General features: G+C 72.0%; 109 protein-coding genes and 3 pseudogenes (2 of these 112 running past the window's edge). 59 read left to right on the top strand and 53 right to left on the bottom strand.

Translation table 11 applies throughout. The annotated features are described in order from the left end of the window. Positions 1–903 carry the beginning of a translational GTPase TypA gene (typA, locus tag AB0C12_RS14380; protein ID WP_360547833.1) on the bottom strand. 963 nt of this gene lie to the left of the window's left edge, so only the first 903 of its 1,866 coding nucleotides appear in the window; it begins with the start codon at positions 901–903; the stop codon falls past the left edge of the window. A gap of 161 nt (positions 904–1,064) precedes the next feature. Between typA and AB0C12_RS14375 the strand changes: the two genes are divergently transcribed. Continuing rightward, positions 1,065–1,856, top strand: coding sequence for a transglycosylase SLT domain-containing protein (locus AB0C12_RS14375; protein WP_360547831.1), 792 nt, complete (start codon positions 1,065–1,067; stop codon positions 1,854–1,856). 182 nt (positions 1,857–2,038) lie between these two features. Further along, positions 2,039–2,464: a 50S ribosomal protein L11 gene (locus tag AB0C12_RS14370; protein WP_360547829.1), complete on the top strand. Its 426-nt coding sequence runs from the start codon at positions 2,039–2,041 to the stop codon at positions 2,462–2,464. A 51-nt stretch (positions 2,465–2,515) separates the two neighbouring features. On the opposite strand, the gene AB0C12_RS14365 is transcribed toward AB0C12_RS14370, so the two are convergent. Then, the gene (locus AB0C12_RS14365) at positions 2,516–3,124 is read right to left on the bottom strand and encodes an ATP-dependent Clp protease proteolytic subunit (RefSeq protein ID WP_360547827.1); all 609 of its coding nucleotides are present in this window, start codon (positions 3,122–3,124) and stop codon (positions 2,516–2,518) included. Positions 3,125–3,275: 151 nt separating this feature from the next. Here AB0C12_RS14365 and AB0C12_RS14360 point away from each other — a divergent pair, with 151 nt between their 5' ends. Further along, complete coding sequence (locus AB0C12_RS14360) at positions 3,276–3,890, top strand: cysteine hydrolase (RefSeq protein ID WP_360547825.1); 615 nt, start codon at positions 3,276–3,278, stop codon at positions 3,888–3,890. A gap of 3 nt (positions 3,891–3,893) precedes the next feature. Here AB0C12_RS14360 and AB0C12_RS14355 read toward each other — a convergent pair whose 3' ends face one another. Then, positions 3,894–4,547: an MBL fold metallo-hydrolase gene (locus AB0C12_RS14355; protein ID WP_360547823.1), complete on the bottom strand. Its 654-nt coding sequence runs from the start codon at positions 4,545–4,547 to the stop codon at positions 3,894–3,896. 1 nt (position 4,548) lies between these two features. Then, complete coding sequence (locus AB0C12_RS14350; RefSeq protein WP_360547821.1) at positions 4,549–5,247, bottom strand: maleylpyruvate isomerase family mycothiol-dependent enzyme; 699 nt, start codon at positions 5,245–5,247, stop codon at positions 4,549–4,551. 208 nt (positions 5,248–5,455) lie between these two features. Between AB0C12_RS14350 and rsgA the strand changes: the two genes are divergently transcribed. The 13 genes from rsgA (at position 5,456) to AB0C12_RS14285 (ending at position 23,284) form a co-directional block, all read left to right on the top strand. Next, positions 5,456–6,496, top strand: coding sequence for a ribosome small subunit-dependent GTPase A (gene rsgA, locus AB0C12_RS14345; RefSeq protein ID WP_360547819.1), 1,041 nt, complete (start codon positions 5,456–5,458; stop codon positions 6,494–6,496). Positions 6,497–6,518: 22 nt separating this feature from the next. Then, positions 6,519–8,315, top strand: coding sequence for a glycosyltransferase 87 family protein (locus AB0C12_RS14340; protein WP_360547817.1), 1,797 nt, complete (start codon positions 6,519–6,521; stop codon positions 8,313–8,315). Positions 8,316–8,425: 110 nt separating this feature from the next. Further along, the gene (gene uvrA / locus AB0C12_RS14335) at positions 8,426–11,383 is read left to right on the top strand and encodes an excinuclease ABC subunit UvrA (RefSeq protein WP_360547815.1); all 2,958 of its coding nucleotides are present in this window, start codon (positions 8,426–8,428) and stop codon (positions 11,381–11,383) included. A 207-nt stretch (positions 11,384–11,590) separates the two neighbouring features. After that, on the top strand, positions 11,591–12,139 hold the full coding sequence (locus AB0C12_RS14330) for a Rieske (2Fe-2S) protein (protein ID WP_360547813.1): 549 nt from the start codon (positions 11,591–11,593) through the stop codon (positions 12,137–12,139). 145 nt (positions 12,140–12,284) lie between these two features. Further along, positions 12,285–14,609: an excinuclease ABC subunit UvrC gene (uvrC, locus tag AB0C12_RS14325; RefSeq protein WP_360547811.1), complete on the top strand. Its 2,325-nt coding sequence runs from the start codon at positions 12,285–12,287 to the stop codon at positions 14,607–14,609. A gap of 225 nt (positions 14,610–14,834) precedes the next feature. Then, positions 14,835–15,731: an RNase adapter RapZ gene (rapZ, locus tag AB0C12_RS14320; protein WP_212993108.1), complete on the top strand. Its 897-nt coding sequence runs from the start codon at positions 14,835–14,837 to the stop codon at positions 15,729–15,731. 50 nt (positions 15,732–15,781) lie between these two features. Then, complete coding sequence (locus AB0C12_RS14315) at positions 15,782–17,059, top strand: 2-phospho-L-lactate transferase CofD family protein (protein ID WP_360547809.1); 1,278 nt, start codon at positions 15,782–15,784, stop codon at positions 17,057–17,059. Positions 17,060–17,101: 42 nt separating this feature from the next. Then, positions 17,102–18,082, top strand: coding sequence for a DNA-binding protein WhiA (whiA, locus tag AB0C12_RS14310; protein WP_184996434.1), 981 nt, complete (start codon positions 17,102–17,104; stop codon positions 18,080–18,082). A 1,345-nt stretch (positions 18,083–19,427) separates the two neighbouring features. Further along, on the top strand, positions 19,428–20,423 hold the full coding sequence (gene gap, locus AB0C12_RS14305; RefSeq protein ID WP_360547807.1) for a type I glyceraldehyde-3-phosphate dehydrogenase: 996 nt from the start codon (positions 19,428–19,430) through the stop codon (positions 20,421–20,423). Positions 20,424–20,428: 5 nt separating this feature from the next. After that, positions 20,429–21,625 (top strand): phosphoglycerate kinase, encoded by a 1,197-nt coding sequence (locus tag AB0C12_RS14300; protein WP_360547805.1) that lies wholly within the window; start codon positions 20,429–20,431, stop codon positions 21,623–21,625. Beyond that, positions 21,625–22,416, top strand: coding sequence for a triose-phosphate isomerase (gene tpiA / locus AB0C12_RS14295; RefSeq protein WP_360547803.1), 792 nt, complete (start codon positions 21,625–21,627; stop codon positions 22,414–22,416). The genes AB0C12_RS14300 and tpiA overlap by 1 nt, the downstream gene beginning before the upstream one ends. 87 nt (positions 22,417–22,503) lie before the next feature. Beyond that, the gene (gene secG, locus AB0C12_RS14290) at positions 22,504–22,758 is read left to right on the top strand and encodes a preprotein translocase subunit SecG (protein WP_360547801.1); all 255 of its coding nucleotides are present in this window, start codon (positions 22,504–22,506) and stop codon (positions 22,756–22,758) included. Positions 22,759–22,936: 178 nt separating this feature from the next. Continuing rightward, positions 22,937–23,284 (top strand): RNA polymerase-binding protein RbpA, encoded by a 348-nt coding sequence (locus tag AB0C12_RS14285; RefSeq protein ID WP_203763021.1) that lies wholly within the window; start codon positions 22,937–22,939, stop codon positions 23,282–23,284. Positions 23,285–23,290: 6 nt separating this feature from the next. Here AB0C12_RS14285 and AB0C12_RS14280 read toward each other — a convergent pair whose 3' ends face one another. Together AB0C12_RS14280 and AB0C12_RS14275 are read right to left on the bottom strand one after the other, a co-directional pair. Continuing rightward, entirely contained in the window at positions 23,291–23,905 is a 615-nt protein-coding gene (locus tag AB0C12_RS14280; RefSeq protein WP_360547798.1) for a GNAT family N-acetyltransferase, read from the bottom strand. A gap of 91 nt (positions 23,906–23,996) precedes the next feature. Continuing rightward, entirely contained in the window at positions 23,997–24,440 is a 444-nt protein-coding gene (locus AB0C12_RS14275; protein ID WP_360547797.1) for a hypothetical protein, read from the bottom strand. Between the two features lie 9 nt (positions 24,441–24,449). On the opposite strand from AB0C12_RS14275, the gene AB0C12_RS14270 reads away from it, so the two are divergent. Next, on the top strand, positions 24,450–25,034 hold the full coding sequence (locus AB0C12_RS14270; protein ID WP_360547795.1) for a sigma-70 family RNA polymerase sigma factor: 585 nt from the start codon (positions 24,450–24,452) through the stop codon (positions 25,032–25,034). Beyond that, the gene (locus tag AB0C12_RS14265; RefSeq protein WP_360547793.1) at positions 25,031–25,447 is read left to right on the top strand and encodes a hypothetical protein; all 417 of its coding nucleotides are present in this window, start codon (positions 25,031–25,033) and stop codon (positions 25,445–25,447) included. Before AB0C12_RS14270 ends, AB0C12_RS14265 begins: the two co-directional genes overlap by 4 nt. A 269-nt stretch (positions 25,448–25,716) precedes the next feature. On the opposite strand, the gene pgl is transcribed toward AB0C12_RS14265, so the two are convergent. From pgl to tkt, 6 genes are all read right to left on the bottom strand, one after another. After that, the gene (pgl, locus tag AB0C12_RS14260) at positions 25,717–26,487 is read right to left on the bottom strand and encodes a 6-phosphogluconolactonase (RefSeq protein ID WP_360547791.1); all 771 of its coding nucleotides are present in this window, start codon (positions 26,485–26,487) and stop codon (positions 25,717–25,719) included. A gap of 69 nt (positions 26,488–26,556) precedes the next feature. After that, the gene (locus tag AB0C12_RS14255; RefSeq protein WP_360547789.1) at positions 26,557–27,573 is read right to left on the bottom strand and encodes a glucose-6-phosphate dehydrogenase assembly protein OpcA; all 1,017 of its coding nucleotides are present in this window, start codon (positions 27,571–27,573) and stop codon (positions 26,557–26,559) included. Continuing rightward, complete coding sequence (gene zwf, locus AB0C12_RS14250) at positions 27,570–29,087, bottom strand: glucose-6-phosphate dehydrogenase (protein ID WP_360547787.1); 1,518 nt, start codon at positions 29,085–29,087, stop codon at positions 27,570–27,572. The genes AB0C12_RS14255 and zwf overlap by 4 nt, the downstream gene beginning before the upstream one ends. 50 nt (positions 29,088–29,137) lie before the next feature. Continuing rightward, complete coding sequence (locus tag AB0C12_RS14245; protein WP_360547785.1) at positions 29,138–30,640, bottom strand: glucose-6-phosphate isomerase; 1,503 nt, start codon at positions 30,638–30,640, stop codon at positions 29,138–29,140. Next, positions 30,637–31,776, bottom strand: coding sequence for a transaldolase (gene tal / locus AB0C12_RS14240; RefSeq protein WP_360547783.1), 1,140 nt, complete (start codon positions 31,774–31,776; stop codon positions 30,637–30,639). The genes AB0C12_RS14245 and tal overlap by 4 nt, the downstream gene beginning before the upstream one ends. Before the next feature lie 54 nt (positions 31,777–31,830). Next, entirely contained in the window at positions 31,831–34,047 is a 2,217-nt protein-coding gene (gene tkt / locus AB0C12_RS14235; protein ID WP_360548998.1) for a transketolase, read from the bottom strand. Between the two features lie 178 nt (positions 34,048–34,225). On the opposite strand from tkt, the gene AB0C12_RS14230 reads away from it, so the two are divergent. The 3 genes from AB0C12_RS14230 to AB0C12_RS14220 all read left to right on the top strand — a co-directional run bounded on the left by AB0C12_RS14230 (position 34,226) and on the right by AB0C12_RS14220 (position 36,788). Further along, entirely contained in the window at positions 34,226–35,182 is a 957-nt protein-coding gene (locus AB0C12_RS14230; RefSeq protein ID WP_360548996.1) for a heme o synthase, read from the top strand. A 227-nt stretch (positions 35,183–35,409) separates the two neighbouring features. After that, positions 35,410–35,706 (top strand): hypothetical protein, encoded by a 297-nt coding sequence (locus AB0C12_RS14225; protein ID WP_203763057.1) that lies wholly within the window; start codon positions 35,410–35,412, stop codon positions 35,704–35,706. A 161-nt stretch (positions 35,707–35,867) separates the two neighbouring features. After that, positions 35,868–36,788, top strand: coding sequence for a helix-turn-helix transcriptional regulator (locus AB0C12_RS14220; RefSeq protein WP_360547781.1), 921 nt, complete (start codon positions 35,868–35,870; stop codon positions 36,786–36,788). Positions 36,789–36,791: 3 nt separating this feature from the next. Here AB0C12_RS14220 and AB0C12_RS14215 read toward each other — a convergent pair whose 3' ends face one another. Beyond that, positions 36,792–37,721 (bottom strand): COX15/CtaA family protein, encoded by a 930-nt coding sequence (locus tag AB0C12_RS14215; RefSeq protein ID WP_360547779.1) that lies wholly within the window; start codon positions 37,719–37,721, stop codon positions 36,792–36,794. Positions 37,722–37,870: 149 nt separating this feature from the next. On the opposite strand from AB0C12_RS14215, the gene AB0C12_RS14210 reads away from it, so the two are divergent. The 8 genes from AB0C12_RS14210 to AB0C12_RS14175 are packed head-to-tail and all read left to right on the top strand — an operon-like array spanning position 37,871 to position 44,412. Next, entirely contained in the window at positions 37,871–38,578 is a 708-nt protein-coding gene (locus AB0C12_RS14210) for a transcriptional regulator (protein WP_360547777.1), read from the top strand. Continuing rightward, entirely contained in the window at positions 38,575–40,008 is a 1,434-nt protein-coding gene (sufB, locus tag AB0C12_RS14205) for a Fe-S cluster assembly protein SufB (protein ID WP_360547775.1), read from the top strand. The genes AB0C12_RS14210 and sufB overlap by 4 nt, the downstream gene beginning before the upstream one ends. Positions 40,009–40,049: 41 nt before the next feature. Further along, positions 40,050–41,183, top strand: a complete 1,134-nt coding sequence (gene sufD, locus AB0C12_RS14200; RefSeq protein WP_360547773.1) for a Fe-S cluster assembly protein SufD — start codon at positions 40,050–40,052, stop codon at positions 41,181–41,183. Continuing rightward, a complete protein-coding gene (locus tag AB0C12_RS14195; protein WP_360547771.1) occupies positions 41,180–41,512 on the top strand; it encodes a non-heme iron oxygenase ferredoxin subunit in 333 nt (110 codons plus the stop codon). The genes sufD and AB0C12_RS14195 overlap by 4 nt, the downstream gene beginning before the upstream one ends. Further along, a complete protein-coding gene (gene sufC, locus AB0C12_RS14190) occupies positions 41,509–42,273 on the top strand; it encodes a Fe-S cluster assembly ATPase SufC (protein WP_360547769.1) in 765 nt (254 codons plus the stop codon). The genes AB0C12_RS14195 and sufC overlap by 4 nt, the downstream gene beginning before the upstream one ends. A gap of 14 nt (positions 42,274–42,287) precedes the next feature. After that, entirely contained in the window at positions 42,288–43,517 is a 1,230-nt protein-coding gene (locus tag AB0C12_RS14185) for a cysteine desulfurase (RefSeq protein ID WP_360547767.1), read from the top strand. After that, positions 43,514–43,975 carry a Fe-S cluster assembly sulfur transfer protein SufU gene (gene sufU / locus AB0C12_RS14180; protein ID WP_360548994.1) on the top strand — a complete coding sequence of 154 codons (462 nt, stop codon included), beginning with the start codon at positions 43,514–43,516 and terminating at the stop codon, positions 43,973–43,975. The genes AB0C12_RS14185 and sufU overlap by 4 nt, the downstream gene beginning before the upstream one ends. Further along, positions 43,972–44,412, top strand: coding sequence for a metal-sulfur cluster assembly factor (locus AB0C12_RS14175; RefSeq protein WP_360547764.1), 441 nt, complete (start codon positions 43,972–43,974; stop codon positions 44,410–44,412). Before sufU ends, AB0C12_RS14175 begins: the two co-directional genes overlap by 4 nt. 57 nt (positions 44,413–44,469) lie before the next feature. Here the strand turns inward: AB0C12_RS14175 and AB0C12_RS14170 are convergent, their stop codons facing one another. From AB0C12_RS14170 to AB0C12_RS14145, 6 genes are all read right to left on the bottom strand, one after another. Continuing rightward, on the bottom strand, positions 44,470–45,285 hold the full coding sequence (locus AB0C12_RS14170; protein WP_360547761.1) for a hypothetical protein: 816 nt from the start codon (positions 45,283–45,285) through the stop codon (positions 44,470–44,472). Positions 45,286–45,368: 83 nt separating this feature from the next. Next, positions 45,369–46,106 (bottom strand): SDR family oxidoreductase, encoded by a 738-nt coding sequence (locus tag AB0C12_RS14165; protein WP_360547759.1) that lies wholly within the window; start codon positions 46,104–46,106, stop codon positions 45,369–45,371. Positions 46,107–46,278: 172 nt separating this feature from the next. Then, entirely contained in the window at positions 46,279–47,298 is a 1,020-nt protein-coding gene (locus AB0C12_RS14160; protein WP_360547757.1) for an alcohol dehydrogenase catalytic domain-containing protein, read from the bottom strand. Then, positions 47,298–48,140, bottom strand: coding sequence for a fumarylacetoacetate hydrolase family protein (locus AB0C12_RS14155; RefSeq protein WP_360547755.1), 843 nt, complete (start codon positions 48,138–48,140; stop codon positions 47,298–47,300). Before AB0C12_RS14155 ends, AB0C12_RS14160 begins: the two co-directional genes overlap by 1 nt. Beyond that, on the bottom strand, positions 48,137–49,009 hold the full coding sequence (locus AB0C12_RS14150) for an SMP-30/gluconolactonase/LRE family protein (protein WP_360547753.1): 873 nt from the start codon (positions 49,007–49,009) through the stop codon (positions 48,137–48,139). Before AB0C12_RS14150 ends, AB0C12_RS14155 begins: the two co-directional genes overlap by 4 nt. Continuing rightward, entirely contained in the window at positions 49,006–49,740 is a 735-nt protein-coding gene (locus AB0C12_RS14145; RefSeq protein ID WP_360547751.1) for an IclR family transcriptional regulator, read from the bottom strand. Before AB0C12_RS14145 ends, AB0C12_RS14150 begins: the two co-directional genes overlap by 4 nt. An 83-nt stretch (positions 49,741–49,823) precedes the next feature. On the opposite strand from AB0C12_RS14145, the gene AB0C12_RS14140 reads away from it, so the two are divergent. Then, complete coding sequence (locus AB0C12_RS14140; protein ID WP_360547749.1) at positions 49,824–51,542, top strand: IlvD/Edd family dehydratase; 1,719 nt, start codon at positions 49,824–49,826, stop codon at positions 51,540–51,542. A 37-nt stretch (positions 51,543–51,579) separates the two neighbouring features. Continuing rightward, entirely contained in the window at positions 51,580–52,323 is a 744-nt protein-coding gene (locus tag AB0C12_RS14135; RefSeq protein WP_360547747.1) for a maleylpyruvate isomerase family mycothiol-dependent enzyme, read from the top strand. Positions 52,324–52,326: 3 nt separating this feature from the next. Here AB0C12_RS14135 and AB0C12_RS14130 read toward each other — a convergent pair whose 3' ends face one another. Beyond that, complete coding sequence (locus tag AB0C12_RS14130) at positions 52,327–53,013, bottom strand: histidine phosphatase family protein (RefSeq protein ID WP_360547745.1); 687 nt, start codon at positions 53,011–53,013, stop codon at positions 52,327–52,329. A 271-nt stretch (positions 53,014–53,284) separates the two neighbouring features. Between AB0C12_RS14130 and AB0C12_RS14125 the strand changes: the two are divergent. Together AB0C12_RS14125 and AB0C12_RS14120 are read left to right on the top strand one after the other, a co-directional pair. Next, positions 53,285–53,569 (top strand): annotated as a pseudogene (locus AB0C12_RS14125) (LysE family transporter); the annotation flags it as partial. 465 nt (positions 53,570–54,034) lie between these two features. Beyond that, a pseudogene (locus AB0C12_RS14120) lies at positions 54,035–54,301 on the top strand (lysine transporter LysE); the annotation flags it as partial. A 171-nt stretch (positions 54,302–54,472) separates the two neighbouring features. Here the strand turns inward: AB0C12_RS14120 and AB0C12_RS14115 are convergent. Further along, positions 54,473–55,156, bottom strand: a complete 684-nt coding sequence (locus tag AB0C12_RS14115; RefSeq protein WP_360547743.1) for a DNA alkylation repair protein — start codon at positions 55,154–55,156, stop codon at positions 54,473–54,475. Positions 55,157–55,187: 31 nt separating this feature from the next. Between AB0C12_RS14115 and AB0C12_RS14110 the strand changes: the two genes are divergently transcribed. Then, positions 55,188–55,823, top strand: coding sequence for an acVLRF1 family peptidyl-tRNA hydrolase (locus tag AB0C12_RS14110; protein WP_360547741.1), 636 nt, complete (start codon positions 55,188–55,190; stop codon positions 55,821–55,823). 46 nt (positions 55,824–55,869) lie between these two features. On the opposite strand, the gene AB0C12_RS14105 is transcribed toward AB0C12_RS14110, so the two are convergent. Further along, positions 55,870–56,790 carry a neutral zinc metallopeptidase gene (locus AB0C12_RS14105; RefSeq protein WP_360547739.1) on the bottom strand — a complete coding sequence of 307 codons (921 nt, stop codon included), beginning with the start codon at positions 56,788–56,790 and terminating at the stop codon, positions 55,870–55,872. Positions 56,791–57,010: 220 nt separating this feature from the next. Here AB0C12_RS14105 and AB0C12_RS14100 point away from each other — a divergent pair, with 220 nt between their 5' ends. The 4 genes from AB0C12_RS14100 (at position 57,011) to AB0C12_RS14085 (ending at position 62,145) form a co-directional block, all read left to right on the top strand. After that, positions 57,011–58,615: an ABC-F family ATP-binding cassette domain-containing protein gene (locus AB0C12_RS14100; protein ID WP_360547737.1), complete on the top strand. Its 1,605-nt coding sequence runs from the start codon at positions 57,011–57,013 to the stop codon at positions 58,613–58,615. Between the two features lie 488 nt (positions 58,616–59,103). After that, positions 59,104–59,331, top strand: coding sequence for a helix-turn-helix domain-containing protein (locus AB0C12_RS14095; protein WP_015620263.1), 228 nt, complete (start codon positions 59,104–59,106; stop codon positions 59,329–59,331). Continuing rightward, positions 59,328–60,107, top strand: coding sequence for an enoyl-CoA hydratase/isomerase family protein (locus tag AB0C12_RS14090; protein ID WP_360547735.1), 780 nt, complete (start codon positions 59,328–59,330; stop codon positions 60,105–60,107). Before AB0C12_RS14095 ends, AB0C12_RS14090 begins: the two co-directional genes overlap by 4 nt. Before the next feature lie 88 nt (positions 60,108–60,195). Next, positions 60,196–62,145, top strand: coding sequence for an ABC transporter ATP-binding protein (locus tag AB0C12_RS14085; protein WP_360547733.1), 1,950 nt, complete (start codon positions 60,196–60,198; stop codon positions 62,143–62,145). 592 nt (positions 62,146–62,737) lie between these two features. Here AB0C12_RS14085 and AB0C12_RS14080 read toward each other — a convergent pair. After that, positions 62,738–63,490, bottom strand: a complete 753-nt coding sequence (locus tag AB0C12_RS14080; RefSeq protein ID WP_360547731.1) for an alpha/beta fold hydrolase — start codon at positions 63,488–63,490, stop codon at positions 62,738–62,740. Positions 63,491–63,532: 42 nt separating this feature from the next. Further along, entirely contained in the window at positions 63,533–64,279 is a 747-nt protein-coding gene (locus tag AB0C12_RS14075) for a DUF429 domain-containing protein (RefSeq protein WP_360547730.1), read from the bottom strand. Between the two features lie 124 nt (positions 64,280–64,403). On the opposite strand from AB0C12_RS14075, the gene AB0C12_RS14070 reads away from it, so the two are divergent. Then, positions 64,404–65,060, top strand: coding sequence for a hypothetical protein (locus tag AB0C12_RS14070; RefSeq protein ID WP_360547729.1), 657 nt, complete (start codon positions 64,404–64,406; stop codon positions 65,058–65,060). Between the two features lie 78 nt (positions 65,061–65,138). Here AB0C12_RS14070 and AB0C12_RS14065 read toward each other — a convergent pair whose 3' ends face one another. The 5 genes from AB0C12_RS14065 to AB0C12_RS14045 are packed head-to-tail and all read right to left on the bottom strand — an operon-like array spanning position 65,139 to position 68,373. Next, a complete protein-coding gene (locus AB0C12_RS14065) occupies positions 65,139–65,687 on the bottom strand; it encodes an SET domain-containing protein-lysine N-methyltransferase (protein WP_360547727.1) in 549 nt (182 codons plus the stop codon). Then, positions 65,684–66,256 (bottom strand): G/U mismatch-specific DNA glycosylase, encoded by a 573-nt coding sequence (mug, locus tag AB0C12_RS14060; protein WP_360547725.1) that lies wholly within the window; start codon positions 66,254–66,256, stop codon positions 65,684–65,686. Before mug ends, AB0C12_RS14065 begins: the two co-directional genes overlap by 4 nt. 39 nt (positions 66,257–66,295) lie before the next feature. Beyond that, positions 66,296–66,817, bottom strand: coding sequence for a hypothetical protein (locus tag AB0C12_RS14055; RefSeq protein ID WP_360547723.1), 522 nt, complete (start codon positions 66,815–66,817; stop codon positions 66,296–66,298). Then, positions 66,814–67,569 (bottom strand): SDR family oxidoreductase, encoded by a 756-nt coding sequence (locus AB0C12_RS14050; RefSeq protein WP_360547721.1) that lies wholly within the window; start codon positions 67,567–67,569, stop codon positions 66,814–66,816. The genes AB0C12_RS14055 and AB0C12_RS14050 overlap by 4 nt, the downstream gene beginning before the upstream one ends. A 45-nt stretch (positions 67,570–67,614) precedes the next feature. Continuing rightward, positions 67,615–68,373: a helix-turn-helix transcriptional regulator gene (locus AB0C12_RS14045; protein WP_360547719.1), complete on the bottom strand. Its 759-nt coding sequence runs from the start codon at positions 68,371–68,373 to the stop codon at positions 67,615–67,617. A 118-nt stretch (positions 68,374–68,491) separates the two neighbouring features. Between AB0C12_RS14045 and AB0C12_RS14040 the strand changes: the two genes are divergently transcribed. Beyond that, the gene (locus AB0C12_RS14040) at positions 68,492–68,863 is read left to right on the top strand and encodes a nuclear transport factor 2 family protein (RefSeq protein WP_360547717.1); all 372 of its coding nucleotides are present in this window, start codon (positions 68,492–68,494) and stop codon (positions 68,861–68,863) included. Between the two features lie 10 nt (positions 68,864–68,873). Here AB0C12_RS14040 and AB0C12_RS14035 read toward each other — a convergent pair whose 3' ends face one another. The 6 genes from AB0C12_RS14035 to AB0C12_RS14010 form a co-directional block, all read right to left on the bottom strand. Then, on the bottom strand, positions 68,874–69,350 hold the full coding sequence (locus tag AB0C12_RS14035; RefSeq protein ID WP_360547715.1) for a cupin domain-containing protein: 477 nt from the start codon (positions 69,348–69,350) through the stop codon (positions 68,874–68,876). A 63-nt stretch (positions 69,351–69,413) separates the two neighbouring features. Next, entirely contained in the window at positions 69,414–70,154 is a 741-nt protein-coding gene (locus AB0C12_RS14030) for an SDR family oxidoreductase (protein ID WP_360547713.1), read from the bottom strand. Positions 70,155–70,385: 231 nt separating this feature from the next. Continuing rightward, positions 70,386–70,823: a hypothetical protein gene (locus AB0C12_RS14025; protein ID WP_360547711.1), complete on the bottom strand. Its 438-nt coding sequence runs from the start codon at positions 70,821–70,823 to the stop codon at positions 70,386–70,388. Then, complete coding sequence (locus AB0C12_RS14020; RefSeq protein WP_360547709.1) at positions 70,820–71,638, bottom strand: DUF692 domain-containing protein; 819 nt, start codon at positions 71,636–71,638, stop codon at positions 70,820–70,822. Before AB0C12_RS14020 ends, AB0C12_RS14025 begins: the two co-directional genes overlap by 4 nt. Next, positions 71,635–72,549 carry a TIGR04222 domain-containing membrane protein gene (locus AB0C12_RS14015; RefSeq protein ID WP_360547707.1) on the bottom strand — a complete coding sequence of 305 codons (915 nt, stop codon included), beginning with the start codon at positions 72,547–72,549 and terminating at the stop codon, positions 71,635–71,637. Before AB0C12_RS14015 ends, AB0C12_RS14020 begins: the two co-directional genes overlap by 4 nt. 63 nt (positions 72,550–72,612) lie before the next feature. Beyond that, the gene (locus AB0C12_RS14010; RefSeq protein ID WP_360547705.1) at positions 72,613–73,191 is read right to left on the bottom strand and encodes a helix-turn-helix domain-containing protein; all 579 of its coding nucleotides are present in this window, start codon (positions 73,189–73,191) and stop codon (positions 72,613–72,615) included. Positions 73,192–73,353: 162 nt separating this feature from the next. Here AB0C12_RS14010 and AB0C12_RS14005 point away from each other — a divergent pair, with 162 nt between their 5' ends. Continuing rightward, the gene (locus tag AB0C12_RS14005) at positions 73,354–74,001 is read left to right on the top strand and encodes an HAD family hydrolase (protein ID WP_212993014.1); all 648 of its coding nucleotides are present in this window, start codon (positions 73,354–73,356) and stop codon (positions 73,999–74,001) included. A gap of 182 nt (positions 74,002–74,183) precedes the next feature. Then, positions 74,184–75,068 (top strand): RIO1 family regulatory kinase/ATPase, encoded by an 885-nt coding sequence (locus AB0C12_RS14000; RefSeq protein WP_360548992.1) that lies wholly within the window; start codon positions 74,184–74,186, stop codon positions 75,066–75,068. 64 nt (positions 75,069–75,132) lie between these two features. Here AB0C12_RS14000 and AB0C12_RS13995 read toward each other — a convergent pair whose 3' ends face one another. The 3 genes from AB0C12_RS13995 to acnA form a co-directional block, all read right to left on the bottom strand. Next, entirely contained in the window at positions 75,133–75,378 is a 246-nt protein-coding gene (locus AB0C12_RS13995) for a DUF2630 family protein (protein WP_360547702.1), read from the bottom strand. A 24-nt stretch (positions 75,379–75,402) separates the two neighbouring features. Further along, positions 75,403–76,149 (bottom strand): response regulator transcription factor, encoded by a 747-nt coding sequence (locus tag AB0C12_RS13990; RefSeq protein WP_360547700.1) that lies wholly within the window; start codon positions 76,147–76,149, stop codon positions 75,403–75,405. Positions 76,150–76,251: 102 nt separating this feature from the next. Next, the gene (gene acnA, locus AB0C12_RS13985; RefSeq protein ID WP_360547698.1) at positions 76,252–79,023 is read right to left on the bottom strand and encodes an aconitate hydratase AcnA; all 2,772 of its coding nucleotides are present in this window, start codon (positions 79,021–79,023) and stop codon (positions 76,252–76,254) included. Between the two features lie 188 nt (positions 79,024–79,211). Here acnA and AB0C12_RS13980 point away from each other — a divergent pair, with 188 nt between their 5' ends. Both AB0C12_RS13980 and pulA read left to right on the top strand, forming a co-directional pair. Next, positions 79,212–79,601, top strand: a complete 390-nt coding sequence (locus AB0C12_RS13980) for a hypothetical protein (RefSeq protein ID WP_360547696.1) — start codon at positions 79,212–79,214, stop codon at positions 79,599–79,601. A gap of 31 nt (positions 79,602–79,632) precedes the next feature. Next, positions 79,633–82,908: pseudogene (gene pulA, locus AB0C12_RS13975) on the top strand (pullulanase-type alpha-1,6-glucosidase); the annotation flags it as partial. A 215-nt stretch (positions 82,909–83,123) separates the two neighbouring features. Here pulA and AB0C12_RS13970 read toward each other — a convergent pair. Further along, positions 83,124–86,066: a PAS domain S-box protein gene (locus AB0C12_RS13970; RefSeq protein WP_360547694.1), complete on the bottom strand. Its 2,943-nt coding sequence runs from the start codon at positions 86,064–86,066 to the stop codon at positions 83,124–83,126. Between the two features lie 148 nt (positions 86,067–86,214). On the opposite strand from AB0C12_RS13970, the gene AB0C12_RS13965 reads away from it, so the two are divergent. Beyond that, positions 86,215–86,679: a hypothetical protein gene (locus tag AB0C12_RS13965; protein ID WP_360547692.1), complete on the top strand. Its 465-nt coding sequence runs from the start codon at positions 86,215–86,217 to the stop codon at positions 86,677–86,679. A 6-nt stretch (positions 86,680–86,685) separates the two neighbouring features. Here the strand turns inward: AB0C12_RS13965 and AB0C12_RS13960 are convergent, their stop codons facing one another. After that, complete coding sequence (locus AB0C12_RS13960) at positions 86,686–88,152, bottom strand: aminopeptidase P family protein (RefSeq protein WP_360547690.1); 1,467 nt, start codon at positions 88,150–88,152, stop codon at positions 86,686–86,688. Between the two features lie 82 nt (positions 88,153–88,234). Next, positions 88,235–88,921: a superoxide dismutase family protein gene (locus AB0C12_RS13955; protein WP_360547688.1), complete on the bottom strand. Its 687-nt coding sequence runs from the start codon at positions 88,919–88,921 to the stop codon at positions 88,235–88,237. Between the two features lie 116 nt (positions 88,922–89,037). On the opposite strand from AB0C12_RS13955, the gene AB0C12_RS13950 reads away from it, so the two are divergent. The 4 genes from AB0C12_RS13950 to AB0C12_RS13935 all read left to right on the top strand — a co-directional run bounded on the left by AB0C12_RS13950 (position 89,038) and on the right by AB0C12_RS13935 (position 92,326). Then, a complete protein-coding gene (locus AB0C12_RS13950; protein ID WP_360548990.1) occupies positions 89,038–89,976 on the top strand; it encodes a carbohydrate kinase in 939 nt (312 codons plus the stop codon). Positions 89,977–90,075: 99 nt separating this feature from the next. Next, positions 90,076–90,894, top strand: a complete 819-nt coding sequence (locus tag AB0C12_RS13945) for an alpha/beta hydrolase (RefSeq protein ID WP_360547686.1) — start codon at positions 90,076–90,078, stop codon at positions 90,892–90,894. Between the two features lie 21 nt (positions 90,895–90,915). Next, complete coding sequence (locus AB0C12_RS13940; RefSeq protein ID WP_360547684.1) at positions 90,916–91,977, top strand: sigma-70 family RNA polymerase sigma factor; 1,062 nt, start codon at positions 90,916–90,918, stop codon at positions 91,975–91,977. Beyond that, positions 91,928–92,326: a hypothetical protein gene (locus tag AB0C12_RS13935; RefSeq protein ID WP_360547682.1), complete on the top strand. Its 399-nt coding sequence runs from the start codon at positions 91,928–91,930 to the stop codon at positions 92,324–92,326. The genes AB0C12_RS13940 and AB0C12_RS13935 overlap by 50 nt, the downstream gene beginning before the upstream one ends. 20 nt (positions 92,327–92,346) lie before the next feature. On the opposite strand, the gene AB0C12_RS13930 is transcribed toward AB0C12_RS13935, so the two are convergent. From AB0C12_RS13930 to AB0C12_RS13915, 4 genes are all read right to left on the bottom strand, one after another. Continuing rightward, entirely contained in the window at positions 92,347–92,739 is a 393-nt protein-coding gene (locus AB0C12_RS13930; RefSeq protein ID WP_360547680.1) for a hotdog domain-containing protein, read from the bottom strand. A gap of 10 nt (positions 92,740–92,749) precedes the next feature. Next, a complete protein-coding gene (locus tag AB0C12_RS13925; RefSeq protein ID WP_360547678.1) occupies positions 92,750–94,237 on the bottom strand; it encodes a PH domain-containing protein in 1,488 nt (495 codons plus the stop codon). Positions 94,238–94,650: 413 nt separating this feature from the next. Beyond that, a complete protein-coding gene (locus AB0C12_RS13920) occupies positions 94,651–95,172 on the bottom strand; it encodes a PH domain-containing protein (protein WP_360547676.1) in 522 nt (173 codons plus the stop codon). A gap of 9 nt (positions 95,173–95,181) precedes the next feature. Further along, positions 95,182–95,403 (bottom strand): hypothetical protein, encoded by a 222-nt coding sequence (locus tag AB0C12_RS13915; protein WP_360547674.1) that lies wholly within the window; start codon positions 95,401–95,403, stop codon positions 95,182–95,184. 296 nt (positions 95,404–95,699) lie between these two features. Between AB0C12_RS13915 and AB0C12_RS13910 the strand changes: the two genes are divergently transcribed. From AB0C12_RS13910 to AB0C12_RS13900, 3 genes are read left to right on the top strand one after another with little or no spacing between them, the layout of a single operon-like run. Continuing rightward, positions 95,700–96,995: a MoxR family ATPase gene (locus tag AB0C12_RS13910; RefSeq protein ID WP_360547672.1), complete on the top strand. Its 1,296-nt coding sequence runs from the start codon at positions 95,700–95,702 to the stop codon at positions 96,993–96,995. A 10-nt stretch (positions 96,996–97,005) separates the two neighbouring features. Then, complete coding sequence (locus AB0C12_RS13905; RefSeq protein WP_360547670.1) at positions 97,006–98,019, top strand: DUF58 domain-containing protein; 1,014 nt, start codon at positions 97,006–97,008, stop codon at positions 98,017–98,019. Beyond that, the gene (locus AB0C12_RS13900; RefSeq protein WP_360547668.1) at positions 98,016–98,966 is read left to right on the top strand and encodes a VWA domain-containing protein; all 951 of its coding nucleotides are present in this window, start codon (positions 98,016–98,018) and stop codon (positions 98,964–98,966) included. The genes AB0C12_RS13905 and AB0C12_RS13900 overlap by 4 nt, the downstream gene beginning before the upstream one ends. A 16-nt stretch (positions 98,967–98,982) precedes the next feature. On the opposite strand, the gene AB0C12_RS13895 is transcribed toward AB0C12_RS13900, so the two are convergent. The 6 genes from AB0C12_RS13895 to AB0C12_RS13870 all read right to left on the bottom strand — a co-directional run bounded on the left by AB0C12_RS13895 (position 98,983) and on the right by AB0C12_RS13870 (position 104,603). Further along, positions 98,983–99,738: a glucose 1-dehydrogenase gene (locus tag AB0C12_RS13895; RefSeq protein WP_360547666.1), complete on the bottom strand. Its 756-nt coding sequence runs from the start codon at positions 99,736–99,738 to the stop codon at positions 98,983–98,985. Positions 99,739–99,884: 146 nt separating this feature from the next. Next, positions 99,885–100,013 (bottom strand): hypothetical protein, encoded by a 129-nt coding sequence (locus AB0C12_RS13890; RefSeq protein ID WP_360547664.1) that lies wholly within the window; start codon positions 100,011–100,013, stop codon positions 99,885–99,887. Positions 100,014–100,219: 206 nt separating this feature from the next. Then, positions 100,220–101,848 carry a hypothetical protein gene (locus tag AB0C12_RS13885; RefSeq protein WP_360547662.1) on the bottom strand — a complete coding sequence of 543 codons (1,629 nt, stop codon included), beginning with the start codon at positions 101,846–101,848 and terminating at the stop codon, positions 100,220–100,222. Next, a complete protein-coding gene (locus tag AB0C12_RS13880; protein ID WP_360547660.1) occupies positions 101,845–102,675 on the bottom strand; it encodes an alpha/beta hydrolase in 831 nt (276 codons plus the stop codon). The genes AB0C12_RS13885 and AB0C12_RS13880 overlap by 4 nt, the downstream gene beginning before the upstream one ends. Before the next feature lie 74 nt (positions 102,676–102,749). Beyond that, positions 102,750–103,406 (bottom strand): response regulator transcription factor, encoded by a 657-nt coding sequence (locus tag AB0C12_RS13875; RefSeq protein ID WP_360547658.1) that lies wholly within the window; start codon positions 103,404–103,406, stop codon positions 102,750–102,752. Then, entirely contained in the window at positions 103,407–104,603 is a 1,197-nt protein-coding gene (locus AB0C12_RS13870; protein WP_360547656.1) for a sensor histidine kinase, read from the bottom strand. It lies immediately after the preceding gene. Between the two features lie 151 nt (positions 104,604–104,754). Here AB0C12_RS13870 and AB0C12_RS13865 point away from each other — a divergent pair, with 151 nt between their 5' ends. From AB0C12_RS13865 to AB0C12_RS13850, 4 genes are read left to right on the top strand one after another with little or no spacing between them, the layout of a single operon-like run. After that, positions 104,755–105,459: a beta-ketoacyl-ACP reductase gene (locus AB0C12_RS13865; protein WP_360547654.1), complete on the top strand. Its 705-nt coding sequence runs from the start codon at positions 104,755–104,757 to the stop codon at positions 105,457–105,459. Positions 105,460–105,496: 37 nt separating this feature from the next. Further along, positions 105,497–106,264, top strand: a complete 768-nt coding sequence (gene fabI / locus AB0C12_RS13860; protein WP_360547652.1) for an enoyl-ACP reductase FabI — start codon at positions 105,497–105,499, stop codon at positions 106,262–106,264. Between the two features lie 54 nt (positions 106,265–106,318). After that, positions 106,319–107,347, top strand: a complete 1,029-nt coding sequence (locus AB0C12_RS13855) for a ferrochelatase (protein WP_360547650.1) — start codon at positions 106,319–106,321, stop codon at positions 107,345–107,347. Next, positions 107,344–108,123: an HAD-IIA family hydrolase gene (locus AB0C12_RS13850; protein WP_212992989.1), complete on the top strand. Its 780-nt coding sequence runs from the start codon at positions 107,344–107,346 to the stop codon at positions 108,121–108,123. The genes AB0C12_RS13855 and AB0C12_RS13850 overlap by 4 nt, the downstream gene beginning before the upstream one ends. Positions 108,124–108,178: 55 nt before the next feature. Here AB0C12_RS13850 and AB0C12_RS13845 read toward each other — a convergent pair whose 3' ends face one another. Next, on the bottom strand, positions 108,179–108,550 hold the full coding sequence (locus AB0C12_RS13845) for a hypothetical protein (protein WP_360547646.1): 372 nt from the start codon (positions 108,548–108,550) through the stop codon (positions 108,179–108,181). 28 nt (positions 108,551–108,578) lie between these two features. Continuing rightward, on the bottom strand, positions 108,579–108,968 hold the full coding sequence (locus tag AB0C12_RS13840) for a hypothetical protein (RefSeq protein ID WP_360547644.1): 390 nt from the start codon (positions 108,966–108,968) through the stop codon (positions 108,579–108,581). A gap of 171 nt (positions 108,969–109,139) precedes the next feature. Between AB0C12_RS13840 and AB0C12_RS13835 the strand changes: the two genes are divergently transcribed. From AB0C12_RS13835 to AB0C12_RS13825, 3 genes are all read left to right on the top strand, one after another. Then, entirely contained in the window at positions 109,140–110,231 is a 1,092-nt protein-coding gene (locus tag AB0C12_RS13835; protein WP_360547642.1) for a hypothetical protein, read from the top strand. 104 nt (positions 110,232–110,335) lie between these two features. Continuing rightward, positions 110,336–112,297, top strand: coding sequence for an APC family permease (locus tag AB0C12_RS13830; RefSeq protein WP_360547640.1), 1,962 nt, complete (start codon positions 110,336–110,338; stop codon positions 112,295–112,297). 26 nt (positions 112,298–112,323) lie between these two features. After that, positions 112,324–112,955, top strand: the 5' portion of a protein-coding gene (locus tag AB0C12_RS13825) for an ATP-binding protein (RefSeq protein WP_360547638.1). 775 nt of this gene lie beyond the right edge of the window; the window shows 632 of its 1,407 coding nt (coding positions 1–632); its start codon is at positions 112,324–112,326; its stop codon lies off the right edge, out of view.

Genomic DNA, 112,955 nt, shown 5'->3' with positions numbered 1-112,955 from the left:
CAGGGTCTCGCCGATCATGATGTCGGCGATGCCCGCGACGGCCATGATGTCGCCGGGGCCGGCGCTCTCGGCCGGCTTGCGCTCCAGGCCCTCGGTGATGAGCAGCTCGGAGATGCGCACGTTGCTGATCGTGCCGTCGGTCTTGCACCAGGCCACGGTCTGGCCCTTGCGGATCGTGCCCTCGTGCACCCGGCACAGCGCGAGCCGGCCGAGGAAGTTGGAGGCGTCGAGGTTGACGACGTGCGCCTGCAGCGGCGCGCCCTCGGTGTAGGTGGGGGCCGGGATGGTGTCCAGGATCGTGCTGAACAGCACCTCGAGGTCGGTGCTGTCCTCCGGGACCGTGCCGTCCTTGGGCTGGGTCAGGGAGGCGATGCCGTCGCGCGCGCACGCGTAGACGATCGGGAACTCGATCTGGTGCTCGTCGGCGTCGAGGTCGAGGAAGAGCTCGTACGTCTCGTCGACGACCTCCTTGATCCGGGCGTCGGGCCGGTCCACCTTGTTGATGATCAGGATGATCGGCAGCTTGGCCTGGAGCGCCTTGCGGAGCACGAAGCGGGTCTGCGGGAGCGGGCCCTCGGAGGCGTCGACGAGCAGGGCGACGCCGTCGACCATGGTGAGGCCGCGCTCGACCTCACCGCCGAAGTCGGCGTGGCCGGGAGTGTCGATGATGTTGATCGTGACGGGCTCGCCGTCGGCGGGCTGGTAGCTGATCGCCGTGTTCTTGGCGAGAATGGTGATGCCCTTTTCCCGCTCCAGGTCCATGGAGTCCATGGCGCGGTCGGCCATCTCGCCCCGTGCGTGGGACTGGCTCCCCTGGCGCAGCATGGCGTCGACCAGGGTGGTTTTGCCATGGTCGACGTGGGCGATGATGGCGACGTTGCGTAGGTCGGTGCGGGTCTGCATATCACCATTGTCCCCGGTCTTTGTTGCGGTGACCGTCCGGGGTCACAACCCGGAACCGGTGTCGGACCTCGTCCCTGATGGGCATTTTGTCGGGCGGCACGGGCGGCGGCCCGCTGCTAGCGTTCGGGCGTCGTCTCCAGGCACCGGGAAGGACTTCGTCGATGAACCGCAGGCTTGCCGTGCTCGTCGCGACGCTGGTCGGGTCGCTGGTGGTGAGCGGTTGCGGGCTCGGCGGCCAGAAGCAGCAGCCGGTCACGGTGGCGGCGCAGCCGACGGCCTCGGTGCCGGAGAACATCGTCGACCCGGTGCTCGAGGACGAGGAGCCCAGCCCGGAGCCGACCACGGCGAAGCCCAGGCCGAAGAAGAGCACGGCCAAGCCCAAGGCGACCCCGACCGAGGACCCGAACAACTTCCAGCTGCCCGCCTGCGCCGAGCGCGACGGCAAGGAGATGCCCAAGGCCAAGGCCAAGGCGGCTCTGAAGGCCGCGGCCGGCAAGACGTACTGGCCGGGGTCCGCGCCGCGGCTCAAGGTGCCGAGCCGGCTGGTCCTGGTCACCGCCTGGCACGAGAGCGGCTGGACCTCGAACTTCGTGAACTGCGACGGCGGCCGGGGCCTGATGCAGGTGATGCCGGACACCGAGGCGTTCATCAACCAGCGTTTCGAGAAGACGTACTCGGCCGAGGACTACAAGCAGAACGCGGTGCTCGGCGCCAACTACCTGGCCTGGCTGACCAAGGCGTTCGGCGACTCGTATTTCAAGGGCAAGTACGACCTGAGCACCGCAAAGTGCAAGAGCCACTCCAGCCTGTGCCTGCTCAACATGGTGATCGCGGGCTACAACATGGGCCGCGGGGCGGTCGACGAGGCGTACGCGCGCAAGGAGCTCCCCAACGAGCAGTACGTGGACGTCACCCGTTCGCTGATGAAGTCCTGCTACTGCGACCGCTACTAGCCGACCGGGTCGCCGGGCGCCGCAGGGGTCGAGCTACACTAGTCGGCGGAACCCGAGACTGTGCCCGCCGCTTTGACCCATTCTCGAGCGCGGTAGTAAGGTCTCGGGGTTGTCGTGCGTTGATGATGCTGGCGAGCTCCTGACGTAGGTTCGTGCAGCACACACTAAGGAGCTTTTGCGTAATGCCGCCCAAGAAGAAGACCCATGAGGTAACCCTCGCGCTTGAGGCGGGTAACGCCGCGATGGTCGACCTCGGCAAGATGCTCGGCCCGACCGGCGCCAACATGCGCGCCGTCAAGGTCGAGTACGACGAGGCGACGTCGAAGCAGCGTGGCGAGATCATCCCGGTCGTCGTGTCGGTCTACGAGGACCGCAGCCACACGCTGGCCTACAAGACTCCGCCGACGAGCTTCCTGATCCGCAAGGCTCTGGGCATCCAGTCGGGCGCGTCCAACCCGCTGACCCAGACCGTGGGCACGCTCAGCGCCGACCAGATCAAGCAGATCGCCGAGCGCAAGCTCCCCGACCTGAACGCGAACGACGTCGACGCCGCGGTGAAGGTCGTCGCCGGCACCGCGCGCTCGATGGGCGTCAAGGTCGCCGAGTAAGTCTCGTAAGCACGAAACGGCGCGGGTCCCGATCGGGGCCCGCGCCGTTTTTCATGCCTCTTTGCCGACGACCTCGTCGATGAGGCCGTAGTCGCGGGCCTCGGCCGCGCTGAGCACCCGCCCGGCGGACAGGTCATCTTCGATCCTGCTGCGGGTCTGGCCGGTCACCTCGACCAGGCGCAGCACGACCTCCTCCAGCTCACGCAGGTGCTGCCCGGCGGCCGCGGCCACCTCGTCGGCGGTGCCGGTGACCCCGGCCGCGCGGGGCTCGGCCAGCTTGAAGCGGGCATGCCGGTACGCGGAGCGGCGCTCGGCGGCGGCCAGCACCGCGAGCACGGCCCCGCCGGCCTCGGAGGTGACCACCGCGTGCACGGGCGCGGCCATGGCGTCCATGACGTCGATGACGGCGTGGGCCGCGTTCAGGTCACCGCCGGAGCTGGCCACGTGCAGCTGGATCGGCTCCGGCCCGGCCGCGTCCAGGGTGAGCAGCGCGGCGGCGATCCCCGAGGCGGCCTGCCCGGTGAGCGGGCCCCGGATCATGACGATGCGCTGGTCGAAGAGGCGTTCCTCGAGCCAGCCGGGAAGGGCGGGACCGCCGCCCGGCCACTGCTCGGGTGGGGGAGGAGGGCTGGAAGGTTGCCATCGCAGATCGGGTGTCACCGGACCTCCGCGCGTCGAGGGGTGTTCCGAGTCTAGGGACGCGCGCACCGGATGGGGGAACGGTTCAGCCGTGGGCGGACGGCGCATTGCTCGCGGCTGCCCGGAGTGCTTGCATGGACACCATGTGACCCGCCGCACACCAGGAGTTGTGATGTCCGAACCGCTGCAGCTGGACCCCGCCACGACGGCTCTCGTGCTGATCGAGTATCAGAACGAGTTCGTCTCGGAGGGCGGCGTGCTGCACAACGCCGTCGCGCCGGTGATGGACAAGACCGGGATGCTGGCCAACACGATCGCCCTGGTCGACGCGGCCCGCGCGGCCGGCGTGACGATCATGCACGCGCCGATCACGTTCGCGCCGGGCTACGGCGAGCTGTCGCGGCACCCGTACGGGATCCTCAAGGGAGTCGTGGACGGCAACGCCTTCGTCAAGGGCACCTGGGGCGCGGCGATCGTCGAGGACCTGACCCCGGCCGAGGGCGACATCCTCATCGAGGGCAAGCGCGGCCTGGACACGTTCGCCAGCACGAACCTGGACTTCATCCTGCGCTCGCGCGGCATCTCGACGGTGATCCTGGCCGGCTTCCTGACCAACTGCTGCGTGGAGTCCACGATGCGCAGCGCGTACGAGAACGGCTACCGCGTCATCACCCTGACCGACTGCACGGCGGCGACCTCGGCGGAGGAACACGACAACGCGATCGCCTACGACTACCCGATGTTCTCCCTGCCGATGGAGTCGGCCGAGCTCACCGCCGCCCTCTGAGCCTCACCAGCCGCGCTCGCGCCATTCCGGCAGGTGGGGACGTTCGGTGCCCAGGGTCGAGTCCTTGCCGTGGCCCGGGTAGAACCAGGTGTCGTCGCCCAGGCGGTCGAACAGCTTGGTCTCCACATCACCGATCAGCGACGCGAAGTTCTTCCGGTCGCCGCGGGTGTTGCCCACGCCGCCCGGGAACAGGCTGTCGCCGGTCCACAGGTGGGCGATGCCGTCCGGCTCGCGGTAGAGCAGCACGATCGAGCCCGGCGTGTGCCCCACCACGTGGATCACCTCGAGCCTGCAGTCGCCCACCGCGATGGTGTCGCCGTCGCGGACCGTGCGGCTCACCACCGGGATCGCCTCGGCGTCGTCGGCTCCCGCGATCGATTCCGCGCCGGTGGCCTTGATCACCTGCTGGAGGGCGCCGGTGTGGTCCGGGTGGCGGTGGGTGGTCACCACCGCCGCGAGGCCGGCCGGGCCGATCAGCTCCAGCAGGGTGTCCGCGTCGTTGGCCGCGTCGATCAGCACCTGCGTGCCGTCGGCCCGGCAGGTCAGCAGGTACGCGTTGTTGTCCATCGGGCCCACCGACACCTTGCGGACGGTCAGGCCGGTGAGCTCGCGCACGGCCGGCCGGCCGCCGCGGGTCACGTCTCCGGTGTAGGACATGTCACTTCCACCTCGGGGGCTCGGGCAGTGCGCCGTCCGGCGACACCGTGAGGTCGCTGCCGTCGGCCCGGCCGGCCAGCCACGCCGCGATCGAGCGGGTCGGGCCGCTGATCTCCGGGGCGCCGTCCGGGTTGCCGATGGTCAGCGTGTGCTCGACGCCCTGCGGGCGCAGCACCAGGTCGAGGTCCTGGATGTTGGTGACGATCTCGCGCAGGAGGCGCAGCGCGAACGCGTCCGACCAGTCCTCGGGGGTGTAGCCGCGGCCCAGGTCGACGTGGTGCACCTCGACCTCGCGCAGCCGGGCCCACGGCACCGCGGCCGCCGACGCGCCGGTCGGGGCCAGGAAGAACGTCCACGCCTCGGCCGGCATCGCCGCGGCCGCGTCGGCGAGGCGTTCGTGGGCCTCGCGCAGGTCGGCGATCTGCTCGGCCACCGGCCGGTCGGCGCCGGCGTCGATGCCGTCCGCGCGGGCCGTCGGCGAGGCGTAGGCCGGCGTCTCCACGCCGGTGCGGGCCCAGGTCAGCAGGTTGGTGTAGGCGTCGGCGTTGCGGGCCACGTGGGTCAGGACATGACCGACGGTCCAGCCGGGAAGCGCGGACGGCGCGCTCATCGCGCTGTCGTCCAACCCCTCCGCGGTACGGATCAGGCGCTCGGTGGCCTCGTCGACGTCGGTCATCAGCACAAGCGGGTCAACCGTCACGAGACGACCCTAGTTGGTGGCTCCGGGGCGGGCGCCCCGGAATTCGCTTTCGTGGGCGTAGCGGCGTCCGTACCGTCGGTGCAGACGCGCCAGACGATCACGGAGGGGGTGGGAATCGTGCTGTTCGTCGTTCGTGCGTTCCGGCTTCGCCCGGAGGCTGCCGCCTGACGCCTGTCGGCGCGGCCTCCCCTTCACCCTAAGGGTTCTCATGTCTGACCTGTCCGCGCTGGGCTGGGACGAGACACTCGCGTCCGCCTATCGCCCCTTCGACCGTCCCGACGCCACCGCCGCCCGCGTGCTGCGGGCCGACCGCGGCGTCTGCACCGTTCTCGATCCGTCCGGGGTGACCCGGGCCAGCCTGGCCGGCAGTGTGCTGCTCGGCGCCGCCCACGACCCGGCCAGTCTGCCCTGCGCCGGTGACTGGGTGGTGCTGCGGCGCTGGCCCGACCGGCGTACCACCGTCGACTGTGTGCTGCCGCGGCGCACCGCGCTGATCCGCCGTACCTCGGACAAGGACTCCGTCGGGCAGGTCCTGGCGGCCAACATGGATGCCGTCGCGGTCGTCGAACCGATGCACCCGGAGCCCGACGACGCCCGCCTGGAACGCCTGCTCGCGCTGGCCTGGGAGTCCGGCGCGCAGCCGGTCATCGTGCTTTCCAAGAGCGACACCGCGCGGGATCCGCAGGCGGTCGCGCGCCAGCTCGCCGAGCTGGCGCCCGGGGTACGCGTCCTGCCGGTCAGCGTGCACCGCGGCACCGGGCTGGAGGCGTTACGCGAATACGTCGCCCCGGGCCGCACCCTGGCGTTGCTGGGCCGGTCCGGCGCGGGCAAGTCCTCGCTGGTCAACGCGCTCGCCGGCACCGAGGTGATGGGCGTCCAGGAGATCCGGCGCGCCGACGGCAAGGGCCGGCACACCACCGCGTACCGGAATCTGGTTGTCATCCCCGGCGGGGGAGCGGTCCTGGACACGCCGGGCATCCGCGGGGTGGGTCTGCTGGACACCGCCGCGGGTCTCGACCGGGCCTTCGCCGACGTGACGGAGCTGGCCGCTCAATGCCGCTTCGGTGATTGTGGTCACGACGAAGAGCCCGGTTGCGCCGTCGCGGCGGCGCTGGCTGACGGGACGTTGCTGCCTCGGCGCCTGGAGAGCTGGCGCAAGCTGCACCGCGAGGTCGCCGTCGAGAGCAGCCGGCGGGCCGCGCGGCTGGCGCAGGCTGCGAGCTCGTCACGGCGCAGGCCGCGCCGCTGAGCGGCTCTGGCACAATTCACCGGTGCCCGCGGTGGAAGAGGTCCTGGACGAGCGCGGCCTCCCGGCCGCGGCGGCGCCCCCGCCCGCGCGGCGCCGCCGCCCCGACCTCTGGGCGCTGACCAGCTATCTCGCGCTCGGCGTACTGGTGCTGATCCAGCTCTGGATCGACCCGGCCGGCCGGGTGCTGTCGCACAACGACGACGACCACGGCTTCTTCGCCTTCGCCATGGCGCACGGCGAGCGGGTCCTCTTCCACGGGGCGAACCCGCTGTTCACCGACCGGATGAACGTGCCCGACGGCGTCAACATGATGGCCAACACCTCCGAGCTGGCGCTCAGCGTGCCGATGGCCCCGGTCACCCACTGGCTGGGCGTGGGCGTCTCGGTCGTGCTGCTGCTCACGCTGGGTCTCGCCGGTACGGCCTTCGCCTGGTACTGGGTGCTGTCCCGGCACCTGGTCGAGAGCCGCCGGGCCGCCTGGATCGGCGGCCTGTGGTGCGGGTTCGCGCCGACGATGGTGTCGCACGCCAACGGGCACATCAACTTCGTCTCGCAGTTCGTCGTGCCGTTCATCGTCTGGCAGGTGCTGCGGTTGCGCGAGCCCGGCCGGGCGGTCCGCGGCGGGGTCGTGCTCGGGCTGCTGATTGTGCTGCAGGTCTTCATCAACGAGGAAGTTCTGCTGTTCACGGCGCTGACGTTGGGCGCCTTCGTGATCGCGTACGCGGCGCTGGCGTGGTCGCAGGTGCGGGGCTACTGGCGCCGGTTCCTGGCCGGGCTGGGTGTGGCGGGCATCACCGCGCTGGTGCCGCTGGCGTACCCGCTGTGGTTCCAGTTCACCGGGCCGCAGAGTTACAGCGGGCAGCCGTTCGAGCCGGGCAAGTTCGTCACCGACCTGCTGTCGCTGGGCGCGTACGCGCGGCAGTCGCTGGCCGGCAACGCGGCGATCGCCCGGGAACTGAGCGTCAGCCCGACGGAGGAGAACACCTTCTACGGCGTACCGCTGCTGGTGTTGCTCGTCGTCTCGCTGGTGCTGGTGTGGCGCAACCTGGCCGCCCGGGCCGCCGCGATCGCCGGCCTGGTCCTGCTGATCATGTCGATGGGCCCCGAGCTGCGCGTCGGCGGCCACGACACCGGCATCCCGCTGCCGTTCGCGCTGATCGCCCACGTGCCGGTGATCGACCTGGTCAGCGTCACCCGGTTCGCGATGGTGACCACGACGATCATCGGCCTGCTGCTGGCGCTGGCCGCCGACCGGGTGCCCGCGCTGAGCCGGCACCGGCAGACCGCGTTCTGGGTCGGCCTCGTCATAGCGATCGTGCCGGTGCTGCCCAAGCCGCTGCCGGTGGTCGCCGCCGACCCGCTGCCGCCGTTCATCGCCCAGCAGATGTGGCGCGACTACGTCAGCGACGACCGCACCCTGGTGACCGTGCCGTTGCCCGAAGTCACCACGGGCCGGGCCGGGATGCGGTGGTTCGCGATGTCCGGGCTGGATTACCGGGTTCCGCGGGGCTACTTCATGGGCCCGGCGGACCCGCCGCTGAACAACACCGGCTCCTGGAACGCCGCACCCCGGCGCACCTCCGACCTGTTACGCATCGCGGGGGCGTACGGTCGGATGCCGGTGGTCACGGTCGCCGACCGGATGGCCGCCAAGAACGACCTGAGCTACTGGCGGGCCGCGGTGGTGGTGCTCGTGCCGGGCACCCCGCACCACGACCTGCTCGAAAAGATCCTCACCGACCTGCTCGGGAAGGCTCCGCAGCAGGTCGGCGGGGTTCAGCTGTGGGACGTACGGGGCATCGTTCGCCCGTCCGGGTGACGGGAATGCCGGTCCCGTCCACGGCGCTGTAGTTCGCTGGCGGAAAACTTGTCGTACCCCGTGGCTAGGGTGGCGGCGCCCATTGTCTTGACGTTACGGAGTGGCTGGCTGTGGCCGACCGACTGATCATCCGCGGCGCGCGGGAGCACAACCTGCGCGACGTCAACCTCGACCTGCCCCGCGACGCGATGATCGTGTTCACCGGTCTCAGCGGCTCGGGCAAGTCCAGCCTCGCCTTCGACACCATCTTCGCGGAGGGCCAGCGCCGTTACGTGGAGTCGCTGTCGTCGTACGCGCGGCAGTTCCTCGGGCAGATGGACAAGCCCGACGTCGACTTCATCGAGGGCCTGTCCCCGGCCGTGTCCATCGACCAGAAGTCGACCTCACGCAACCCCCGCTCCACCGTCGGCACGATCACCGAGGTGTACGACTACCTGCGGCTGCTCTTCGCCCGTACCGGGATCCCGCACTGCCCGGTCTGCGGTGAGCGGATCAGCAAGCAGTCGCCGCAGCAGATCGTCGACCGGGTCCTGGCGATGCGGGAGGGCACCCGGTTCATGGTGCTCGCGCCGGTGATCCGCGGCCGCAAGGGCGAGTACGTCGACCTCTTCGCCGAGCTGCAGTCCAAGGGCTACGCCCGGGCCCGGGTCGACGGCGTGGTGCACTCGCTGGCCGAGCCGCCGAAGCTCAAGAAGCAGGAGAAGCACACCATCGAGGTGGTCGTCGACCGGCTCTCGGTCAAGGCCAGCAGCAAGCAGCGCCTCACCGACTCGGTCGAGGCGACGCTGGCGCTGTCCGGCGGCATCGTGCTGCTCGACTTCGTCGACCTGCCCGAGGACGACCCGAACCGCGAGCGCCGCTTCTCCGAACACCTGGCCTGCCCCAACGACCACCCGCTGGCGATCGAGGATCTCGAACCGCGGGTCTTCTCCTTCAACGCGCCCTACGGCGCCTGCCCGGAATGCACCGGTCTGGGCACCAAGAAGGAGGTCGACCCGGAGCTGATCGTGCCGGACGAGGAGCGCACCCTGCGCGAGGGCGCGATCCAGCCGTGGTCCGGTGGTTCCACCATGGAGTATTTCCTGCGCCTGCTGGAGGCCCTGGCCAAGGCCGAGAAGTTCAGCGTCGACACTCCCTGGCGGCAGCTGCCGAGCCGGGCCCAGAAGACGATCCTGTACGGCTCCGAGGACCAGGTCCACGTCCGCTACCGCAACAAGTACGGCCGTGAGCGCTCCTACTACACCGGCTTCGAGGGTGTGGTGCAGTGGATCGAGCGCCGGCACAGCGACACCGAGAGCGACTGGTCCCGCGACAAGTACGAGGGCTACATGCGCGAGGTGCCCTGCCCGACGTGCTCCGGCGCCCGGCTCAAGCCCGAGGTGCTGGCGGTCACGATCGCCGGCAAGAGCATCGCCGAGATCTGCAACCTGTCCGTCGGCGAGTGCGCCGAGCTGCTGGCCACCATCGAGCTCACCGACCGCGAGAAGATGATCGCCGAGCGGGTGCTCAAGGAGATCAACGCCCGGTTGCGCTTCCTGGTCGACGTCGGCCTGGACTACCTGTCGCTGGACCGCGGGGCCGGCACCCTGTCCGGTGGCGAGGCGCAGCGCATCCGGCTGGCCACCCAGATCGGCTCCGGCCTGGTCGGCGTGCTGTACGTGCTGGACGAGCCGTCGATCGGCCTGCACCAGCGCGACAACCACCGGCTCATCGAGACGCTGGTCCGGCTCAAGAAGCTGGGCAACACGCTGATCGTGGTCGAGCACGACGAGGACACCATCCGTACCGCCGACTGGATCGTCGACATCGGCCCCGGTGCCGGTGAGCACGGCGGCAACATCGTGCACAGCGGCTCGGTCAAGGGTCTGCTGGCCAACAAGGAGTCCCCGACGGGGGCGTACCTGTCCGGCCGCAAGAAGATCCCCATGCCGGCCACCCGCCGCCCGCACACGCCGGGCCGCGAGCTGGTCGTGCAGGGCGCGCGGGAGCACAACCTGCGCGACATCACCGTCGGCTTCCCGCTGGGGCAGTTCATCGCGGTCACCGGGGTCAGCGGCTCGGGCAAGTCGACCCTGGTCAACGACATCCTCTACACCGTGCTGGCCAACCAGATCAACGGCGCTCGCATGGTGCCGGGCCGGCACACCCGGATCTCCGGCCTGGAGCACGTCGACAAGGTCGTCGGTGTGGACCAGTCGCCGATCGGGCGCACCCCGCGGTCCAACCCCGCCACGTACACCGGCGTGTTCGACAACATCCGCAAGCTGTTCGCGGAGACCGTCGAGGCCAAGGTGCGCGGCTACGGTCCCGGCCGGTTCTCGTTCAACGTCAAGGGCGGCCGCTGCGAGAACTGCTCCGGCGACGGCACGATCAAGATCGAGATGAACTTCCTGCCGGACGTCTACGTCCCCTGCGAGGTGTGCAAGGGCGCCCGGTACAACCGGGAGACCCTGGAGGTGCACTACAAGGGCAAGACGATCTCCGAGGTGCTGGAGATGCCGATCGAGGAGGCCGCGACCTTCTTCGAGCCGATCACGTCGATCCACCGCCACCTCAAGACCCTGGTCGACGTCGGTCTGGGCTACGTGCGGCTGGGCCAGCCCGCACCCACCCTGTCCGGTGGTGAGGCGCAGCGCGTCAAGCTCGCCTCCGAGCTGCAGAAGCGCTCCACCGGCCGGACGGTCTACGTGCTCGACGAGCCGACCACCGGCCTGCACTTCGAGGACATCCGCAAGCTGCTGCTGGTGCTCAACGGCCTGGTCGACAAGGGCAACACGGTCATCACCATCGAGCACAACCTCGACGTGATCAAGAACGCCGACTGGCTGATCGACATGGGCCCCGAGGGCGGCCACAAGGGCGGTCTGGTGCTGGCCACCGGCACCCCCGAGGAGCTGGCCGACGTGCCCGACAGCCACACCGGGCAGTTCCTGCGCCCGATGCTCGGCCTCACCGGCGAGCCGGCCGGTGCGGCCGCCGCTCTGGCCCGCGCGGCCAAGGCCAACGGCGCCCCCAAGGCGGTGACCAAGCCCCGGGCCACCCGGTCCCGGGCCAAGGCCACCGTCTGATCCACAGGTAACACACAGCTACGCCGTCCGCCCGCCCCGCTACCAGGGGCGGGCCTGGCGGCGTGCCCGAAACTACGGCGAAACGCAGCATCCACGCCGATATTTTCCACCCGGCCCATGAACCACATCGCGGATGGCAGCGTATGTACAAGCAACGCCGCGTGACGCAAGCACGCGGATCAGGGGTACGGGAAGGGTTCGGAACAGATGACTGACGTGCAGACGAGGCCCGACGCCGAGATCACCGCCGTCCAGCCGGCCTGCGGGGGAGCGGGATCGTCGCGCCGCGTCGTGCTGGCCGGAGCCACCGCGCTCGGCGCCGGCTGCCTGCTGGCCGCCTGTGGCACCGACACCGGTGGCGCCGGCAGCAACGGCTCCAGCGGCGGCGACTTCAGCAACAATCCCGCGCCGGCCGGCAGCAAGGGCGCCGACACCGGCTCGACCTCCGGCGGCGACTCGGGCGGCAACTCCGGTGGCGCGGCGCTCGCGCTGGTCGCGGACATCCCCGAGGGCGGCGGCATCATCAAGGGCGACTACGTCATCACCCAGCCGGCCTCGGGCACCTTCAAGGCGTTCAGCAAGGTCTGCACCCACCAGGGCTGTGACGTGAGCAAGGTCGACGGTGGCGTGATCACCTGCCCGTGCCACAACAGCACCTTCTCCATCGAGGACGGCGCGCCGACCGGCGGCCCGGCCAAGAAGCCGCTGCCCGAGACCAAGGTCAAGGTGGACGGCGACAACATCGTCGCGGCCTGAGGGCGGCGACCCGGGAACTGGGGCCGGCGTGATCCTGCCGACACCGCCGGCCCCGACACTCTCCGGCCGGAGGCCCGACGCCGTGGCGGCGGCAACGGGCATCCGGTCGGATAATCATGTCAGGGGTCCGCACTAGTGTTGAGTCGTGCCTGACCCGTCCAGCTACCGGCCGGCGCCCGGGACCATTCCGGACGCCCCCGGTGTCTACCGCTTCCGTGACCCCACCGGCCGCGTCATCTACGTGGGCAAGGCGAAGAGCCTGCGCAGCCGGCTGAATTCGTACTTCGCCGACACGTTCAGCCTGCACGCGCGCACCCAGCAGATGGTCACCACCGCGGCCGCCGTCGACTGGGTGACCGTCAGCAGCGAGGTCGAGGCGCTGCAGCTGGAGTTCTCCTGGATCAAGGAGTTCGACCCGCGCTTCAACGTCAAGTACCGCGACGACAAGTCGTACCCGTTCCTCGCCGTCACGCTCAACGAGGAATACCCCCGGCTGCAGGTCATGCGGGGCGCCAAACGCAAGGGCGTGCGCTACTTCGGGCCGTACTCGCACGCCTGGGCCATCCGCGAGACCCTCGACCTGCTGCTGCGCGTCTTCCCGGCCCGCACCTGCTCCAGCGGCGTGTTCAAGCGCGCCGGCCAGATCGGCCGCCCCTGCCTGCTGGGCTACATCGGCAAGTGCTCGGCGCCCTGCGTCGGCACCGTCTCGGCCGCCGAGCACCGGGAGATCGTCGACGACTTCTGCGACTTCATGGCCGGGCGCACCGACACGTTCGTCAAGCGCCTCGAACGCGACATGATGCAGATGTCCGAGCAGCTCGAGTTCGAGAAGGCGGCCCGGCTCCGCGACGACATCGCCGCGCTGCGCAAGGCCATGGAGAAGCAGACCGTCGTGCTCGGCGACGGCACCGACGCCGACGTCGTCGCCTTCGCCGAGGACCCGCTCGAAGCGGCGGTGCAGGTCTTCCACGTCCGCGACGGCCGCGTCCGCGGCCAGCGCGGCTGGGTCGTGGAAAAGGTCGAGGACCTCAGCACGGGAGACCTCGTGCACCACTTCTGCACCCAGGTGTACGGCGACGAGCACGGCGAGAACGACGTCCCCCGGGAGCTGCTCGTCCCCGCCCTGCCCCCGGACGCCGAAGCGCTGGAGAAGTGGCTCACCGAGCACCGCGGCAGCCGGGTCAGCCTGCGCGTGCCCCAGCGCGGCGACAAACGTTCCCTGCTCGAGACGGTGGCCCGCAACGCCGGCGAGTCCCTGGCCCGGCACAAGCTGCGCCGAGCCGGCGACCTGACGACCCGCAGCAAGGCCCTCGACGAGATCGCCGAGGCCCTGGGCATGGAAACGGCGCCGCTGCGCATCGAGTGCTTCGACGTGTCCCAGATCCAGGGCACGGACGTGGTGGCCAGCATGGTGGTCTTCGAGGACGGCCTGGCCCGCAAGAGCGAATACCGACGCTTCGCGGTCCGCGGAAACCCGGACGGCTCAGGCACCGACGACCTGGCGGCGATGAGCGAGGTGATGCGGCGGCGGTTCGCCCGCTACCGTGCCGAGGCCGCACCGGGCGGCTCCGCGCCGCCGTCCGACGCCCTCGGCGACGCCTTGGCCGACAGCCCGGCCGATGCCCCGGCTGATGACGGGGCCGATCGCCTGGGCGGTGACGCGGCTGATGGCCGGGCCGATCGCCTGGGCGGTGACGCGGCTGGTGGGTCCGATGGCCGCGGCTTGGCCGGTGGTCCGGCCGATTCGCTGGCCGGCGGCGTTGCCGCTGCGGCTGACGGCTCGGAGCCGGTGACCAGCGAGCTGCCGGGCATCGACCCGCTGACCGGGCGGCCGCGTCGTTTCGCCTACCCGCCCAACCTGGTTGTCGTCGACGGCGGCCAGCCGCAGGTCAACGCGGTCGCCGCGGTCCTGTCCGACCTCGGCATCACCGACGTGGCCCTGTGCGGCCTGGCCAAGCGGCTGGAAGAGGTGTGGTTGCCGGGCGAGGACTTCCCGGTGATCCTGCCCCGCACCTCCGAGGCCCTATATCTGCTCCAGCGGGTGCGCGACGAGGCCCACCGCTTCGCCATCACGTTCCACCGGCAGCGGCGCTCCAAGCGCATGACCGCTTCCGCGCTCGACAACATCGCCGGGCTGGGGGAGACGCGCCGCAAGGCGCTGCTGCGGCACTTCGGCTCGCTGAAGCGGCTCGGGCAGGCCACGCCGGAGGAGATCACCGAGGTCCCGGGCATCGGTCGCCGGACCGCGGAGGCGGTCCTCGCCGCCCTGGCCGACACCACGAAGGCCGGCGACCCCGCACCGGACCCGGCCACCCCGGCGACCGGCGGCGCGGGAAAGACGAAGGCGGGAGCCAATCGCAACAGGGCCGCCCGGCCGCGCATCCCGACCCCCGACACCGTGGACCTCGGCGACCCGCCGGCTGATCCGGGGCCGGAGGAGTCGTCCGTGGCAGCGCTGGAACGGCCTTGACGCGATCATTGCGCTGACGACGCGGATGGTGACGGAATACGGGCGGTGGGGACGCCGTTCACCGGGTGGGCCGATCGGGGTGGCTTGCGGGACCCTTCGGGCACCGGATCGGGTAAAGGACACCACGTCCGGCGGTACCGGGTCGACGCTTCGGCCTAGGATGCAGTGTCCGCCCGGAGGGGGCGCAGGCGCAGTGCGGTTCAGGAGGAGTGCGTGACCGAGTCGATGCCGGAGTTCGTTCCGGAGCTGACGCCCGACGAGGCCGGAACCGACCTCGTGGTGGTGACCGGGGTGTCCGGTGGCGGCCGCAGCACGGTCGCCCGCGCCCTGGAGAACGTCGGCTTCTACGTCGTCGACAACCTGCCGCAGGCGCTCATGCTCGACATGGCCCAGCTCGCCTTCGAGGCCGGCGGGGCTGCCCGCCGTACGGCAATGGTCCTCGACGTCCGCAGCCGGGCCTTCTCCACCGACCTGGCCGGCGCGGTCCGCGCGCTCAAGGAGCGCGGCTTCTCGCCGCGCGTCGTGTTCGTCGACGCCGACGACGAGGTGCTGATCCGGCGCTTCGAATCCGTCCGGCGCTCACACCCGCTGCAGGGCGACGGCCGTCTCGCCGACGGCATCGCCGCCGAGCGCAAACTGCTCGAAGAGGCGCGCGAGCAGTCCGACGTGATCATCGACACGAGCCACCTGAACGTGAACCAGCTCCGCCGCCGCGTCGAGGAGCTGTTCGGCGGCGAGGACGCCCGGCGGCTGCGCATCACTGTGCTCTCGTTCGGCTTCAAGTACGGCCTGCCGCCCGACGCCGACTACGTGATGGACGCACGCTTCCTGCCGAACCCGTTCTGGGTGCCGGAGCTGCGCGAGCACACCGGCCTGGAAGAGGGCGTCAGCAGCTACGTGCTCGGCCAGGAAGGCGCGCACGACTTCGTCGGGACGTACGCGAGCCTGATCGCCGCGACGGCGCCCGGCTTCGAGCGCGAGGGCAAGCGCTACCTGACGGTGGCGGTCGGCTGCACCGGCGGCAAGCACCGCAGCGTCGCGATCGCCGAGGAGCTCACGGCGCAGCTGCGCGACATCCGCCTGTCCGCCCATTCCTCGCACCGCGACCTGGGGCGGGAGTGACGGCGGCGCAGCCGGCGGGGCCGGGCAGCAGCCCGGCAGAGCAACGCGGTGTGACCGCCGGTTCCAGCGACGACACCACGCGGCGCCGCATCAAGGTCGTGGCGTTCGGTGGCGGGCACGGGCTCGCGGCCTCCCTGCGCGGGCTGCGGAACTGCGCGCCCGAGCTGGACCTCGACATCACCGCCGTGGTGACGGTGGGGGACAACGGCGGGTCGAGCGGGCGGCTGCGGGCGGAACGTGACGCCCAGCTGCCGCCGGGTGACCTGCGGATGGCCCTGGCGGCGCTGGCCGGTGACGATCCCGGCCATCAGCGCACGGTGGCGCTCATGCAGCACCGGTTCGCCCTCGTCGGCAAACCGGACCGCCGCGGCTCCGGCTCCGACTTCGTCACCGGCGGCCGCGAAGCCGCCGGCTCAGGCGCGGACTCCGGTGCCCGTTCGGGCGCGGACGCTGGTCCCGGCTTGGGCGCGGACGCCGGCTCGGGCGCACTCGCCGGTCCCGGCGCGGACTCCGGTCCCGGCTCGGGCGCGGACGCCGGTCCCGACGCGGTCCCTGGTTCCGGTGCCGGAGGGCACGCGGGCGACAAGGCCGGCTGGGGCAGTGTCGACCGGCGGATCGCCTCGGTGGGGGGCAAGCACGACCCCCTCGCCGGGCACGCCGTCGGCAACCTGCTGCTGCTCGGCCTGCTCGAACTGCTCGGCGATCCCGTGGCCGCCCTCGAGCACGCCGCCGACATGGTCGGTGCCCGCGGCCGGGTCCTGCCCATGGCCTCGCACGCCGTCGGGATCGAGGCCGAGGTGCGCGGCGGTGATCCTGAACGGCCCGACGAGATCGTCACGGTGCGCGGGCAGCATGCCGTCGCCGTCGCCACCGGGCACATCGAGGCGCTGCGGATCGTGCCGTCCTCGCCGCCGGCCTGTCCGCCCGCGCTGGCCGCCATCGCCGAGGCCGACTGGTTGATCTTCGGGCCCGGCAGCTGGTACACGAGTGTTCTTCCGCATCTGCTCGTGCCCGAGCTGGCCGAGGCCATCGTCGCCAGTCCAGCCCGGCGGCTGGTCACGCTCAACCTCGGCGCCGACAACGAGACCTCCGGGCTCTCGGTGGCCGACCATCTGGCCGCCCTGCACTGGTATCTGCCGCGGCTGCGCGTGGACACCGTACTGGCCGACGCGAAGTGGGTCGGCGAGCCCGATCCGGTGCACCGGGCCGCCCGGGCCCTGGGTGCACGCCTGGTACTGGCGCCGCTGGCCGTTGCGGACGGCAGTCCCAAGCATGATCCTGAGTCGTTGGGCACAGCACTGGTGCCAGTCCTCGGCTCCGATCGTTAAGCAACTGGCGTACCGCGAAACAAGCATGAGGTGACTTCGAAGATGGCGATGACGGCAGCGGTCAAGGACGAGCTGAGCCGGGTCGACGTACCCAAGCCGTGCTGCCGCCGTGCGGAGATGGCCGCCCTGCTGCGCTTCGCCGGTGGGCTGCACATCGTGTCCGGGCGGGTGGTCGTCGAGGCCGAGCTCGACACCGGCGCGGTGGCCCGGCGGCTGCGGCGGGAGATCGCCGAGGTGTACGGCTACCCCAGCGAGGTGCACGTCCTCGCGTCCGGCGGCCTGCGCAAGGGCAGCCACTACATCGTGCGGATCGTCAAGGACGGCGAGGCGCTGGCCCGGCAGACCGGTCTGCTGGACGTCCGCGGCCGGCCGGTGCGTGGTCTGCCGCCGCATGTCGTGTCGGCCAACGTCTGCTGCGCGGTCGCGGCGTGGCGGGGCGCGTTCATGGCGCACGGCTCGCTGACCGAGCCCGGCCGCTCCAGCGCGCTGGAGATCACCTGCCCGGGCCCGGAGGCCGCGCTGGCGCTGCGCGGCGCCGCGCGCCGCATCGGCATCACCGCCAAGGAGCGCGAGGTGCGCGGCGTCGACCGCGTGGTGATCAAGGACGGGGACGCGATCGCGGCGCTGCTCACCCGCATCGGGGCGCACTCGAGCGTGCTGGCCTGGGAAGAGCGACGGGTACGCCGGGAAGTCCGCGCGACCGCGAACCGCCTGGCCAACTTCGACGACGCCAATCTGCGCCGCTCGGCCCGCGCAGCCGTGGCAGCAGCCGCACGAGTGACCCGCGCACTGGAGATCCTCGCGGACGAGGCCCCCAACCACCTGACCTCAGCGGGCCGGCTGCGCCTGGAACACCGCCAGGCCTCGCTGGAAGAGCTGGGCGCGCTGGCCGACCCACCACTGACAAAGGACGCGATCGCCGGCCGTATAAGGCGTCTGCTCGCCCTCGCCGACAAACGCGCCCGCGACCTGGGCATCCCCGACACAGAAGCAGCAGTGACCCCAGAAATGATGGCCTGCTGACCCACCCTTACCCCTGACGGAGCCCAACACCGCCTGACCGACCCCCGACACTGACGCCCGACGAAGACCCGGCCGCGCCTGGCGAAGGCCAACACTGCGCCTGCCCGAAGGCCGACACCGCGCCTGACCGGCCACCCGGCACCGGGCGTGACAGGCGGCGTGGCACCGGCGTAACGGCGGCCTGGCGTCGACCGTGACCGGCGGCTTGGCGCAGGTGTAACGGCGGCATGGCACCGGGTAACGGCGACGTAGCGTCGGGCGTGACCGGCGGCGTGGCACTGACGTGACAGCGGTCTGGCGCTGGGCGTGACCAGTGGCGTGGCACGGGCGTGACGGCGGTCTGGGGCTGGGCGTGACCAGTGGCGTGGCACGGGCGTGACGGCGGTCTGGGGTCGGGCGTGACGGGCGGCGTGGCACTGGCGTGACGGCGGTCTGGGGTCGGGCGTGACGGGCGGCGTGGCACTGGCGTGACGGCGGTCTGGGGCCGGGCGTGACTAGCGGCGTGGCACGGGCGTGACGGCGGTCTGGCGCCGGGCATGACCGACGGCTTGGCACCGATGTGACTGCGGGGTGGCACCAGGTGATGGCGACGTGGCGTCGAGCGTGACCAGCGGCCTGGCACCGCGCGTGATTGGTCCCGGCACCCGGCGTAACCGGCGCGGTCTATTCGCAGGACCACCGCCGACCCCGGCCTGCCCGACAGCATCCCCTGGCGTGACCCCAGGCGCGGCAGCCAGACCACAGACCGCAGGGGGATCACCGCCGGCACCATGCACCGAGCGCCGAGCAACCAAGAACCTGCCCGCCGGCAACTCGCATGCAAGGTTGGGGGCCGGGGGTGCCCAAGCAGGCATAGAAACGCTCCACCAGCCAGCTTGGGCACCCCCGGCCCCCAACCGTCAACCGCAACCGACCCGCCAACCCGAGCCGCAACCGACCGCAACCGACCCGCCGCGGCCACAGTCGATCGCCAACCCCCGGCGGAGCCCAACGGCCCGGACCACGACCCCCGGCCGCCGAGGAAACAGCGCCCAGCCAGGTTTGCGGTTGTCGATGGGTGTGCGCGTACCGGAAACGTTTGCGCGCCTCAGGTCACGATCAGGTCGCGCCCCCGGTCCAGGGGCGGGAGGGGTTCTCGGATAGGGTGGCCTCGACGGCGACGGTGCCGGCAAGCATGGCCGCCCGCGCCGGGCGCCGCCGGCAGCGCCAGCTCCGACCTGGCCGCGGCGGACTCGACCTTCGAGGCGCGGTGGCCAGATGAAGCAACTGCCGGCCCTCGATCAGGTCGGCACGCAGACCTCCGCCGGTCCTAGATCCCGGCGGACCGAAACGAGGAGATCCACCTGTGACCATCCGGGTTGGCATCAACGGCTTCGGCCGTATCGGCCGCAACTTCTTCCGGGCGGTTTCCGCCTCCGGCGCGGACATCGAGATCGTCGGTGTCAACGACCTGACCGACAACGCGACGCTCGCCCACCTGCTCAAGTACGACAGCATCCTGGGCCGCCTGCCGCACGAGGTGAAGGCCACCGCCGACGAGATCACCGTCGCCGGCAAGACCTTCAAGGCGTTCGCCGAGCGTGACCCGGCCAACCTGCACTGGGGTGACCTGGGCGCCGACGTCGTCATCGAGTCGACCGGCTTCTTCACCGACGCCACCAAGGCCAAGGCGCACGTCGACAACGGCGCCAAGAAGGTCATCATCTCGGCGCCGGCCAAGAACGAGGACATCACGATCGTGATGGGCGTCAACGACAACCTGTACGACGCCGCCAAGCACACGATCATCTCCAACGCTTCGTGCACCACCAACTGCCTCGCGCCGATGGCCAAGGTGCTCAACGACACGATCGGCATCGAGCGTGGTCTGATGACCACGATCCATGCCTACACGCAGGACCAGAACCTGCAGGACGGCCCGCACAAGGACCTGCGCCGCGCCCGCGCCGCCGCCCTCAACGTGGTGCCGACCTCCACCGGTGCCGCCAAGGCCGTCAGCCTGGTGCTGCCGGAGCTCAAGGGCAAGCTCGACGGTTTCGCGATGCGCGTGCCGATCCCGACCGGCTCGGCCACCGACCTGACCTTCCAGGCCGGCAAGGAGACCTCCGTCGACGAGGTCAACGCCGCCATCAAGGCCGCCGCGGACGGCCCGCTCAAGGGCATCCTGGTCTACACCGAGGACCAGATCGTCTCGGCGGACATCGTCACCGACCCGGCCTCCTGCATCTTCGACGCCGGCCTGACCAAGGTCATCGGCAACCAGGTCAAGGTCGTCGGCTGGTACGACAACGAGTGGGGTTACTCGAACCGCCTCGTCGACCTGGTCAAGCTGGTCGGCTGAGCCAGTTGAAGACTCTCGACGACCTGCTCGGCGAGGGTGTCTCGGGTCGGCGCGTGCTGGTGCGCGCCGACCTGAACGTCCCGTTCGACAAGGCTGACCCAAGCCGGATCAGTGACGACGGCCGCATCCGCGCGGTGCTGCCGACCCTGATCACTCTGCGTGACGCGGGTGCCCGCGTGATCGTGTGCTCGCACCTCGGCCGTCCCAAGGGCGCGCCGGACCCGAAGTACACGCTCGCGCCGGTCGCCACCCGCCTCGGTGAGCTGCTCGGCAACCCGGTCGTCTTCGCCGAGGACACCGTGGGCCCGTCCGCCCGGGCGGCCGCCGACGCGCTGCTCGACGGCCAGGTGCTGCTGCTGGAGAACCTGCGTTTCAACGCCGGCGAGACCAGCAAGGACGACGCCGTGCGCGGCGCGTTCGCGGACGAGCTGGCCGGGCTGGCGGAGTTCTACGTCGACGACGCGTTCGGCGCGGTGCACCGCAAGCACGCCTCGGTCTACGACGTCGCGGCCCGGCTCCCGCACTACGCCGGTGGCCTGGTCCTCACCGAGGTCGAGGTGCTGCGCAAGGTGACCGAGACCCCGGAGCAGCCGTACGTGGTGGTGCTCGGCGGCTCGAAGGTCTCCGACAAGCTCGCCGTCATCCAGGCGCTGCTGCCGAAGGTCGACAAGCTGCTCATCGGCGGCGGCATGTGCTTCACCTTCCTCAAGGCCCAGGGCCACGAGGTCGGCAAGTCGCTGCTCGAGGCCGAGATGATCTCCACCTGTGCCGACCTGCTCGCGCAGGCTGACGGCCGGATCGTGCTGCCGGTGGATGTTGTGGCCGCTGACGCCTTCGCTGCTGATGCCGCCCATGACGTGGTCGCTGCTGACGCGATCCCGGCCGACCGGCTCGGCCTGGACATCGGTCCGGCGTCCGTGGCTCTGTTCGCCGAGACGATCGGCGCGGCGAAGACGGTGTTCTGGAACGGCCCGATGGGCGTCTTCGAGCTGGCGCCGTTCGCGGCCGGCACCCGGGGCGTCGCCGAGGCGATCACCAAGATCGACGGCTTCTCGGTGGTCGGCGGCGGCGACTCGGCCGCGGCCGTCCGGGCCCTGGGCATCGACGAGTCCGGCTTCGGGCACATCTCGACCGGTGGCGGAGCCTCGCTGGAATACCTCGAGGGCAAGTCCCTGCCCGGCCTCTCGGCACTGGAGTCCTGATGTCAGACGTGACCCGCCGGCCGATCATGGCCGGCAACTGGAAGATGAACCTCAACCACTTCGAGGCCATCCTCCTGGTGCAGAAGCTCGCCGCGAGCCTGACCGAGCAGCAGCTGACCGACGTCGAGGCGGTTGTGCTGCCGCCGTACACCGACCTGCGCAGTGTGCAGACGGCGATCGACGGCGACAAGGTGCTGATCCGCTACGGCGCGCAGGACCTGTCCCCGCACAAGGGCGGCGCGTACACCGGGGACATCTCCGGGGTGATGCTGGCCAAGCTGGGCTGCACCTACGTGGTGATCGGGCACTCCGAGCGCCGCGAGTACCACAACGAGGACGACGCGCTGGTCAACGCCAAGGTGAAGGCGGCCCTGGCCAACGACCTGACGCCGATCCTGTGCGTGGGCGAGGGCCTGGAGATCCGCGAGGCCGCCGGCCACGTGCCGCACTGCTGCTCGCAGCTCGACGGCGCGCTCGACGGGCTCAAGGCCGAGCAGGTCAAGAACATCGTGATCGCGTACGAGCCGGTGTGGGCGATCGGCACCGGCAAGACCGCCACGCCCGACGACGCGCAGGAGGTGTGCGGCGCCATCCGGGCGCGGCTCGCCGAGAAGTACGGCGCGGAGACGGCGGACGCGGTGCGCGTGCAGTACGGCGGCTCGGTGAAGGCGGCCAACATCGCCGCGATCATGGCGCAGCCCGACGTGGACGGCGCCCTGATCGGTGGCGCGAGCCTGGACGCCGAGGAGTTCGCGTCGATCGTCCGGTTCCGCGAGCACGTCCAGCGCTGAGTTGTAGGCCCGGCCGCCGCGATGCGGTGGCCGGGCACCCGCTATTGTGGTGGCGCTGCTGTGCCCTTCGAGAGGAATGACCCGACCATGCCGATCGCGTTCGCGTACACGTTGATCGTGTTGCTGCTCATCTCCAGCATCCTGCTGACCCTGCTCGTCCTGCTGCACCGCGGCAAGGGCGGCGGCATGTCCAGCATGTTCGGTGGCGGCGTCACTTCCAGCCTCGCCGGCTCCTCGGTCGCGGAGAAGAACCTGGACCGCTACACGGTGCTCGTGGGCGTCATCTGGTTCGCCTGCATCGTGGGCCTGGGCCTCTGGCTCAAGGTCGCGCAGGCCGGCTGAAACACATAGTTAACGTCCGCTTCCCAAGCGTTCGTTATCAGGTCTTCCTCCAGATGCTCCGCGAGTCGTAGACTCTGCCGCGCGGTCCGGTCCGTCCGGGCCGCGCGGTTGTTTTACACCGCTTTTATACCGCCGCTTTCCCCGGCGATGAAACGCCCTCGAGACAGGAGTGACTTCCGTGTCCAGTGGCAGTGCGATCCGCGGCAGTCGTGTCGGCTCCAGCCCGATGCGCCCTGACGAGCGCAGTGAGCCCGCCCCGCGGCGGGAGGTGACGTACTGGTGCGCCGCCGGACACCCCGTGGAGGTCCGCTTCGCGGCCGATGTGGTGCCCCCGGAGACGTGGGACTGCACCCGGTGCGGCCAGCCCGGCGGTCTCGACCGGGAGAAGCCTCCCGGCCGGATGCGCAGCGAGCCCTACAAGTCGCACCTGGCCTACGTCAAGGAGCGGCGCTCCGACGAGGACGGGGCGGCCATCCTGGCCGAGGCGCTCGCCAAGGTCCGGCAGCGCCGCGGCCGCAGCGAGTAGGACACGTCACTCGGCCGTGCTCCGGCCGAGATAGGTGACGGTGGCCGCGCCGGGCACCGGAAGCTCGGCGAAGCCCAGCCGTTCGTAGAAGGCCCGGGCGCTGACGTTGGTCACTGCCATGCCCAGGTGCACCCGCGGCACCCCGGCGGCGCGCAGGCCGGTCAGGAAAGCGCTGATCAGGCCGCGGCCCCAGCCCTGGCCCTGCCACTGCGGCAGCAGGTCGATGTGCAGGTGCGCGGGATAGTCGGCCAGCTCCGGCACGATCATGCGCTCCGGGTGCTCGTGCAGCCACAGCATGCTGTCCTCGCGGGTCTCCGGCGGCTCCGCCGGGTGCGGGTAACGGCCGGCGGTCGCGGGCAGCCACTCGTCGCGGTAACGCCGCGCGAAGCGGACCGTGTCGGCCGTGCCGAGCACGTAGCCCACGGCTGCGCCGGTGCCGTCGTCGAGCACGTACGCGTGTTCCGGCTCGAGCGTCACGTACGGCGCCGCGAAGATGTCGCCCATCAGGCGGTCGGACGAGTACTGCCCCCGGGCGTCACCCCCGGCATCGGCGGTACGGACGCAGATGTCGTAGACGGCGTCGAGGTCGGCGGGACGGTACGCGCGGATCAAGGGCTGCACAGCCGCGAGTCTAGGTAACGGCAACCTGTGACGGGCGTCACCGTGGCACAGCCAACCCATTCCGGCGCCGCGCGTCTACTCCTGCGAAGGATCACCCCCGACCGCACAGGAGTTCCGCGATGCGCCTGAACCGCCGTACCGCCTCGATCGTCACCGCCGCGACTGTCGTCGTCCTGGCCGGCGTGGTGACCGCCACCAGGGCTTTCGCGGACGAGGCCCCGGCACCGGCGCCGGCGGTGACCAGCCCGGCTCCGGCCACGTCGCCCGCCGCGTCGCCGGCCCCCACCGCCAGCACGGCCCCGGAGGAGACCAGCGCTCCGGCGGAGTCTCCGGTGGCCCGCCCGGTGCCCGCGGAGCCGACCGCGACCGCCGCGCCGGTGCCGTCGCCGACCCGGGTCAAGCCCACCGCCGCGCCGGTGCCGTCGCCGACGCGGCTCAAGCCGAGCGCCTCCACGGTGCCGTCGCCGACGCGGGCCGGCGACAAGCCGGGCGCCACCCCGGTACCCTCGCCCACCCGGACCCGGCGCTGACCCACAGGACTGCCATGACCTTCGTCGTAGCGCTGCCGGCGCTCGTACCGCGCTGGCTGCGCTCGATGCTGTCCGGACGATCGGCGGCGGTGCGCGGCGCGGGCGCGGACGGGCCGCCGCCGATCAACGAGCTGTACCACGCCCGCCGGCTCAGCCTGGTGCGGCTGGCGGTGCTCATGGTCGACGACCTGCCCACCGCCGAGGACATCGTGCAGGACGTGTTCGCCGCCCTGTACCGGCGGCACGGGGCTGACCTGCGTACCGTGGCGGACCCGCACGCGTACCTCACGACCGGGGTGATGAACGCCGCGCGGTCGGCGCTGCGGCGCCGGCGCACCGCCCGCGCCTACGTCCCGCCGCGTCCGGGCCTCGCGCCGGCCGCCGAGGACGAGGTGCTGCTCGGCCAGGGCGACCGCGAGGTGCTGGCCGCGCTGGCCCGGCTGACCGTGCGGCAACGCCAGGTCGTGGTGCTGCGGTACTGGTCGGAGCTGTCCGAGCAGGAGATCGCCGAGGTGCTGCGGGTGTCCCGCGGCACGGTCAAGTCGACCGCGAGCCGCGCGCTGGGCGTCCTGCGCGGCCTGCTGGGGGAGCGCCGATGAGCACGGACGTGGAGGATCGGGTGCGCCGGGCGTTGTCCGCGCGGGCCGGTCAGATCACCCCTGGCAGCCTGCAGCCGGCCGTGCCGCCGACCGCGGCGGCGCCGGCCCGCCGGTCGTGGTGGCCCCGGTGGCGCTCGCTGCTGGTGGTCGCGGCCGTCGTGGTGGCGGTGGTCTTCTCGGTACGGCGGCCCGCCGGTGATCCGCCGCTGCCGGTCCCGAACGCCCCGGCCGCCACGGTGCCCTCGCCGTCGTTCTCGCCCTCGCCCAGCCCGACGTCGGTCTCCGAGCCGGTCCCGTCGACCGTCGGCATCAGCGACTCGCCCCCGCCGCCGTCGGCCACGCTCGCCCCGAGCGCCTCCCCGAAGCGTGCCGGGCCCGACACTGAGGCTCCGACGCCCGCCCGGTCGCCCTGACCGGGTTCGTCAGCCTGGCCCGGTCCGGGCGTGCGGGCCCGGTCCGGCGGCGTCGTGCTGGGTGGCTGCACTGATTCGCCCGGCCGCGCTGGCCGGGCCGACGGGGTTGTGCTGGGGTGGGCGCGCTGGTTCGCCCGGCCGCGCTGGCCGGGCCGACGGGGTTGTGCTGGGGTGGGAGCGCTGGATCGCCCGGCCGCGCTGGCCGAGCCGGCGGCGTTGAGCCGCGTGGCTGCGCCTCCGCCGGCCTGACCCGGTGCCGGGCCGGCCGGTCAGCGCAGGCTGCGGGCCTTCGGCGGGACGTTGGCCGCCGCGGCCCGGTCCAGCAGCCACAGCGTCTTGTCCGTGCCGACCGCGCCCGCCGCCGGCAGCTGCTGGGGCCCGGCACCCTCGATCGCCATGCCGACCGGGGCCGCCTTGTCCTTGCCCGCGGCGATCAGCCAGACCTCCTCGGCCGTCTGGATCGTCGGCATGGTCAGCGAGATCCGGGTCGGCGGCGGCTTCGGGCTGTTGTGCACCGCCGCGACCGTGCCGGTCTCGTAACCGCCCGGGTGCTCCGGGAAGATCGACGCCACGTGCCCGTCCTCGCCCACGCCGAGCATCAGCACGTCGAAGTGCGGCAGCTCGGAGCTGCCCGGCTTGGCCGCCGCGGCCAGCTCGCGGGCGTAGCGGGCGGCGGCCGCCTTGGCGTCGTCGCCGTCCGGGCCGTCGGACGGGGGCATGGCGTGCACGCGGGCCGGGTCCAGCGGCAGGGCGTCCAGCAGTGCCTCGCGGGCCTGGGTCTCGTTGCGGTCCGGGTCACCGGCGGGCAGGAAGCGCTCGTCGCCCCACCACAGGTCGACCCGGGACCAGTCGACCGCGTCCGCGGCCGGCAGCTCCTTGACCGAGCGCAGCACCTTGGCCGCCACCCGGCCGCCGGTCAGCACGACACCGGCCCAGCCGCGCTCGGCCTGCGCGTCGATGATCTTGATGACCAGCCGCGCCGCCACCGTCGACGCCAGGATGTCGGCGTCGGGAACCACCACCACAACGGTCTCGCTCATGAAGCCCCTCGTCACCGGAGAAAGGGGCCACCCGCCGAGTCGGCGAGCGGCCCCCACGATCTTAGAGCGTCAGGCGGCGGAGCCACCCGGGCCGGCGAAGGCGCCGGCCGCGTCGCCCGCCTGGGCCGCCTGCATCGGGTCCTTCCACACGTGTACGCGCATAGCCGGCTTGCTGTCCAGCCCCGCTACACCGGCCATCGCCCCCAGCGCCTCGCCGTAGATCTGGTCGGCGTCCAGCCGGCGCAGTTCCTCGGCGAGCTCGTCACCGACGGGTCGCTTCGGCAGCGGCATGTACCGGTCTTCCTGGCCGGTGCGGCTGAACAGCGCGGTGCCCTCGTCCCGGGTGACCCGGACGCAGTCGCCGTTGGCGCACTGGAGCTCCACCGAGTGCATCCGCGGCGAACGGTCGGTGTGCTCCCACACCGGGTCGATGCCCAGCCGCGACTTCAGCCAGCCCTGCATCAGCGCGGCGGTCGGGTCGTTGAGCGGCGCCACGATCGTCGCGCCGGTGACCCGCTCGTCGGTGGTGTCGAACGCGCCGGCCACCAGGGTGCGCCAGAGCGTGATCCGGGTCCAGGTGAGGTCGGTGTCGCCGGGGGCGTAGTCCTTGGCCCGCTGGCGCAACGCGGCCACCGGGTCCGGCGCGAGCTTGCAGTCGGTGATGCGCCGATCGGCCACCACGCCCAGGAAGTCGTTGGCGATGACGTCCGGCGGCTCGCTGTGCCACCAGGTCACCACGGGCACGTCCGGGGCGAGCAGGGGCATGACGACCGACTCGGCGTGCAGGGCCAGGCGGCCGTACATGCGCATCACGACGGCCTCGGCCGGGCCCAGCCGGCCGCCCACCACGATCTCCGCGTCCAGCCGGCTGCGGCCCTCGAGGTCCGAGCGGACCACGATGAGCAGGCGGCAGGGGTGCGCGGACGCCGCGATGGTCGCGGCGGCCTCGGCCTCGCGGACCTTCTTCTCCTCCACGACGGCGACCAGCGTCAGGGCGAGGCCGCTGGCCACCCCACCCGCACTGCGCCGTTCGGCCGCGAGGGCCTTGACGACCTCGTTGCCCGTGGTGTCCCACAGCCCGATCATGCTCGCCTCCACGCGCGGCCCTCGCGGGCCAACATCTCGTCGGACGCCCGCGGGCCCCACTCACCGGAGCGGTACGGCTCCGGCTTGGTCCCGGCCCAGGCGGCCTCCAGCGGGTCGATGACCTGCCAGCTCTGCTCGATCTCGGCCGCGTCCGGGAACAGCGTCCGGTCGCCGACCAGCACGTCGAGCACGAGCCGCTCGTACGCCTCCGGGCTGGACTCGGTGAACGCCTCCCCGTACTGGAAGTCCATCGCGATGTCGCGGACCTCCATCGTGGTGCCGGGCACCTTGGAACCGAACTTGAGCACCACGCCCTCGTCCGGCTGCACCCGGATGACCAGCTGGTTGTTGCCCAGCATCTCCACGTCGGCCGGGTCGAACGGCAGGTGCGGCGCCTTCTTGAACATGATGGCGATCTCGGTGACCCGCCGCGGCATCCGCTTGCCGACGCGGACGAAGAACGGCACCTCGGCCCAGCGTCTGTTCTGGATGCCGAGCCGGACGGCCACGTACGTCTCCGTGGTGGAGTCCGGCGGGATGTTGGCTTCCTCGAGGTAGCCGACCGCGCGCTCACCGGCGACCCAGCCGGGCAGATACTGCCCGCGGACCGAGCCCTTGGCGATGTCGGCGGGCAGGCTGATGGCCTTGAGCACCTTCAGCTTCTCGGCGCGTACGTCATTGGGGTCGAAGCTCGTCGGCTCCTCCATGCCCACCAGCGCGAGCAGCTGCAGCAGGTGGTTCTGCAGCACGTCGCGGGCCGCGCCGGAGGCGTCGTAGAACGCCGCCCGGGTGCCGATGCCGACGTCCTCGGCCATGGTGATCTGCACCGAGTCGACGTACTTGGAATTCCACACCGGCTCGAACAGGTTGTTCGCGAAGCGCAGGGCCAGGATGTTCTGGACCGTCTCCTTGCCGAGGTAGTGGTCGATGCGGAACACGTCGGCCGGGGTGAAGACCTCGTCGACCAGCTTGTTCAGCGCCATCGCGGTCTTCAGGTCGTTGCCGAACGGCTTCTCGACCACCACCCGCCGCCAGCCGCCGGACTTGGCGTTGTCGGCCATCCCGGTGCGGGCCAGCTGATTCAGCACCAGCGGGAACGCGGCGGGCGGGATGGAGAAGTAGAAGGCGGCGTTGCCCGCGATGCCGTTGCGCTCACGCAGATCGTCCAGCGTGGTCGCCAGGTGGTCGAAGGCGGCGTCGTCGTCGAACGAGCCGGGCACGAACTGGAACTGGCTGGCCAGCCTGGTCCAGACGTCCTCACGCCACGGGGTCCGGGCGCCCTTCTTGGCCGCCTCGTAGGCCAGCGACTCGAAGTCGCCGTCGCCCCAGTCGCGGCGGGCGAAGCCCAGGACCACGAAGCCGGGCGGCAGCAGACCCCGGTTGGCCAGGTCGTAGACCGCCGGGATGAGTTTCTTTCGGGACAGGTCGCCCGTGACTCCGAAGATCACCAGAGCGCAGGGCTCGGGGATCCTGGGAAGCCGTCGGTCCTGTGCGGTACGAAGCGGATTACCCACGAGTCCCATCCTGCCAGCTTTTTGGTGTCCCGCAGCGTTACGGCCAAGGGTCAGTGCCGCAACATCTCGGCGGCGGTGAGGACCTGGCGGATGCCGCCGGGCCGGTCGGTGAGGTGCAGATGCAGCAGCGGACGGCCGCGGCCGGCCAACGCCTGACGGTCGCCGCCGGCCCGGGCGGCCTGCAGACCGCCGAGCGTGCGCTCCTGGCCCGGCACTGCGACGTCGCCGGTGACCGCGCCGGTGATCTGCAGAAACGAGCCGTGCAGCGGCCCGCCGCGGTGGTACGAGCCCCAGCCGAAGCCCACCGGGCGGCCGCCCGCGGCGGACAGCAGGGGCCGCAACCGGGCCACCTCGGCGTCGCCGGTGCGGTCCAGGAAGGCCTGGATGCGGAGCTGATCGTCCACGTCGGCGAGCAGTCCACGCAGTGCGCCGGCGAGGTCCGTGGCGGGACCGGTGGTGAAGATCTCCACGGCGCCCTCGACGAAGGACGGTGTCGTGGGCCCGGGATCGGCGGTCTCGGCGGGAAAGTCACGGAACGGGTCCACGCCGCGTACGTGCGCGGCGATCGCGACCGCGTACGGCCAGGCGAGGAAGTGGGCGCCCAGCGGGCCGTTGACGGCCACCATCGGGCCGGTGACGTCGGCCAGCACCGCGGCCGGCGCCAGACTGCCGCCGTAGGTCACGGTCAGGGCGTCGCCGGGAGCGTCCTGCGGGCCCCGGGTCCGGAACGGCGCCGGCGGCGGCTCGTCCCCGGCGATGGTCACCGGCAGGCCGAGACCCCCGGTGAGCAGGTCGGCGGCCCACTCGCCGAGCTCCAGGCCGGAGCCGTCGGGGACGAGCAGGATCCGCTCGGCGGCGGCCAGGGCGACCCCCAGCGCCAGGGCGGGATTGTCGTCGTCGCGGGCCAGCGACGGTGCGAACAGCTCGGCCTGGTCGATCAGCTCGGCGACGTCCACCCCGGCCAAAGCGGCCGGCACCAGAGTGGCGGCACCGAGCGCGCCGGGCTCGGCGGGGACGGTAACCGCGCCGGCCGCCTCCAGCTCCGGCAGCGGCCCGCCCAGCAGCACGAAATGCCGTCCCGCCTCGGCCGCGGTCAGGCCCAGATCGCGGTACGCCTGCCAGAACACACTGCCCAGGACCTCGTCGGCCAGCACCACGACGGTGCGCCGCAGCCGGGCGGGGTCGTCGAGCAGGGCGCGGACCGGGTGCGGATCCGGATCGTCCAGCACGGTCAGCGGCCGGCCCAGGGTGCGGGCGACGGCCCCGGCGGCCCGGCCGGGACCGGCCAGCACCACATTGCTGAGATCGCCGAGCTCCTCGTGCAGCTCGGCGATCAGGGGAAGCAATTCGGCCCCGCCCCGGTACGCGTCCAGGAAGCGGAGCCGACCGAGCGCCCGCCCCTCGGCGGCGGGTCCCCACAGGGTGGGGTCCTTGCCGGCGAGCAGGCCGGGAATGCCCTGCGCGACCAGCTCGCGGCGGGAAGCCGACGCCGGGCTGCCGTGAACGGCGAACCCCGCGGCGGCCTCCACACCCGCGAGCAGGTCGTCGGTCACTTAGCGGCGTCGCTCGGGCTGTCCGAACCCTTCGCGGCGGCGGCCAGTGACTTCTTCACGTCTTCCAGCAGCTCGGCCCAGCTGGCCTCGAACTTCTCGACGCCCTCGTCCTCGAGGACCCGGAACACATCGGTCAGGTCGACCCCGGCGGCGGCGACGTCGTCCATCACCTTCTGCGCCTGGGTGTACGAGCCGGTGACCGTGTCGCCGCGGGTCTCCCCGTGGTCCTCGAACGCCTTGATGACCGCTTCCGGCATGGTGTTGACCGTGCCCGGAGCGATCAGCTCCTCGACGTAGATGGTGTCCTTGTAGTCCGGGTTCTTCGTGCCGGTCGAGGCCCAGAGCGGCCGCTGCGGGAGGGCACCCGCGTCGGCCAGCGCCTGCCAGCGGTCGGAGCTGAACACCTCGGCGTACGCCTGGTACGCGAGCTGCGCGTTGGCGACGGCGGCCTTGCCCCGCAGGGCCTTGGCCTCCTCGCTGCCGATCTTGTCGAGCCGCTTGTCGATCTCGGTGTCCACGCGGGACACGAAGAACGAGGCGACCGAACCGATCTTGGTGAGGTCGTGGCCGTTGGCCTTGGCCTGCTCCATGCCGGCCAGGAACGCGTCCATGACGGCCCGGTAGCGCTCCAGCGAGAAGATGAGCGTCACGTTGACGCTGATGCCCGCGGCCAGCGTCGAGGTGATCGCGGGCAGGCCCGCCTGGGTCGCCGGGATCTTGATGTAGAGGTTCGGCCGGTCGACCAGCCACCACAGCGTCTTGGCCTCGGAGGCGGTCTTCTCGGTCAGGTGCGCGCTGCGCGGGTCGACCTCGATGGACACCCGGCCGTCGACCCCGTTGGACGCGTCGTACGCCGGCTTCATCACGTCACACGCCCAGCGCACGTCGTACGACGTCAGCAGGCGCACAGCCTCCTCGACCGTCACCTCCTGCGCGGCCAGGTCCTTCAGCTGCTTGTCGTACGCCTCCGCGTCAGCCAGGGCCTTGGCGAAGATGGACGGATTGGTGGTCACGCCGACCACGTGCTGCTCGCGGCGCATCTTGTCGAGCGAGCCGGTCTCGAGCCGGACGCGGGAGAGGTCGTCGAGCCACACCGCTACGCCAGCGGCGGAGAGCTCTGCCAGCCTGTCAACCATCGCTACTCCTCAGTCTTTCTACCCTTGCAGTGCGGCGAAGCCGCCCTAGGTAGCTCAGTTTCCGGTCTTGTGACCGGTGATTTCGCCGACCTTGGCGAGGGCGGCGTTGGCCTTGGCCACCACGTTGTCCGCGGTGAACCCGAACTGCTCGAACAGCACCTTGGCGGGGGCGCTGGCGCCGTAGTGCTCGATGCTGACCGCCTCGCCGGCCTCGCCCAGCAGGCGGTCCCAGCTCATCCGGATGCCGGCCTCGACCGTCACCCGGGCCTTGACGCCGCGCGGCAGGACCTGCTGCTGGTACGCCGTGTCCTGCTCGAAGAACCACTCCTGGCAGGGCATGGACACGACCCGGGTCGGGGTGCCCTCGGCCTCCAGCCGCTCCTGCGCGGTGAGGCAGATGGACAGCTCGGAGCCGGTGCCGATGAGGATGACCTTGGGCTCGCCGCCGGTCGCGTCGGAGATGACGTAACCGCCCTTGAGGGTGCCCTCGGCCGAGGCGTACTTGCCGCGGTCGATGGTCGGCAGGTTCTGCCGGGACAGCGCCAGCGCGGTCGGCCGGTCGGTGTGCTCCAGGGCGCCGCGCCAGGCCCACGCGGTCTCGTTGGCGTCGGCCGGGCGGACCACGTCGAGCCCGACGATGGCGCGCAGCGCGGACAGCGTCTCGATCGGCTGGTGCGTCGGGCCGTCCTCGCCCAGGCCGATGGAGTCGTGCGTCCACACGTAGGTGACCGGCAGCTTCATCAGCGCGGACAGCCGGACGGCGCCCCGCATGTAGTCGCTGAAGACCAGGAACGTGCCGCCGTACGGGCGGGTGCCGCCGTGCGCCACGATGCCGTTGAGGATCGAGCCCATGCCGTGCTCGCGGATGCCGAAGTGCAGCGTGCGGCCGTACTCGTGACCCGGGAACGCCTTGGTGGCGTACTCGCTCGGGATGAACGAGGGCTCGCCCTTCATGGTGGTGTTGTTGCTCTCGGCCAGGTCGGCCGAGCCGCCCCAGAGCTCGGGCAGCACCGGCGCCAGCGCGTCGAGGACCTTGCCGGAGGCGGCGCGGGTGGCGATGCCCTTCTCGTCCGCGGGGAACTCGGGCAGGGCCTCGTGCCAGCCCTGCGGCAGGGTACGGGTCGACAGCCGGTCGAACAGCGCCTTGCCCTCGGGGTTGCTCGCGGCCCAGGCCTGGAAGGACTTGTCCCACTCGGCGTGCACGGCGCGGCCGCGCTCGACGACCTGGCGGGCGTGCTGGAGGACCTCGTCGGCGACGTCGAAGGTCTTGTTCGGGTCGAAGCCGAGGATCTCCTTGGTCGCGCGGACCTCGTCCTCGCCCAGCGCGGAGCCGTGGATCTTGCCGGTGTTCTGCTTGTTCGGCGCGGGCCAGCCGATGATCGTCTTGAGCACGATGAACGTGGGCCGGTCGGTGACCTCCTGGCCCGCCTTGATCGCCGCGTACAGCGCCTCGACGTCCTCCTGGTACTCGGTGCCCTTGTCCGGGTCACCCTTGCGCCAGTCGACGTGCCGCACGTCCCAGCCGTAGGCCGCGTACCGGGCGCCGACGTCCTCGTTCTTGGCGATCCGGGTGTCGTCCTCGATGGAGATCTCGTTGTCGTCGTAGATCACCGTGAGGTTGCCGAGCTTCTGCACGCCCGCGATGGCGCTCGACTCGTGGCTCACGCCTTCCTCGATGTCGCCGTCGGAGCACAGCGCGTACACGTTGTGGTCGAACAGTGAGTCACCGTCGGCGTTCGGGTCGAACAGGCCGCGCTCGCGGCGGGCGGCCATCGCCATGCCCACGGCGTTGCCGATGCCCTGGCCGAGCGGGCCGGTGGTGACCTCGACGCCGGGGGTGTGGCCGTACTCCGGGTGCCCGGGGGTCAGCGAGCCCCACTGGCGCAGCGCGGCCAGGTCGTCCAGCGCCAGGCCGTAGCCGGAGAGATAGAGCTGGATGTAGAGGGTGAGGCTGGAGTGGCCACAGGAGAGAACGAAGCGGTCCCGGCCGGCCCAGAGCGGGTCCGTCGGGTCATGGCGCATGACCCGGTTGAACAGCAGGTACGCGGCGGGCGCGAGGCTCATCGCCGTGCCGGGGTGGCCGTTACCGGATTTCTCGACGGCGTCCATGGCCAGCACCCGGACGGTGTCGACCGCCCGGCGGTCTAGGTCGGACCAGTTCAAATCGTCTTTGGCAGCCACGTCGGTTGCGCTCCTCGGGCATGGTGTGTCGAATCCTTTTGACTTGACCCTATCCATTCCCGGTAAACCCCCGCCCGGGGAACGGCACAGGCCCATACGCTGAGAGCGGACAGTGAACCTTGCGGCCTGTGACGCCGTACACCCGTGCCGGGTCGACCGGAGGGCGCCCCGGGCTGCGCGTAGTCTGATCGAACGTGCCGGCCGGTCCCCATCGGCCACGGCTCTGTTCCACACCCTCGCCGATGCCGGAAGGTGGCTGTCCGTGAGCATGATCACCGAGCGTCCCGACCAGGGGCGGTCGCCCGGTCTTCTCGAGGCGGCCCCGCCCACGGCGGGCCGGCCGGGAGGTCGCCGCGATATCGGCGCCGTGGTGAAGGCGTACGTCTCGCTGACCAAGCCGCGGATCGTCGAGCTGCTGCTGGTGACCACGATCCCGGCGATGATGCTCGCCGCGGGCGGCTGGCCCAGCCTGTGGCTGATGGCGGTCGTGCTGGTCGGCGGGTCCCTGGCGGCCGGCGCGGCGAGCGCGCTGAACTGCTACATCGACCGCGACATCGACCAGCTGATGCGGCGCACCAAGCGGCGCCCGCTGCCGGCGCACACGGTCACCCCGCGCTCGGTGCTGATCTTCGGCCTGGTGCTGGCGGCGGTGTCGGTCGTCCTGATGGGCGCCTTCACCAACTGGCTCGCCACGGCGATGACGGCGGCGTCCATCTTCTACTACGACGTGGTCTACACGCTGTGGCTGAAGCGGCGGACCCCGGCGAACACCTTCTGGGGCGGCATCTGCGGGGCGGCCCCGGTGCTGATCGGCTGGGCCGCGGTGACGGGCTCGGTGGCCCCGCTCGGGTGGGCGCTTTTTGCGGTTGTGTTCTTTTGGCAGATGCCGCATTTCTATGCCCTGGCCATCAAGTACAAGGACGACTACGCCCGCGCCGGCATCCCGATGCTGCCCGTGGTGCGCTCGGCCGGCCGGGTCAACGCCGAGATCCTGATCTTCACGGTGCTGATGCTGGTGGCGTCCCTGGCGGCGTGGCCGCTCGGTCTGGGGCCGATCTACGGCGTCACGGCGGTGCTGTCGGGCGCGATCTTCCTGTCCGAGGCGGTGCGGATGGTGCTGCGCTCACGGCGCGGGGAGCCGCTCAAGCCGATGCGGCTGTTCCACTGGTCGTACACGTACCTGACGATTCTGTTCATCGCGGTGGCGGTCGACGCACTCGTCTGAGTGGTGGCAATGCGTGATGACATTCACGCACGTCGCACAGAATGCCCGTTATTCGGGTTAGCGAGGTCACGCTCCGTACCCCGTTAGGTGGAACCTGACCTGGGGTGCAATTCGGGCAGTATCGGTCGAAAACAATGTCCGTGGCGCTTAAACCCGCAGGTAATTGCCATCACAAAAACGTACTGGGTGTGCTTGCCAAGGCCGGAAGTCTGCCTAGGCTGCGAGTCATGGCAGAAGGTTCCGATACGACACTGACCGCCGACATCAAGTCGTTCGCCGTCGGCCACGGCGGCGCGAAGGCGGTCATCGAGTACGTCGGCAAGCGGGGCGCCCGCATCGTCCTGGTCGGCGAGGACGGCGAGTGGACCGACCAGTTCGCCGCCGACGGCACCGACGTCGCCCGCAAGGCATGCGAAACAGCAGGCGTCGAAGTGGAAAACGCATGGGAGCGGGAGCTCATGGAGCAGATGCGCCCGAGCAACGACCTGTGGCGCTCGATGTCCCGCCGAAGCATGGCGCGCTGAGCCCGGGGTCACTCCGCCCCCTCACATACAGCCCTTGTCCGTTACAGCGGCCCGGAAACTTCCGGGCCGCTTTCGTATGTCTTGATCGCCCGGCCCAACCCCGCTGAGCTTGGTGAAAACGGTCAAGCGACCGCCCACCCCACGCTGGCAGGCTCAGGGACGTGAATCCCTCCGACGCCTTCGCGGTGTTCCTCTCCGGTGTGGCCGACTGTCTCGACGACCACGCCGTCGACAGCGACGCCCTGGCCGGCCGGCTGCATCTTTCCCGTTCGCACCTTGATCGGCTGGTTGCCGCCGCCTCCGGCGAGACCCCGGCCCGCTTCCGGCGCCGGGTGCTGCTGGAGCGCGCCGCCTTCCGGCTGCTCGACACCCACACCGGAATCCTCGACGTCGCCGTCGAGGCCGGCTACGGCTCCCACGAGGCGTTCACGAGAGCTTTCACCCGCGCGTACGGCCAGACGCCGCAGGCGTGGCGCCAAGCACCCACCGCCGTGCTGCTCGCGGCACCCAGCGGGGTGCATTTTCATCCCCCGGCGGGCCTGCGGGTCCCCGCCCACCGAAACGAAGGAAGCGAGGCGAGTTCGATGGATCTGGTCAGCAAGATGGTCGAGCATCACGTCTGGTTGCTCGGGGAACTGGTCGGCCGGGCCGGCACCGTGGACGGCCGCCTGCTGGACCGGCCGGTGTCGGCGCCCGGACAGGTGGACGACGATCCCACCGTGCGTTCGCTGCTGTCGCGGCTCATCGGTCAGATGGACATGTGGAACCGGGCTCTCGCGCTACGCGACTACGACTGGGACGTCGAGCGCAACGAGAGCTTGACCGGCATGCGGGACCGGCTCGAGGAGGTGGGTCCGGCTTTCCTGACCCACGTACGGCAGGCCGTCGCCGAGGGCCGGCTCGATGACACCTTCGTGCACGCGCAGTGCAGTCCGCCGCAGGTGTACACCTATGGCGGGCTCATCGCCCATGTGCTGACGTTCGCCGCCTACCGCCGCACGGTCGTGGTCGGGGCGCTCGCGGATGCCGGGGTGGGCGACTTGAACTTCGGCGACCCGCGGGACTGGGTCGCCGAGCACTGAGAGTCAGGCCACGGGCTCGGGAATCGCGGCCGGAACCGGCGGGGTGCTCCGCGGTGACTCGTGGAACGGGCGTTCGCGCAGGCTCCACAGCACACTCAGCGTCGCCACCCAGACCAGGCAGGCGCCGAGCATGTGGGCTCCCACCAGGAGCACCGGCAGGTGGGTGAAGTACTGGACGAAGCCGATCAGGCCCTGGGACAGCTCGACCACGATCAGGACGCCCGCCGCCCGGATCGCCGGGGCCGGGGCCCGCACGGCGCGCAGCGCGAACCACAGGCCCACGGACAGCCCGATCAGCAGGAACACCAGGTCGGCGTGGGCCTGGGAGATGGTGGCCGGGTCCAGGCCGTTGCGCTTGGCGTTCTCGTCGCCGGCGTGCGGGCCGCTGCCCGTGACGATCACGCCGACCACGATCACGGCCGCGCTGACCAGGGCGGTCAGGCGGGCCAGGGTCGGCAGCGGGGTGCGGACCAGGGTGCGGCGGGGGCGGTCGCCCTCGCTGGTGCGTCTCCAGAGCGCGTACGTCGTCGCGATCAGCGCCATCGACAGCAGGAAGTGCAGGCCGACCACCCACGGGTTCAGGTCGGTCAGCACCGTGATCCCGCCGATCACGCCCTGACCCGGAATGCCCAGCCCGGCCGCCAGCGCCAGCAGGATCAGCGACCGGCGTCGCGGCTTGTGCAGCAGGGCGGCGACGAAGCAGGCCAGGGCGATCAGGCCGAGCATGATGCCGAGCACCCGGTTGCCGAACTCGATCGCGCCGTTGATGCCCATCTCGGGGGTCGACGTGTACGACTCCTCGGTGCATCTGGGCCAGGTGGGGCAGCCGAGGCCCGATCGGGTCAGGCGGACCGCCGCGCCCGTGACGACCAGGCCGATGTTGGCGATCAGCGAGGCCAGGGCCAGTCGGCGCAGCAGGGTGCCATTGCTCACCTCTGGCATCGTACGCCGGAATTTGATCTTGATTGAGCGCGCCGGGGCCCCGCGGTGTCCTGGATCACCAGGGTGCCGGTTTGCAGGGGCTCCCCGAAATACGTAACGTTGGCGTAGTGAAAAACGGAGTGCTGGCGCGGAGCAGGGGAGTGGCCGTTGTGGCCCCTTCTGCCGACGCGCGCACCCGTGACCGGGTCGCCCAGCTGCTCTTCGAGAGCGGGGCGGCCACCGCCGCCGAGCTCGGTGCCCAGCTCGGGCTCAGCCCGGCTGCCATCCGCAAGCATCTCGACGCCATGCTGGCCGACCAGCTCGTCGAGGTCCGCGAGACCCGGCCCCAGGGTCCGCGCGGCCGGGGCCGGCCCGCCAAGGCGTTCGTGCTCACCGCGGCGGCCCGGGAGGGCTTCCCGCACTTCTACGACGGCATCGCCACCGCCGCCCTGCGATGGATCGCCGAGCACGGCGGCCCGGAGGCGGTCACCGCCTTCGCCACCGCTCAGGTCTCGGCCCTGGAGGAGCGCTGCCGGGCCGCGCTGCTCGAGGCCGGCGACGACCCGATCGCACGGGCGGAGGCACTCGCGGAGGCCCTGACCGCCGAGGGTTACGCTGCCAACGCGACGACGATCGCGTCCGGCGGGCAGCTGTGCCAGCACCACTGCCCGGTGGCGCACGTCGCCGCCGAGTTCCCCCAGCTGTGCGACGCCGAGACCGCGGTCATCTCGCGGCTCATCGGCACCCACGTGCAGCGCCTGGCCACCATCGCGCACGGCGACGGGGTGTGCACCACGCACATCCCCACCCCGCCGCGCGCGATCAGCACAACCGATTCGACCGCCACCACTGTGAGGACAGATAAATGACCGAGCAGATCGTCCAGCCCGTCGTCACCCAGGAAGAGCACCTCGCCGCCCTGGGCAAGTACGAATACGGCTGGGCCGACGTCGACACCGCCGGGGCGACCGCCCAGCGCGGCCTGTCCGAAGCGGTGGTGCGCAACATCTCCGCGCTCAAGAACGAACCGCAGTGGATGCTCGACCTGCGGCTCAAGGGCCTGCGCCTGTTCGACCGCAAGCCCATGCCGAACTGGGGCGCCGACCTCACCGGCATCGACTTCCAGAACATCAAGTACTTCGTGCGCTCCACCGAGAAGCAGGCCGCGTCCTGGGACGACCTGCCGGCGGACATCAAGAACACGTACGACAAGCTCGGCATCCCCGAGGCGGAGAAGCAGCGCCTCGTCTCCGGTGTCGCGGCCCAGTACGAGTCCGAGGTCGTCTACCACAAGATCCGTGAGGACCTCGAGCAGCAGGGTGTCCTGTTCCTGGACACCGACACCGCCCTGCGCGAGCACGAGGACATCTTCAAGGAGTACTTCGGCACGGTCATCCCGGTCGGCGACAACAAGTTCGCCGCGCTGAACACCTCCGTGTGGTCGGGTGGCTCGTTCATCTACGTGCCGAAGGGTGTGCACGTCGACATCCCGCTGCAGGCCTACTTCCGGATCAACACCGAGAACATGGGCCAGTTCGAGCGGACGCTGATCATCGTCGACGAGGGCGCCTACATCCACTACGTCGAGGGCTGCACCGCCCCGATCTACTCCTCCGACTCGCTGCACAGCGCGGTCGTGGAGATCGTGGTCAAGAAGAACGCCCGGTGCCGGTACACGACCATCCAGAACTGGTCGAACAACGTGTACAACCTGGTCACCAAGCGCGCCACCTGCGAAGAGGGCGCGACCATGGAGTGGGTCGACGGCAACATCGGCTCCAAGGTGACGATGAAGTACCCGGCCGTCTACATGACCGGCCCGCACGCCAAGGGCGAGGTGCTCAGCGTCGCGATGGCCGGCGAGGGTCAGCACCAGGACGCCGGGGCCAAGATGGTGCACGCCGCGCCGCACACCTCCTCGTCGATCATCAGCAAGTCGATCGCCCGGGGCGGTGGCCGCACGTCGTACCGCGGTCTCGTGCAGGTCATGGAGGGCTCGCACCACAGCGCCAGCACGGTCAAGTGCGACGCGCTGCTGGTCGACACGATCTCCCGCTCGGACACGTACCCGTACGTGGACATCCGCGAGGACGACGTGGCGATGGGGCACGAGGCGACCGTCTCCAAGATCAGTGACGACCAGCTCTTCTACCTGATGAGCCGGGGCCTGACCGAGGACGAGGCCATGGCGATGATCGTGCGCGGGTTCATCGAGCCGATCGCCAAGGAGCTCCCGATGGAGTACGCCCTCGAGCTGAACCGCCTGATCGAGCTCCAGATGGAGGGTGCGGTCGGCTGACCGCCCCCGGGCCTTTATTCACAAACGAGATCAAGGACGAGATGACTACCGAGGCCATGGCCCCGCCGAGCACCAAGTCGCAGGTGCTGCGCTCCTTCGACGTCACCGACTTCCCGGCCGTGGGCGGCCTGGAGGAGGAGTGGCGCTTCACGCCGATCAAGCGCCTGAAGGAGCTGGTCACGGCGACCACGCTGACCGGGTCGGCGCCGGGCTTCGCGCCCGGCGACCTGCCGGCCGGCGTGTCGGTCACCCAGGTCGACGCGGGCAAGGTCGAGGCGGTGCTGACGCCGTTCGACCGGATCAGCGCGCTGGCGTACGGCGCGGCGGCGAACGTGACGCTGATCGACGTCGCCGCCGACACCGTCGCGGCCGAGCCGGTGGTCATCCGGGTCGTCGGGCAGGGCCTCGAGGCGGCCGCCGCCCGGACCTACGTCAAGCTGGGCAACTTCGCGCAGGCCACCGTCGTGCTGGAGCAGACCGGCGCGGCGACCCTGGCCGACAACGTCGAGGTGGTGCTGGGTGACGGTGCCCAGCTCACCTTCGTCACGCTCACCGAGTGGGACGCCGAGGCGGTGCAGGCCCAGCACGTCAAGTTCAAGGTGGGCCGCGACGCCAAGGTCGTCCACGTGCAGGTCAGCCTCGGTGGCAGCCTGCTGCGGCAGTTCGCCAGCGTGGAGTATGCCGGCCGTGGCGGAGAGGCCGAGCTCTACGGCCTGTACTTCGCCGACGCCGGCCAGCACGTCGAGCACCGCCAGCTCGTCGACCACAGCGTGCCCGACTGCCGCAGCTACGTCGGCTACCGCGGCGCCCTGCAGGGCCAGTCGGCGCACACCGTCTGGGTCGGCGACGTGCTGATCCGGGCGGCGGCCACCGGCACGGAGACGTACGAGATCAACCGCAACCTGCTGCTCACCGATGGTGCCCGCGCCGACTCGGTGCCGAACCTCGAGATCGAGACCGGTGAGGTGGTCAGCGCCGGACACGCCAGCGCGACCGGCCGCTTCGACGACGAGCAGCTGTTCTACCTGATGGCCCGCGGCATCCCGGAGTCCGAGGCGCGCAAGCTGGTGGTCCGCGGCTTCTTCGCCGAGCTGATCAACAAGATCCCGGTCGAGGAACTGCGTGAGCGCCTGGGCGACGCCATCGAGGCGAGGCTGGCGAAGGCGGGTTCATGAGTTTCGAGCTAGTGGGCCCGGCCGCGGATGTCGCCAAGGGCTCCGTCATCACCACGGAGCTCGACGGCGTGGAGATCGCCGTCGTGCACGCCGACGACGACCAGTTCTACGCCGTCCGGGACGAGTGCAGCCACGCCGCCGTCGCGCTCTCCGAGGGGGAGGTCGACGGTTGCACCCTCGAGTGCTGGCTGCACGGCTCCCGCTTCGACCTGCGTACCGGTGAGCCCAGCGGCCTGCCCGCCACCGAGCCGGTGGCGACCTTCCCCGTCGAGATCCGCGACGGCGACATCTACGTTTCGACAACGCCGAGTAATGGAGTCATGCCGTGAGCACCCTCGAGATCCGCGACCTGCAGGTGTCGGTCAAGCTGCCCGAGGGCGAGCTGAAGCCGATCCTGGCCGGCGTCGACCTGACCGTGAAGTCGGGTGAGACGCACGCCATCATGGGCCCCAACGGCTCGGGCAAGTCGACCCTGGCCTACTCCATCGCCGGGCACCCGAAGTACGAGATCACCGGCGGCACGGTCACCCTCGACGGCGAGGACGTCCTCGCGATGACCGTCGACGAGCGCGCCCGGGCCGGCCTGTTCCTGGCCATGCAGTACCCGGTCGAGGTCCCCGGTGTCTCGGTGGCCAACTTCCTGCGGACCGCCAAGACCGCGATCGACGGCGAGGCGCCGAAGCTGCGCACCTGGGCCGGCGAGCTGCGCGGCGCCATGGAGAAGCTGCAGATGGACCCGGCGTTCGCCCAGCGCAACGTCAACGAGGGCTTCTCCGGCGGTGAGAAGAAGCGCCACGAGATCATGCAGCTCGAGCTGCTCAAGCCGAAGATGGCGATCCTCGACGAGACCGACTCCGGCCTCGACATCGACGCGCTGCGCATCGTCAGCGAGGGCGTCAACCGGGTCCGCGCGTCCGGCGAGGCCGGCCTGCTGCTGATCACCCACTACACCCGCATCCTGCGCTACATCAAGCCGGACTACGTGCACGTCTTCGTGGCCGGCAAGATCGTCCAGGAGGGCGGCCCGGAGCTCGCCGAGCAGCTCGAGGCCGAAGGTTACGAGCGTTACGTGGCCGGCGCGCGGGCCTGAGGACCGGGACGATCATGACCTTCGACGTGGCGCGGGTGCGTGCCGACTTCCCGATCCTGAGCCGGGAGGTCAACGGGCACCCGCTCGTCTACCTCGACAGCGCGAACACCTCGCAGAAGCCGCGCCAGGTGCTCGACGCCATGCGGGCGCACCAGGAGCAGTACAACGGCAACGTGTCCCGCTCCGTGCACACGCTCGGCACCGAGTCCACCACGGCGTACGAGGATGCCCGCGCGAAGGTCGCCGCCTTCATCGGGGCGCCCAGCCCCGACGAGGTCGTGTTCACCAAGAACTCGACCGAGGCGATCAACCTGGTGGCGTACACGTCGGCGGAGCTCCTCAAGCTCGGCCCCGGTGACGAGATCGTGGTCTCCGAGATGGAGCACCACTCCAATCTCGTGCCGTGGCAGCTGCTGTGCCAGCGCACCGGGGCGACCCTGCGCTGGTTCGGCGTCACCGACGAGGGCCGGCTCGACGAGTCGACCCTCGGCGAGCTGATCAACGAGCGCACCAAGCTGGTGTCGATCGTGCACATGTCCAACATCCTGGGCACGATCAACGACCCGGCGCGGATCGTCGCCCGGGCCCACGAGGTCGGTGCGCTGGTCATGCTGGACTGCTCGCAGTCCGTGCCGCACCTGCCGCTCGACGTGGTCGAGCTGGGCGCCGACTTCATCGCGTTCACCGGGCACAAGATGCTCGGCCCGACCGGCATCGGGGTGCTCTGGGGGCGGATGGCGCTGCTGGAGGCCATGCCGCCGTTCCTGGCCGGCGGGTCGACGATCGAGACGGTGACGATGGGCGGCACGACGTTCGCCCCGCCGCCGGCGCGCTTCGAGGGTGGCACCCCGCCGATCACCGAGGCGATCGGCCTGGGCGCGGCGGTGGACTACCTGACCGCATTGGGCATGGAAAACGTGCACCGGCACGAGCAGGAGCTCACCGCGTACGCGTTGAAAGCTCTCGCGGACGTGCCGGGCGTCCGGGTCTTCGGCCCGGGCACCCCGGAAGGCCGCGGCGGCACGGTCTCGTTCGAGGTCGAAGGTGTGCATCCGCACGATGTCGGGCAGATTCTCGACGACCTCGGTGTTGAGGTGAGGGTGGGACACCACTGCGCGCGCCCGGTGTGCGCGCGGTTCGGGGTCCCGGCGATGACCCGGGCCTCGTTCTACCTCTATACGACGACCGACGAGATCGACGCCCTGGCGCGCGGTCTGGAGCAGGTGCGGAAGGTGTTCGCCTGATGATCGACCAGCTGTACCAGGAGATCATCCTGGACCACTACAAGCATCCGCACGGCAAGGGCCTGCGGGCGCCGTACGGTGGCGAGGCGCACCACGTCAACCCCACCTGCGGCGACGAGGTGACCTTCCGGGTCGCCGTCGACGGCTCCACGCTCAAGGACATCTCGTACGACGGGATCGGCTGCTCGATCAGCCAGGCTTCGGCGTCCGTGCTGCACGAGCTGCTGCAGGGCCGCACGGTGGACGAGGCGGCCCCGGTGCAGGAGGCGTTCGTCGCGCTCATGCAGAGCCGCGGCCAGATCGAGCCCGACGAGGAAGTGCTCGGGGACGGGGTGGCGTTCGCCGGCGTGGCGCGCTATCCGGCCCGGGTCAAGTGTGCGCTGCTGCCGTGGATGGCGTTCAAGGACGCCGCGGCGCGCGCCGGTGTGGGCGTGAGCCCGGAGGTGAAGACAGCATGACGGACAGGACGCTGGAAGAGATCGCCTCGGACGCGGCCGACACGGCGGGTCCCGACGACGCGACGGCCCCCGTGGTGGCGGAGGCGGAGACGGCGCCCGGCACGGTCGTGTCGAAGCCGACCATCGCCGACATCGAGGAGGCGATGAAGGACGTCGTCGACCCCGAGCTCGGCATCAACGTGGTCGACCTCGGACTGGTCTACGACGCGCACGTCGACGACGACAACGTGGTGACCCTGGACATGACGCTGACCTCGGCGGCCTGCCCGCTGACCGACGTCATCGAGGACCAGACCCGCCAGGCGCTGACCACCGGGCCGGGCGGCGGTCTGGTCAAGGACTTCCGGATCAATTGGGTGTGGCTGCCGCCGTGGGGCCCCGACAAGATCACCGACGACGGCCGCGAGCAGCTGCGCGCGCTGGGTTTCAACGTCTGAGAGCGCACAGCTTCACGAGAACGCCGGGTCAGCTCGCTGACCCGGCGTTTCTCGTCCTTACGCCGGCGTGACCGATCCGTCGAACAGGGTGCACCGGGTGGTGGTCCACCCGACGATGGCGCCGTAGGTGTCGAAGACGCCGACGGTCAGCTCCTCGGCGTAGTAGTACGGGGTGCCGGTCTGCGTGCGGGCGTAACCCGCGTCGGTCCAGGTGCCGTCCGCGGCCCGGGTCACGCGGTGCTCGATGTCCCAGGCACCCCCGAGCAGCTCGGAACGGAAGCGCGGTTCGTTCTGCACGTGCTGGATGATCCGCACGACGTGGTAGCCGACCCGGGTCGGGCGTCCGGCCCCGGACGACGCCCCGGCCTGCCCGTTGACGCCGTCGACGGTCGCGGTCACGGTGCGGGCCTCGGGGTCACAGGTCAGCGTGGCCGTGGTCCGCTGGTCGTAGTTGCAGGACGCCTCGCGGGTGGTGAGCGTGACGCCGGCGGCGTTCTTGAACGTGACCAGCAGGTTCTCCCGGTAGAAGAGGGAGGTCACCGGGTCGAAGGTGGTGTGGTATCCGGTCGCGTTGACATCGCCGGTGCTGGTGCTGGTGGTCTTGACCACGTACGGCTGGGCCGCCGAGGCGAGCGCCGTGGACGTCGTGGCCGTGACCCGCGTGCCACCGCGGCGCTGGAACTCGACGATGACCGAGGTCGGGGTGCCCGGGACGAGCAGGTTGCCCGAGGCCCAGGTCGTGACGGCGCCGGTCTCGGCGTCACAGGAGATGTTCGCCCGCAACGGCGTGGCCGCCTGGGCTGCGGTGGGCGTGATCAGCAGTCCGGCGGTCGCCAGCACGACCAGGCCGGCCAGGGTGCGCAATCTTGACATGGGGGTCCCCCGAGGAGTTCGGCGATGGTGCGCCCCAGACGCTAACAATGATCGACGCGAGCCGCTGTCCCCGGTGGACGGTCTCAGCCGGGCAGCCGGATCCCGGTCATACCGCCGTCGACCGCCAGCAGTGTGCCCGTGGTCGCGGACGCCAGCGGGCTGGCCAGATAGGCGATCGCGTGGGCGATCTCGGCCGCCGTGACCAGCCGCCCGGTCGGCTGCCGCCCGCGCAGCGCGGCCGCGGCCGCCGCCGGATCCTCGGCCGCGTTCAGCAGCCGGGCCACCCACGGGGTGTCGGCCGTGCCGGGCACGACCGCGTTGACCCGTACGCCCTGCCGGACGTGATCGGCGGCCATCGCCAGGGTCAGCGAGGCCACCGCGCCCTTGCTGGCCGAGTACAGGGCCCGCTGCGGCAGGCCGAGCGGTGCCGCGATCGAGCAGGTGTTGACGATCGCGGCGCTCGGCGAGGCCAGCAGGTACGGCAGCGCCGCCCGCGACATCCGCGCGATGCCGACCACGTTGATGTTGAGCACCCGGTGCCACTCGTCGTCGCTGTTCGCGGTGACGTCGCCGACCGCGCCGATGCCGGCGTTGTTGATCAGGATGTCGATGCGGCCGCAGCGCTCGGCGACCGTGGCGACGGCCGCGTCCACCGATGCGCTGTCACCGACGTCGCAGACCACCGACAGGTCGGCGTCCTGCTCGACCAGGTCGAGGCCGGCCACCCGGGCGCCGCGTTCGCGCAGCAGGGCGGCGGTCGCGGCCCCGATACCACTGGCGGCACCGGTGACGATCGCGGTGAGTCCGGCGAACTCGGTCATGCCTGGACCTCCCATGTCGTGCCGAACTGGCCCGCGCCGGCCGGGCGGTGACCCGGCGTTGTGCCGTCGTGGCCCGGGCCGTCCTGGCCGGCGGCGTTCCGGCTGGGGCCGTCCTGGCCCGCGCCGGCCGGGCGGGGATCTGTTGCCGCTGGGCGTGGCCCGATGCGGCCGGTCATGACCGGAGCCGGGGATCGACGTGGATCTTCGGTCCGGCGCCCCAGCCGGGACGGCGTTGGCCGGCCAGCACCGCGGCGACGTCATCGAGCCCGACAGTGGCGGCGACCAGCGGGCGCGGGTCGACTTCCCCCGAAGCGAACAGCTCGACCGTCCCGGCGAACCCACCGGAGGCGCTGAGCACCCCGACCGCGGTGACGTCCTTGAGGGCCAGCGTCCGCGAGTCGATCAGGCTGGGCTCGGCGGAGAGCCCGACGTAGACCACGCGCCGGCCCGGCTCGACCAGCTCAGCGGCGAGCGCCGGCAACTCCGGTCCGTTGGACGCGTCGATGACCGCGTCCCAGGCCAGGTCCGGCAGGGTCTCGGCGGTCCAGCCCTGCGGAAAGCCCACCGAGGCGGCGAAGGCCAGCGACGCCTCGCTCCGCCCGAGCAGGTGCACATCAGCGCCCTGGGCGAGCGCGATCTGGGCGGTGAGCAGGCCGATCGCGCCGGGGCCGAGGATCAGCAGCCGCCCGCCCGGCGGCAGGGCCGCGCCGCGGACCGCGCGCAGCGCGTTGCCACCGGGCTCGACCAGGGCCCCCAGCGCCGCGTCGACCTGCTCGGGCAGGACCTGCAGAGCTTTCACCGGTACGGGCAACTGCTCGGCCAGCGCCCCCGGCCAGCCGTTGCGCACGCCGATCTCGTACCGGTCGGCGCACACGTGCTGCCGCCCGGACCGGCACCGCGCACAGCGGCCGCAGCCCAGCATGGTGTCACCGGTGACCCGCCGCCCGAGCCAGGTCTCCGCCACCCCCGGCCCGACGGCGCTGACCGTGCCGGACCATTCGTGGCCGATCCGCATCGGGTACTTCGCCTGGTCGGTGTGCAGGTACGACATCGCGCCGCTGAAGAACTCCATGTCGGTGCCGCACACGCCGGCCCGTTCGACGTCGACCACGACCTCACCGGGACCGGCCGCCGGCGGCTCGACCTCCTGGACCTCGGCCCGGCCCGGCCCGGTGATCACGAAGGCGCGCATCAGCGGGCGGCCACCACGGTCTGGCGCTGGCTGCCCAGGCCGTCGATGCCCAGCTCCATGACGTCGCCGGGGCGCAGCCAGACCGGCGGGTCGAAGCCCATGCCGACGCCGGGCGGGGTGCCCGTGTTGATCAGGTCGCCGGGTTCGAGCACCAGGAACTGGCTCAGGTAGCGCACGATCTCGTACGGGTCGAAGACCATCGTGGCGGTGCTGCCGGTCTGCCGCCGGACGCCGTTGACGTCCAGCCACAGGCCCAGCGCGCTGACGTCGGTGATCTCGTCCGGGGTGACCAGCCACGGCCCGGCCGGGTTGAACGTCTCGGCGGACTTGCCCTTCGACCACTGCCCGCCGCGTTCCATCTGGAAGGCCCGCTCGCTGATGTCGTTGCTGACCAGGTAACCGGCGATGGCCTCGCGGGCGGCGTCGTGGTCGTCCAGGTAGCTCGCCCGCCGGCCGATCACGATGCCCAGCTCGACCTCCCAGTCCAGCTTGGTCGACCCGCGCGGCTGCCGCACCCGGTCGTACGGCCCGACCAGGGTGTTCGGCGGCTTGGTGAACAGGATCGGCTCGGCCGGCACGGCCTGCCCGGTCTCGGCGGCGTGGTCGCGGTAGTTGAGCCCGATGCAGAGGATCTGGTGCGGGCGGGGGATCGGTGCGCCGACCCGTTCCCCGGCGAACCGGCGTACCTGCCCGGCGGCGATCCGGGCCTCGACGGCCTGCCGGAACTCCTGCGGCGCGGGGAAGAACAGCGCTTCCAGGTCGGCGGCGTCGACGTAGGTCTCCTCGTCGACGCGGACGACGGTGCGCTCGAGCCCGGCGTCGCCGATGCGCATCAGCTTCATGTCTCTCCAGGGTTGGGTCCGGCCCACGGGGTCACCGGCAGCCCGGTGACCCCGACGTCGGCCAGGAAGAGCCGGCCGGACATCGGATACGCGGCCAGCTGGCCCGCGTCCAGGTGGGCGGTGGCGGTGGTGATCAGCAGCCGGTCCAGGCCCGCCCCGACGAACGCGACGCTGGTGGTGTGCGGGGCCGCGACCGTGACGACCCCGGCGGGCCGGGCGTCGGGGGTGAACCGGCGCACCTCACCGGCGCCCCAGATCGCGATCCACAGGTGCCCGTCCGCGTCGGCGCACAGGCCGTCGGGCAGCCCGTCGGTGATCCGCAGCCACTCCCGGCGGGGCCCGGTGACGCCGGTGGCCGCGTCGTACGAGCGGACCCAGACGATGCCCGGGACGCTGTCGATGCTGTAGAGCAGGCTGCCGTCGGGGCTCCAGCACAGTCCGTTGGACAGGTTGAGGTCGTCGTCGAGCACGGTCAGCGAGCCGTCGCGCTCCAGGCGTACCAGGGTCTCCTCGCCCTCGGTGTCGCCCAGGGCGAGCGTGCCGACCAGGAACGCGCCCGCCGGATCGCAGGCGCCGTCGTTCAGCCGGCGGCCGGAGCCGGCGGCGACGACCCGGGTCGGCGGCGTGGTGAGCAACGTTTCCGCGCCCGCCACCAGCAGCTCGCCGGCGGCCGAACAGACCACCGCGCCGACCGTGCGGTCCCGTTTCTGAGTGCCGGTGACGATCACCCGGTCGCCGTCGAGCCGGCCCTCGTGCACCGTGCCGGCGTCGATGTCGACCCAGAGCAGCCGGTCGCGCGGGGCGTCCCACACCGGGCCCTCGCCGAGCATGAAGCTCTGCGTGGAGGCGACCTCGGCGGTCCGGTTCATCGGGCCGCCACCGTCGCCCGGATGGTCTGGACCTCGGCGACCAAGGTCGCCAGCGGGGTGCGGGAGACCGGCGCGGAGACGCTGACGGCACCGCTGGGCCGGGTCGGCGAGGTCAGGAACACGGGTACGGCGAGACAGACGATGCCCGGCTCGTTCTCCTGGTCGTCGACGGCGTACCCGTGGGCACGGATGGTCCGCAGCTCCGCGGCGAGCGCTTCTGCGCTGGTCAGAGTATGTGGCGTGCGCTGGGGGAGGAGACGGTCGCCGACCCAGGCGGTGACCGCGTCGTCGTCCGGCAGCGCGTACGCCAGCAGCAGCTTGCCGACCGCCGTGCTGTGCACCGGGTTGCGCCCGCCGACCGTGGAGCTCAGCCGCAGCGCCCCGGCGGCCGGGTCGACCTTGGCCCGGTAGACCACCGTGTGGCCGTCGAGCACCGCGTAGTGGGCGGTCTCGCCGTAGCGCTCGGTCAGTGCGGTCAGCACCGGGGCGATCCGCAGGTGGTCGGGGCGGGCCTCGTGGTGGGCGAACGCCAGCCGCAGGAACTCGTCGCCGAGCACGTACCGGCCGTGACCGTTGCGGGCGGCGAAGCCGAAGCGGCACAAGGAGGCCAGGGCGCGGTGCACAGTGGGCTTGGGGCTGGCCACCGCCCGGGTCAGCTCCTCCAGCGAGGCGCCGTCGGCGTGGCCCGCCAGCTCGGCGAGAACGGCGAGCACTCGGTCCGTGCCGACCAAGGGGGGTGCGGTATCCGGGGGCACTGGCGTACCGTACCGGATATTCCAGATAGGCACCCAGCGTTCCGATTATTGGAAGTTATATGCCTGAACTGCGCAGCGCCCAGTGGTACGCCGGCCAGGACCGCAACTCCTACATCCACCGCGCCTGGATGCGCCGGGGATCGCCGAACTCGGCCTTCGAGGGTCGGCGGCCCCAGATCGCCATCGCCAACACGGCCTCGGACCTGACCCCCTGCAACAGCCACCTCGACGAGGTCGCCGAGCACGTCAAGCGGGGGATCTGGGAGGCCGGCGGCGTCCCCCTGAATCTGCCGGTCGTGTCGATCGGCGAGACCCAGGTCCGGCCGACCGCGATGCTGTGGCGCAACATGGCCGCGATGGCGACCGAGGAGATGCTGCGGGCCAACCCGATCGACGGCGTGGTGCTGCTCGGCGGCTGCGACAAGACGATCCCGTCGCTGCTCATGGCCGCGGCCTCCGTCGACCTGCCCGCCGTCGTGGTGCCGGGCGGGCCGATGCTCACCGGCACGTTCCGCGGCACCCCGCTGGGCTGCGGCACCGACGTGTGGCGGCTCTCCGAGGAGGTCCGCGCGGGCACCCTGAGCCAGGCCGCCTTCCTCGAGTCCGAGTCCTCGATGATCCGCAGCCGCGGCCACTGCAACACCATGGGCACCGCCTCGACCATGGGCCTGCTCGCCGAGGCGCTCGGCACGGTGCTGCCCGGCACGGCGGGCACCCCGGCGCCCGACAGCCGGCTGCTGGCCCGCTCGCACGAGACCGGCCGGCTGATCGTGGAGATGATCGCCGCGGACCGCCGGCCCAGCCGCGTGCTGACCACCGGCTCGTTCCACAACGCGATCGTCGCGCTGGCCGCGCTCGGTGGCTCCACCAACGCCGTCGTGCACCTGCTGGCCATCGCCGGCCGGCTCGGCGTGCCGCTCACACTGGCCGACTTCGACCGGATCGCCGCGGACGTCCCGCTGCTGGTCGACCTCCAGCCCGCCGGCAAGTACCTGATGGAGGACCTGTACCGGGCCGGTGGCCTGGCCGCGGTGCTGCGCGAGGTGGCCGACCTGCTCGACCAGGACGCGATCGACGTGACCGGCCGGCCCTTCGTCGAGTCGCTGACCGAGGCGCAGATCTGGGACCAGGACGTCATCCGCACCCGCGACAAGCCGCTGCTGCCGCAGGCCGGCATCGCGGTGCTGCACGGCAACCTGGCCCCGGCCGGCGCGATCATCAAGCCCGCCGCGGCCAGCCCGCACCTGCTGCGGCACCGCGGCCGGGCGGTGGTGTTCGACTCGGTGGAGGACTTCCACGCCCGCATCGACGCGCCGGACCTCGACGTCGACGCGGACTCCGTGCTGGTGCTGCGCGGCTGCGGGCCGCGCGGCTACCCGGGCATGCCCGAGGTGGCGAACATGCCACTGCCGACCAAGCTGCTGCACCAGGGCGTCCGCGACATGGTCCGGGTCTGCGACGGGCGGATGAGCGGTACGGCGTACGGGACGGTCGTGCTGCACGTGGCCCCGGAAGCCGCCGCGGGCGGACCGCTGGACCGGGTCCGCGACGGCGACTGGATCATCCTCGACGTGGAGAACAGGCAGCTGTCGGTCGACCTGCCGGACGAGGAACTGGCCGCCCGTGAGCCCTCCGCCGCCCTGCTGGCCGCGCTGGCCCGTCCCGACCGCGGCTGGCAGAAGCTGTACGTGGACACCGTCCTGGGCGCCGAAGTCGGCGCCGACCTGGACTTCCTCGTCGGCTCCAGCGGCGACGAGGTGAGCCGGGAATCGCATTGAGCCGGAACTTGTCGCACGCCGGTGGTAGACCATCGGGATGACGCAGCTGCTTCCCTTCCCCGAACTGCTGGACCTGATCGCCGAGCGCTCCGCCGCCTTCCGCCAGGCGGTCGCCACGGGTGACACCGGGGCCCGCGTGCCCGGCTGCCCCGACTGGTCCCTGCGCGACCTGGTGGCGCACCTGGGCTCCGTTCAGCGTTTCTGGGCCGAGGTCGTGGCGGCCGGACCGGCCGACAGCGCGCCCGAGTTCGTCACCGGTGACCCCGTCGGTGACCTGGTGGAATGGTCGGCCGAGTCGACCCGGCTGCTGATCGACGCCCTGCGCGTGGCCGGCCCCGACCGCGACTGCTGGACGTGGTGGGGCGCCTCGGAGGCCCCGATGACCTCCGGTGCGGTGGCCCGCCACCAGGTCCAGGAGGCCGCGGTGCACGCGTGGGACGCCCAGGAGACCGTCGGCAAGCCGGAGCCGGTCCCGGCCGCGGTCGCCGTCGACACCATCGACGAGCTGTTGGTGGTGACCCTGGGCTCGATCGGCGCCTGGCCGCACCGGCCGGCCCGGATCGCGCTGTCGGCGGTCGAGGGCCCGACCTGGCTGGTCGACCTCACCCCGTCCGGGGCCAGGTCCGGCCCGGCGGCCGGCGGCGAGCCGCTGGCGACGATGCGCGGCTCGGCCAGCGACCTGGTGCTGGCGATCTACAAGCGGATCCCGCTGGAGAGCATCGAGGTCGACGGCGACCGCGAGGCCGTCGAGGAGTTCCTGGCCTGGACCGACACCGAGTAGCGCTCAGAGGTGGTCGACCGTGTTGTAGCGGTCCAGCACGAGACGCCCTGACGACTCCCGGAAACTGGTGATCGAGGCGTTACGGACCTGGCCGTGCTGCTCGACGAGGCCCGGCAGGGCGGCGAGTTCCAGACCCTCGATGACGAAGCGCATCATCAGCACCACCGAGTCGTGGGCCACCACCACGACCCGTTCACCGGCGTGCTTGCCGTTCAGGTCGGCGAGGAAAGCGGAGAGCCGCTCGGCGATGTCACCGAAGGTCTCGCCGCCCGGCGGCCGGTAGGCGTACTCACCGGCCTGCTCGAACCGGGCCGGCTCGTCCGGGAAACGCTGCCGGATCGCGGCATCGGTCAGCATCTCCAGCTCCCCGGTCAGCCGGTCCACGAGCCGGTCGTCCGTGCCGGGCGTGGGCAGCGACAGCCCGGAGGCCTCGACGGCGATCCGCCACGTCTCCCGCGCCCGCCGGTACGGCGACGTGATCACCACCTCGGGCAGCTCACCGGGCGACAGCGCGGCGAGCCACCGCCCGACCGCGCGCGCCTGCTCGACCCCGAGATCGGTCAGCTCCACATCGGTGTCCCGGCCGCCGAGGCCGGAGTCCAGCCGCCCCTGCTGGTTGGCGAGCGGAAACGCGACGTTCGCCGCGCTCTGCCCGTGCCGGATGAGGATCAGCTCCGCGACCACGCCCATCCCCGGACCCTAACGTGTCCGCGGCGGCCGCAGCGGCCCGCCCGAAACGCGCCGGAGCACACCGCGGTCGCGCGTCCGGGCCTGCTCATCCCCAGCTGAGGCGACACCAACCGGCTGCTGCGCAAAATCGGTGGCCTCCACCGCGGCGTCCCGGCCATCATGGCGGCGTGAAGAAGCCGAGCCCGCACCCGACCCTGTCTGCCGCCGCGCCCGCCCGGGCCGCGCGACAGCAGCGCGTCGCCGCCGGCCCGGCCACTCACCCACCCGCGCCATGACCGCGGCGTTCCTGGCCGGCGCGATCGCCGGCTACGGCGTCGCCGTGCCCGTCGGCGCCATCGCGGTCCTGATCGCCGGCCTCACCGCCCGCACCTCCCTGCGCGTCGGCGCGGCGGCCGGGCTGGGCGCGGCCACCGCCGACGGGGTGTACGCACTGATCGCGGTCCTGGGCGGGGCGGCGCTGGCGGCGGCCATCGCACCGATCTCGACGCCGCTGCGCTGGGTCGCGGCGGTGGTCCTGTTGTTCCTGGCGGCGCATACGGCCTGGTCGGCCCTGCGCAAACGCGCGGCCCAGCGGGATTCCCCCGGTGAGCCGGCGCGTTCCGAGCGTGCGTCTCCCGGTAACGGCACCTCAGCGGGGCGTCCGGCGGATCCGGATGCCGGTGCCGTCGGGGTCGGGCCGGTTGGTCCGGATGCCGGTGCCGTCGGGGTCGGGCCGGTTGGTCCGGATGCCGGTGCCGTCGGGGTCGGGCCGGTTGGCTCGGATGCCGGTGCCGTCGGGGTCGGGCCGGTTGGTTCGGATGCCGGTGCCGTCGGGGTCGGGCCGGTTGGTTCGGATGCCGGTGCCCTCGGGGCGGGGCCGGTTGCCGCAGTGCCGGATGCCGGGCGGGATGGCCGAGGCTCGGAAGCCGACGGGATGGAAGCGGCCGCGCGCGGGTCGGCGACGCCCGGCGCCGGGCCGGACGCGCCTGCTCCGCGCTCTGCCGGCAAGCGCGCCGGGGGACCGGACACCACCACGGCCGGCCGCGCCTACCTCGGTGTGCTGGGACTGACGTTGCTCAACCCGGCCACGATCGTCTACTTCGCCGCGTTGGTCATGGGCCGCGGCGGCACCGGTGGCGGGGTGGGGTTCGTGATAGGCGCCTTCGTGGCCTCGGCGAGCTGGCAGCTGCTCATCGCCGGCGGCGGCGCCCTGGTCGGCCGCCTGCTCACCGGCGACCGCGGCCGCCTGATCACCGCTATGGTCTCGAGCGCGGTGATCGCCGTCCTCGCCGTCGGCCTGGTCACCTGACCGCGAGCCGCGCTCAGCCGGTCGCGTTCCGTGCTCAGTTGGCTGCGTGCCGCGCTCTGTCGGCTGCGTGCCGCGCTCATTCGGCCGCGTCCGCGCTCAGTCAACCGCGAGCCGTGGCGAGCCGGCTGCCGTGTTCAGCTGGCCGCGTGCCGGCTGAAGCGGAGCCGGGGGTCACAGGTGCTTGGTGGCCTCCCGGACCGACAGCGGCGACAGCCGGTCACGGTGGGCGGCGACGTACCGGGCCACCGCGGCCGGATCGGTGCGGGCGTACTGCCGCAGCGCCCAGCCGATCGCCTTGCGGACGAAGAAGTCGCGGTGGCCCGCCTGCCGGGTGCAGTATCCGAACAGGCGGTCCACGTCGGTGTCCGTGCCGTAGTGCAGCTGGTGCAGGATCGCCGTACGGATCAGCCACATGTCCCCGTCCGCCGACCAGGCGTCCATCTCCGCGCCCAGCTCGGGATGCCGGCACACCAGGCCGCCCACCACCCGCGTGGCCAGCGGGTCGGTCGTGTCCCACCACGACTTCGTGGTGATCAGGGTCCGCAGCGTGGCGAGGAAGCCCGGCCCCGGCACCGCAACGTGCCGGCGCAGCCAGTCGCAGGCGAAGTACTGGTACTCCCGCTCGTCCAGCTCCCAGCACGCCAGCGTCACCGTGCGCAGCTCGTCCTCGGTCGGTCCGGGCAGTCCGGCGACCACCGTGCGCGCGAGCGCCCGTTGCGTCGGGGCCGGGATGCCCAGGAAGGGAAACCGGTCGCGCATGTAGGCCGCCGCCGGACCGGCGCGTTCCGGGTCGCGGGCCGCTTCGAAGCTGCGCACCAGGCGGTCCAGCAGTTCCTCCGCGGGCGCTCGGGTCATGCCGGGATCATCCCACCGTAGGGTGGCAGTCATGAGCGCGAGACCGGCGGCAGGCGGCGGACGGTGGGTGGACGTGGCCCCCGAGCGGCTGGCCCGCTGGCTGGAGAATTTCACCGGCCGGCACGGCCCGTGGACGGCCGAGGGGCTGCTGCTGACCGCGGAGGACGGCGCGACCGCCGAGCTGGCGGCGCCGCCCGGGTCGCCGGAGACCGAGGATCTGGACGAGCTGCGCCGGGCGGCGGGGGAGTCACGCCGGATCGGTCTGCTGCTGGCCCGCAAGGGCGCGGTGGCGGTCGGCGTGGCCGACGGCCCGAAGCTCGTCGTGTCCAAGGTCGACACACACTACGTGCAGGGCCGCACGGCCGCGGGCGGCTGGTCCCAGCAGCGCTTCGCCCGCCGCCGGAACAACCAGGCCAAAGCGGCGGCCGCGGACGGCGCCGGCATCGCGGCCCGCCTGCTCCTGCCGGAGGTACGCACCCTGAGCGCCCTGGTGACCGGCGGCGACCACACCGCGGTGGACACCATCCTGGCCGCCGCACCCCTGCAACCCCTGGCCGCGCTGCGCAGCGACCGTTTCCTCGAGGTCCCGGAGCCACGCAAGACGGTTCTGGAGGACGCGATCGCCCAGGCCCGGGCGGTCCGCATCCTCGTCAAAGACCCCACCTGACCCGGCAGTACGCCAGGCCAGATGGGGCCGGATCGCTCGTGGCCGGTCAGCTGACCGCGCCGGCGGCGAAGGTGTCGCAGCTTTTCGGGTCGCCGGTGTCGTAGCCGCGCTTGAACCACTCCTGGCGCTGGGCGCTGGTGCCGTGGGTGAACTCCGCCGGGTTGACCGAGCCGCCGCTCTTCTTCTGCAGGGTGTCGTCGCCGATCTTGGCCGCGGTGTCCAGGCCCTGCTGGATGTCCTCCTGGCTGATGCTCTTGAAGATCTTCTGGCCCGAGCCGTCGTCGGTGCCCGTGGCGTTCTTCGCCCAGCTGCCCGCGTAGCAGTCCGCCTGCAGTTCCAGCTTGACCGACTGCTCGTTCGCCCCGGTCGGGTTGCGCTCCTGCTCGCGGCGCATCGCGCCCTCGGTGCCCAGCAGGTCCTGGACGTGGTGGCCGTACTCGTGGGCCAGCACGTACGGCTGGGCGAACTCGCCCGGCGCGCCCAGCTGCTGCGACAGCACGGTGTAGAAGGTCAGATCGATGTAGACCCGGTCGTCGGCCGGGCAGTAGAACGGCCCGACGCCGGAGTCGGCGCTACCGCAGCCGGTGCTGACCCGCTTCGAGAACAGCACGGTCTTGGACGCCTTGTACTGCTCGCCGAAGGTCGCCGGCAGGGCCTCCACCCAGTAGTCCTGGATCGAGTTGACGTAGAGCACGTTGCGGCAGTCCAGCTGCTTGATCGCCTCGGACTGCGAGCATTTCTGGGTGAGCGAGGTGTTGTCCCCCGTCTGCGTGCTCGCGCCGTCGTCACCGGTGAGATTGTTGATGCCGAGGAAGCCACCGACGACCGCGATGAGCACGGTGACGATGATGCCGGTGAGACCTCCGCCACCGATGGGCAGGCCGCCGATCCCGCCGCCGCCCCCGCCGGAGGAACGCTGGTCGTCGATCTGACTGGTGTCGATCCTGGCGTTCTCGTTGAGTTCCATCGCATCCTCGCTCGCGCGTCCACCACGTGTGGCGCCATTCGTACCCGGTGGCCGCGCCCGCTAATCGGGTGGGGGGTCGTGGCCGGCGCCCGGTACAATTGCCGGGTGCTGCTCTGCGAAGGCTGACCTGCCCCGCGCCGACCGTGATCTTCCGTGATCCCGGCGGCGCTTCCGTGTGCCCTGAGCCAGCCTTCTTCCCTCGAGAGCGAGACGCTTCCTCATGATTACCGCCACCGGACTCGAACTGCGCGCCGGCTCCCGGATCCTCATCTCCCCGACGACGCTGCGGGTGCAGCCCGGCGACCGGATCGGCCTGGTCGGCCGCAACGGTGCCGGCAAGACCACCACGCTCAAGGTGCTGGCCGGCGAGGGCACGCCGTACGCGGGTGAGGTGACCCGCACCAGCGAGGTCGGCTACCTCCCGCAGGACCCCCGCACCGGCGACCTGAACGTCACCGCCCGCGACCGGGTGCTGTCCGCTCGCGGCCTCGATGTCCTGTTGTCGCAGATGCAGAAACTCGAGGTCGAGCTCGAGGAGAGCGCCGACGAGAAGCTGATCCGCCGCTACGGCCAGCTGGAGGACCAGTTCGCCAGCCTGGGCGGGTACGCCGCCGAGGCCGAGGCCGCCCGGATCTGCTCCAACCTGGGCCTGCCCGACCGCGCGCTGGCCCAGACGATCGGCACCCTGTCCGGTGGTCAGCGCCGGCGCATCGAGCTGGCCCGCATCCTGTTCCAGAATTCCGGCCAGAACGGCAAGGGCATCCTGCTGCTCGACGAGCCCACCAACCACCTGGACCAGGACTCCATCACCTGGCTGCGCGGCTACATCGCCAACCACAAGGGCGGCCTGATCGTCATCAGCCACGACGTCGACCTGCTGGAAGCCGTGGTCAACCGGGTCTGGTACCTCGACGCCAACCGTGCCGAGGTCGACATGTACAACGTCGGCTGGAAGACGTACCTGGCCCAGCGGGAGACCGACGAGCGCCGCCGCCGCCGCGAGCGCGCCAACGCGGAGAAGAAGGCCGGCGCGCTGCTGGCCCAGGCCGACAAGATGCGGGCGAAGGCCACCAAGACCGTCGCCGCGCAGAACATGGCCAAGCGGGCCAACAAGCTGCTCGACGGCCTGGAGGACGTGCGCACCTCGGACAAGGTGGCCAAGGTCCGTTTCCCGAGCCCGGCGCCCTGCGGCAAGACCCCGCTGACCGCGCAGGGCCTGTCCAAGTCCTACGGCTCGCTGGAGATCTTCGCGGACGTGGACGTGGCGGTGGACCGGGGTTCCCGGGTCGCCATTCTGGGCCTCAACGGCGCGGGCAAGACCACGCTGCTGCGGATCCTCGGCGGGCACCTGCAGTCCGACACCGGTGAGGTGCGGGCCGGGCACGGGCTGCGGCTGGGTTACTACGCCCAGGAGCACGAGACGCTGGACGTGGACCGCACGATCCTGGAGCACATGCGCAGCGCCGGTTCCGAGCAGACCGACACCGAGCTGCGCAAGATCCTGGGTGCGTTCCTCTTCTCGGGTGACGACGTCGAAAAGCCGGCCGGCGTGCTCTCCGGCGGCGAGAAGACCCGGCTGGCGCTGGCCACCCTGGTCTGCTCGGGTGCCAACGTGCTGTTGCTGGACGAGCCGACCAACAACCTCGACCCGGTCAGCCGCGAGCAGGTGCTGGACGCCATCGCCAACTACCCGGGCGCGATCGTGCTGGTCACCCACGATGCGGGGGCCGTGCAGGCACTCAAGCCGGACCGGGCCATCCTGCTGCCCGACGGCGACGAGGACGCGTGGAGCGACGATCTGCTGGAGCTCGTCGAGCTGGCGTGATCGCCATCGCTTGATCGAGGATCAACGGCATCGTCGGTTGTCAACTGGTGCCCACACAGACAGTGCGACTCCTGCCCGGCTCCGGTCACCGCGCGGCCGGTCCCGGGCGCCCCTCCGCCGGCCTCCACTGCCCGTTCGGGCGCCCGCCGACATCCCTGCGTGCATGCTGCGTCGACGCTGCGTGACATCGTTGTCCGTCCACCGTGTAGTTGATGTTTGTGCAGCTCAACGGGTGGTCTTGGGGCGAGGTCCGGGGCGGCGAGGCGGTCCCGGCGGGCGGCCGGCAAACGCTCTCCGGCGTCCGATTCCCGACCCGATCCGGCCTCCGGGGCAACGGTCTGACATTGATGCGCATGGTCACCGTCGGGTTCCTGACAGTGGTAATTGGGCACGTTGGCTAAGCCGAGATACCTAGCGCATGATCGTTGGAGGCGGTCTAATAGGTGGGACCGTATCGAACCGCACAGTCTGGGACGTGAGGATTCAACATGGCAGCCACCGGCACAGCCACCAGCACTGAGAAGGGTCGTCGAATCGTCGGCAGCGAGCGACAGACGCTCGCCAAAGACCTGGTGAAGCGATACACCTCCGGCGAGAGCATTCGGGCGTTGGCCGCCTCCACCGGGCGGTCCTACGGATTCGTGCACCGGGTGCTCACCGAGTCGGGTGTCCAGCTTCGCCAGCGCGGCGGCGCCCGTCGTCGCAAGAAGGCGTGACGACCAGCGCATCACCCGGGACCGAAGCAGGCGTTCGGTATGACCAGGACGGGCCGGTCGCGACGGTGACGTTGTGCCGGCCCGATGTGCTCAATGCCCAGACTCCCGCCATGTGGTCGGAGCTCGCCGACATTTCCCGGAAAATGCCGGGGGACGTGCGAGTCGTCATTGTCCGGGGTGAAGGCCGTGCCTTTTCCGCCGGACTCGACTTGTCGGTTGCCCGGGGCGGCGGCGATTCTTCGTTGCCGGAACTGGCCGCGTTGTCCCCGGAAGAGTGCGCGGATCGGATTGCCGGCTTCCAGGATGCGTTCACCTGGTTACGGCGGCCCTCGCTGGTCACCATCGCGGCCGTGCAGGGCCACGCGATCGGGGCCGGATTTCAGCTCGCACTCAACTGCGACTTGCGGATCCTGGCCGACGACGCCCGTTTCTCGATGGCCGAAGTCACCCTCGGCCTGGTGCCGGATCTCGGCGGCACCAAACGGCTGACCGAGCTGGTCGGGCCGTCCCGCGCCCTGGAGATCTGTGTCACCGGCCGGCGCATCTCGGCGCAGGAGGCGGACCGGATCGGTCTGGCCACCGCCGTCGTGCCCGGTGCCGACCTGTCCGGAGCGGTCTCCGACCTGGCCGCGGCCGTGCTGGCCGCCGACCGGGGCGCCGTTGCCGAGATCAAGGCCCTGCTCGCCGGGGCCACCGGCCGCTCGTACGCCGAGCAGGACCGGGCCGAGCGGGAGGCGCAGACCCGCCGCCTGCGCGACCTCCTGGGTGCCGAGTAAGGACCGATCAGGAAGAAACCGGTTACCTCTCGGGTTGTCATACCCAGCGGGCAGACTGTGCCTGCCACAGACGCCCGGGAGGTGACGCATGGGTCCGAACTCCAGCGGCTCCAGTTGGATGATGCTGCGCTCGATCCAGAATTCCGAGCGCGTCTCGAAGCATCAGCTCAGCCGGGGCACGACCAGGCGCATCCTGCGCTTCGCCCGGCCGTACCGGCGCGACATCATCGTCTTCCTGATCACCGTGGTGTTCGCCGCGGGCATCGGCGTCGCCACCCCGGTGCTCGCCGGCCACGTGGTCAACGCCATCACCGCCGGCGGCTCCGACGCCGCCGCCACGGTCGTCAAGCTCGCCTTCATGATCGCCGGGCTGGCGATCGTCGACGCGTTCCTGTCCCTGGCCCAGCGGTGGTATTCGGCCCGCATCGGCGAGGGCATCATCCTCGACCTGCGCACCAAGGTCTACGACCACGTCCAGCGCATGCCGCTGCAGTTCTTCACCCGGACGCAGACCGGCGCCCTGGTCAGCCGGCTCAACAACGACGTCACCGGGGCCCAGCGGGCGTTCACCTCCACACTGTCCGGTGTGGTCAGCAACGTCATCCAGCTCGTGCTGACCGCCGCCGTGATGTTCAGCCTGTCCTGGCAGATCACCGTGTTGTCGCTGGTGATGCTGCCGGTCTTCATCATCCCCGCGCGCCGGGTCGGCAAGAAGCTCGCCGAGATCACCCGCGAGTCGTACAACCTGGACGCGAAGATGAACGCGACCATGACCGAGCGCTTCAACGTCTCCGGCGCCCTGCTGGTCAAGCTGTTCGGCCGCCCCGACGCCGAGGCCGCGCGCTTCGGTGAGCGCGCGCAGCGGGTCCGGGACATCGGCGTGCAGCAGGCCATGTTCTCCCGCACCTTCTTCGTCGCCATGCTGCTGGTCGCCTCGCTGGCCCAGGCCCTGACGTACGGGCTCGGCGGCTGGCTCGCGGTCACCGGCAGCGTCACCGCCGGCACCGTGGTCACCCTGGCGCTGCTGCTGACCCGCCTCTACGGCCCGCTCACCGCGCTGAGCAACGTACGCGTCGACGTGATGAGCGCGCTGGTCTCCTTCGACCGGGTCTTCGAGGTCCTCGACCTCAAGCCGGGCATCGAGGAAAAGCCGGACGCTGTCGCCATCCCGCCCGGCTCGGGCCGGCTCGAGTTCCGTGACGTGCACTTCCGCTACCCGAGCGCCGACGAGGTCTCCCTCGCCACGCTGGAGGACGTGGTCGCCCTCGACCGCACCGAGAACGCACCGGTGCTGCGCGGCGTCGACTTCGTCGTCGAGCCCGGTCAGATGGTCGCCCTGGTCGGCCCGTCCGGCGCCGGCAAGTCCACCACGTCCATGCTGGTCTCCCGGGTCTACGACGTGACCGAGGGTGCGGTCCGCGTCGGCGGGGTCGACGTGCGCGACGCCACCCTGGAGTCGTTGCGCGACACCATCGGCGTCGTCACCCAGGACTCCCACCTGTTCCACGAGACGATCGCGGAGAACCTGCGCTACGCCCGGCCGGAAGCGACCGAGGAGGAGATGTGGGACGCCCTGCGCGGCGCCCAGGTCGCCGAGTTGGTCCGCGCCCTGCCCGAAGGACTGGACACCGTGGTCGGCGAGCGTGGCTACCGCTTCTCCGGCGGCGAGAAGCAGCGCATCGCGATCGCCCGGCTGCTGCTCAAGCACCCGTCGATCGTGATCCTGGACGAGGCGACGGCCCACCTCGACAGCGAGTCCGAGGCAGCCGTGCAGCGGGCCCTGACCGTGGCGCTGGAGGGCCGGACGGCGCTGGTCATCGCCCACCGCCTGTCCACGGTCCGCGACGCCGACCAGATCCTGGTCCTGGACGACGGCCGCATCGTCGAGCGCGGCAAGCACAGCGAGCTCGTGGCGGCCGGCGGTCTGTACGCGGAGCTCTACCGCACCCAGTTCGCGGTGGGCGACAGCCCGGCCATGCCGTACGCGGAGGAGACCGAGCAGGTCATCGTGCAGGTGCCGCACCCGATCGAGCCCTGAGCACCCGGACATGCGCTGAGAATGGAGCTGCGGCAGCCGGTGAGGTTGTGACAGAGACACTCGATGGACCTAGGCCGGGCCGGCCCGGCGGACGCCGCCCTGAACGCCGAGTTGCACGCCGCCAGCCGGCCGACGGCGCACCGGCGGCGGCCCGCTCGGCGGTGCGCCTGGCGTCGCCACTCCCGGGGCGCCTTCGCGGACTCCTGTCTCGACGGTGACGTGGTCACCGAACGCCGGGCGGTGTGGTCATCGCGGCCGGCGGCTCCCGGCGCTGGTCGGACCCGGTTGGCGGAGGCCGGCGCCGAGCTGATCGGCTTCATCCACATCAAGGCCGACCACGACGAGCGATGGGGAAGCCGCATCGACAACCTGCCCGTGCGCCCCGGCCGGCAGCGTTCCGGGGTGGGCCGGGCGCTGAATGCCGAGGCGGCCGTTTGCCGCACAGCGTCCGGGTCGGGCAACCCCCGCGCCGCGCTCGCATCATCCGGCGCCACCACCGCTCAGGCGCCGCGCCGGGCCCCGCTCAGGCGCCGCGCCGGGCCCCGCTCAGGCGCCGCGCCGGGCCCCGCTCAGGCGCCGCGCCGGGCCCCGCTCAGGCGCCACGCAGGAAGTCGATCAGCAGAGGGTTGACCGTTTCGGGTCGTTCCAGGCTCGGCAGATGCCCGGCCCAGTCCAACTCCACATGCCGGGCACCCGGGATCCGCTCGGCCAGCGCCACAGCGATCTCGCGGAAGTCGATCACGTCGTGCGCCCCGGACACCAGCAGCGTCCGGGCGGTGATGGCCCCGACGTCCGGCTCCGTCGCCGGCTGCGGGAATTCCTCGACCGCCGCCAGCTGCACCTCGAAGGCGCGACGTTGCATTTCGCGTACCTTGTCGCGGGTTGCCTGGTCCGCCGCCGGGCCGACCCACATCTCCACGTTGAGCTCGGTCGCCGCATCCACGTCCCCGGCCTCCAGCAGCGCGTCCTCGCGGGCGCCGAAGGCCCGCAGGCCGGCGCTGCGTTCCTGCTCCCACCAGGCCGTGCCGAGCAGCGCCAGGGTGGTCACCCGCTCCGGCCGGCCCGCCGCGATCTCCAGCGCCACCCGGCCCCCGCCGGACGCCGCGATCATCGCCACCTGCCCCGCGCCGAGCGAGTCCATCAGCTCGACGACGTCGTCGGCGTCGCCCGCCGGCCCGGCGGGCATCGGGGAGCCGCCGAAGCCGCGGAAGTCGGCCCGGACCACCCGGTAGCCGGCCTCGACCAGCGCCGGGACCTGCGGGTCCCACATGCGCCGGTCGCACACCGTCGAATGCAGCAGGACCACCGTGGGGCCGTCGCCGGCCACGTCATGAGAGAGAGTCATCCGCGCCACCCTAGGCTCCGGGCCGGGCCCGGCACATGCGGTTTATCCCGGCAGTGCCGCCAGCGCGGCGGTGGGGATCGCGATCCATCCTTCGGTCCGGGCCGCGGGCAGCTCCCGCTCGTCGGGACGGCAGACCTGATCGCGTACGGCGGCCCGCGCGGTCAGCGCCGCGACGACGGCGTCCAGCGCATGATCGCTGTGCCGGCACAGCTCCTCGTGTCCGCCCAGGTCCAGCCACGGCGCGGCCTGTTTCAGCTGGTCGACCACGATCCCGAGGGCGGCCTGGTGCTTCGTGGTCTTGTAGCCGCGCCAGGGCAGACCCCACACCTTGAGCGACGCGGCGGGATAGACCTCCACGACCGCGCCGGCGCCGGTGCGGTCGACGCCGCGTCCGGCCTGCGCCAGCCGCGTCTGCAGTGCCGCGCAGCGCATGGCGGTGTGCCCGATCCGGTCCGCGGACACGCTCAGCGGCACCAGGCCGGTCAGTCGGCGGGCCACCTCGTCGGTGTGCCGCCAGGCCAGCCGGCGCCGCCACTGCTTGGCGTCCACGCCGTCGGGGATCGGCACCCGGCCGTCGCGGTGGGCCCCGACGAAGGTCACGAACGCGTCCGGCCAGCCCAGCGGGCAGTCGATGCCGATCTTCGCGGACCGGCCGGCCAGCTCGACGATCGCCTCGTCGTCCGCGGGCACGGTCACCAGTCGCACAGTGGCTCCCCTGGCGGACCAGGCGATGGACGCGACGGCGGTCCCGGCCGGGTCGGCGGCAAGGTCGACTCCGGCGGTCAGCACGCGCCGACCATACGCGGGCCGGCGATGACGGTCCGTGGCGGCTTGGCATGAATCCGTGAGCCGGAGTGGCCTTCAGCGTCGATACGGTGGGGCCTCGTCCAAGGGAAGACACGGGGAGAAACCGATGCGTCAGGTCAAGAACAAGCTCACTCTGCTGGCCCTCACCGGCTGTGCCATCGCTGCGACAGCGGCCTGCTCCGCGCCGTCCGACGCGCCGATCGCTGCTCCGTCCGCGTCCACGGGCGCCGGTTCCGCCGCGAGCCAGGCCGCCGGCCCCGCGCCGAGCCCCACGGTGAGCACCTCGACCCGGCCCGCGCCCCCGGCGGAGAAGCCGGCGACCAGCGAAGAGCCGTCGACCGGCCAGGGCGGTCAGGCTGACGACACCGACTGGGCCAAGGTCGCCTTCCGGGCGCTCGGCTGCAAGCGCCACGCCGACCTGCCCAAGCGGGCCGAGGTGCAGCACGTCGACCACTCCGACCTCACCGGCGACGGCCGGCCGGACACGATCGTCGCGGCGTCCTGCCCGACGACCACCTCGACCAACGCGGTGCGCGTCTTCGTCTTCGGCGCGGACTCCAGCACCGGGCCGCTGCTGACCATCGGCAAGGACTCGTACCTGCGGACGGCCGACCTGCGGACGAAGGGACGGTCGCTGACCGTCGATTCCGAGGCGCTCAGCGACGACGCCCCGCTGTGCTGCCCCGACCTGCGGATCACCCAGAGCTGGAAGTGGACCGGCTCGGCCTTCACGCGTACGGCCTTCAAGAGCACCGCGCTCTGAATGCAACCGATCCGGGCTCAGCTCCGTCTTGGAGGGTGGGGCCTGGGAAGCGGTCCCCGGATGCCGCCGGAGGTCAGGTCAGTGCCCCCGCTGACCTGGCTTTCGGCCGGAGCCGTCCGGCAGCGCGGCGATCCGGGCGAGCAGCATCGGGATCCAGTGCTCGCCATAGCGCGCCCGCAGGTCCTCGCGGCGCCAGTCGTCGCCGGTGACCGTGCCGCGGCACAAGGATGTGCCGCAGCGGCAGGCCATCGTGAACGCGGACTCCGCCGTACTGGTGGCGTAGTCGTTGGTCAGCTCCTCACCCGGCGCGATCGGGCGCCGGGTGGCCAGCTCGTACGGGCCGACCCACCACAGGTTCGGGTCGCAGCTGTGGTTGCCGTAGCCGTTGGGGCGGCGGGGCGGCAGGACCAGATGCTCGGTCTCGCTCACGGTGATCGTGTCGACGTACGGCTGCTCCGGGTCGGCGATGAGCCGGCGCAGTTCCGCCCCCGACACCAGCCGCCCGCCCAGACGCGAGACGACCACACCCGCCGGGTACGCCCGCCGGGCGAACAGCCCCCGCCCCTCGATCGCCGAATCCCGCACCTCGATGCCGGGATCCAACCAGCAGTCGGCCTCCGGGGTCACCGCTCCGCCGCCTCCCGCAGCTCCGCGTACGCCGCCGCCAGCGTGTCGACCGTGTAGTGCGCGTTCAGGCCACTCGGATTCGGCAGCACCCACACCGGCACCCCGCCGACGGTCTCGTCCTGCGGCCCGATCCGCGCTCTGGGCCGGCCGAACGCCGCCCGGTACGCGGTCACGCCCAGCACGGCGAGATACCGCGGCTGCCAGGTGCGCACCAGCTTGTCCAGCATCCGGCCGCCGTCGACGAACTCGGCCGGAGTGAGCTCGTCGGCGCGCGCGGTCGCCCGGGCGACGACGTTGGTGATGCCCAGGCCGAGCTCGGGCAGCTTGCACTGCTCGGACGGATGCAGCAGCACCGGGGTGAAGCCGGCGCGGTGCAGCGCGGGCCAGAACCGGTTGCCCGGGCGGGCGAAGTGGTGCCCGGTGGCGGCCGAGTACAGACTGGGGTTGATCCCGGAGAACAGCACCCGCAGCCCGGGCCCGACCAGGTCGGCGAGCGTGCGGTCCCCGGCGGCGGCGACCTCTTCGGCCGTCGGCGGCCGGAATGTGGGCGGCGGCACGGCGGACAGCATCCGCCCAATGTATCGACCCGGCCGCCAGGGCCGTGAGGGTCAGGTCCCGGCCGGGACCGGTCGGTGCCGGGTCAGCTCGCTGAGCAGGACCGCCGGGCCGGGCGTCATCAGGCCCACGTCGATCACGAAGGACCCTCGGCGCAACCGGGGTGTCCGTCCGTCCGTCGGTGCGCAGGCGACCGCCTCCGGCGTGGTGGGCGTGACCACCAGCTGGGTGAACGGCCCGGCGAACCGCAACCGGGCCCACGCGATGGCGGCCGCCGGCACGAAGGTCGCCCGGTGCCGGCTCGGCGCGAACTCCACGCCGGCCGCGGAGACCCGTACCCAGCCGGGGTTTGATCCTGCGCCGATCACCGCACCCAGCCCACCGGCCGCCGCGGTCGACAGCGTCACCAGCCCGGCTTCCACGTAGTCGCCGAGGTCGAGCGAGGCCCCGACCGCCACCGCCGCGACCATGGCCAGCCCGCGGATCAGCAGAACCGCCGGTGCGACGAGCAGCGCGACACCGAGGCCCAGCCGCCACCGGTGCACGCGGAAGACGACCGGCTCGGTGACGCTCACAGCATCCGTAGCGCGCCGCCGTCGACAGGCAGGGTCAGCCCGGTCAGGTAGCTCGCCGCCGGGGACAGCACGAACGCCGCCACCTTGCCGAATTCGTCCGGCTCACCCAGCCGGCGGAGCGGGACCGAAGCCGCCGCCTCCGCGGCAGCCGCCTCGGCGTCGCCGGTCGCCTCGAACAGCTCCTTGTTGCGGTCCGTCAGCACGCGTCCCGGGAGCAGGCTCACCACGCGTACGCCGCGCGGGCCGTACTGGTCCGCCATGTCCTTCGCCGCCCCGGCCAGACCGGGTCGCAACCCGTTGGACAGCCCCAGACCGGCGATCGGCGTACGCGCCGACGTGGACAACACCAGGGCGATCGCCCCGCCCTCGGGCAGTGCCGCCGCGATTGTGCGCGCCGCGCGTACCGTGCCGAGGAAGACCGTCTCGAAGGCCTCGCGCCACTGCTCGTCGGTCAGGTCCGCGGCCGTGCCGCGGGCCGGGCCGCCCACCGAGATCAGCGCGCCGTCAAGGCGGCCGAAGCGCTCCCGCGCCGTGCTGATCAGCAGCTCCGGCGTGCCGGGATCGGTCAGATCGGCCACCACGCCCGCCGCGCCGTCGCCGAGCTGAGCGACCGCCGCGTCGACTGCCTCCGGCGAGCGCGCGGAGACGACCACCTTGGCGCCGTCGGCCACCAGCGCGCGGGCGGTGGCGAAACCGAGGCCCCGGGAGGCGCCGGTGAGGACGAAGACACGATCAGCCAGCCCGAGGTCCATGCCGCAGATCCTGCCACCCGGCGACGTCCCGGGCACCCCGAAAGATCACTGGGCGCGCAGGAAGGTGGCGGTCGCCGCATCCGCCGGCAGGAACGACTCGATGGCCAGCTCGTCGAGGGTGACATCGAGCGGCGTGCCGAGCACCGACGTGACGCTGAAGAACGACAGCTCCTGACCCGCGGTCGAGTACCGCAGCGGCACGACCATGCCGTCCGGCCGGGCCTTGGCCTGCCCGCCGGGCAGCGCCAGCAGCTCGTCGTGCAGCGACCGCAGCACCGGATCGCCGGTCGCCTGCGCCTGGCGGTCCAGCCGGTGCAGAACATGCGCGCGCCACTCGGGCAGATTCCGGATCCGGGGCGCCATGCCGTCCGGGTGCAGCGACAGCCGCAGCACGTTCACCGGCGGCTCCAGCAGCTCCGGCGCGGCCCCGGCGGTCAGCAGCGGCACCGCCGCGTTGCCGTCGACCATGGTCCAGTGCCGGTCGATCAGGACGGCCGGATACGGCTCGTGCCCGGCCAGCACGTCACGCAGCGACGCCAGCACCGCGGCCAGGGCCGGGCCGCGAAGATCCCCCTCGGGATAGGCCGGCGCGAAACCGCCGGCCAGCAGCAACGCATTGCGCGCCCGCAACGGTACGGCCAGCTCCTCGGCCAACCGCAGGATCATCTCCCGGGTCGGCCGGGCCCGGCCGGTCTCCACGAACGACAGGTGCCGCGTCGACACCCCCGCCTGGCCGGCGAGCTCGAGCTGGCTCAGCCGCCGGTTGCCCCGCCACCGGCGCAGCAGCACCCCCACGTCGCTCATGAACCCGATCGTAGGGAGCCGGCCGAGGACCGCCGATTACCCGCGAGGTAATCGACCGGACTACCCGGGCCGGGTGACGGTGGTCGGGCCGACAACCCGAGCAGCGAGGAGAACCGACATGAGCGACTTCGACATCGTGGTGCAGCACTACCTGGCCGCCTGGAACGAGACGGATCCGCAGCGCCGCCGCGCGGCCATCGAGGAGGCCTTCACCGCGGACATCCGGTACGTCGACCCGCTGGCCGCGGTCGAGGGCCACGCGGCGCTCGACGGCCTGATCGGTGCGGTGCAGGCTCAGTTCCCGGGGTGGGCCTTCACGCCTGGTGGGCCGGTTGACGCCCATCATGAGCAGGCGCGTTTCACCTGGCATCTGGGTCCGGCGGGCCAGGAGCCGGTGGTGATCGGCTTCGACGTGGCCGAGCTGGGAGCGGACGGCCGGATCCGCACGGTGCTGGGCTTCATCGACCAGGCTCCCGCGGCGCTGGGCTGACCGGGCGGCGTCAGGTCCAGAACGTATCGTGGCGCAGGTAGAACTCCGTGCGTTCCTCCTCGGACATCTGCGCGACGGTGGAGACCCGTTCGAAGTAGTCCTCCCGGGGCGCCCCGGGGGCGAACAGGATCAGCATCGACGCCGGCTCGCCCGACTCGTTGCGGAAGCCGTGCACGCCGCCCTCCGGCACGTACAGGAAGTCGCCGGGGCGGCCGTCCTGCCACTTGCTGCCGTCGTAGAGCCTGACCGTGCCGGACAGCACGAAGAAGGACTCCGAGATGGAGCGGTGGAAGTGCGGATCGGGACCGCTGCGGGGACCCTTGAAATCCCACCGGTACAGGCCGAACCGGCCGTCCGTGCTGTCACCGGTGGCGAGGTAACTCGCGGTGGTCGCCGCTCCGTCGAGCTCCGGCTCGGCGGCGGCGACCCGCAGGGTCGCGGTCGCCTCGCCGCCGTCGCCGAGGTAGCGCGCATCGGGATAGGACATATCAGCGACCGTACGCGGAAACCACCGGGCCGCGCTGCCCGTGCCGTGGGCCGATCGACGAGATCAGTCCATGGCATGACCGCCGTTGACCGTGATCCGCTCGCCGGTGATGAACCGGGCCCCGTCCGAGGCCAGGAACGCCACCACGTCCGCGATCTCGCCCGGGGTGCCCATCCGGCCCAGCGGCACCTCACGCCGGTAATCCTCGACGTGCTCCGGATCGATGCCCGCGTGCCGTTCCACCGGGATCCAGCCGGGCGCGACCACATTGACGGTGATGCCCCACGGGCCGAGCTCGCGCGCCCACGTGCGGGTCAGCGAGAACTGCGCGCCCTTGGCCGCGCTGTAGGCGGACATGCCCGGTGCCGCGCGCTCGAAGAGGTCCGAGCCGATCTGGATGATCCGGCCACCGCCGCGCTCGCGCATGCCGGGCGCGATCGCCCGCATCAGCAGCGTGGGGCTCTTCACGAAGAAGATGAGCTGGTCCAGGTGGTCCTGCCAGGTGACGTCGACCGCGTCGATCGCCGGCTGCGGGCCGGTGGCGTTGGGCACCAGCACGGCCACCGGACCGAGCCGGGACTCGACAGCCGTGACCAGCGCGGTGACCTCGGCCTCGTCGGTGACATCGGCCCGGAACGCGGCCGCGCGCCCGCCGGCGGCCTCGATGTCGGCGACGACCCGCTCGGCGTCCGCCCGGTCGGGCAGATAGTTGACGGCCACGGGCCAGCCGTCGGCGGCCAGCCGCCGGGCGATGTGCGCACCGAGCCCCCGCGAGGCACCGGTGACCAGAACCGAGCCGTCCATGCCGACGAAGCTACCGCCCACCACCGACAGTTTTCGGCGGCGCCTGGCCTGACGGCACGGCCGGGGTCGTGACCGCTGTCCGTGACCCGGGTGGGTCGGCGGCGGGGCGCGCGGGCTCGGCGTAGGGGATTCGGGCTGAGCGGGCGGGTTTGGCTCAAGGAGCGGGTCGGCCCGAGCCGGTGGAGGTTGGCTGGGCAGGCGGAGGTTGGGCTGAGCAGCCGGACCTGGGGGTCAGCCGCGGCGCAGGACGCGTACCCGGCCTGCGAACTGCACCACCACGGAGCCGGCGGCGCCGCGCATGGCCGGCAGCCGGCGAGCACGCGGCGGATTCTCGCCGTCGTAGACCAGGGACGCCTCGCGGGCCGCGAGCTCCGCGCCGGCCGCGGCCGGCAGTTCCCCCCGCGAGGCCAGCTCCCGGGCCAGGTCCCAGCCATCACGCAGCGACCCCCGCGTAGGCCGCGTCGCGGCCCACGCCGACCACTGCCTGTACCAACCCGAACCGAGCGCGTGCGCCAGATCCGGCCATTGCCGTGCGACCTCACCGGCCCGCTTCCTGAGCAGCGCGACCCGCGCGGCCTCGACGAGCCGGGCGTCAAAGCCCAGGGGTACGGCAGCCCCGCCGGTCAGCGCGGCCACCAGGTCGGCCTGCCGTTGCGCCAGCGACGTCATGTCACCCTCGGATAGCCGGAGGCGGCGGCGATCGCGTCGAGTTCGCCGGTGAGCTCCGCCGCCGACGGGTAGTCGCCGTCGCGTTCCAGCATCAGTGCCGGCGGCCGGTGCCGGGCGCACAGTTCGGTGATCAGGTCGAGGACCGGCTGGGGGACCGCGTCGGTGTGCGTGTCGTGGTAGATCCCGTCGTGCTCGGCGCCGCCGGCCACGTGGATGTAGGCGATCCGGTCCAGGGGCAGCCGGTCGAGCAGGGCCAGCGGGTCCGTGCCACGGTTGCGGGCGTTGGCGTAGACGTTGGCCACATCCAGCAAAAGCAGGGCGTCCGTGCGTTCCAGGATCTCGGTCAGGAACGCGCCTTCGTCCAGCTCGTCGTCGGGCCAGTCGAACAGGGCCGCGATGGGTTCCAGGGCGATCGGCACCGGCAGCTCCGCCTGGGTGCGCTTCACGTTGGCCACCACCGCGTCGACGGCTTCGCGGCTGCGCGGGATCGGCAGCAGGTGGCCGGCCTCCACGCCGCCCGCGCGGACGAATGCGATGTGCTCGCTGACCAGGGGTGCGCCCAGCCGCTCGGCCACCGCCGCGAGGTGGGTGACGCGGGCCGGTTCGACCGGTTCCGCGCCGCCCAGCGACAGTTTCACCCCGTGCGGCACCACGGCCACGCCGCGGTCGCGCAGCTCGGCCAGGCCCACCGGCAGGTCCCCGTGGGCGTGTACGGACTCGGCGACCACCTCGGCGAACCTGAGGCCGGGGAGCTGGGCGACGAAGCCGCCGATCTCGGGCCGCCAGCCGATGCCCACCCCGTACGCGGTGGTCATCCGCCGCACCCGCCTCCGCCGCAGCCGCCGCCTCCACCGCAGGACGAGCTGCCGCTGCTGCACGAGGAGGAACTGCCGGAGTCGCCGCCGGAGGCCGAGCCGCTGTTGTTGTAGGCGTTGATGCGCTGGACATCCGCGTCGGCGGCGAAGGCCGGGTCCATGGTGTAGAGCGTCGCGGTGCCGTACAGGGCCACGCCCATCGCCGCGCCCGTCGCGCCGTAGGTGGCGTACGAGGGGGACTGGTGCGGGGCGAGGTATGCGTGCTGCTGACGCAGGGCGCGCAGGCCCTTGTCGGCCGCGTGCGTCGCCCGGCGGCGGCGGGTCAGCAACATGATGGTCAGGAAGAAGGCGATCACGATGGCCACCACCAGGTAGCCGACGGGCTTGTCGTTCTGCAGGCCGTCGACGAGCCGGGCCACGCCGGCCAGCACCACCAGCGCGCCGACCAGGGCCCAGGCCCGGGCCGCCTTGAGCTTGGCCGGGGTCACGGCCAGGCCCTGGGCCTCCAGGCCCTCGCGCAGCTGCCGCACCGCCGCGACGACCCACTGGTCACCGGTGAGGTCACGGGCCCGCAGGCGCCGGCCGGCCGCGTTGTAGACCGCCGAGTCCAGCGGGGTGGTCCCGGCGGGCATCGGGCCCGACTGCTGCAGCGTCTTGCCCGGGCCGCCGGTGATGGCCCCGGCGCCGCGCAGACCGCCCAGCGAGGCGTAGACGGCGAGCTGGTCGCCGCCGTTGAGGTAGGCGACCTGCTGCGGGCCGAGCCGGTCGACGGGGGCGCTGCGGTTGCCGGAGAACAGCACGCGCCGGTGGATGGCCGAGAGGATCAGCACCGAGATGATCACGGTGAAATAGAGGACGAGGAAAGCCGGTCCGGGGATGCCCCAGGTGTCACCCTGCGCCGCGAGATTCATGTCCGACCTCCCGAGCTTGTGTCGTTGCTGGACCTCATTGTGCAGGTCAATGCAACGTTCGGGTCACGGCCGGCGGACAGCTTCCTCCACGACGTCCAGGACCCGGCTCAGCTCGCCCGCCGGGCGGCCGGTCGCCAGGTGCAGGACCAGCCCGTCGTAGGCCAGCTCGAGGAACTGGGTGAGCACCTCCACGCCCACGTCGTCGCGCAGCACACCGGCCTCGTGCTGGCGTTCCAGCCGCTCGCGGGTGGCCTCGGCGATCGCGGCGGAGCGCTCGGCCCAGCGCTTGGCGAAGGCCGGATCGGTGCGCAGCCGCCGGGAGACCTCGAGCTGGCTGCCGAGCCAGCCGGCCGTGTCGCCGTCGCTGGTCCGGGCCTGCTCGAGCAGGTCGCGCATCACTTGGACGAGGCCGTTGCGGCGGACTGTGGTGACCATGGCGGCGGCGTCGTCCTCCGCGACGGCGAGGAACAGCGAGTCCTTGTCGCGGAAGTGGTGAAAAATCGCGCCACGTGAAAGCCCGGTGGCCTCCTCGAGGCGGCGGACGGTGGCACCCTCGTACCCGAATCGGGCGAAGCACCCGCGCGCCGCCGCGAGGATCTCGTGGCGGCGGGCGTCGAGCTGGTCCTGGCTTACCCTGGGCACCCTGCGATCGTGTCACGCCGGTTCGGACGCTTGCAATCCGTACGTACGGCTTGCCAGCCCATCGAGATCCGTCTCGCATGGTGCCAAAAGCGTCATCCCGCCCGCCCTTTGTTAACACTGTTGGACTGTCGGTGCCCGTATTCACTCACGTACAGTGCGCGGGTGCCTCTCGTCTTCCTCGCGCTGGACGACACCCTGCTTGACCGCAGCGGTGCGTTCCGTCTGTGGGCGAAAGGTTTTCTCGACGAGATCGCGGCACCGCAGGACGATCTCGACTGGTTACTGTCGGTCGACGCGGACGGCCTCACCTCCCGGTGGGACCTGGCCGATCTGATCCGCGACCGCTACCAGCTCGACATCCCCTCGATCGACCTGCTCGAGGAGCTGCACGAGGGCCCGCTGGCCTACGAGCGTCTCGACCCCCTGGTGGCCTGTGCGCTGCAGATCGCCGGGGACGCGGGGTGGGTCCCGGTGGTGGTCACCAACGGCCCGCACGAGCAGCAGGAGACCCGGATCCGGCGCACCGGGCTGGACCGGTACGTCGCCGACTGGGTCATCTCCGAGCAGGCCGGCGTCAGCAAGCCCAACCCGCGCATCTTCGCGCTGGCCGCCCAGCGGGTCCGGATGCGTCTCGGCGGCGCCTGGATCGTCGGGGACAGCCCGGAGGCGGACATCGGTGGCGCCGCCGCGATGGGACTACCCAGCGTGTGGTTGCACCGCGGCCGGGACTGGATCGACAACCGGTTCGCGCCGACCCGGGTGGTCGGCAACGTGATCCAGGGACTGTCCGCGGTGATGGCCGCCCGTTAATTCGGTTGCGCGACCGGGTGACGCCCGGGAGAGTGCATCCCGTACGTGATCCGCCGGTTTCTCGAGAAGAAGGGGGTGAACCTCATGGCCGTCTTTGTCCTTCGCCATGCCCAGGTTCCCGTTTCTTTCTTCTCCGAGGAGACCCTCAAGTGCGAGAGCACGACGCTTTCGGCCCGGCAACCATGCGCCGCGGCCGCCGCAAGTTCGACGACGACGACGCCGACTTCGTAAAGACGGGCAAGCTCGAGCCCGCTCTGGCCGAGGATCCCGACCTGCCCGAGACCGGCGATCGCTGGTCGACGTGGGACGGCGCCCTGCACGGCCCCCATCCCCGCCCCGACTGGGTCCGCACCGAGTACGGCGCGGTGGACACCGAGCTGGGCATGCTCAAGACCGGCAAGGAAGCGGACGTCTTCCTGGTCCGGCGGGCCGTGCCCGAGACCGACAAGATCAGCATGATCGCGGCCAAGCGGTACCGCGACGGCGATCACCGGCTCTTCCACCGTGACGCGGGCTATCTCGAGGGTCGCCGGGTGCGCCGGTCCCGTGAGATGCGCGCGATGACCAACCGCACCGCGTTCGGCAAGGAGCTCATCGCCGGGCAGTGGGCGGCGGCCGAGTTCGGCGCGCTGTCCCGGCTCTGGCAGGTCGGTCAGGAGGGCGGCACGATCTCGGTGCCGTACCCGGTGCAGCTCATCGGCACCGAGCTGATGCTGGAGTTCATCGGCGACTGGGAGACCGGGGAGGCCGCGCCGCGGCTGGCCCAGGTGCGCACCGACCGCGACGGGCTCGAGGACCTGTGGCGGCAGATGACCGACGCGCTCAGCGTCCTGGCCCGCACCCAGATCGCGCACGGCGACCTGTCGCCGTACAACACGCTGGTGCACGAGGGGCGGCTGGTGATCATCGACATGCCGCAGATCGTCGACCTGATCGCCAACCCGCAGGGCGCCGAGTTCCTGGCCCGCGACGTGCGCAACGTGGCGAGCTGGTTCACCGCGCGCGGCCTGACGGTGGACGCCGACGGGCTGATCGAACGCCTCAGCTACGAAGCGGGACTGCTGTGACGTCCCGGGGCGGGCAGCCCGGACCGCGGCCGCCGGAGAAGCGCTGGCCGCGGCCGGGGCCGCGTCACTGGAGGTAGCCCTCGACCTCGCTGGTGCTGTGGGCCTGCTCGCTGTCCGGGTTGTTGCCGAACTCCCGGGCAGCGCGCCGGCGGCGCAGCAGGTCCCAGCACTGGTCCAGCGACTCCTCGAGCTCCTTGAGCTTGGCGTGCTCCTCGTCGCTGGTGATCTCGCCGCGGCTCAGCTGCTGGCGGAGCTTGTGCTCCTCTTCGACCAGGCCGTTGATCCGGCCCAGCACAGTGTTGTCATCCATGACCAAGAGCCTTGCACACGGGTTTCACAGATCAAGCGGCACTCGCGGCGCGACCGGCTCGGCCCAGTCACCGGTCAGCACGCGAGAGGTCTGCTGCGGCGGGAGCACCAGCTTGTAGCCGACCTGGCGGACCGTGCCGATCATGCACTCGTACTCGCTGCCGAGCTTGGCCCGCAGCCGGCGGACGTGCACGTCGACGGTGCGGTGGCCGCCGAAGTAGTCGAAGCCCCACACCTCGCGCAGCAGCTGGTCCCGGCTGAACACCCGGCCCGGGTGCTGGGCCAGGAACTTGAGCAGCTCGAACTCCTTGTAGGTGAGGTCGAGCTGGTGGCCCTTGAGCCGGGCGGAGTAGGTCTGCGGGTCGATGGCCAGCTCGCCGGCGGTGACCGTGCCGCTCGCCCCGCCCGCGGCGCCGCCGGAGACCCGTCCGGTGGTCAACCGCAGCCGGGCCTCGACCTCCGCGGGTCCGGCGTGGGTCAGCAGCACGTCATCCAGGCCCCAGTCGGCGGCCATCGCGATCAGGCCGGCCTCCTCGACGACGGCCAGCAGCGGCACCCGCAGGCCGGTGGCGCGCAGCATCCGGCACAGGTCACGGGCCTCGAGCAGGTCACGGCGCGCATCCACCAGGACGACATCGGGGTCGGCGCCGGAGAGCAGGGACTGGACGTCGAAGGTGCCGACCCGCAGCGAGTGCCGCAGCAGATCGAGCGCCGGTAGCGCCCGATCCTCCGCAGCGGCGCCGGGGCGGGTGGCCAGCAGCAGGATCTCCATGGGCCTCAGCGTGCGGCACGCATGTTTCGAAATGTGTTCCGCACAGGTAAGAACACCCCGTCATCCGGTGGACGACGGGGTGTTCTCCAGCACATACAGGGTCTAGCTGGTCAGCATCTTGCGCAGCACGTACTGCAGGATGCCGCCGTGGCGGTAGTAGTCCGCCTCACCGGGGGTGTCGATCCGGACGTCGGCGTCGAACTCCACGCCGGTGTCGGTCAGCACCTTGACGGTCGACGGGATGCCGCCGTCGTTGAGCGCCTCGACGCCGGTGATGGTGAACGTCTCGGTGCCGGTCAGGCCCAGCGACTCCGCGTTGGTCTTGGGCGGGAACTGCAGCGGGAGCACGCCCATGCCGATCAGGTTCGAGCGGTGGATGCGCTCGTACGACTCGGCGATGACCGCGCGTACGCCCAGCAGCATCGTGCCCTTGGCCGCCCAGTCGCGCGACGAGCCGGAGCCGTACTCCTTGCCGGCCAGGATGACCAGCGGGACGCCGGCCTCCTTGTACGCCACCGAGGCGTCGTAGATGCTGGTCTGCTCGCCGGTCAGGTGGTTGACGGTGAAGCCGCCCTCCACGCCCGGGACGAGCTGGTTGCGCAGGCGGATGTTGGCGAACGTGCCGCGGATCATCACCTCGTGGTTGCCGCGCCGGGAGCCGTACGAGTTGAACTCGTGCCGGGGCACCCCGTGCTCGGCCAGATACTTGCCCGCGGGGGAGTCGGCCTTGATCGAGCTGGCCGGCGAGATGTGGTCGGTCGTCACCGAGTCGCCCAGCTTGGCCAGCACCCGGGCGCCGGCGATGTTGGTGACCGGCGACGGGTCGGCCTGCATGCCCTCGAAGTACGGGGGCTTGCGCACGTAGGTCGACTCCGGCGCCCACTCGAAGGTCTTGCCCTCCGGCGTGGGCAGCGACTGCCACTGCTCGTCACCGGCGAAGACGTCCTGGTAGGCCGTGCTGAAGCCGGTGGCGCCGATGGCCGCGGCGATGACCTCGTCGATCTCCTTGGCACTGGGCCAGATGTCGGCGAGGTAGACCGGCTTGCCGTCGGAACCGGTGCCCAGCGGCTCGGTGGTGATGTCCAGGTCCATCGTGCCGGCCAGCGCGTACGCGACCACCAGCGGCGGCGAGGCCAGGTAGTTCATCTTGATGTCCGGGTTGATCCGGCCCTCGAAGTTGCGGTTGCCGGACAGCACGCTGACCGCGGTGAGGTCGGCCTCGTTGACCGCGGCCGAGATCGCCTCGGGCAGCGGGCCCGAGTTGCCGATGCAGGTGGTGCAGCCGTAGCCGACCAGGTTGAAGCCGAGCTTGTCGAGGTACGGCGTCAGGCCGGCCCGGTCGTAGTAGTCCATGACGACCTTGGAGCCCGGCGCCAGCGTGGTCTTGACCCACGGCTTGCGGTTGAGGCCCTTGTCGACCGCGTTCCGGGCCAGCAGCGCGGCACCGATCATGACCTGGGGGTTCGAGGTGTTGGTGCAGGAGGTGATCGCGGCGATGCCGACGAAACCGTGGTCCAGCTCGAACTCGTTGCCGTCCTCGCCGACCACCCGGGTGGGCTTGGAGGGCCGCCCGGTGGCGCCGTCGGCGGCACTGAAGACGTGCGGCTTGTCGGCGTCCGAGTGCTCGTGGTTTGCCGGCGGGTCGCTGGCCGGGAAGGACTCCTCGCTGGCCTCGTCGGCGGGGCCGACGGCGCTGACGTAGTTGGCCAGCGCGTCGCGGAACATCGGCTTGGCGCGGTCCAGCGGGACCCGGTCCTGCGGGCGCTTCGGGCCGGCCAGCGAGGGCACGATGGTCGACAGGTCCAGCTCGAGGCGCTCGGAGTAGTTCGGCTCCCCGGCCGGGTCGTGCCACAGGCCCTGGCGCTTCGCGTACGCCTCGACCAGCGCGACCTGCTGCTCGGAGCGGCCGGTGAGCTTGAGGTACTTGATCGTCTCGTCGTCGATCGGGAAGATCGCCACGGTCGAGCCGTACTCGGGCGACATGTTGCCGATCGTGGCCCGGTTGGCCAGCGGCACGGCGCTGACGCCGGGGCCGTAGAACTCGACGAACTTGCTGACCACGCCGTGCTCGCGGAGCATCTCGGTGATGGTCAGCACCAGGTCGGTGGCGGTGGTGCCGGCCGGCATCTCGCCGTGCAGCTTGAAACCGACGACCCGGGGGATCAGCATGCTGACCGGCTGGCCGAGCATCGCGGCCTCGGCCTCGATGCCGCCGACGCCCCAGCCCAGCACGCCCAGGCCGTTGACCATGGTGGTGTGCGAGTCGGTGCCGACGACGGTGTCCGGGTACGCCTGGCCGTTGCGTTCCATGATCGTCCGGGCCAGGTATTCGATGTTGACCTGGTGCACGATGCCGGTGCCGGGCGGGACGACCTTGAACTCGTTGAACGCGGTCTGGCCCCAGCGCAGGAACTGGTAGCGCTCGCGGTTGCGCTGGTACTCCAGCTCCACGTTGCGGGCGAAGGCGTCCTCGCGGCCGAACAGGTCGGCGATGACCGAGTGGTCGATGACCAGCTCGGCCGGGGCGAGGGGGTTGACCTTGGTGGGGTCGCCGCCCAGCTCCTTGACGGCCTCGCGCATGGTGGCGAGGTCGACGACGCAGGGCACGCCGGTGAAGTCCTGCATGAGCACCCGCGCCGGGGTGAACTGGATCTCCACGCTCGGATCGGCGGTGGGATCCCAGCCGCCGAGGGCCCGGATGTGGTCGGCGGTGATGTTCGCGCCGTCCTCCGTGCGGAGCAGGTTCTCCAGCAGGATCTTCAGGGAGTACGGCAGGCGGTCATGCCCGTCGACCTTGTCGATCGTGAAAATCTCGTAGCTCGCGTCTGCGACGCGTAGCTCGCTCTTCGCACCAAAGGTGTCGAGGCTGGCCACGTCATCTCCTTCACACCCAGCGACCGTGAGTAGTCCTCATCAGTCTGTCCCACCGGTGACGGCCGCCCGCCGGTTAGGTTGTCCTAACTCAGGGTTCACGTCTTCCGTAAACCGTACGTCCGTCTTGTTATTCGCTGCAACCCGGGTCCGAGGTTTGCTTCTCATGATCAACGGGAACTGACCGTCCCGTGCAGGCACCCACGGATCTGGACCACCTCACGGACTTCTTCGACCGCTACGGCTCGGCCCTGACCAGGGGTGACGTCTCGGCGGTGGCCGGCTGCTACGCGTTGCCGGGCATGGTGGTCTCGGACTCGTACAGCTTCACCTTCGCCTCACCGGCGGCGGTGGCCCTGTCGTTCCTCGGCGCCGCGCCGGCGTACAAGGAGCAGCAGATCGTCGCGGCCCACGCCCAGCTGCGCGATGTGCAGCGGCTCAGCCCGGCGCTGGCGATGGTCGCCGTCGAATGGGAGTACCTCGACAGCCTCGGCAACGCCGTGCCCGGCGAGAGCTACCGCTACCTGATCCGGGTCGACGCGAACGGCCCGCGGATCACCACCGTCATCGCGACGCACTGAAACTGACGTACCCCGGTGCCATCATGTCCAGGTGACCACGATCGAGATCGCCTCGCCTGAGGCACCGACCAGACTCAGCAGGCCGCAGTGGCTGGTCGTGCACTACCGGCGCGAGGACGAGGGCTACGGCGACTGGTCACTGCACGCCTGGGGTGACATCGCCCCCGACGCGATCACCGGCTTCCCCGGCGGGCACCCGTTCGCCGGCGCCGATTCCTACGGCCGTTTCGCCTGGGTGCGGCTGGCCGACGCCGCCCGCGAGGTCGGCTTCCTGGTGGTCGACCACACCGGCGCCAAGGACGTGGCCACCGACCGGCACGTCGACCCGGCCGTCACCCCGCAGATCTGGCTGCGCCCCGGCGACCCGACGGTCTACCCCAGCGCCGCCGCGGCCGGCCACCCCACCGAGATCCCCGCCGAGGACGACTTCGCGGTCATCCACTACCGGCGGGCCGACGGTGACTACGACGGCTGGGGCGTGCACGCCTGGGAGGGCACTCCGGCCAAGCCGCGCTGGCACGCGCCGCTCGCCCCGGCCGCGTTCGACGCGTTCGGTGCGGTGTTCCGGGTGCCGGTCCGCCCCGATGCCGTCGGCCTGCGGTTCGTGCTGCACCGTGGCGACGTCAAGGACCTGCCCGACGACCAGCGCCTCGACCTGACCGGCGGCCGCGAGGTCTGGCTGCTCTCGGGCACCACGGCGCCCGTGCTGCCCGACGTACGGTCGCTCGGTCCCGAGCTGGACCCGGCCCGGGCCCTGGCCGTCTTCCTCGACCGCACCACGCTGGCCCTGCCACCGCAGCTCGCCGAACGGGCCGAGAGCTTCGCCCTGGTCGCGTCCCCCGACGGTGGCCTGCGCCGCGACGGCGACGAGCTGACCGGCGAACGCACCATCCTGCCGCTGACCCCGCGCCCCGGCGGCCTGTTCCAGGCGCAGAGCCGGCATTTCCCGCACCTGCGGGCCTACCGCGCGTTCGCGGTGCCGGAGCTGGCCGACGCAGCGCTGGGTCATCTGCTGCGCGGGCAGCTGCTCGCGGTCGGCCGCGACCACGCCGGCCGGGTCACGGCCCTGACGGCGGTCCAGCTGCCCGGCGTGCTCGACGACCTGTACGCGGATGCCGCCGACGCCGAGCTGGGCGTGGGCGTGGTCATGGAGGAGGAGCGGCCGACCATCTCGGTGTGGGCCCCGACCGCGCGCACTGTCGCGCTGGAGCTCTCCCGCACACCCGGCGACGACGAGCCGAAGGTCCTGCCGATGGACCGGGACGCGCTGACCGGCGTGTGGTCGATCGCCGGCAAACGCAAGTGGCTCGGCCGCTACTACCGCTTCCGGGTCGAGGTGTGGCATCCGGCGGCGCAGCGCGTGGTGACCAGCAGCGTCACCGACCCGTACTCGCTCTCGCTGTCGGTCGACTCCACCCACAGCCAGCTCGTCGACCTCGACGACCCCGAGCTCAAGCCGCCGGGCTGGGACACGCTGGTCAAGCCGCCGCCGGTCGCGCCGGCCCGGATGCAGATCGCCGAGCTGCACGTCCGGGACTTCTCCATCGCCGACACCACCGTGCCGCCCGAGCAGCGCGGCACCTACCTGGCGTTCACCCGCGACGACTCGGCCGGGATGCGGCACCTGCGGATGCTCGCCGACGCCGGGCTCACCCACGTGCACCTGCTGCCCGCCTTCGACTACGCGACCGTGCCGGACCGCCGCGCCGACCAGGCGGTGCCCAAGTGCGACCTGGCCGCCCTCCCGCCGGACTCACCCGAGCAGCAGCGCGCGGTCATGGCCGTCGCCGCCGAGGACGGCTTCAACTGGGGTTACGACCCGCTGCACTACACGACCCCCGAGGGCAGCTTCGCCGTCGAGCCCGCCGGCAGCGCCCGCATCCGGGAGTTCCGGTCGATGGTCGCGGCCCTCAACGCGGCCGGCCTGCGAGTGATCATGGACGTCGTCTACAACCACACGATGGCCGACGGGCTGGCGCCGTTCAGCGTGCTCGACCGCATCGTCCCCGGGTACTACCACCGGCTCCTCGACGACGGCACGGTCGCCGAATCCACCTGCTGCTCCAACACCGCACCCGAGCACATGATGATGGGCCGGCTGGTCATCGACTCGGTCGTCACCTGGGCCCGCGAGCACAAGGTGGACGGCTTCCGTTTCGACCTCATGGGACACCACCCGCGGGCCAACATCCTCGAGACCCGGGTCACCCTCGACCACATCGACCCCGACATCTACCTGTACGGCGAGGGCTGGAACTTCGGCGAGATCGCCTACGACGCCCGGTTCGTGCAGGCCACCCAGGTCAACATGGCCGGCACCGGGATCGGCACGTTCAACGACCGGCTCCGCGACGCGGTCCGGGGCGGCGGCTCCTTCGGCGACGACCCGTCGGAGCAGGGGTTCGCCACCGGGCTGGGCGCGGCCACCCCGCTGTCGGTGCACGACCGGATCAAGGTGGGCCTGTCGGGCGGCCTGGCGACGTACCGGTTCGTGACCCACACCGGCGCCGAGCACAGCGGCGCGCAGATCGACTACAACGGCTCACCCAGCGGATACGCGGCCGCGCCGGGCGAATGCGTGACGTACGTCGACGCCCACGACAACGAGATCCTCTACGACGCGATGGCCTTCAAGCTGCCGCGGTCCGTGCCGATGATCGACCGCGCCCGCATGCAGGTCCTGGCGCTGTCCCTGGTGGTGCTGGGCCAGGGCGTCGGCTTCGTGGCGCTCGGCACGGAACGGCTGCGCTCCAAGTCGCTGGACCGCAACTCCTACGACTCGGGCGACTGGTTCAACCAGATCCGCTGGAACGGCGCCGACGGCAACGGCTTCGGCGTGGGCCTGCCCCCGGCCCCGGACAACGAGGACAAGTGGCCGTGGGCCCGGCCGCTGCTGGCCGACCCGGCGCTGGTCCCGTCGGCGGAGATCATGGACCTGACCGCGGCCCGGTACGCCGAGCTGTTGCGCATCCGCCGCTCGTCGCCGGTCTTCGGGTTGCCCACAGCCGACGAGGTCCAGCGGAGGCTGACGTTCCCGCTGGGCGGGCCGCACGAAAGCCCCGGCGTGCTCGTGATGTGCCTGGACGGGACCGGGCTGGACCAACGCTGGAGCACGGTGGTGGCGGTCTTCAACGCGACCGAGGCCCCGACGACGCAGCACGTGCCGGCGTTGGCGGGGGTGCGGCTGGACCTGCATCCGGAGCTGGTGGCTTCGGCGGATCCGGTGGTGCGGACGGCTACGGCTGAGGGGGGCACGCTGAGCGTGCCGGCCCGCTCGGTGGTCGTCTTCGTCGCCGGCCTGGCCTGAGCGGCCCGGGCTGGTCCGGCTCGAGCGAGCCGGGCGCGTTCGGCTTGAGCGAGCCGGGCGGGTTCGGGCTTGAGCGAGCCGGGCGCGTTCGGCTTGAGCGAGCCAGGCGGGTTCGGGCTTGAGCGAGCCGGACGCGCTCGGGCTCGAGCGAGCTTGCAGCGCGCCCGGGCGCAGCAAGCCGGCAGGGCTGCCCGCCGCGGGCGGCTGAGCCCTTGTCAGCGCTCGGGTGGTGGGCAGCTCGGCACGGTGACCGTGAAGGTCGTGCCGCCGTCCGGGCCGGCCGGCTCCGCCGTCAGGCCGCCGTGGTGGGCGTCGATGATCGCCTTGCTGATCGCCAGCCCCAGCCCGGTGCCCTTGATCCCCTGCGACACCGCGTTCGACGCGCGGAAGAACCGGTCGAACAAGTGCGTCCGTTGCTCCGCCGGGATGCCGATGCCCGTGTCGGTGACCCGCAGCGTCGTCGTCGCGGTCGCGTCGTCGTGGCGGCCGGTCAGGGTCACCGTGCCGCCCTGCGGGGTGTACTTCACCGCGTTCGAGATCAGGTTGTCGAGGACCTGGCGGAGGCGTACCGGGTCGGCGTGGGCGGGCAGGTGCCGGGCCACGTCCACCTCGATCGCGATGTCCTTGGCCGTGGCGTCCGGGCGGCGGGCGTCCACGCTGTCCACCACCAGCCGGATCAGCGACAGCGGGCGCGGCTCCAGTTTCATCTGACCGGCGTCGATCCGGGCCGTGTCCAGCAGGTCGTCGACCAGGCCCTGCATGTGCGCGCTGTGCTTGTCGATGACCGAGGCCAGGTGGCGGTGGTCGCCGGTGAGACCCGCGTCGTCGAGGAGCATCTCCGTGTAGCCGCGGATCGTCGCCAGCGGGTTCCGTAGTTCGTGGCTGACCAGGGCCACCAGTTCGTCCTTGAGCCGGTCGAGTTCGCGCAGCCGGCGGTTCTGCTGCTGCTGGTCGTGCAGCACCTGCTCGCGGCGGTCGGCCAGTTCGCGGCGGGCGGTCACATCGGTCGCGATGCCGTCGATGTACAGCCGGCCGCCTTCCGGCCGGGGCACCGAACGGATCCACACCCAGCGGGTGACGCCGTCCAGGCCGAGCAGGCGGACCTCCGCGTCCGCCGGTTCGCCGCCGAAGACCTTGTCGCGCAGCCGGGCCATGGCCGGCATGTCGTCCGGGTGCACGTTCTCGGCCATGGTCTTCGCGATGTCGGTGCCCGCCGGCAGCTGCGCACCCAGGATGCCGTGGCTGTCCGGGCTGGCGTAGACGACGACGGGACGGCCGTCGTCCTCGATGGCGTAGGTCCACACATAGTCGTTGACCTGGGCCACGACCCGGTCGAAGGCGCGCTGGGTGGCCGCCAGGACCTGGGTGAGTTCCTCGGCGCGGCGGCGTTCCAGGTGCCGGCCCAGGTGGGCGCAGACGCCGTCGAGCATGGTCAGCAGTTCCGCGTCGGGTTTCTCGACCGTGGTGCTCAGGAACAGCAGGACGCCGAGGACGCGGTCGTCGCTGCGGACGGGCAGGCCGACGGCGGTACGCAGGCCGGCGGCGCGGGCCTCGTCGCGGCGCACCGCCGTACGGGGATCGTCGGCGAGCTCTGGCACCCACAGCTCCGCGCCGGTCTCCCAGACGATGCCGGCCAGTCCGGTGCCCCGGGGCAGGACGAACGGCTTGTCATTGGTCACCGCCGGCAGCGGATGCCCCGGTTCCGTCCAGTGGCCGACCCGGCTGATCAGGCCGGACTCGTCGTCGGTGCGCCAGAACTCCCCGCAGGTCCAGCCGAGCGCGCCGGCGATGGCGGCCACGGTGCCGGTGGCGGCCTGTTCGGCGGTGGTGGCATCGGCCAGGGCACGGGCCACGGCGTGCTGGGTCTGCTGCAGGGTCGCGGCCCGGTGCTGATCGGTGACGTCGTGCAGGGCGGCGACCGCGCCCAGGTGCCGGCCGTCGGCGGTGGTGATCGGGCGGGCGTTGGCCACGAAACGGCGGCGGCGGCCGTCGGCGGCCCGGACCGTCACGTCCTGCCCGTCGACGTGCTCACCGGCGTACGCCCGGGCCAGCGGCACCTCGTCCGGCTCCAGCGGGCGCCGGCCGTCCGGGTCGTAGAGCCGGCCCGCCGCGGTGAGCGAGGCGACCGCCGCGGGTTCCTCGCCCGGCTCGTACAGCGCGCGCAGGGCGCTGTTGCGCAGCACGAGCCGCCCCTCGGCGTCGCAGGCGGCCACCCCGGTGTCGAGGCTGTCGAGCAGCGTGTGCAGGAACGTCCGGTCGTCGTCGGCGCGCTGCCCGGCGGCCTTGCGATCGGTGATGTCGTGCAGGAACGCGTGGCAGATCAGGGTGTCCTCGGCCACGACCTGCAACGTCATCTCGATCGGGAACTCGCGGCCGGAACGGTCCACGGCTGCCAGTTCGAGGCGCTGCCCGGACAGGATCGACACGCCGGTGTCGCGTACCCGTCGCAGTCCGGCCTCGTGCGCGGCCCGGAAGCGGGCCGGCAGGATCAGCTCGCCGACCGGCCGGCCGATGGCCTCGGCCGCCGGGTAGCCGAAGAGCGTGGCCGCCGCGGTGTTCCAGGCCAGGATCACGCCGTCGGCGTCGGTGGACACGAACGCGTCGTGCGCGGTGTCCAGCACCCGGTTCGTGCGCTCGGTGGCCAGCCGCAGGTTCCGGTTCGCGGTCCGCAGCGCGATCTCCGTCTCGGCCGAGGTGGCCAGGGTCCGCACGATCGAGAGCTCCTGCGGCGTCCAGTCGCGGGGCACGGTGTCGATCACGCAGAACGAGCCCAGCACCGTGCCGTCGGGGGCGTGCAGCGGATAACCGGCATAGGCCGCCACCCGCAGGTCGTCGATCGCGAGGTTGTCCCGCAGCCGGGGGTCGGCGCGGGCGTCCGGCACGATCAGCGGGGCGTTGTCGATGACCACGTACTGGCAGAAGGAGTGCGACATCGGGGTCCCGCCCCGGCTCGCCCAGGGCTCACCCAGTCCGACCTGGCTGGCGAAGACCTGGCGGTCGGCGTCGACCATCGTGACCAGCGCCACCGGGGCGCCGGCCTGCTGCGCCGCGGCGGACGCCAGCCGGTCGAGCGACGGACAGCAGCCGTCCTCGAGCAGGCCGGTCTCCCGCAGCCGGCGCAGGCGTACCGCGTCGGTCAGCCGGGCGCGCTCCTCCACGTCTTACCCATCGTCCGATTCGCGGCCGCCATGAGCGTGTGGCGGGTCACCCGCGCGGCGAGTGCGGTGGGTGCGCAGCCGTTGCGCCGATCTGGGAACATGGGCGCGGCCCGCCGGGTGGCGGGCGTTCTCGAGGTCGGAGGTCACCGTGCGGTACGCCCGGGCATTGTGCGGCATCGCACTCGTTGCGGCCCTGGCCGGTTGCACGGACGACAAGCCGGCGGCGGCGCCGCCCACCTTCGTCGCGCCCGGGTCGGCGCCGGCGTGGACCGAGCCGGCCGACTACGCCTTCGTCGCCGACCGGCAGTGCGAGGGCGGCCCCTCCCTGGGCAGATACCGCGTCACCGTCACCGCCGGCGAGGTCGCCGGCGTCGAGCGGGTCGACGGCAGGACCGCCTCCGGCGAGGAGGAGATCGAGGTGCCGTCGCTGGGCGGCCTGCTGGAGCTGGCGCGGACCGCGGCCGACGACGGCGGCGCGATGACGGTCAAGACGGACCCGGCGGACGGCCACCCGGTCGCCATCACCTTCGACGTCTCCGACGGCACCGACCCGGCAGCCGGCGGGGAGGGCCCCACCTGCTTCGTGATCTCCGACTACGCGCCGCGCGCCTAGGACGGGCTACTCGGGAAGGCGCGGGCCGGCCTCGCGCTGGGACGCCAGCCACGCCTCGACCTGGTCGGCCGAGCGGGGCAGACCGGCCGACAGGTTGCGGCAGCCGTCGGCGGTGACCAGGACGTCGTCCTCGATGCGGATGCCGATGCCGCGCAGCTCCTCCGGGACCAGCTCGTCCTCGGGCTGGAAGTACAGGCCCGGCTCCACGGTCAGGACGTATCCCTGGCCCAGCTCGCCGTCGCGGTAGGTCTCCTTGCGGGCCGCCGAGCAGTCGTGCACGTCGATGCCGAGCATGTGGCCGAAGCCGTGCAGGGTCCAGCGGCGGTACACCGTGGACTGCTCGGACATCGCCTCGTCCACGCTCACCGGCAGCAGGCCGAGGTCGTGCAGGCCCTCGGCGAGCACGCGCATGCAGGTCAGGTGCACGTCGCGGAACTTGACGCCGGGCCTGATCGCGTCCATGCCGGCCTGCTGGGAGGCGTGCACGATGTCGTAGACCTGGCGCTGCAGCGGGGTGAAGGTGCCCGACACCGGCAGCGTGCGGGTCACGTCGGCGGTGTAGAAGGTGCGGCCCTCGACGCCCATGTCCATCAGCAGCAGCTCGCCCGGCCTGGTCACGCCGGTGTTGCGGACCCAGTGCAGGATCGTCGCGTGCGCGCCGGAGCCGACGATGCTGCCGTAGCCGACATCGTTGCCGTCCGTGCGGGCGCGCAGCCCGAAGACGCCCTCCAGCAGGCGCTCCTTGACGCCGCGGTCGGCCGGCAGGACGCGGGCGACGTCCTCGAAGCCGCGCACGGTGGCGTCGATGGCGTCCTGGAGCTGGGCGATCTCCCACTCGTCCTTGACCAGCTTGAGCTCCGAGATCACCCCGGCCAGGGCGCGGTCGCGGCGGGCCCGGGGGTCCGGCTCGTAGGCCAGGATCGCGCGGTCCACGTTGGCGTCGTGGCCGCGCAGCACCCGGGTGCGGGCCGGCGCGCAGTCGGCCAGGGCCGGCCCGAGGTCGCCCCACGGCGCCGTCTCGATGCCCAGCTCTGTCGACTTCTCCGCGAGGGTGTGCCGGCGGCCGACCCACAGCTCGCCGTCGCGGCTGCGGAAGAACTCGTCGGTCTCCTTGGAGGAGCGCTGGTGGCTGTAGAGGACCGCGTCGTGCCCGGAGCCGCTGGGCCGCAGCACCAGCACGCTGCCGGGGTCGCTGTCGCCGGTCAGGTAGACGAAGTCGCTGCCCGGGCGGAACGGGTAATCGGTGTCGTTGGCGCGGACCTTCTCGGTGCCGCTGGGGATGATCAGCGTCTCGCCCGGGAACGCGTCGGAGAGCGCGGCCCGCCGCTTGGCGTAGTTGGGCGTCTCCGGACGGGGGGTCACGCTCAGCGCGTCGTCCCGCCAGCCGCCGCGCATGAACTGCAGGAACGCCTCCGGGAAGTCCGGGTCGTGCGACTCGGTCCTCGGTGTCGTGCCCTCGCTCTGCTCGGCCATGGCCGGCCCTCCCGTCATCCGCGTGGCGTCGCTCGTCCCGTCCTGACGTTACCGCCTCGCCAAGATCAAGAGCAGCCCGGCGTCACCCGTTGCCCAGGGTGAGGCAGGCCACGCGCGGTCCGGCCGTCCCGGCCTTGCCCGCGGCGGTACGGGTGTGCTCAGCGTGCACGATCAACGAGCGGGCCGGCTCCACCTCGTCGAAGGTCCAGTTCTGGCGCGCGGTGACCGAGGCGCCGCCCCGCGCGTCGGCGGTGAAGTCCAGCCACACCTCGTTGCGCGGATTGGCGTAGGCCGGGTCGACCGAGGGCGGCGAGGCGGCGGCCTTCGGGTCGGGACTGTGCTGGTAGTGCGGGCCGGCGTCCTCCGGTGTCGCGGTGCACGGCCGGGTGTGCAGATGGGCCCCGTACGCCCGGCGCGGGACCAGGCCGCCGGCGGTCAGCCGTACCGTCGTGCCCGTGGCCGTCCGGGAGATCGTGAGCTGGGCCGTGGCACCGGGCGGGACCACCTTGGGGTCGTAGGTGACGGCCCGCGCGCTCTGCGGGAACGGCAGGAAGGTGCCGGAGACGGTGCCCTCGACCAGCGGGGCCGCCAGGCCGCCCGGAGAGGGCGCCGACGACGGCAGCGCCGGGCTCGGCGCGCCGCTGACCAGCCAGGGCGTCGAGCCCGGCGGCAGCGACCCGCCGGACCCGGTCGCCGGGCCGCCCGGGCCGGTGCAACCCGCCAGGGCCGCGGTGAGCAGGAGGGGCAGGGCGGAAGCGCGCGGATGCATAGGTGGATCATGCCAAACAACCACAAAACGGGCGAGCATCCGGGAGTGGCTGGCTTTCTCGCGTCCCGGGCGTAAGGCTGACGGCATCGGTGCGGCGTTACGTGGAGGGGATCCGGATGGGCTACGCGGTGGTGCTCGGTGAGGCGTTGGTGGATCTGCTGGAGACCGAGCGCGACGGCGAGCTGATCTACCGGCAGGCGATCGGCGGCGCCCCGCTCAACGTCTCGGTCGGCGTCACCCGGCTCGGCGGCGAGGTGCAGTACTTCGGCTCGCTCGGCAACGACACCCTGGGCGACCGGATCGCCGCGTTCCTGCGCCAGATCGGGGTGGGCACGACCGGGCTGACCCGCGTACCGGTGCCGACCACGCTGGCCGTGACGACCTTCGAGGGCGCCGAGCCGACCTTCCAGTTCTACGGCGAGCCGCCCTCGTACGCGCTGCTGCGCCCCGAGGACGTCGACGACAAGGTGGTGGCCGGGGCGGCGGTGCTCTACACCGGGTCGATCAGCCTGATGCGCGAGCCGTTCCGGGCCGCCGCCCGCAAGGCCTGGGCGATCCCCGGCCCGCTGAAGGTCTTCGACCCCAACGTACGCCCGAAGCTGCTGCCCGACGCCGCCGCGGTCGGCGCCCTCCGTGACCTGGTCGAGGAGTTCTTCGCCACGGCTGACCTGGTCAAACTCAGCTCGGCCGACGCGGAGGTGCTCTGGGACGGCGCCGGTCCGGCGGCGGCCGCGGAACGCATCCTCAAGACCGGCGCGAAGGCGGTCGTGGTGACCTGCGGCTCCAAGGGCGCGTACGTGGCCACCGGGACGAGCACGGTGATGCTGCCGGCGCCGACGGTCGACGCGGTGGACGCCACCGGCGCGGGCGACTCGGTGATGGGCGCGCTGGTCCGCCGCCTGCTGGCCGACGGCGTGCCGGCCGAGCCCGAGGGCTGGCAGAGCTACGTCCGCTTCGCGCTGGCGGTGGCCGGCCTGGTGTGCGAACGCCCGGGCGGCGCGGTGGCGATGCCGACCGCCGAGGAGCTCACCGCCCGCTGGGGCGCGCTGCTGTAGCGCGCATCGGGAGGAAAGTTCGCCGGGAGCGATGATTCGCCGGCGCGGTGGGAGTCACCTCTCGGACAACGCATCCCGACCGTGTCCGGAGGACCCTCGATGACCATTCCCGTCACCGCCCGGCAGCTCGCCGTGCCCGGCGCCCGGCTGCACTACGAGGTACGCGGCAGCGGCCCGCTCGTGCTGCTGGCCGGCGCGCCGATGGACGCCCGCTCGTTCGAGGCGCTCGCCGGTCTGCTGGCCCGCGACCACACCGTGCTGACCACCGACCCCCGCGGCATCAACCGCAGCTCGGTGGAGCACCCCGACCGGGACTCCACCCCGCGTGAACGCGCCGACGACCTGGCCCGGCTGCTGACCCACCTCGACGCCGGCCCGGCCGTGGCGCTCGGCTCCAGCGGCGGCGCGGTCAGCGTCCTGGCCCTGGCGCAGGCTCGGCCCGAGCTGGTGCACACCGTCATCGCCCACGAGCCGCCGCTGCAGGAGCTGCTGGAGGACCGCGCCGAGCTGTACGCCGCCACCGAGGAAATGGTCGCCGCGTACCTCGCCGGGGACGTGCTCGGTGCCTGGGTGAAGTTCCTGCGGGCGGCGAACATCCCCTTCCCGCCGGAGATGATCGAGCAGGTGTTCCTCAGCGACCGTTCGCCGCAGACCGTCGCCGACGAGCACTTCCAGTTCGCCCACATGCTGCGGGCCACCGCCCGGTGGGTGCCCGACCTCGACCGGCTCAAGGCCGTGCCCACCCGGATCGTGGTCGGCATCGGCGAGGACTCCACCGGGCAGCTGTGCGACCGGGCGTCCCGGGCGCTCGCCGCCGGCCTCGGCATCGCGCCGACCATGTTCCCCGGCGACCACATCGGTTTCGCCGAGGACCCGGCGGCGTTCGAGGTACGCCTGCGGGGCGTCCTGGAAGGCTGACCGTCGGGCACACTTCGTGAGGTGAGTGAAACCCGCGCCGAATCCGCCGACCTGGCCCGGGCCCGCAACGGCGACGACGAGGCGTTCAACCGCGTCGTCGGGCCGTTGCGCCGGGAGCTGCACGCCCACTGCTACCGGATGCTCGGCTCCACCCACGACGCCGACGACGCGCTGCAGGACGCGCTGCTGCGGGCGTGGCGCGGGCTCGCCGGCTTCCAAGGACGCAGCTCGCTGCGCTCGTGGCTCTACACCGTGGCCACCCGGACCTGCCTGGACGCGGTCGAGGCCCGGGGGCGGCGGGCGCTGCCCGTCGACGTCGGGCCGTCGAGTCCCCGGGCTGTGCTCGGTGATGTGCCGTCGCACGAGGTCGCGTGGCTGGGGCCGTACCCGGACGGGCAGTTGGGCCGCGCCCGGCCGGACGCGCGCTACGAGCAGCGCGAGGCGGTCGAGCTCGCGTTCGTCGCCGCCCTGCAGCATCTGCCGGGCAACCAGCGTGCGGCGCTGCTGCTCTTCGAGGTGCTGGGCTTCTCGGCGGCGGAGATCGCCGAGGTGATGGCCACCTCGACCGCGTCGGTGAACAGCGCGCTGCAGCGGGCCCGGGCGATCGTCGCGGCGAAGGTGCCGGCGCGCAGCCAGCAGCAGACCCTGCGCAAAGTCGGCGACGCGCGGTTGCGGGAGATCGTCAACGGCTACTCGGCGGCGCTGGAACGCGGCGACGTCGACGGGCTGGTCACGCTGCTCACCGAGGACGTGACCTGGGCGATGCCGCCGCTGCCGCACTGGTACGCGGGGCTGGCGGCCGTCACCGACTTCGCGGCCCGGGTGCCGCTGAGCTCGTGCGGATCGTGGCGCAACGTGCCGGTGACCGCGAACGGGCAACCCGCGGTCGCGCAGTACCTCGACGGGCGGGCGTGGGCGATCTCCGTGCTCACCCTGCGCGACGACCGGATAGCGGAAATCACGTCGTTCCTGGGCGCGGAACACTTCGCCCACTTCGAGCTGCCGACCACCACCGCGCACGCCAAGATGGGGCATGACGCGATACACGATCGACGCCCCCACGGCGATCCGTCTCGTCCGTGAAGGCGTGACGGTGGCCGCGGAGCACCAGCTCGTCGCCCCCAACGTGCTGCGCTCGCAGGCGCTGTCGCTGCTCTACCGGCAGACCCGGCAGGGCGAGATCGCCGCGGCGGATGCGCGGACGCTGCTCGACGGGATCACCACGATGAAGATCCGGCTGCTCGGCGACCGGGTCTCCCGGCAGACCGCGTGGCGGGTGGCCGAGCAGCTCGGTTGGGACGACACGGTCGCCGCGGAATACGTGGCCGTGGCGCAGTTGCAGGCCGACGCCCTCGTGACCCTCGACCCGGAACTGGCGCGGCAGGTCGAGGGCGTGGTGCCGCTGGCGCCGTTCGAGGCGCTGCTCACCTGATCGCCCAGGACTTGTCTTGTTCAGTCGCCGAGGGCCTTGGCGATGAAGCGCTGCCGGTCCAGGAGCACCCGCTCGACCCGGACCTCGGCCACCAGCTCCTCACCGTCGCGCACCACGACGTCGAAGATCAGCTTGCGCCCGTCCACCTTGGCCAGCGTGGCCAGCGCGGTGACCCGGCGCCCGAGCGGGGTGGGCGCGCGATGCTCGACCTCGGCGCGGACGCCGACCGTGGTGACGCCGCCGGGCATCTGCCGCGCGGTCGCGGCGACCGTGGCGGCCTCGGCCAGCGCGAGCACCCTGGGCGTGCCGAGCACGGGCACGTCACCCGAGCCGAGCGCCTGGGCGGTGTCCGCGTCGGTGACGGTCAGCTCCACCCGGGCGCTGAGCCCGGGGGAGAACTCCGGTAGCTCCATGCGACACAGCTTAGGGCTGCGACGGCCGGCGCCAGTAAGCGTCATCCACAGGCGCTGCGTCATCCACAGGCACTGCGTCATCCACAGGCACTGCGCCGTGCGGGCCGGCAGCGGGCTGACCGGCGAAGGACGGACCCGGGACCGCCGGGGCGAGCATCGGCTGCTGCTGCCCGGCGGCCGGTGCGGTCGCGGCCCGGGCGTGGCGGGCGCGGATCGACAGCTGCTCGGCGATCCACCACGCCTCGTCGACGTCCCGGTCCTGAGCCACCCCCGACCGGCCGCCCGCGGTGTCCGCGTACACGGTGGCCAGGCGCAACATCCGCTGCACCGGCCCCTGCACGACCCGTACGCTCTGCAACCGCGCGTACGGGACCATGGTCAGCTCCTTGGTGAGCAGCCCGGAACGTGCGACGAACACCTCCGGCGTCAGCCCCGTACCGAACGACCGCAGCGCGAACGGGTGCAACCAGCGGGCCCGGTCCGGCGGTGGCAGCGTGGCCAGCGCGGCCAGATCGACGCCCGGAAGCACCTCCCACACCAGCTGCCGGCCGGCCGCGAACACGCCCACCGGCAGCAGGCGGTCCGAGCGCTTGTCGTCATTCGACTGCGGACCGGCGTACCCGGCGATGTCCAGGCGCATGTGCAGCCAGTCCTTGGCCCGCCAGAGCAGCGGCCAGGTCACCCCGATGGACTGCACGCGGTTCAGCGGCACGATCTGGCTGCGGGTCTCCAGCAGCCCGTAGCGCACGGCGAGCCGCCCGTCGGGATCGCGGGCCAGCCGGAAGTCCCAGTCCTGCAGCACCCGCCGGACCGGCTGCAGCAGCACACCGGCCATCGCGGTCACCGTGCTGGCGATGCCGACGAAGGTCCAGGACCCTTCGAGCACGAACTGCATCACCACGAAGGCGACACCGACCGGCAGCAGGAAGGCCTGCGGGGTGAGCAACTGGCTGATCAGCAGGTCACGGTTGCTGACCCGGAAGAGTGGCCACTCGGGCGCGGCCGGCGCCGGCTCCGCGGCGCCCGGAGCAACAACCCCGGGGGTACGCCCGGCGAGCGCGAGCAACCGCTGCCGGAGCGCGGCGGCCTCCCGGACACTCAGGTACGCCAGCGGAGCCTCTGTCTTACCGCCGCCGACCACCTCGAGCCGCAGCTCGGCCAGCCCGGTGAGCTGAGCCAGCAATGGCCGCCGCATCTCGACGGCCTGCAACCGGTCGAGCGGGATGGCCCGGTTGCGCCGCCAGAGCAGCCCGTCCTGGATCCGCAGCTCCCGCCCGACGACGTGATAGCCGGTGTTCAGCCAGCCGATCACGGCGAAGATGACGACGCCGACCGCGACGACGGCCACGACGAGGGCGAAGCGCTCGATCCCGACCTGCGACAACGTCTGCCAGCTCAGGGCGGCGACGATGACGGCGATGGACTTGGCCCCGCTGAGCAGCGGGCTGAGCGGGTGCAACCGCCGGCGCGGCTCGGCGACCACCGCGTCCGCGGGCACTGACGGCCCGGCCTCGGTGGGCGACCCACCCGGCTGCGGCGTGGGCGGCCCACCCGGTTGCGGCGTGGGCGGCAGCGGGCCGGCTTGGGTGGTTGGCCCGCCGGGCTCCGAAGCGGGCGGCCGACCGGGCTGCGGCGTGGGCGGCCCACTCGGCTGCGGCGTGGGCGGCAGCGGGCCGGCTTGGGTGGTTGGCTCGCCGGGCTCCGAAGCGACCGGCGGTTGGGGGACGGCGGATGGCTCGGCGGTGAGCGGCGATCGGTCGGCGTGGTGCACCCCGTTGTCGGCGGCCGGCCGGCCGGCGGCATCGGATGGCCCGGCGGCTTTCGACGGCTCGGCGGCGTCGGGCGGCCCGGCGGCTTGCGACGGCTCGCCGCCGGGTCCGGGGTCCGGCTGGGGGCGGGAGTAGGCGGCGGTCACAGGCCTTCGGCCCGGTCCTCGCCCAGCGCCGTCAGCCTGTCGCGCAGGCGGGACGCTTCCTCCGGGGGGAGGCCGGGGATCTTGGCGTCGCTGGCGGCCGACGCGGTGTGCAGCTGGACGGTGGCCAGCTTGAACGCGCGTTCCAGCGGTCCGGCGGTCACGTCGACGAACTGCATGCGGGCGTACGGGACGATCGACAGCCGGCGGATCACCAGGCCGTGGCGGACCAGGAGGTCGTTGTCGCGTTCCGCGTACCCCCAGGCTTTGACGGCCCGGACCGTCACCAGGGAGCGCCAGATCGCCATGGCCACGACCGCCGCCATGGCCGCGCGCCAGATCCAGTGGTCCGTCAGGACCGCGCCGACCGTCAGGCCGGCCAGGACGATGACCACCCAGACCGCCCTGTTGATCAACTCCACTGTGATCAGGCTGCGGGAGACCGGCCGCCATTCGACCGTGTCGGGCCATGGCTCGAGCGGGTCGGTCGGGGCGGGCGCCGGGGCGCTGGGCTCGGTCACGCTGAAAGCCTAAGCGGAGCTGTCGCGCTGCGGCGCCCGGAACGGGCTGACCTCGCGCAGGAATGCCCGCGCGGTCAGGAAATCGGTGAGGTATTCACGGTGGTCGTCGCAGGCCAGCCAGGTCTTGCGGTACGCCGGGTCGTGCAGCTTGGGGTTGTTCCACAGCAGCGACCACGCGCCGGGCGCACGACAGCCCTTGCGCGAGCACTGCGGGGAAAGCTCCTCGACCACGGGATGAACACTATCCGGTGGGAGGGATCAGAGCCGGGGGAGAGATTAGAGCGCCGGGCGACCACGGGGGAAGTCGCCCGGCGACGGGCTGAATGTTACACGCTCACGCGGGTGCCGCGTCTACCCGCCGGAGGTGCCCGTTCGAGCGCATCGCGCAGAAAGATCGACATCCTCGCCCGCGTGGCGGGCGCGTAATCCGCCTCTGCCCGACGGCTCCCAGCGTGGTCGTGTAAGTCTTGAGCGTCGGCACCCGTGCCGGCGCGACCTGAGAACCGCAGAATCTCGATGGAGGACCGGTGGCCGAGCCGACCATGCCCGAGGGCACGAGCAGCGCCGATCCGGGCAGCGCCGACCAGGCCCGGCCGGAGATGAGCCGGCCGGAGCAGGGCCGGCCGGAGCCGAGCCGGCTCGAGCAGGGCTGGCCGGCACAGGCGCAGGCGCGGCCGGAGCAGGCGCGGCCGGAGCAGGGCCGGCCGGAGCAGGGCCGGCCGGTGACGCCGGCTCAGGACGCCACCCAGCTGGAACGGGCCATGTTCGAGGTCAAGCGGGTCATCGTCGGCCAGGACCGGATGGTCGAGCGGATGTTCGTCGCGCTGCTGGCCCGCGGGCACTGCCTGCTCGAAGGCGTGCCCGGCGTGGCCAAGACGCTGGCGGTCGAGACCCTGGCCCGCGTCGTCGGCGGTTCCTTCTCGCGCATCCAGTTCACCCCCGACCTGGTCCCCGCCGACATCGTCGGCACCCGGATCTACCGGCAGTCGAGCGAGAAGTTCGACGTCGAACTCGGCCCGGTCTTCGTCAACTTCCTGCTCGCCGACGAGATCAACCGGGCGCCCGCCAAGGTGCAGTCGGCGCTGCTCGAGGTCATGGCCGAGCACCAGGTGTCGATCGGCGGCGAGACGCACTCGGTGCCGGATCCGTTCCTGGTCATGGCGACCCAGAACCCGATCGAGCAGGAGGGCGTGTATCCGCTGCCCGAGGCGCAGCGCGACCGCTTCCTGATGAAGATCCTGGTCGGCTACCCCACCGACGTGGAGGAGCGCGAGATCGTCTACCGGATGGGCGTCAGCCCGCCGGAACCCAAGACCGTCTTCTCGTCCGAGGACCTGCTGGCTCTGCAGCGCCGCGCGGACCAGGTGTTCGTGCACAACGCGCTGGTCGACTACACGGTCCGGCTGGTGCTGGCCACCCGCGCGCCGGCCCAGCACGGCATGCCCGACGTCGCCCAGCTCATCCAGTACGGCGCCAGCCCGCGTGCCTCGCTCGGCATCGTCCGCGCCACCCGGGCCCTCGCCCTGCTCCGCGGCCGTGACTACGCGCTGCCGCAGGACGTGCAGGACATCGCCCCGGACATCCTGCGGCACCGGCTGGTGCTCAGCTACGACGCGCTCGCCGACGACATCCCGGCCGACCACATCGTCGCCCGGATCATGGCCAGCGTGCCGATGCCCTCGGTCGCCTCCCGGCAGGGCACCTCGCCCAACGGGCACCCCGGCGCCCACCCCAACGGCCATCCGGTGTCGGCGGTGCCGGCCAGCGGGGGTCCGGCGTTCGACTCATTGCCGCAGCAGCCGGCCTGGCCGGGACAGCAGTGACGGTCAGCTCGTGACGACCGCCGACCTCCCGCCCGTGGTGAAGGACGCGAGCACGGCCCGCGCCGAGGCCGTGCTGTCGCGCCTGCAACTGCTGGTCACCCGCAAGCTGGACGGTCTGCTGCAGGGCGACTACGCGGGCCTGCTGCCGGGTCCGGGCAGCGAGGCGGGGGAGAGCCGCGAATACCGGCCCGGCGACGATGTGCGCCGGATGGACTGGCCGGTCACGGCCCGGACCACGCTTCCGCACGTACGGCGTACGGTCGCCGACCGTGAACTGGAGACGTGGATGGCCGTCGACCTGTCGGCCAGCCTCGACTTCGGCACGGCGACCATGCTCAAACGCGACCTGGTGCTCGCGGCGGCCACGGCGATGGCGCACCTGACCGTACGTGGCGGCAACCGGATCGGCGCTGTCGTGGGCACCGGCTCGGGCCTGCCCGCCCGGCAGCCCAGCGGCTTCAGCTGGCGCAAGCGACGGGAGCCCGGCCCCCCGGCACCGCAGACCCAGCCGATGGTGCGGATGCCCGCCCGGCCCGGCCGCAAGGAGGCGCAGGGGCTGCTGCGCGCGATCGCCCGTACCCGGATCCGGCCCGGACGCACCGACCTGGGTGAGCTGATCGACATGCTGAACCGGCCACCGCGCCGCCGGGGTGTCGCCGTGGTCATCTCCGACTTCCTGGCTCCGGTGGACGGCTGGTCCCGGCCGATCCGCAAGCTCGGGGTCCGGCACGACGTGCTGGCCATCGAGGTTGTCGACCCGCGCGAGCTGGAGCTGCCGGACGTCGGCGTGCTGACCCTGGCCGACCCCGAGACCGGGGTGCTGCACGAGGTGCAGACGGCCGATCCGGCGCTGCGGGCCCGGTACGCCGAGGCGGCCGGCAACCAGCGCGGCGAGATTGCCCGGGCACTACGGGCCGCCGGTGCCGCACACTTGAGGTTGCGCACCGACACCGACTGGCTGCTCGACGTCGTCCGTTTTGTGGCCGCCCAACGACACGCACGCACCCGGGGGACAACGCGATGATCCGTTTCCTGCAGCCGTGGTGGCTGCTCGCCGTCCTGTCCGTCCTGCTGGTGGCGGGTGCGTACGTCCTGCGCCAGTTCCGCCGCCGCACGTACGCGATGAAGTTCACGAACGTGGAGCTGCTGCGCACCCTGGCGCCCAAGGGCCTGGGCTGGCGCCGGCACGTGGCCGCCGGCGCCTTCCTGCTGAGCCTGCTGTCGCTGGCGTTCGCGATGGCCCGGCCGTCGATCGACCGCGAGGAACCGCTGGAACGGGCGACCGTGATGCTGGCCATCGACGTGTCGCTGTCGATGGAGGCCGACGACGTCCAGCCGAACCGGATCGAGGCGGCCCAGGAGGCGGCCAAGGCGTTCGTGCAGGAGCTGCCGCCGACGTACAACCTGGGCCTGGTCTCGTTCGCGAAGGCGGCGAACGTGCTGGTGTCGCCGACCAAGGACCGCGCCGCGGTGCTCGCCGGCATCGACGGGCTGACCCTGGCCGAGGCGACGGCGACCGGCGAGGCGGTCTTCACCTCGCTGGACGCCATCCGCACGGTCCCGGCGGACGGTGCGAACGGCGCGCCGCCGGCCCGCATCGTGCTGCTGTCGGACGGCTACCGGACGTCGGGCCGTTCGGTCGAGGACGCGGCGGCGGCGGCCGAGGCGGCCAATGTGCCGGTCTCGACGATCGCCTTCGGCACCGACACCGGGGTGGTCGACATCCGCGGCCAGCTGCAGCGGGTGCCGGTGGACCGGCTGTCGTTGCAGAAGCTGGCCGACAAGACCAAGGGCTACTTCTACGAGGCGGCGTCGGTCTCCGAGCTCAAGCAGGTGTACGAGGACATGGGCAGCTCGATCGGCCACCGGATCGAGCCCCGTGAGGTCACCCAGTGGTACGCCGGGGTGGCTCTGCTGCTCGGGCTCCTCGCCGGGGCGATGAGTCTGCTCTGGACCTCACGCCTGCCCTGAGCGGAAGCGTCGCCGGTCAGGTGGCGATCGCGCCGCCGTCGACCGGCAGCACCGCCCCGTGCACGTAGGCCGCCTCGTCCCCGGCGAGGAAGGCGACGGCGGCCGCCACTTCTCGCGGGTCGCCGAGGCGCCGGGCGGGCAAGGCCGCGGCGACAGACTCGAGTCCGGCTCCGCCGCCGGTGCCTTCGGTCCGGATCGGACCCGGGCTGACGGCATTGACACGTACGCCGGCGGGACCGAACTCCGCGGCCCAGCCCTGGGTCAGGAGCAGCAACGCCGCCTTGCTGGAGCCGTACAGCCCCGCGGCGACGGAGCCGCGGTGGGCTGCGCCGGTCAGGATGTTGACCACCACTCCGGAACCCCGCTCGGCCATGGCCGGCACCAGCGACTGCACCAGGAAGTACGGGGCCTTGACGTTCAGCGCGTACATGGAGTCGAAGGCGGCCTCGGTCGTGGCCGTCGTCGGCCCGAAGGTGAAGACGCCCGCGTTGTTGACGAGGATGTCCACCTGACCGGTGACGCCGAGGGCACGGTCGGCCAGGCCGGTGGTTCCGGCCGTCGTCGTGAGGTCGGCGGCCAGGAAGTCAGCACGACCGCCGCGGTCGCGGATCCGCGTGACTGCCCCGCTTCCTCGCCCGGCGTCGCGGCCCGAGACGAGCACATGAGCGCCGTGCTCGGCGAGCAGGTCGGCCACGGCACGGCCGATGCCGCTGGTGGATCCGGTGACGAGCGCCGTACGGCCGTCGAGGCGCTTCCGCGTTGCTGTTGTCATCCCCAGCACTCTGACGGTCGCCGGCCCGGTAGACCGAAACCCTTTGCGATTTCGGCAAACGCCGGGGTGGAAGCGGGGACGGCCCAGCACCGAGACAGCCGGACCGCGACGACGCGGCATGCCGTTGCGGGGTGCCGGGTCGGCTGTCAGGGGGTGCTGTGGACGAGGACGAAGAGGACGACCACCCAGGCGGCGGCGATGGTGAAGGTCAGGGGAGCGACGAACTTGCCCATGGCTGTGACTTTCCGGTGGTGACCGACGGGGAAAGTGCGCACACGGCTCATCGCGGCCGGCATCCAGCTCCCGTCGCGGCGCGGCACGACACCACCCGGCTCCGGTAGAACAGACGGAGCCGCAGGGCGGTTGGAGCGGGATGGGATGCTGCGTCAGCGGGTCAGGCTCGGGGCGCACGCCGGTGCAGGCGCGCGGCGGTCGAGGTCAGAGCGGCTGACGAACGGCCCGGCCACGACTGGGAGGATCGCTATCTCGCACAGCGATCACCTCCGTCAGTAGTCCGGGCTCGGGAACCGTCGAAGAGCGTACCTCTTAAGCGGGGCTTAAGGTAATCGGGCTCACCGTGGTGTCGCCCACGTGTCGCGGCGGCGAGAATGCCGGCCAGCAGGGGCAGCCAGGCGAGGCGTTGCCAGGCCCAGCCGGGGCTGTCCGGGGCGGTCAGGAGGCCGGGCATCGCGGGGTTGAGCAGGGCCGCGGCACCGGCTACGACCAGCAGCACGCTCTGGTGGCCGAGATAGACCGGGACGGCGGCGCGGTTGAGGGCGGTGATCGGGCGGCGGACCCGGTCGTGGCGCAGGAGGCGGGCCAGCGGTCCGCGCAGCATCAGGAAGACACCGATCTGGGTGACGGCCAGCGCTACGGCGGCCAGGGTGGGCGGGTCCAGGTTGGACCGCCCGCCGCCGGGCACCCCGACCGCGCTGACGGGGTAGCCGCCGATCAGGATCAGCGCGGCCAGGATCGCGGCGCCGTTGCAGGCGAGCGCGGCGCCGACCCACGGACCGGCGCCCGGCCGAGGGTCGGCACCCGGCCGAGGGTCGGCCCCCGGCCACGCGCGGGTACCCGGCCACGGGTCGGTGCCCGGCTGAGGGGAGTCGCCCGGCTGAGGGGAAGTGCCCGGCTCAGGGGAAGCGCCCGGCTCAGGGGAAGCGCCCGGCTGAGGGGAAGTGCCCGGCTCAGGGGAAGCGCCCGGCTCAGGGGAAGCGCCCGGCTGAGGGGAAGTGCCCGGCTGAGGGGAAGTGCCCGGCCGCGGGAAGGCGCCCGGCCGCGGGTAGGCGCCGACAGACGGGCCGGTGGCGATGCCCGGACCGGTGTCCGGGCGTGGGGAGGTGTCCACGGACGTGCTCGCGGCCGGGGCGCGGTGGCGGTCGCTGTCGGCCAGCATCATGCCGAGCAGCCAGGGGATGGACCACGCCGCCGGGATCACCACGAGGTCCGGCAGGAGCCCGAGATCCCCGGCCGCGACGGCCACCACCGACGGCAGGACGGCCGCCACCCCGAGCCGGCGGACGACCCGGCTCAACGGGCCGGTGGCGGCGCGCAGCGCGAGATAGGGCAGCAGGAACCACAGCGGGCTCACGACCAGGCCGGCGATCGTGCGCAACGTCGCGGTCGGGGTACCCAGCGCCGCCCCCGCGAACAGGACCAGCGCCCATCCGGCCAGCAGGAAGGTCGCCGGACGCAGCAACCGGGCCAGCGCCCCGCGACGCCACCCGGCCGGCTCGGCGGCGGGCCGGCCGGCCTGTGCCGAGCCGGTGGCGGTGGGCCGGCCTGGCTGTGCCGAGCTGGCGGCGGGTCGGCCTGGCTGCACTGAGCTGGCGGCGGCGGGCCGGCCTGGCTGTGCCGAGCCGGTGGCGGCGGACCGGCGTGCGCGGGTGGAGCAGGCAGCGGAGTATCCGCCGGCGAAGAAGAGCAGCCCCAACGTCTGCAACAACCACGTCGCCGGGGCCGCCCCGGGCATCGCGGCGAGCGGGCTCGCGGTCGTCACCCCGTCCGGACCGGGAACCAGGCCGGTGACCAGCCAGTGCCCGGCGACCACGCCGACGATCGCATACGCGCGGACCGCGTCGATCGTCCGGTCCCGCGGTGCCGCGCTCATGCCGCACCCACGGTGCGCGAGGCCGGGTGCAGCACGACCGAAGCCACCGCGGTCAGCGTCGCCGAGCCCGGGCACAGGTACCCGTCGTGGCCGCTCACCCCGGCGGTCGGCAGTGGCTGCGCGCCGAACGCGGGTGACGAGGGCCGCCGGCCGTGACCCAGGTGGCCCACCCGCAGCTGCGGTATCCGCCGGATCCAGTCGTTGTCCGCGAGCGCCGACCACACTTGGGCCCCGCCCAGGCCGGCCGCCGTGTTCGTGCCCATGCCCGGCGCGCCCAGCGCGACGACGTCGGCGACGCAGGGCAGGTGCGGTGCGGCCAGGCCCACGACCAGCGCGCCGTAGCTGTGGCCGATGAGCGTCACCGCGGCCCCGGTGGGCAGCGTCTGCACGAAGGCGGTCAGCTCGTCGGCGCCGGTCCGGGCGCGCAGGTCGCGGGCCGAGTCCAGGGACAGGCCTTCCGGCGGGTCGTAGCCGAGCCAGGCCACGACGGCGACCCGCGTGCCGGGGGCGGTGGCGCGGAGTTCCGCGTACAGCGCGCGGGCCTGGACGGCTGGGGCTCGGCGGGAGACGCCGCCCAGGCCGCGGTCGAAGTCGCGCAGCCGGGTGTCGACGCCCGGGACGAGCACCGCGATCCGTTCCGCGCCGGTCAGATCGCCGAGCACCTCGACGGCCCGGCCGTCGCCGCGCGGGTCGAGGGTGAGGAACTGGCGTCCGGAGCGGGCCCAGGACGCGTACGGTTCGCCGGCGCGGGCGGGTGCGGGGGCCGGCGGCGCCGCCTGCAGCGGCAGGGCCAGGGTCAACAGCAGGAGAGTCAGGGAGATCCGCATGACCTGCACCCTGCGGCGGCGGCCCGGTCCCGGGCGTCACCCCACGGAGCCCACTGCGAGGCCCTACCGGGGTGCTACTCGCCCGCGGCGATCAGACCTGACTCGTACGCGAAGACGACCGCCTGGGCCCGGTCGCGCAGGACGAGCTTGGCCAGGATGCGGCCCACGTGGGTCTTCACCGTCTGCTCCGCGACCACGAGCTCCGCCGCTATCTCCTGGTTGGACCGGCCACGGGCGATCAGCCGCAGCACGTCGGTCTCGCGCGGTGTCAGACCCGTCAGCGTCGTGGGCCGCGGCGGCCGGGCCTGAGGGCGGGCCGCGAACTCGGCGATGAGCCGGCGGGTCACCGAGGGCGCCAGCAGGGCCTCGCCGGCCGCGACGACCCGGACCGCGTGCACGAGATCCGCCGCGGGGGCGTCCTTGAGCAAAAAGCCGCTGGCCCCGGCGCGCAGGGCCTCGTACACGTAGTCGTCGAGGTCGAAGGTGGTCAGGATCAGCACCCGGACCGACGCGCCCGGGGTCAGCAGCCGGCGGGTGGCCTCCAGGCCGTCCATGACCGGCATGCGGACGTCCATGAGCACCACGTCGGGGTCGAGCCGGCGGGCGGCCGCGACCGCCGCGGCGCCGTCCGGGGCGCTGCCGACCACGAGCAGGTCGGGCTGGGCGGCCAGCAGCGCGCCGAAACCCTCTCGGACCATGGCCTGGTCGTCGGCGATCAGGACCCGGATCATTCAGACCTCCGTCAAGGGCAGCCGGGCCGCGACCCGGTAGCCGCCGTCCGGCGCGGGGCCGGCCTCGAGTGTGCCGCCGAGCAGGGCGGACCGCTCCCGCATCCCGACCAGCCCGTGTCCGGGGCCGTCGGCGACGGCGGTGGGGGCCGCGCCCGGATCGTTGCCGACCTCCACCCACAGCGCCTCGGCGGTGCCGCGGACCGAGATCCGCACCGGGCCGCCCGGCGCGTGCCGGGCCGCGTTGGCCAGGGCCTCCTGGACGATCCGGTACGCCGCGAGCCCGACCGCCTCCGGCACCTCGGCGACGCCGTCCTCGGCCAGCGTGACCTCGACCCCGGCCCGCTGAGCGGTCTCCACGAGCGCCACCACGTCGGACAGCCCCGGCTGCGGAGCGCGCAACGAATCGTCGGTCTCCGCGCGCAGCACGCCGAGCAGCCGCCGCATGTCGCCCAGCGCCTCCCGCGCGCCCGCCGCGATGGTGCCGAACTCGGCCTGGGCCGGCGCGGGCAGGCCGGTGATCCGGTACGGCGCGGTTTCCGCCTGGACCGCGATCATCGACATGTGGTGGGCCACCACGTCGTGCATCTCCCGGGCGATCCGGGCGCGTTCCTCCAGCACCGCGCGCCGGGCCTGCTCCAGCTCGGTCAGCTCGGCCTGGCGGGTCAGCTCGGCCCGGCTGCGCCGGCGCCGGGACACCAGGTCACCGGCGAGACCCATCGCGACCAGGAGCATCACGACGCTCCACATGTTGTCGCGCGGGGCGAACGCCACCACCGGCACGATGGTCAACGCGGTCACCAGGGCGATGACGGCCGACTCCTCCTGCCGGACCAGCGCGGCCAGCACGAACAGGAAGCCGAAGATCTGCACCGGCGACCAGGGCCAGGGCTCGTCCGGGGTGGCGCCGAGGACGCCCAGGAACAGCAGGGGATAGGCCAGGCGCCAGGCGAGCAGCGGGCGGCGCACGGCGACCACCACCGGCAGCACCGCCCAGAGCGCCAGGGCACCGGCGACGAACCGGTGGAGGTCGCGGTTGTCGAGCAGGTAGGTGGCGTTCACCAGGGCCAGGCCGACCAGGGCGAGCAGGGCCACCGGGACGCCGTACAGCCGGATCCTGGCCCAGCGCCGGGTCCGGGCCGGCGGCTGCCGGCGGTCCGGGCCCAGCAGCACCCGGCGCAGGGGACCGGTCAGCTCCATCCCGGCAGGCTACGGTGACCGGCCCCGGCCCGTCGTGCCCCTGCGGGATGATCTCTGTGTCGTACTCAGGTATGACAAGGGGTGGGCTTCGTCCTACCAGCAGGTAACGCCTAGTCTGCGAGCGGTCTGTTCCTCGAACGAAGGAGTACGCGTGGCCCGCACCGTGTTGGTGACCGGAGGTAACCGCGGCATCGGCCTGGCCATCGCGCGGGCCTTCGCCGAGCAGGGCGACCGGGTCGCCGTCACGCACCGCGGCAGCGGCGCCCCCGAGGGCCTGTTCGGCGTCGAGTGCGACATCACCGACTCCGCCGCCGTCGACGCCGCGTTCACCACCGTGGAGCAGGAGCTGGGCCCGGTCGAGGTGCTGGTCGCCAACGCCGGCATCACCGACGACACGCTGCTGCTGCGGATGAGCGAGGAGCAGTTCACCCGGGTCCTGGACACCAACCTGACCGGTTCGTTCCGGGTCGCCAAGCGGGCCAGCGCCAAGATGCTGCGGGCCAAGTGGGGCCGGATCATCTTCATCTCCTCGGTCGTCGGCCTCTACGGCGGTCCGGGCCAGGTCAACTACGCGGCCAGCAAGGCCGGGCTGGTCGGCGTGGCCCGCTCGATCACCCGTGAGCTGGGCAGCCGTAACATCACGGCGAACGTCGTGGCGCCGGGTTTCATCGACACCGAGATGACCGACGTGCTGTCCGAGTCCCGCAAGGCGGAGATCCTCAAGGCGATCCCCGCCGGCCGGCTCGCGGCACCCGACGAGGTCGCCCGGGCGGTGACGTTCCTCGCCGGGGACGGCGCGGCGTACATCTCGGGCGCGGTCATCCCGGTCGACGGCGGCCTCGGCATGGGTCACTGAGCTCACTCACCCCGCTCTGCGAAACGGAGAAAACGAAGTGTCTGGACTGCTCGCCGGCAAGCGGCTGCTCATCACCGGCATCATCACCGACGCGTCGATCGCGTTCTCGGTGGCGAAGATCGCCCAGGAGAACGGCGCGACGGTCGTGCTGACCGGCTTCGGCCGCATGTCGCTGGTCGAGCGGATCGCCAAGCGGCTGCCCGAGCCGGCGCCGGTCATCGAGCTGGACGTGACCAACCCCGAGCAGCTCGCCGGCATCGCCGACAAGGTGCGCGAGCACGTCGACGGGCTCGACGGCGTGGTGCACTCGATCGGCTTCGCGCCGCAGAGCTGCCTCGGTGGCGGGTTCCTGGACGCCCCGTGGGAGGACGTCGCCACGGCGCTGCAGGTGTCGACATACTCGTACAAGTCGCTGGCCACGGCCTGCCTGCCGCTGATGGGCCGGGGTGGCAGCATCGTCGGCCTGACCTTCGACGCGACCAAGGCCTGGCCGGTCTACGACTGGATGGGCGTGGCCAAGGCGGGCCTGGAGTCGGCCTCCCGCTACCTCGCGCTGCACCTGGGCAAGCAGGGCATCCGCAGCAACCTGGTGTCGGCCGGGCCGCTGCGCACGATGGCCGCCAAGTCGATCCCGGGCTTCGAGCAGTTCGAGGAGGCCTGGGCCGAACGCGCGCCGCTGGGCTGGGACCTGAGCGACCAGGAGCCGGCCGCGCGGGCGGTCTGTGCCCTGCTGTCCGACTGGTTCCCGGCCACCACGGGCGAGATCGTGCACGTCGACGGCGGGTATCACGCGCTCGGCGCCTGAGCCCGGGGCGGGGGTGGCTGTGGGCCACCCCGCCGGGCGAGGGAGTATGGAGCGGTGGCGTACGACGCGTTCCTTCTGCTGTCCTTCGGTGGCCCCGAGCACCCCGACGATGTGATGCCGTTCCTGCGCAACGTGACGCGCGGGCGGGGCATCCCCGAGGAACGTCTGGCCGAGGTGGCCGAGCACTACTACCACTTCGGCGGCGTCTCGCCGATCAACCAGCAGTGCCGTGACCTGCTGGCGGCGGTGACGGCGGACTTCCGGGCGCACGGCATCACGCTGCCGACGTACTGGGGCAACCGCAACTGGCAGCCCATGCTGGCCGACACCATGGCGCAGATGCGCGACGACGGCATCACCTCGGCGCTCGGCTTCGCCACCAGCGCGTACGGCGGCTACTCCTCCTGCAAGCAGTACTGGGAGGACATCGCCCAGGCCCGCGCGAAGGTCGGTCCGGGCGCCCCGGCCGTGGCCAAGCTGCGCCAGTTCCACGACCACCCGGGCTTCGTCGCGCCGCACGCCGACGCGGTCACCGCCGCCCTGGCCCAGCTCGACCCGGCCCGCCGGGCCAGCACCCGGCTCGTCTTCACCGCCCACTCCATCCCGGTGTCGATGGCCAGGACAGCCGGTCCCGACGGCGGCCGCTACGAGGCCCAGCTGCACGAGACCGCCGCGCTGGTGCACGCCGCCGCCGCACCGGACCTGCCCTGGGACCTGGTCTGGCAGAGCCGGTCCGGCCCGCCGCAGGTGCCGTGGCTGGAGCCGGACATCAACGACCACCTGACCGCTTTGGCCGAGAAGGACGTCACCGACGTGGTGGTGAGCCCGATCGGCTTCGTCTCCGACCACCTGGAAGTGCTCTGGGACCTGGACAACGAGGCCCGGGACACCGCGGCCGAGCTCGGCCTGGGCTACGCCCGCGCGGGCACCCCCGGCACCGACCCCCGGTTCGTCACGATGGTCCGCGAGCTGGTCGAGGAGCGGACGAACGGCGTCGCCCGGGAACGGCTCGGTACGCTGCCGGTCTGGGACCAGTGCCCGGCCGACTGCTGCCCGCCCCCGCAACGCCGAGGAGCCCCATGACCGAGCGCAAGGCTGTCGAGAGCTGGCTCACCGACATGGACGGGGTCCTCGTCCACGAGGGCGAGCCGGTCCCGGGTGCGCCCGAGTTCGTCAACCGGATGAAGCAGTCCGGCAAGCCCTTCCTCATCCTGACCAACAACTCCATCTACACCCCCCGTGATCTGCAGGCCCGGCTGGCCCGGATGGGCTTCGACGTGCCCGAGCAGTCGATCTGGACGGCGGCGCTGGCCACCGCCCAGTTCCTGGCCGACCAGCGCCCGGGCGGCACCGCGTACGTGATCGGCGAGGCCGGTCTGACCACGGCGATGCACGCGGTCGGGTACGTGCTGACCGACTACGCGCCGGACTACGTGGTGCTCGGCGAGACCCGCACGTACAGCTTCGAGGCGATCACCAAGGCGGTCCGCCTGATCAACGACGGCGCCCGGTTCATCTGCACGAATCCGGACCCGACCGGGCCTTCCAACGAGGGTGCCCTGCCGGCGGCCGGCTCGGTGGCGGCGATGATCTCGAAGGCGACCGGCGTCGACCCGTACTTCGTGGGCAAGCCGAACCCGATGATGATGCGCTCGGCGCTGAACGTGATCGGCGGGCACAGCGAGAGCACGGCGATGATCGGCGACCGGATGGACACCGACGTGCTGTGCGGCCTGGAGGCCGGGCTGGAGACGATCCTGGTGCTGACCGGGATCAGCACGCGGGCGGAGAGCGAGCGGTATCCGTACCGGCCGTCGCGGATCGTGGACAGCGTCGCCGACCTGATCGCCGAGATCTGAGGCTCAGTGCACGGCACGGCCGCTCCCGCGTACGGGAGCGGCCGCCGGCCGGCGATCAGCAGGCCGTGGACGTCCGCATCCGGTAGGCCACGATCTTGACGATGCCGCTGGTGACGGCGTGATTGCCGGCCGTCCAGTCACTGCCGGCGCGGATCCACTTGCCCTGTGACTCGTTCCACGTCCACCGCTGGGCGCAGTAGCCCGAGCCGATGTAGACGCCGCCGGCGTGCGGCCAGCCGAGGCTGGTGGTGTAGGCGCCGGACGGCAGGACCTCGTCGTATCCCGAGGAGCGGTAGTCGTAGAGCACGCCGATCCCGACGCTGCTGCCGTTCAGGATGGCTTTGGCTGTGCTGGCCGCCTGCGCGGGTGCGGCGCCGGTGAGGGCGGCCGTGACCGCCAGCAGGGCGGCGACGATGAGCTTTCGCATGGGCACGTCCTTGGGTGAGTGGGGGCGGTCAGCAGTGGTACGGGTAGATCTGCACGAAGTAGTTCCCGGCCAGCCGGAACCGGTTGGGTCCCCGGAAGTCGCTGCCGGCCGGGTTCCAGGTCCCGGGCTGGCCGGTGGCGGAGGTGTACCGCGCGGCGCAGTAGCCCGAGCCGATGTAGACCCCGCCGGCGTGCCCCCAGCCGAGGTTGTAGTCGGTCCAGTTGCCCGAGGGCAGGATCCGGTCGTAGTTCGACCCGGTCGTCCGCCAGTTCTGCAGCACCCCGAGGCCGACCGACCCCGAGTTGTAGATGCCGTAGACGCTGGTCGGCGCCGCCTGTGCGGGCGCGGCGCCACCCAGCGACAGCGGGATGGCGAGAGCCGCGGCGACAGCGGCTCCGACGAGACGTTTCACGAGCACGGATAGCTCCTCACGGTGGATGGGGTTCGGTGGCCGGCCGCCCTCCATGCTGGACAGACGAAGGGCCGGGTGGAACGCCGATCCGTCCCTGAACAGCGGCTTTCTGTCCCCCGCAGACAGATGATCCGGTGCTGGCACAATGAACGCCGTCGATTCCCGGAGGTGACGTTCGTGCCGGAACCGCTGGCGCCATGGTGGAAAGAAGCTCACGACGCCGCGCGGCTGCTGGCCTCGAACCTGGAGGCGGCAGCGGCCCACGCGAGCCGCGACGGCGTCTACACACCGCCGCCGGGAGCACCACCGCCGCGCCGCCGGCGTCAGCCCGGCTCCCTGCGCCACCTGGCCGAGGTGATCCGCAGCCGGCGCCTGGCCCCCGGTGTCTCGGTGGACATGGACATCGTCGCGGGCGTCCTCGCCGGGGAGCTGCGCTACCTCACCGAACCGGTCCTCGTCACCGCGGTCGCCCGGGCGGCGCACCTCATCGCGCGGGCGCCCTTCGCCGAGGCCGACGCCGAGCGTCTCGCCGTGGCCTGTGCCCATGTCGCCGCGCTCGTGGCGGCCGCGGAGGAGGCCGACCGGCGGGCCCCGAGCCTGCTGCCCGCCTCGCGCGGTGGCGGCACCCCGCAGCGTGCCGAGCCGGCCCGGACCGCCGACGGCCCGGATCACGGCGACGACCGGGATCACGCCGACGGCCGGGATCTCCGCGACGGGCCGGTCATCATCGACGCCACGTTCACCACCCGTCGTCCCCGGCGTCATCGGGCGGTCCTGGCCGGCGTCGTCCTGCTGGTCCTGGCACTCGCCGCGGCGGGGCTGGTCGTCGCCACCCGCGGTGAGGAGCCCGCCGGCGACGAGCCGGCCGGCGAGGCCGCGTGCCGGTCGGACACCACGGGCGACGACGTCATCGCCGACACGCCCCGGCTCTTCGACGACGACCTGGCCACCCGGCTGAGCCCCACCCTGGACTTCGACCAGATGAACGGCTCCGCCCGCTACGCCCGCCACCAGGGCCGCACCTACTACTGGGGCCGGGCCGGCTCGGACGACCACGACCCGCACTCCGGCGGTGCCCGCGTCCGCTGGCGCGCCGGGGGCGAACAATGGCACAGCTGCCCGGCGCCGCTGGCCGTGACCGAGCGCGGCTACGTGCACACCCCGGCGGTGGCCACGACCATCGGCGGGCAGCCGGTCACCGTGCAGATCTGCCTGTGGCGTGACACGCCCCGCCGGGAGAACTGCACCCCGGAGATCCGCAACGGCTGATCCGGACGCCCGCGGGGTCAAGGAGCCGCCAAGAGTGCCGGGCGGCGCGTCAAGAACACGTCAAGATTCGCCGTGCCGGCGCGGGGCGGGGCTTCACTGGGCCCGTGCTGACCACTGTGAAACGTGTGCTGGTGGGTCCTCCGCTGCGGAGTGACCGCCTCGGTGAGACCCTGCTGCCCAAGCGGCTCGCGTTGCCGATCTTCGCCTCCGACCCGTTGTCGTCGGTGGCCTACGCCACGCAGGAGATCCTGCTCGTGCTGACCCTCGGCGGGCTGGCCTACCTGTACGTGGCGCCGTGGGTGGCGGTGGCCGTGGTGGTGCTGCTGGCCGTGGTGGTGGCGTCGTACCGGCAGGTGGTGCGGGCCTATCCGGGCGGCGGCGGGTCGTACGAGGTGGCTTCCCGGAACCTGGGCCGCTCGGCCGGTCTCGTGGTCGCGGCGGCGCTGATGGTCGACTACGTGATGACGGTGGCCGTGTCGGTGGCCGCCGGGGTGGACAACATCATCTCGGCGGTGCCGTCGCTGCAGCCGCACCGGGTGCTGATCAACGTCGGCTTCGTGGCGGTGCTGACGGCGATGAACCTGCGCGGGGTGCGCGACTCGGGCAAGACGTTCGCCTGGCCCACGTACCTGTTCATCGCCGGGATCCTGGTCCTGATCGCGGTCGGGCTGGGGCAGGTCGTTGCCGGTGATCCGCCGGTGGCGGAGTCGGCCGGCTGGCAGGTACGCCCGGAGCAGGTCGGACTGACCGGGCTGGCGCTGACGTTGCTGACGCTGCGCGCGTTCGCCTCGGGGTGCACAGCGCTGACGGGCGTGGAGGCCATCTCCAACGGGGTGCCGGCGTTCCGGGCGCCGAAGGCGGAGAACGCCGCCCGCACCATGCTGGCCATGGGCGGCACGGCGATCACGATGTTCGCCGGGCTGACCGCGCTGGCCCTGATCACCAAGGTGCGGGTCGCCGAGAACACCTGCGACCTGATCGGCTTCCCGGGCGACTGCACGTCCGACCCGCAGCGGACGGTGATCGCCCAGGTGGCCGCGGCGGTGTTCGGCGGGGGCGCCGGGTTCTTCCTGATCCAGGCCCTGACCGCGCTGATCCTGATCCTGGCGGCGAACACCGCGTTCAACGGCTTCCCGCTGCTCGGCGCGATCCTGGCCCAGGACCGCTACCTGCCCCGGCAGTTGCACACCCGCGGCGACCGGCTGGCGTTCTCCAACGGCATCATCGTGCTCGCGCTGATCGCCGCCGGCCTGATCTGGGCGTACGACGGTTCGGTGACCCGCCTGATCCAGCTCTACATCCTCGGCGTGTTCACCTCCTTCACCCTCAGCCAGGCCGGGATGGTGCGGCACTGGAACCGCGCGCTGGCCGGGGAACGCGACCCCCGGGTCCGCGGGCGGCTGCACCGGTCCCGGGTGATCAACGCCGTGGGCTGTGCGCTCACCGGGCTGGTGCTGCTCATCGTGCTGGTCACGAAGTTCACCCACGGCGCCTACCTGGTGGTGATCGCCGTGCCGGTGCTGTACGCGCTGATGCGCGCGATCCGCGCCCACTACGACCGGGTCAGCGCCGAGCTGGAACCCGAGCCGGGCGGGGTGGTCATGCCGGCCCACGTGCACGCGGTGGTGCTGGTCTCCCGGGTGCACCGGCCCACCCTGCAGGCGCTGGCGTACGCCCGGGCGACCCGGCCGGACACGCTGGCCGCGGTGACCGTGGCGATCAGTGGCGAGGACGTGGTGCGGCTGCGGCGGGAGTGGGCCGACCGGGAGCTGACCGTGCCGTTGACGGTGCTGGAGTCGCCGTACCGGGAGATCACCAACCCGGTGCTGGACCACGTCGTCCGGCTCCGCGCCGAGGGCCCGCGCGACCTGGTGGTGGTCTACCTGCCCGAGTACGTCGTGGGTCACTGGTGGGAGCAGCTGCTGCACAACCAGAGCGCGTTGCGGCTCAAGGCCCGGCTGCTCTTCCAGCGCCGCGTCATGGTCGTCAGCGTGCCCTGGCAGCTGGAGTCGAGCCGGACCAAGCCGCACCGGGACCCGGTTGCGGCCGGTCGGCGCCGGTCGTAGCCGCCGATCGGGTACACCTGAGCATCATGGGAACCTCAGCAGGGCCGGGCGATCGGCACCGCCGGGCGTGGCGGCGGGCCGGCACCGGCGTGGCGGTGGCGGCGGCCGGGCTGACCGCGGCCAGCGCCGTGCTGGTGCCCGCCCGCGGTGACCTGTCGCTGGCCGGCGTGGTGCTGCTCTATCTCGTGCCTGTGGTCCTCGCCGCCATGGTCGGCGGCTGGGTGCCCGCGGTGGCCGCCGCCGGCGTCGCGGGCCTGCTGGTCAACTACTTCTTCATCGTGCCGCTGCACACCCTGGCGGTCGAGACGGCCGACGACGTCGTCGTGCTGGTCGTCTACGCCGGGGTCGCCGCGGTGGTGAGCCTGGCCGTCGAGCTGGCCGCCCGGCACCGGGCCACCGCCGAGCGCCGGGACGCCGAGGCGGCCCTGCTCGCCGCGGTCAGCACCCAGCCGATCGAGCGGGCCTCCCTGACCCGGCTGCTGGAGCAGGTCCGGCTGACCTACCGGATGGACACCATCGCGCTCACCGACGACGGACGCACGGTCGAGGAGGTCGGGCCGCCACCGCACGGCGAGCCGGCGCTGTCCGTCGCGGCCGGGGGAGGGGTGCGGCTGAACGGGTGGGGGCCGCAGCTGTTCGCCGAGGACCGGCGGGCCCT

Origin of the sequence: Actinoplanes sp. NPDC048967 (assembly GCF_040649415.1) — a bacterium.
In the GTDB taxonomy this organism is placed as follows: Bacteria; Actinomycetota; Actinomycetes; order Mycobacteriales; family Micromonosporaceae; genus Actinoplanes.
This window is presented reverse-complemented; position numbering and strand designations above follow the sequence as displayed.

Excerpts from the sequence above, each read along its gene's own strand:
- AB0C12_RS14020 (WP_360547709.1), bottom strand. The coding sequence starts at position 71,638 with ATGACCACCGCGTACGGGGTGGGCATCGGCTGGCGGCCCGAGATCGGC.
- AB0C12_RS14100 (WP_360547737.1), top strand. The coding sequence starts at position 57,011 with ATGATTACCGCCACCGGACTCGAACTGCGCGCCGGCTCCCGGATCCTC.
- tal (WP_360547783.1), bottom strand. The coding sequence starts at position 31,776 with ATGGTTGACAGGCTGGCAGAGCTCTCCGCCGCTGGCGTAGCGGTGTGG.
- AB0C12_RS13950 (WP_360548990.1), top strand. The coding sequence starts at position 89,038 with ATGGGCTACGCGGTGGTGCTCGGTGAGGCGTTGGTGGATCTGCTGGAG.
- AB0C12_RS14095 (WP_015620263.1), top strand. The coding sequence starts at position 59,104 with ATGGCAGCCACCGGCACAGCCACCAGCACTGAGAAGGGTCGTCGAATC.
- whiA (WP_184996434.1), top strand. The coding sequence starts at position 17,102 with ATGGCGATGACGGCAGCGGTCAAGGACGAGCTGAGCCGGGTCGACGTA.
- AB0C12_RS14045 (WP_360547719.1), bottom strand. The coding sequence starts at position 68,373 with ATGAGCGACGTGGGGGTGCTGCTGCGCCGGTGGCGGGGCAACCGGCGG.
- AB0C12_RS14165 (WP_360547759.1), bottom strand. The coding sequence starts at position 46,106 with ATGACCGAGTTCGCCGGACTCACCGCGATCGTCACCGGTGCCGCCAGT.
- AB0C12_RS13895 (WP_360547666.1), bottom strand. The coding sequence starts at position 99,738 with ATGACAACAGCAACGCGGAAGCGCCTCGACGGCCGTACGGCGCTCGTC.
- AB0C12_RS13945 (WP_360547686.1), top strand. The coding sequence starts at position 90,076 with ATGACCATTCCCGTCACCGCCCGGCAGCTCGCCGTGCCCGGCGCCCGG.
- AB0C12_RS14080 (WP_360547731.1), bottom strand. The coding sequence starts at position 63,490 with ATGACTCTCTCTCATGACGTGGCCGGCGACGGCCCCACGGTGGTCCTG.
- rapZ (WP_212993108.1), top strand. The coding sequence starts at position 14,835 with ATGCCGGAGTTCGTTCCGGAGCTGACGCCCGACGAGGCCGGAACCGAC.
- AB0C12_RS13850 (WP_212992989.1), top strand. The coding sequence starts at position 107,344 with ATGACCGAGCGCAAGGCTGTCGAGAGCTGGCTCACCGACATGGACGGG.
- AB0C12_RS14360 (WP_360547825.1), top strand. The coding sequence starts at position 3,276 with ATGTCCGAACCGCTGCAGCTGGACCCCGCCACGACGGCTCTCGTGCTG.
- AB0C12_RS14040 (WP_360547717.1), top strand. The coding sequence starts at position 68,492 with ATGAGCGACTTCGACATCGTGGTGCAGCACTACCTGGCCGCCTGGAAC.
- AB0C12_RS14370 (WP_360547829.1), top strand. The coding sequence starts at position 2,039 with ATGCCGCCCAAGAAGAAGACCCATGAGGTAACCCTCGCGCTTGAGGCG.
- AB0C12_RS14140 (WP_360547749.1), top strand. The coding sequence starts at position 49,824 with ATGCCTGAACTGCGCAGCGCCCAGTGGTACGCCGGCCAGGACCGCAAC.
- AB0C12_RS14170 (WP_360547761.1), bottom strand. The coding sequence starts at position 45,285 with ATGTCAAGATTGCGCACCCTGGCCGGCCTGGTCGTGCTGGCGACCGCC.
- AB0C12_RS14085 (WP_360547733.1), top strand. The coding sequence starts at position 60,196 with ATGGGTCCGAACTCCAGCGGCTCCAGTTGGATGATGCTGCGCTCGATC.
- AB0C12_RS14225 (WP_203763057.1), top strand. The coding sequence starts at position 35,410 with ATGGCAGAAGGTTCCGATACGACACTGACCGCCGACATCAAGTCGTTC.
- AB0C12_RS13995 (WP_360547702.1), bottom strand. The coding sequence starts at position 75,378 with ATGGATGACAACACTGTGCTGGGCCGGATCAACGGCCTGGTCGAAGAG.
- AB0C12_RS13870 (WP_360547656.1), bottom strand. The coding sequence starts at position 104,603 with ATGGAGCTGACCGGTCCCCTGCGCCGGGTGCTGCTGGGCCCGGACCGC.
- AB0C12_RS13885 (WP_360547662.1), bottom strand. The coding sequence starts at position 101,848 with ATGAGCGCGGCACCGCGGGACCGGACGATCGACGCGGTCCGCGCGTAT.
- AB0C12_RS14355 (WP_360547823.1), bottom strand. The coding sequence starts at position 4,547 with ATGTCCTACACCGGAGACGTGACCCGCGGCGGCCGGCCGGCCGTGCGC.
- AB0C12_RS14195 (WP_360547771.1), top strand. The coding sequence starts at position 41,180 with ATGAGTTTCGAGCTAGTGGGCCCGGCCGCGGATGTCGCCAAGGGCTCC.
- AB0C12_RS13990 (WP_360547700.1), bottom strand. The coding sequence starts at position 76,149 with ATGGAGATCCTGCTGCTGGCCACCCGCCCCGGCGCCGCTGCGGAGGAT.
- AB0C12_RS14110 (WP_360547741.1), top strand. The coding sequence starts at position 55,188 with ATGAGCGCGAGACCGGCGGCAGGCGGCGGACGGTGGGTGGACGTGGCC.
- AB0C12_RS14015 (WP_360547707.1), bottom strand. The coding sequence starts at position 72,549 with ATGAATCTCGCGGCGCAGGGTGACACCTGGGGCATCCCCGGACCGGCT.
- AB0C12_RS13845 (WP_360547646.1), bottom strand. The coding sequence starts at position 108,550 with ATGCGAAAGCTCATCGTCGCCGCCCTGCTGGCGGTCACGGCCGCCCTC.
- AB0C12_RS14155 (WP_360547755.1), bottom strand. The coding sequence starts at position 48,140 with ATGAAGCTGATGCGCATCGGCGACGCCGGGCTCGAGCGCACCGTCGTC.
- AB0C12_RS14185 (WP_360547767.1), top strand. The coding sequence starts at position 42,288 with ATGACCTTCGACGTGGCGCGGGTGCGTGCCGACTTCCCGATCCTGAGC.
- AB0C12_RS14050 (WP_360547721.1), bottom strand. The coding sequence starts at position 67,569 with ATGGACCTCGGGCTGGCTGATCGTGTCTTCGTCCTCACCGGCGCCTCC.
- AB0C12_RS14115 (WP_360547743.1), bottom strand. The coding sequence starts at position 55,156 with ATGACCCGAGCGCCCGCGGAGGAACTGCTGGACCGCCTGGTGCGCAGC.
- AB0C12_RS14150 (WP_360547753.1), bottom strand. The coding sequence starts at position 49,009 with ATGAACCGGACCGCCGAGGTCGCCTCCACGCAGAGCTTCATGCTCGGC.
- rsgA (WP_360547819.1), top strand. The coding sequence starts at position 5,456 with ATGTCTGACCTGTCCGCGCTGGGCTGGGACGAGACACTCGCGTCCGCC.
- AB0C12_RS13900 (WP_360547668.1), top strand. The coding sequence starts at position 98,016 with ATGATCCGTTTCCTGCAGCCGTGGTGGCTGCTCGCCGTCCTGTCCGTC.
- sufD (WP_360547773.1), top strand. The coding sequence starts at position 40,050 with ATGACTACCGAGGCCATGGCCCCGCCGAGCACCAAGTCGCAGGTGCTG.
- secG (WP_360547801.1), top strand. The coding sequence starts at position 22,504 with ATGCCGATCGCGTTCGCGTACACGTTGATCGTGTTGCTGCTCATCTCC.
- AB0C12_RS14375 (WP_360547831.1), top strand. The coding sequence starts at position 1,065 with ATGAACCGCAGGCTTGCCGTGCTCGTCGCGACGCTGGTCGGGTCGCTG.
- AB0C12_RS13955 (WP_360547688.1), bottom strand. The coding sequence starts at position 88,921 with ATGCATCCGCGCGCTTCCGCCCTGCCCCTCCTGCTCACCGCGGCCCTG.
- AB0C12_RS14105 (WP_360547739.1), bottom strand. The coding sequence starts at position 56,790 with ATGGAACTCAACGAGAACGCCAGGATCGACACCAGTCAGATCGACGAC.
- AB0C12_RS14035 (WP_360547715.1), bottom strand. The coding sequence starts at position 69,350 with ATGTCCTATCCCGATGCGCGCTACCTCGGCGACGGCGGCGAGGCGACC.
- AB0C12_RS14130 (WP_360547745.1), bottom strand. The coding sequence starts at position 53,013 with ATGGGCGTGGTCGCGGAGCTGATCCTCATCCGGCACGGGCAGAGCGCG.
- AB0C12_RS14025 (WP_360547711.1), bottom strand. The coding sequence starts at position 70,823 with ATGACGTCGCTGGCGCAACGGCAGGCCGACCTGGTGGCCGCGCTGACC.
- AB0C12_RS14070 (WP_360547729.1), top strand. The coding sequence starts at position 64,404 with ATGCGTCAGGTCAAGAACAAGCTCACTCTGCTGGCCCTCACCGGCTGT.
- AB0C12_RS14230 (WP_360548996.1), top strand. The coding sequence starts at position 34,226 with ATGATCACCGAGCGTCCCGACCAGGGGCGGTCGCCCGGTCTTCTCGAG.
- AB0C12_RS13880 (WP_360547660.1), bottom strand. The coding sequence starts at position 102,675 with ATGCGGATCTCCCTGACTCTCCTGCTGTTGACCCTGGCCCTGCCGCTG.
- sufB (WP_360547775.1), top strand. The coding sequence starts at position 38,575 with ATGACCGAGCAGATCGTCCAGCCCGTCGTCACCCAGGAAGAGCACCTC.
- AB0C12_RS14330 (WP_360547813.1), top strand. The coding sequence starts at position 11,591 with ATGACTGACGTGCAGACGAGGCCCGACGCCGAGATCACCGCCGTCCAG.
- pgl (WP_360547791.1), bottom strand. The coding sequence starts at position 26,487 with ATGAGCGAGACCGTTGTGGTGGTGGTTCCCGACGCCGACATCCTGGCG.
- AB0C12_RS13960 (WP_360547690.1), bottom strand. The coding sequence starts at position 88,152 with ATGGCCGAGCAGAGCGAGGGCACGACACCGAGGACCGAGTCGCACGAC.
- AB0C12_RS14265 (WP_360547793.1), top strand. The coding sequence starts at position 25,031 with ATGAGCACGGACGTGGAGGATCGGGTGCGCCGGGCGTTGTCCGCGCGG.
- AB0C12_RS13930 (WP_360547680.1), bottom strand. The coding sequence starts at position 92,739 with ATGGAGCTACCGGAGTTCTCCCCCGGGCTCAGCGCCCGGGTGGAGCTG.
- AB0C12_RS14175 (WP_360547764.1), top strand. The coding sequence starts at position 43,972 with ATGACGGACAGGACGCTGGAAGAGATCGCCTCGGACGCGGCCGACACG.
- tpiA (WP_360547803.1), top strand. The coding sequence starts at position 21,625 with ATGTCAGACGTGACCCGCCGGCCGATCATGGCCGGCAACTGGAAGATG.
- AB0C12_RS13935 (WP_360547682.1), top strand. The coding sequence starts at position 91,928 with ATGACGCGATACACGATCGACGCCCCCACGGCGATCCGTCTCGTCCGT.
- AB0C12_RS14255 (WP_360547789.1), bottom strand. The coding sequence starts at position 27,573 with ATGATCGGGCTGTGGGACACCACGGGCAACGAGGTCGTCAAGGCCCTC.
- mug (WP_360547725.1), bottom strand. The coding sequence starts at position 66,256 with ATGCTGTCCGCCGTGCCGCCGCCCACATTCCGGCCGCCGACGGCCGAA.
- AB0C12_RS14160 (WP_360547757.1), bottom strand. The coding sequence starts at position 47,298 with ATGCGCGCCTTCGTGATCACCGGGCCGGGCCGGGCCGAGGTCCAGGAG.
- AB0C12_RS14000 (WP_360548992.1), top strand. The coding sequence starts at position 74,184 with ATGCGCCGCGGCCGCCGCAAGTTCGACGACGACGACGCCGACTTCGTA.
- AB0C12_RS13875 (WP_360547658.1), bottom strand. The coding sequence starts at position 103,406 with ATGATCCGGGTCCTGATCGCCGACGACCAGGCCATGGTCCGAGAGGGT.
- AB0C12_RS14270 (WP_360547795.1), top strand. The coding sequence starts at position 24,450 with ATGACCTTCGTCGTAGCGCTGCCGGCGCTCGTACCGCGCTGGCTGCGC.
- AB0C12_RS14030 (WP_360547713.1), bottom strand. The coding sequence starts at position 70,154 with ATGGACGGCTCGGTTCTGGTCACCGGTGCCTCGCGGGGGCTCGGTGCG.
- AB0C12_RS14135 (WP_360547747.1), top strand. The coding sequence starts at position 51,580 with ATGACGCAGCTGCTTCCCTTCCCCGAACTGCTGGACCTGATCGCCGAG.